Origin of the sequence: Brevundimonas sp. NPDC058933, assembly GCF_049315965.1 — a bacterium.
Lineage (GTDB): Bacteria > Pseudomonadota > Alphaproteobacteria > Caulobacterales > Caulobacteraceae > Brevundimonas.
Window position 1 is genome coordinate 54,555 of sequence record NZ_JBMOSL010000005.1, and the last position, 105,189, is coordinate 159,743.

The 105,189-nt window shown below is 67.3% G+C and carries 99 protein-coding genes, 1 tRNA gene and 1 other RNA gene (1 of these 101 cut by a window edge); 66 read left to right on the plus strand and 35 right to left on the minus strand.

What is annotated here, in order from left to right; all coding sequences use genetic code 11:
* The 7 genes from ACOZBP_RS11075 to ACOZBP_RS11105 form a co-directional block, all read left to right on the plus strand.
* Positions 1–532, plus strand: partial view of a 4-(cytidine 5'-diphospho)-2-C-methyl-D-erythritol kinase gene (locus ACOZBP_RS11075; protein ID WP_422676495.1) — the 3' portion only. 335 nt of this gene lie to the left of the window's left edge; the window shows 532 of its 867 coding nt (coding positions 336–867); its start codon lies off the left edge, out of view; the stop codon is at positions 530–532.
* 111 nt (positions 533–643) lie between these two features.
* Positions 644–1,531, plus strand: a complete 888-nt coding sequence (locus ACOZBP_RS11080; protein WP_422676496.1) for a glycine--tRNA ligase subunit alpha — start codon at positions 644–646, stop codon at positions 1,529–1,531.
* Positions 1,528–2,040: an endonuclease domain-containing protein gene (locus tag ACOZBP_RS11085; protein WP_422676497.1), complete on the plus strand. Its 513-nt coding sequence runs from the start codon at positions 1,528–1,530 to the stop codon at positions 2,038–2,040. Before ACOZBP_RS11080 ends, ACOZBP_RS11085 begins: the two co-directional genes overlap by 4 nt.
* Positions 2,040–4,415, plus strand: a complete 2,376-nt coding sequence (gene glyS / locus ACOZBP_RS11090) for a glycine--tRNA ligase subunit beta (protein ID WP_422676498.1) — start codon at positions 2,040–2,042, stop codon at positions 4,413–4,415. Before ACOZBP_RS11085 ends, glyS begins: the two co-directional genes overlap by 1 nt.
* A 74-nt stretch (positions 4,416–4,489) precedes the next feature.
* Positions 4,490–6,553 carry a capsular polysaccharide biosynthesis protein gene (locus tag ACOZBP_RS11095; RefSeq protein WP_422676499.1) on the plus strand — a complete coding sequence of 688 codons (2,064 nt, stop codon included), beginning with the start codon at positions 4,490–4,492 and terminating at the stop codon, positions 6,551–6,553.
* Positions 6,554–6,698: 145 nt separating this feature from the next.
* A complete protein-coding gene (locus ACOZBP_RS11100) occupies positions 6,699–7,844 on the plus strand; it encodes a beta-ketoacyl-ACP synthase III (RefSeq protein WP_422676500.1) in 1,146 nt (381 codons plus the stop codon).
* A 100-nt stretch (positions 7,845–7,944) separates the two neighbouring features.
* Positions 7,945–8,211 carry a hypothetical protein gene (locus tag ACOZBP_RS11105; protein WP_422676501.1) on the plus strand — a complete coding sequence of 89 codons (267 nt, stop codon included), beginning with the start codon at positions 7,945–7,947 and terminating at the stop codon, positions 8,209–8,211.
* A gap of 83 nt (positions 8,212–8,294) precedes the next feature.
* Here ACOZBP_RS11105 and ACOZBP_RS11110 read toward each other — a convergent pair whose 3' ends face one another.
* The 6 genes from ACOZBP_RS11110 to ACOZBP_RS11135 form a co-directional block, all read right to left on the minus strand.
* The gene (locus ACOZBP_RS11110) at positions 8,295–8,822 is read right to left on the minus strand and encodes a porin family protein (protein WP_422676502.1); all 528 of its coding nucleotides are present in this window, start codon (positions 8,820–8,822) and stop codon (positions 8,295–8,297) included.
* A gap of 231 nt (positions 8,823–9,053) precedes the next feature.
* Positions 9,054–11,744, minus strand: coding sequence for a pyruvate, phosphate dikinase (gene ppdK / locus ACOZBP_RS11115; protein ID WP_422676503.1), 2,691 nt, complete (start codon positions 11,742–11,744; stop codon positions 9,054–9,056).
* A gap of 167 nt (positions 11,745–11,911) precedes the next feature.
* Positions 11,912–12,730 (minus strand): HpcH/HpaI aldolase/citrate lyase family protein, encoded by an 819-nt coding sequence (locus ACOZBP_RS11120; RefSeq protein ID WP_422676504.1) that lies wholly within the window; start codon positions 12,728–12,730, stop codon positions 11,912–11,914.
* Positions 12,730–13,407 carry an SDR family NAD(P)-dependent oxidoreductase gene (locus ACOZBP_RS11125; protein WP_422676505.1) on the minus strand — a complete coding sequence of 226 codons (678 nt, stop codon included), beginning with the start codon at positions 13,405–13,407 and terminating at the stop codon, positions 12,730–12,732. The genes ACOZBP_RS11120 and ACOZBP_RS11125 overlap by 1 nt, the downstream gene beginning before the upstream one ends.
* 64 nt (positions 13,408–13,471) lie before the next feature.
* Complete coding sequence (locus ACOZBP_RS11130; RefSeq protein WP_422676588.1) at positions 13,472–14,368, minus strand: ROK family protein; 897 nt, start codon at positions 14,366–14,368, stop codon at positions 13,472–13,474.
* A complete protein-coding gene (locus ACOZBP_RS11135) occupies positions 14,365–14,859 on the minus strand; it encodes a GAF domain-containing protein (RefSeq protein ID WP_422676506.1) in 495 nt (164 codons plus the stop codon). The genes ACOZBP_RS11130 and ACOZBP_RS11135 overlap by 4 nt, the downstream gene beginning before the upstream one ends.
* A 158-nt stretch (positions 14,860–15,017) precedes the next feature.
* Between ACOZBP_RS11135 and ACOZBP_RS11140 the strand changes: the two genes are divergently transcribed.
* Entirely contained in the window at positions 15,018–15,194 is a 177-nt protein-coding gene (locus tag ACOZBP_RS11140) for a hypothetical protein (RefSeq protein WP_422676507.1), read from the plus strand.
* 129 nt (positions 15,195–15,323) lie between these two features.
* Here the strand turns inward: ACOZBP_RS11140 and ACOZBP_RS11145 are convergent.
* Positions 15,324–15,399 (minus strand) — tRNA-Ile (locus ACOZBP_RS11145).
* A gap of 186 nt (positions 15,400–15,585) precedes the next feature.
* Here ACOZBP_RS11145 and ACOZBP_RS11150 point away from each other — a divergent pair.
* The 16 genes from ACOZBP_RS11150 to ACOZBP_RS11225 all read left to right on the plus strand — a co-directional run bounded on the left by ACOZBP_RS11150 (position 15,586) and on the right by ACOZBP_RS11225 (position 32,910).
* Entirely contained in the window at positions 15,586–16,344 is a 759-nt protein-coding gene (locus ACOZBP_RS11150) for an SIMPL domain-containing protein (RefSeq protein ID WP_422676508.1), read from the plus strand.
* Positions 16,345–16,494: 150 nt separating this feature from the next.
* Positions 16,495–18,282, plus strand: a complete 1,788-nt coding sequence (gene sppA / locus ACOZBP_RS11155; RefSeq protein ID WP_422676509.1) for a signal peptide peptidase SppA — start codon at positions 16,495–16,497, stop codon at positions 18,280–18,282.
* A 112-nt stretch (positions 18,283–18,394) separates the two neighbouring features.
* Entirely contained in the window at positions 18,395–18,718 is a 324-nt protein-coding gene (locus ACOZBP_RS11160; protein ID WP_422676510.1) for a hypothetical protein, read from the plus strand.
* Between the two features lie 9 nt (positions 18,719–18,727).
* On the plus strand, positions 18,728–19,489 hold the full coding sequence (locus ACOZBP_RS11165) for an N-acetylmuramoyl-L-alanine amidase (RefSeq protein ID WP_422676511.1): 762 nt from the start codon (positions 18,728–18,730) through the stop codon (positions 19,487–19,489).
* A 32-nt stretch (positions 19,490–19,521) separates the two neighbouring features.
* Positions 19,522–19,900, plus strand: an RNA gene (gene rnpB, locus ACOZBP_RS11170) — RNase P RNA component class A.
* A gap of 414 nt (positions 19,901–20,314) precedes the next feature.
* On the plus strand, positions 20,315–20,791 hold the full coding sequence (locus tag ACOZBP_RS11175) for a division/cell wall cluster transcriptional repressor MraZ (RefSeq protein WP_422676512.1): 477 nt from the start codon (positions 20,315–20,317) through the stop codon (positions 20,789–20,791).
* Positions 20,788–21,738: a 16S rRNA (cytosine(1402)-N(4))-methyltransferase RsmH gene (gene rsmH, locus ACOZBP_RS11180; RefSeq protein WP_422676513.1), complete on the plus strand. Its 951-nt coding sequence runs from the start codon at positions 20,788–20,790 to the stop codon at positions 21,736–21,738. The genes ACOZBP_RS11175 and rsmH overlap by 4 nt, the downstream gene beginning before the upstream one ends.
* Positions 21,735–22,151 carry a cell division protein FtsL gene (ftsL, locus tag ACOZBP_RS11185; protein WP_422676514.1) on the plus strand — a complete coding sequence of 139 codons (417 nt, stop codon included), beginning with the start codon at positions 21,735–21,737 and terminating at the stop codon, positions 22,149–22,151. Before rsmH ends, ftsL begins: the two co-directional genes overlap by 4 nt.
* A gap of 20 nt (positions 22,152–22,171) precedes the next feature.
* Positions 22,172–23,953: a peptidoglycan D,D-transpeptidase FtsI family protein gene (locus ACOZBP_RS11190; RefSeq protein ID WP_422676589.1), complete on the plus strand. Its 1,782-nt coding sequence runs from the start codon at positions 22,172–22,174 to the stop codon at positions 23,951–23,953.
* A complete protein-coding gene (locus ACOZBP_RS11195; RefSeq protein ID WP_422676515.1) occupies positions 23,950–25,410 on the plus strand; it encodes a UDP-N-acetylmuramoyl-L-alanyl-D-glutamate--2,6-diaminopimelate ligase in 1,461 nt (486 codons plus the stop codon). Before ACOZBP_RS11190 ends, ACOZBP_RS11195 begins: the two co-directional genes overlap by 4 nt.
* On the plus strand, positions 25,403–26,845 hold the full coding sequence (locus tag ACOZBP_RS11200) for a UDP-N-acetylmuramoyl-tripeptide--D-alanyl-D-alanine ligase (protein ID WP_422676516.1): 1,443 nt from the start codon (positions 25,403–25,405) through the stop codon (positions 26,843–26,845). The genes ACOZBP_RS11195 and ACOZBP_RS11200 overlap by 8 nt, the downstream gene beginning before the upstream one ends.
* A 12-nt stretch (positions 26,846–26,857) precedes the next feature.
* Positions 26,858–27,967, plus strand: a complete 1,110-nt coding sequence (gene mraY / locus ACOZBP_RS11205; protein ID WP_114816154.1) for a phospho-N-acetylmuramoyl-pentapeptide-transferase — start codon at positions 26,858–26,860, stop codon at positions 27,965–27,967.
* Positions 27,968–27,971: 4 nt separating this feature from the next.
* The gene (gene murD / locus ACOZBP_RS11210; protein ID WP_422676517.1) at positions 27,972–29,453 is read left to right on the plus strand and encodes a UDP-N-acetylmuramoyl-L-alanine--D-glutamate ligase; all 1,482 of its coding nucleotides are present in this window, start codon (positions 27,972–27,974) and stop codon (positions 29,451–29,453) included.
* Positions 29,450–30,631 (plus strand): putative lipid II flippase FtsW, encoded by a 1,182-nt coding sequence (ftsW, locus tag ACOZBP_RS11215; protein ID WP_422676518.1) that lies wholly within the window; start codon positions 29,450–29,452, stop codon positions 30,629–30,631. The genes murD and ftsW overlap by 4 nt, the downstream gene beginning before the upstream one ends.
* 13 nt (positions 30,632–30,644) lie before the next feature.
* The gene (gene murG, locus ACOZBP_RS11220; protein ID WP_422676519.1) at positions 30,645–31,730 is read left to right on the plus strand and encodes an undecaprenyldiphospho-muramoylpentapeptide beta-N-acetylglucosaminyltransferase; all 1,086 of its coding nucleotides are present in this window, start codon (positions 30,645–30,647) and stop codon (positions 31,728–31,730) included.
* A gap of 49 nt (positions 31,731–31,779) precedes the next feature.
* Positions 31,780–32,910 (plus strand): mechanosensitive ion channel family protein, encoded by a 1,131-nt coding sequence (locus ACOZBP_RS11225; RefSeq protein ID WP_422676520.1) that lies wholly within the window; start codon positions 31,780–31,782, stop codon positions 32,908–32,910.
* Positions 32,911–33,031: 121 nt separating this feature from the next.
* On the opposite strand, the gene ACOZBP_RS11230 is transcribed toward ACOZBP_RS11225, so the two are convergent.
* Positions 33,032–33,490: a hypothetical protein gene (locus tag ACOZBP_RS11230; protein WP_422676521.1), complete on the minus strand. Its 459-nt coding sequence runs from the start codon at positions 33,488–33,490 to the stop codon at positions 33,032–33,034.
* Between the two features lie 71 nt (positions 33,491–33,561).
* Between ACOZBP_RS11230 and ACOZBP_RS11235 the strand changes: the two genes are divergently transcribed.
* A complete protein-coding gene (locus tag ACOZBP_RS11235) occupies positions 33,562–34,431 on the plus strand; it encodes a WecB/TagA/CpsF family glycosyltransferase (RefSeq protein WP_422676522.1) in 870 nt (289 codons plus the stop codon).
* 34 nt (positions 34,432–34,465) lie between these two features.
* Here ACOZBP_RS11235 and smc read toward each other — a convergent pair whose 3' ends face one another.
* The 5 genes from smc to ACOZBP_RS11260 all read right to left on the minus strand — a co-directional run bounded on the left by smc (position 34,466) and on the right by ACOZBP_RS11260 (position 40,490).
* Entirely contained in the window at positions 34,466–37,906 is a 3,441-nt protein-coding gene (gene smc, locus ACOZBP_RS11240) for a chromosome segregation protein SMC (RefSeq protein WP_422676523.1), read from the minus strand.
* Between the two features lie 10 nt (positions 37,907–37,916).
* Positions 37,917–38,570, minus strand: a complete 654-nt coding sequence (locus tag ACOZBP_RS11245; RefSeq protein ID WP_422676524.1) for a DsbA family protein — start codon at positions 38,568–38,570, stop codon at positions 37,917–37,919.
* Positions 38,567–39,172 carry a DsbA family protein gene (locus ACOZBP_RS11250; protein ID WP_422676525.1) on the minus strand — a complete coding sequence of 202 codons (606 nt, stop codon included), beginning with the start codon at positions 39,170–39,172 and terminating at the stop codon, positions 38,567–38,569. Before ACOZBP_RS11250 ends, ACOZBP_RS11245 begins: the two co-directional genes overlap by 4 nt.
* Before the next feature lie 24 nt (positions 39,173–39,196).
* A complete protein-coding gene (locus tag ACOZBP_RS11255) occupies positions 39,197–39,826 on the minus strand; it encodes a DsbA family protein (RefSeq protein WP_422676526.1) in 630 nt (209 codons plus the stop codon).
* A 100-nt stretch (positions 39,827–39,926) separates the two neighbouring features.
* Positions 39,927–40,490, minus strand: coding sequence for a DUF721 domain-containing protein (locus ACOZBP_RS11260; protein ID WP_422676528.1), 564 nt, complete (start codon positions 40,488–40,490; stop codon positions 39,927–39,929).
* Positions 40,491–40,511: 21 nt separating this feature from the next.
* Between ACOZBP_RS11260 and mutY the strand changes: the two genes are divergently transcribed.
* Positions 40,512–41,531 (plus strand): A/G-specific adenine glycosylase, encoded by a 1,020-nt coding sequence (mutY, locus tag ACOZBP_RS11265; protein ID WP_422676529.1) that lies wholly within the window; start codon positions 40,512–40,514, stop codon positions 41,529–41,531.
* Here mutY and ACOZBP_RS11270 read toward each other — a convergent pair.
* The 3 genes from ACOZBP_RS11270 to ACOZBP_RS11280 all read right to left on the minus strand — a co-directional run bounded on the left by ACOZBP_RS11270 (position 41,528) and on the right by ACOZBP_RS11280 (position 46,083).
* Entirely contained in the window at positions 41,528–43,675 is a 2,148-nt protein-coding gene (locus ACOZBP_RS11270; protein WP_422676530.1) for a glycogen debranching N-terminal domain-containing protein, read from the minus strand. The two genes, mutY and ACOZBP_RS11270, sit on opposite strands and share 4 nt — an antisense overlap.
* Before the next feature lie 30 nt (positions 43,676–43,705).
* Positions 43,706–44,872, minus strand: a complete 1,167-nt coding sequence (locus ACOZBP_RS11275) for a glycosyltransferase family 4 protein (protein ID WP_422676531.1) — start codon at positions 44,870–44,872, stop codon at positions 43,706–43,708.
* 131 nt (positions 44,873–45,003) lie between these two features.
* Positions 45,004–46,083, minus strand: a complete 1,080-nt coding sequence (locus tag ACOZBP_RS11280) for a site-specific DNA-methyltransferase (RefSeq protein ID WP_422676532.1) — start codon at positions 46,081–46,083, stop codon at positions 45,004–45,006.
* 161 nt (positions 46,084–46,244) lie between these two features.
* Between ACOZBP_RS11280 and murC the strand changes: the two genes are divergently transcribed.
* The 8 genes from murC to lpxC all read left to right on the plus strand — a co-directional run bounded on the left by murC (position 46,245) and on the right by lpxC (position 58,722).
* Positions 46,245–47,690: a UDP-N-acetylmuramate--L-alanine ligase gene (gene murC, locus ACOZBP_RS11285; protein WP_422676534.1), complete on the plus strand. Its 1,446-nt coding sequence runs from the start codon at positions 46,245–46,247 to the stop codon at positions 47,688–47,690.
* 150 nt (positions 47,691–47,840) lie between these two features.
* Positions 47,841–48,749: a UDP-N-acetylmuramate dehydrogenase gene (gene murB, locus ACOZBP_RS11290; protein ID WP_422676535.1), complete on the plus strand. Its 909-nt coding sequence runs from the start codon at positions 47,841–47,843 to the stop codon at positions 48,747–48,749.
* A gap of 245 nt (positions 48,750–48,994) precedes the next feature.
* Positions 48,995–49,930, plus strand: a complete 936-nt coding sequence (locus tag ACOZBP_RS11295; RefSeq protein WP_422676536.1) for a D-alanine--D-alanine ligase — start codon at positions 48,995–48,997, stop codon at positions 49,928–49,930.
* Positions 49,918–50,772: a cell division protein FtsQ/DivIB gene (locus tag ACOZBP_RS11300; RefSeq protein ID WP_422676537.1), complete on the plus strand. Its 855-nt coding sequence runs from the start codon at positions 49,918–49,920 to the stop codon at positions 50,770–50,772. Before ACOZBP_RS11295 ends, ACOZBP_RS11300 begins: the two co-directional genes overlap by 13 nt.
* Before the next feature lie 25 nt (positions 50,773–50,797).
* On the plus strand, positions 50,798–52,123 hold the full coding sequence (ftsA, locus tag ACOZBP_RS11305) for a cell division protein FtsA (protein WP_105563928.1): 1,326 nt from the start codon (positions 50,798–50,800) through the stop codon (positions 52,121–52,123).
* Positions 52,124–52,465: 342 nt separating this feature from the next.
* Positions 52,466–55,804 carry a TonB-dependent receptor domain-containing protein gene (locus ACOZBP_RS11310; protein WP_422676538.1) on the plus strand — a complete coding sequence of 1,113 codons (3,339 nt, stop codon included), beginning with the start codon at positions 52,466–52,468 and terminating at the stop codon, positions 55,802–55,804.
* 259 nt (positions 55,805–56,063) lie between these two features.
* Complete coding sequence (gene ftsZ, locus ACOZBP_RS11315; RefSeq protein WP_422676539.1) at positions 56,064–57,635, plus strand: cell division protein FtsZ; 1,572 nt, start codon at positions 56,064–56,066, stop codon at positions 57,633–57,635.
* A gap of 187 nt (positions 57,636–57,822) precedes the next feature.
* Positions 57,823–58,722 carry a UDP-3-O-acyl-N-acetylglucosamine deacetylase gene (gene lpxC / locus ACOZBP_RS11320; RefSeq protein ID WP_422676540.1) on the plus strand — a complete coding sequence of 300 codons (900 nt, stop codon included), beginning with the start codon at positions 57,823–57,825 and terminating at the stop codon, positions 58,720–58,722.
* 1 nt (position 58,723) lies between these two features.
* Here the strand turns inward: lpxC and pgeF are convergent, their stop codons facing one another.
* From pgeF to lgt, 4 genes are read right to left on the minus strand one after another with little or no spacing between them, the layout of a single operon-like run.
* A complete protein-coding gene (gene pgeF, locus ACOZBP_RS11325) occupies positions 58,724–59,494 on the minus strand; it encodes a peptidoglycan editing factor PgeF (protein ID WP_422676541.1) in 771 nt (256 codons plus the stop codon).
* Positions 59,491–59,736, minus strand: a complete 246-nt coding sequence (locus tag ACOZBP_RS11330) for a helix-hairpin-helix domain-containing protein (RefSeq protein ID WP_422676542.1) — start codon at positions 59,734–59,736, stop codon at positions 59,491–59,493. Before ACOZBP_RS11330 ends, pgeF begins: the two co-directional genes overlap by 4 nt.
* Before the next feature lie 33 nt (positions 59,737–59,769).
* The gene (locus ACOZBP_RS11335; protein ID WP_422676543.1) at positions 59,770–60,843 is read right to left on the minus strand and encodes a class I SAM-dependent methyltransferase; all 1,074 of its coding nucleotides are present in this window, start codon (positions 60,841–60,843) and stop codon (positions 59,770–59,772) included.
* 6 nt (positions 60,844–60,849) lie between these two features.
* Positions 60,850–61,722 (minus strand): prolipoprotein diacylglyceryl transferase, encoded by an 873-nt coding sequence (lgt, locus tag ACOZBP_RS11340; protein ID WP_422676544.1) that lies wholly within the window; start codon positions 61,720–61,722, stop codon positions 60,850–60,852.
* Between the two features lie 173 nt (positions 61,723–61,895).
* On the opposite strand from lgt, the gene ACOZBP_RS11345 reads away from it, so the two are divergent.
* From ACOZBP_RS11345 to ACOZBP_RS11355, 3 genes are all read left to right on the plus strand, one after another.
* Positions 61,896–62,183 (plus strand): accessory factor UbiK family protein, encoded by a 288-nt coding sequence (locus ACOZBP_RS11345; RefSeq protein WP_422676545.1) that lies wholly within the window; start codon positions 61,896–61,898, stop codon positions 62,181–62,183.
* Between the two features lie 76 nt (positions 62,184–62,259).
* Positions 62,260–62,763 carry a YbjN domain-containing protein gene (locus ACOZBP_RS11350; protein ID WP_105563919.1) on the plus strand — a complete coding sequence of 168 codons (504 nt, stop codon included), beginning with the start codon at positions 62,260–62,262 and terminating at the stop codon, positions 62,761–62,763.
* Entirely contained in the window at positions 62,763–63,572 is an 810-nt protein-coding gene (locus ACOZBP_RS11355; RefSeq protein ID WP_422676546.1) for a pyrroline-5-carboxylate reductase family protein, read from the plus strand. Before ACOZBP_RS11350 ends, ACOZBP_RS11355 begins: the two co-directional genes overlap by 1 nt.
* An 18-nt stretch (positions 63,573–63,590) precedes the next feature.
* Here the strand turns inward: ACOZBP_RS11355 and ACOZBP_RS11360 are convergent, their stop codons facing one another.
* From ACOZBP_RS11360 to ACOZBP_RS11370, 3 genes are all read right to left on the minus strand, one after another.
* Positions 63,591–64,082, minus strand: a complete 492-nt coding sequence (locus tag ACOZBP_RS11360; RefSeq protein ID WP_422676547.1) for a hypothetical protein — start codon at positions 64,080–64,082, stop codon at positions 63,591–63,593.
* Positions 64,083–64,167: 85 nt separating this feature from the next.
* Positions 64,168–65,511, minus strand: coding sequence for an ATP-binding protein (locus tag ACOZBP_RS11365; protein WP_422676548.1), 1,344 nt, complete (start codon positions 65,509–65,511; stop codon positions 64,168–64,170).
* A 7-nt stretch (positions 65,512–65,518) separates the two neighbouring features.
* Entirely contained in the window at positions 65,519–66,250 is a 732-nt protein-coding gene (locus ACOZBP_RS11370) for a response regulator (protein ID WP_422676549.1), read from the minus strand.
* An 88-nt stretch (positions 66,251–66,338) separates the two neighbouring features.
* Between ACOZBP_RS11370 and ACOZBP_RS11375 the strand changes: the two genes are divergently transcribed.
* The gene (locus ACOZBP_RS11375; RefSeq protein WP_422676550.1) at positions 66,339–67,217 is read left to right on the plus strand and encodes a branched-chain amino acid aminotransferase; all 879 of its coding nucleotides are present in this window, start codon (positions 66,339–66,341) and stop codon (positions 67,215–67,217) included.
* 49 nt (positions 67,218–67,266) lie between these two features.
* On the opposite strand, the gene ACOZBP_RS11380 is transcribed toward ACOZBP_RS11375, so the two are convergent.
* A complete protein-coding gene (locus tag ACOZBP_RS11380) occupies positions 67,267–68,190 on the minus strand; it encodes a DUF4349 domain-containing protein (RefSeq protein ID WP_422676551.1) in 924 nt (307 codons plus the stop codon).
* A gap of 187 nt (positions 68,191–68,377) precedes the next feature.
* On the opposite strand from ACOZBP_RS11380, the gene ACOZBP_RS11385 reads away from it, so the two are divergent.
* Genes ACOZBP_RS11385 through ACOZBP_RS11395 form a run of 3 tightly spaced genes read left to right on the plus strand, consistent with a single transcriptional unit; the run spans position 68,378 to position 70,615 of the window.
* Complete coding sequence (locus ACOZBP_RS11385) at positions 68,378–69,652, plus strand: NupC/NupG family nucleoside CNT transporter (protein WP_422676552.1); 1,275 nt, start codon at positions 68,378–68,380, stop codon at positions 69,650–69,652.
* A 32-nt stretch (positions 69,653–69,684) separates the two neighbouring features.
* On the plus strand, positions 69,685–70,302 hold the full coding sequence (locus ACOZBP_RS11390) for a glutathione S-transferase family protein (RefSeq protein ID WP_422676553.1): 618 nt from the start codon (positions 69,685–69,687) through the stop codon (positions 70,300–70,302).
* A gap of 40 nt (positions 70,303–70,342) precedes the next feature.
* The gene (locus ACOZBP_RS11395) at positions 70,343–70,615 is read left to right on the plus strand and encodes a hypothetical protein (protein WP_422676554.1); all 273 of its coding nucleotides are present in this window, start codon (positions 70,343–70,345) and stop codon (positions 70,613–70,615) included.
* Positions 70,616–70,620: 5 nt separating this feature from the next.
* Here ACOZBP_RS11395 and ACOZBP_RS11400 read toward each other — a convergent pair whose 3' ends face one another.
* On the minus strand, positions 70,621–71,055 hold the full coding sequence (locus ACOZBP_RS11400; RefSeq protein WP_422676555.1) for a PaaI family thioesterase: 435 nt from the start codon (positions 71,053–71,055) through the stop codon (positions 70,621–70,623).
* A 47-nt stretch (positions 71,056–71,102) separates the two neighbouring features.
* Between ACOZBP_RS11400 and ACOZBP_RS11405 the strand changes: the two genes are divergently transcribed.
* The 16 genes from ACOZBP_RS11405 (at position 71,103) to ACOZBP_RS11480 (ending at position 86,670) form a co-directional block, all read left to right on the plus strand.
* A complete protein-coding gene (locus tag ACOZBP_RS11405) occupies positions 71,103–71,423 on the plus strand; it encodes a DUF3253 domain-containing protein (RefSeq protein WP_422676556.1) in 321 nt (106 codons plus the stop codon).
* Positions 71,407–72,024: a uracil-DNA glycosylase family protein gene (locus ACOZBP_RS11410; protein WP_422676557.1), complete on the plus strand. Its 618-nt coding sequence runs from the start codon at positions 71,407–71,409 to the stop codon at positions 72,022–72,024. Before ACOZBP_RS11405 ends, ACOZBP_RS11410 begins: the two co-directional genes overlap by 17 nt.
* An 83-nt stretch (positions 72,025–72,107) precedes the next feature.
* On the plus strand, positions 72,108–73,193 hold the full coding sequence (locus ACOZBP_RS11415) for an alpha/beta fold hydrolase (protein WP_422676558.1): 1,086 nt from the start codon (positions 72,108–72,110) through the stop codon (positions 73,191–73,193).
* Positions 73,194–73,300: 107 nt separating this feature from the next.
* Positions 73,301–74,398, plus strand: a complete 1,098-nt coding sequence (locus ACOZBP_RS11420) for a Glu/Leu/Phe/Val family dehydrogenase (RefSeq protein ID WP_422676559.1) — start codon at positions 73,301–73,303, stop codon at positions 74,396–74,398.
* A gap of 294 nt (positions 74,399–74,692) precedes the next feature.
* Positions 74,693–76,330 carry a flagellar basal-body MS-ring/collar protein FliF gene (fliF, locus tag ACOZBP_RS11425; protein ID WP_422676560.1) on the plus strand — a complete coding sequence of 546 codons (1,638 nt, stop codon included), beginning with the start codon at positions 74,693–74,695 and terminating at the stop codon, positions 76,328–76,330.
* Complete coding sequence (gene fliG / locus ACOZBP_RS11430) at positions 76,330–77,364, plus strand: flagellar motor switch protein FliG (RefSeq protein WP_422676561.1); 1,035 nt, start codon at positions 76,330–76,332, stop codon at positions 77,362–77,364. Before fliF ends, fliG begins: the two co-directional genes overlap by 1 nt.
* 1 nt (position 77,365) lies before the next feature.
* The gene (locus tag ACOZBP_RS11435) at positions 77,366–78,022 is read left to right on the plus strand and encodes a flagellar assembly protein FlbE (RefSeq protein ID WP_422676562.1); all 657 of its coding nucleotides are present in this window, start codon (positions 77,366–77,368) and stop codon (positions 78,020–78,022) included.
* Entirely contained in the window at positions 78,022–78,354 is a 333-nt protein-coding gene (fliN, locus tag ACOZBP_RS11440) for a flagellar motor switch protein FliN (protein ID WP_422676563.1), read from the plus strand. The genes ACOZBP_RS11435 and fliN overlap by 1 nt, the downstream gene beginning before the upstream one ends.
* A gap of 44 nt (positions 78,355–78,398) precedes the next feature.
* A complete protein-coding gene (locus ACOZBP_RS11445; RefSeq protein WP_422676564.1) occupies positions 78,399–79,811 on the plus strand; it encodes a sigma-54 interaction domain-containing protein in 1,413 nt (470 codons plus the stop codon).
* Between the two features lie 4 nt (positions 79,812–79,815).
* A complete protein-coding gene (bla, locus tag ACOZBP_RS11450; protein WP_422676565.1) occupies positions 79,816–80,724 on the plus strand; it encodes a class A beta-lactamase in 909 nt (302 codons plus the stop codon).
* Between the two features lie 68 nt (positions 80,725–80,792).
* On the plus strand, positions 80,793–82,874 hold the full coding sequence (gene flhA, locus ACOZBP_RS11455) for a flagellar biosynthesis protein FlhA (RefSeq protein ID WP_422676590.1): 2,082 nt from the start codon (positions 80,793–80,795) through the stop codon (positions 82,872–82,874).
* Between the two features lie 55 nt (positions 82,875–82,929).
* Positions 82,930–84,462, plus strand: coding sequence for a sensor histidine kinase (locus tag ACOZBP_RS11460; RefSeq protein WP_422676566.1), 1,533 nt, complete (start codon positions 82,930–82,932; stop codon positions 84,460–84,462).
* Between the two features lie 20 nt (positions 84,463–84,482).
* On the plus strand, positions 84,483–84,881 hold the full coding sequence (locus tag ACOZBP_RS11465; protein WP_422676591.1) for a response regulator: 399 nt from the start codon (positions 84,483–84,485) through the stop codon (positions 84,879–84,881).
* A gap of 5 nt (positions 84,882–84,886) precedes the next feature.
* Complete coding sequence (locus tag ACOZBP_RS11470; protein ID WP_422676567.1) at positions 84,887–85,927, plus strand: sensor histidine kinase; 1,041 nt, start codon at positions 84,887–84,889, stop codon at positions 85,925–85,927.
* A gap of 40 nt (positions 85,928–85,967) precedes the next feature.
* Positions 85,968–86,414, plus strand: coding sequence for an NUDIX domain-containing protein (locus ACOZBP_RS11475; protein ID WP_422676568.1), 447 nt, complete (start codon positions 85,968–85,970; stop codon positions 86,412–86,414).
* A 76-nt stretch (positions 86,415–86,490) separates the two neighbouring features.
* The gene (locus tag ACOZBP_RS11480; protein WP_422676569.1) at positions 86,491–86,670 is read left to right on the plus strand and encodes a CsbD family protein; all 180 of its coding nucleotides are present in this window, start codon (positions 86,491–86,493) and stop codon (positions 86,668–86,670) included.
* A 65-nt stretch (positions 86,671–86,735) separates the two neighbouring features.
* On the opposite strand, the gene ACOZBP_RS11485 is transcribed toward ACOZBP_RS11480, so the two are convergent.
* From ACOZBP_RS11485 to ACOZBP_RS11505, 5 genes are read right to left on the minus strand one after another with little or no spacing between them, the layout of a single operon-like run.
* Positions 86,736–87,239, minus strand: a complete 504-nt coding sequence (locus ACOZBP_RS11485; protein WP_422676570.1) for a hypothetical protein — start codon at positions 87,237–87,239, stop codon at positions 86,736–86,738.
* 33 nt (positions 87,240–87,272) lie between these two features.
* Positions 87,273–88,451, minus strand: a complete 1,179-nt coding sequence (locus ACOZBP_RS11490) for a vWA domain-containing protein (RefSeq protein WP_422676571.1) — start codon at positions 88,449–88,451, stop codon at positions 87,273–87,275.
* Positions 88,451–88,756 carry a DUF86 domain-containing protein gene (locus ACOZBP_RS11495; RefSeq protein WP_422676572.1) on the minus strand — a complete coding sequence of 102 codons (306 nt, stop codon included), beginning with the start codon at positions 88,754–88,756 and terminating at the stop codon, positions 88,451–88,453. The genes ACOZBP_RS11490 and ACOZBP_RS11495 overlap by 1 nt, the downstream gene beginning before the upstream one ends.
* A 19-nt stretch (positions 88,757–88,775) precedes the next feature.
* Entirely contained in the window at positions 88,776–89,063 is a 288-nt protein-coding gene (locus ACOZBP_RS11500; RefSeq protein ID WP_422676573.1) for a nucleotidyltransferase family protein, read from the minus strand.
* A 14-nt stretch (positions 89,064–89,077) separates the two neighbouring features.
* Entirely contained in the window at positions 89,078–89,605 is a 528-nt protein-coding gene (locus ACOZBP_RS11505) for a GNAT family N-acetyltransferase (protein ID WP_422676574.1), read from the minus strand.
* Positions 89,606–89,826: 221 nt separating this feature from the next.
* On the opposite strand from ACOZBP_RS11505, the gene ACOZBP_RS11510 reads away from it, so the two are divergent.
* From ACOZBP_RS11510 to ACOZBP_RS11530, 5 genes are all read left to right on the plus strand, one after another.
* Complete coding sequence (locus ACOZBP_RS11510) at positions 89,827–90,465, plus strand: histidine phosphatase family protein (RefSeq protein WP_422676575.1); 639 nt, start codon at positions 89,827–89,829, stop codon at positions 90,463–90,465.
* Positions 90,466–90,515: 50 nt separating this feature from the next.
* Entirely contained in the window at positions 90,516–90,773 is a 258-nt protein-coding gene (locus ACOZBP_RS11515) for an exodeoxyribonuclease VII small subunit (RefSeq protein WP_400547168.1), read from the plus strand.
* Positions 90,774–90,821: 48 nt separating this feature from the next.
* On the plus strand, positions 90,822–91,694 hold the full coding sequence (locus tag ACOZBP_RS11520) for a polyprenyl synthetase family protein (protein ID WP_422676592.1): 873 nt from the start codon (positions 90,822–90,824) through the stop codon (positions 91,692–91,694).
* Between the two features lie 66 nt (positions 91,695–91,760).
* Positions 91,761–93,671: a 1-deoxy-D-xylulose-5-phosphate synthase gene (gene dxs, locus ACOZBP_RS11525; RefSeq protein WP_422676576.1), complete on the plus strand. Its 1,911-nt coding sequence runs from the start codon at positions 91,761–91,763 to the stop codon at positions 93,669–93,671.
* Positions 93,672–93,873: 202 nt separating this feature from the next.
* Positions 93,874–95,112, plus strand: coding sequence for a cation:proton antiporter (locus ACOZBP_RS11530; protein WP_422676577.1), 1,239 nt, complete (start codon positions 93,874–93,876; stop codon positions 95,110–95,112).
* A gap of 62 nt (positions 95,113–95,174) precedes the next feature.
* Here the strand turns inward: ACOZBP_RS11530 and ACOZBP_RS11535 are convergent, their stop codons facing one another.
* Complete coding sequence (locus ACOZBP_RS11535; protein ID WP_422676593.1) at positions 95,175–95,951, minus strand: PhoH family protein; 777 nt, start codon at positions 95,949–95,951, stop codon at positions 95,175–95,177.
* A 299-nt stretch (positions 95,952–96,250) separates the two neighbouring features.
* Here ACOZBP_RS11535 and ACOZBP_RS11540 point away from each other — a divergent pair, with 299 nt between their 5' ends.
* Together ACOZBP_RS11540 and ACOZBP_RS11545 are read left to right on the plus strand one after the other, a co-directional pair.
* Entirely contained in the window at positions 96,251–96,781 is a 531-nt protein-coding gene (locus tag ACOZBP_RS11540; protein WP_422676578.1) for a gamma carbonic anhydrase family protein, read from the plus strand.
* A gap of 159 nt (positions 96,782–96,940) precedes the next feature.
* Positions 96,941–97,789, plus strand: a complete 849-nt coding sequence (locus ACOZBP_RS11545; protein ID WP_422676579.1) for a hypothetical protein — start codon at positions 96,941–96,943, stop codon at positions 97,787–97,789.
* 128 nt (positions 97,790–97,917) lie between these two features.
* Here the strand turns inward: ACOZBP_RS11545 and ACOZBP_RS11550 are convergent, their stop codons facing one another.
* The 4 genes from ACOZBP_RS11550 to hfaA all read right to left on the minus strand — a co-directional run bounded on the left by ACOZBP_RS11550 (position 97,918) and on the right by hfaA (position 103,570).
* Positions 97,918–100,797 carry a M16 family metallopeptidase gene (locus ACOZBP_RS11550; RefSeq protein WP_422676580.1) on the minus strand — a complete coding sequence of 960 codons (2,880 nt, stop codon included), beginning with the start codon at positions 100,795–100,797 and terminating at the stop codon, positions 97,918–97,920.
* 136 nt (positions 100,798–100,933) lie between these two features.
* The gene (gene hfaD / locus ACOZBP_RS11555; RefSeq protein ID WP_422676581.1) at positions 100,934–102,193 is read right to left on the minus strand and encodes a holdfast anchor protein HfaD; all 1,260 of its coding nucleotides are present in this window, start codon (positions 102,191–102,193) and stop codon (positions 100,934–100,936) included.
* Positions 102,120–103,136, minus strand: a complete 1,017-nt coding sequence (gene hfaB / locus ACOZBP_RS11560) for a holdfast anchoring protein HfaB (protein WP_422676582.1) — start codon at positions 103,134–103,136, stop codon at positions 102,120–102,122. Before hfaB ends, hfaD begins: the two co-directional genes overlap by 74 nt.
* Positions 103,136–103,570: a holdfast anchoring protein HfaA gene (gene hfaA, locus ACOZBP_RS11565; protein ID WP_422676583.1), complete on the minus strand. Its 435-nt coding sequence runs from the start codon at positions 103,568–103,570 to the stop codon at positions 103,136–103,138. The genes hfaB and hfaA overlap by 1 nt, the downstream gene beginning before the upstream one ends.
* Before the next feature lie 195 nt (positions 103,571–103,765).
* On the opposite strand from hfaA, the gene ACOZBP_RS11570 reads away from it, so the two are divergent.
* Both ACOZBP_RS11570 and ACOZBP_RS11575 read left to right on the plus strand, forming a co-directional pair.
* Positions 103,766–104,347, plus strand: a complete 582-nt coding sequence (locus ACOZBP_RS11570) for a rhomboid family intramembrane serine protease (protein ID WP_422676584.1) — start codon at positions 103,766–103,768, stop codon at positions 104,345–104,347.
* Between the two features lie 65 nt (positions 104,348–104,412).
* Positions 104,413–104,841 (plus strand): CBS domain-containing protein, encoded by a 429-nt coding sequence (locus tag ACOZBP_RS11575; protein ID WP_422676585.1) that lies wholly within the window; start codon positions 104,413–104,415, stop codon positions 104,839–104,841.
* Positions 104,842–105,189: the final 348 nt, after the last annotated feature.

Below are 105,189 nucleotides of genomic sequence, written 5' to 3' on the forward strand. Positions count from 1 at the left end.
CCGGCTGGCGGCGCAACTGCTGGAGCTTGATCTGGACGAGGCCGCGCTGGAGGCCGTCTCCGGCGTGGTGGGGGCGGACGGGCCGATGTGCCTGCGCGCCCGCCCGGCCTGGGCGACGGGCAGGGGCGATGATCTGAGAGACGAGCCGCGCCTGCCGCCGCTGCACGCGGTCCTGCTGAACCCCGGCCTGCCCTCGCCGACGGGAGCCGTGTACCGCGCCTATGACGACGCGCCCGCGGGCGGCGCCGACTGCCCGGACGCCCCCGCCGACTGGTCGTCCGCCGCCGTAATCGCCTGGCTGAAGGGCCAGCGCAATGATCTGGAAGCGCCCGCCCTGCGCGTGACGCCGGGCATAGGCGAGGCCCTGAGCGCCATGCGCGCCGCGCCCGGGTGCCGTCTGACGCGGATGTCGGGCTCGGGGGCGACGGTCTTCGGTCTGTTCGACGACGCAGCGGCGGCCGAGAGCGCGGCGCTTGCGCTGCAACGCCCCGACTGGTGGGTGCGGAACTGCGTGCTGGGCGGATCCGCCTAGCGCTTTTTCTGCTGTCATCCCGGAAAGGAAGAGAGGCCGCGTCCGGTTGAGTTTCCGGCTCGCGCGCCCTAGGGTCCGCGCTCAAATTTTGCGCTGCGAAAACGAGCCGACGTGACCACCGAACCCCTCGCCTTCCAGGACCTGATCCTGACCCTGCACAAATACTGGGGCGACCAGGGCTGCGCCATTCTGCAGCCCTATGACATCGAGGTCGGCGCGGGGACCCTGCACCCGGCGACGGTGCTGCGGGCGCTGGGTCCCAAGCCGTGGAAGGCCGCCTATGTCCAGCCGTCGCGCCGTCCGGGCGACGGTCGCTATGGCGAGAACCCCAACCGGCTGCAGCACTATTACCAGTATCAGGTCATCCTGAAGCCGAACCCGGACAACCTGCAGGAGCTCTATCTCGGCTCGCTGGCCGCCATCGGCATCGACCCCAAGCTGCACGACATCCGCTTCGTCGAGGACGACTGGGAAAACCCCACCGTCGGCGCCTGGGGCCTGGGCTGGGAGGTCTGGTGCGACGGCATGGAGGTGACGCAGTTCACCTATTTCCAGGGCGTCGGCGGCATCGAGGTCGACGTGGTCTCGGGCGAGTTGACCTACGGGCTGGAGCGTCTGGCCATGTATGTTCAGGGCGTCGACAACGTCTATGACCTGAAGTTCAACAAGGAAGGCCTGACCTACGGCGAGGTCTTCCTCGAGAACGAGCGCCAGCAGTCCGAAGCCAATTTCCACGGCTATGACGTCGCCGCGCTGAAGCGCCGCTTCGAGGACATGGAGCGCGAGGCCGCGCACTTCCTGACCATGAAGGGGCCGCAAGGCCAGCCCCTGGTCCTGCCCGCCTATGACCAGGTGCTGAAGGCCTCGCACTTGTTCAACCTGATGGACGCCCGCGGCGCCATCGCCGTCGCCGAACGCCAGAGCTACATCGGCCGCATCCGCGACCTGTGCAAAGCCTGCGCATTGGCCCAGGTCGAACATGAACGGGCGACCGCATGACGGTTGACGATCAGTTGACGCCACAGGCTCCCTTCCCCCTTGATGGGGGAAGGGCTGGGGATGGGGGTGACGCCCTCAGCCCTCTGCGCGCGCGTCATCTGACGGGTGCTGTCGGCCGCGCGCGGCGACTGCGTCGCGACATGACCTTCCCGGAACGTATTCTCTGGGACGAACTGCGCCGCCTGAAGCTGAACATTCGCCGTCAGGCGCCGATCGGCCGCTACATCGCGGACTTCGCCCATCATGACAGCCGCCTGATCGTGGAAATCGACGGGCCGCTGCATGAGGAACTCGAAGCGGTCGCCTATGACGCCGAACGCACCGCCTGGCTGGAAAGCCAGGGCTTTCGCGTAATCCGCTTTTCCACCAAACAGGTGACGGACGGCTTGTCGGACGTGGTCGATGCGATCCGTTCGGCCCTGCTGTCACCCCCATCCCAACCCTTCCCCCATCAAGGGGGAAGGGCCCTCTGGCGCGCCCGCGATCAATGGGTGCGGGACGAAAACTGATGCCCCAGCTTCTCCTCGAAATCTTCTCCGAAGAAATTCCCGCCCGTATGCAGCAGGGCGCCGCGCGCGACCTGGAGCGCATGGTGTCGGACCGTCTGAAGGCCGCTGGTCTGACCTGGGAGGCGCTGAACGTCTTCGCCGGTCCGCGCCGCCTGACCCTGGTCATCGACGGCCTGCCGGTCGCCGCCGCCGACCGCAACGAAGAGGTCAAGGGTCCCAAGACCTCGGCCCCGGCTCAGGCGCTGGAAGGCTTCCTGAGGAAGACCGGCTTGACCCAGGACCAACTGGTCGAGCGCGACGGCGTCTGGTTCGCCGAGATCAGCAGCAAGGGCCGTCAGACGACCGAGGTCTTCGCCGAGGCCGTGGATCAGATCGTCCGCAGCTTCCCCTGGCCCAAGTCGATGCGCTGGGGCACGGGAAGCCTGCGCTGGGTGCGCCCGATCAAGCGCATCATCGCCCTGTTCGACGGGGCGGTGGTGCCGTTCGAGATCGACGGCATCCACTCAGGCGACGTGACCGAGGGCCATCGCTTCCTCGGCAGCGGCAAGCCGTTTGCGGTCAAGGACTTCGCCGACTATCGCGCCAAGCTGGAACGCGACTTTGTCCTGCTGGACGTGGCCGACCGCAAGCTGCGGATTCTGGAAGCCTCCAAGGCCGCCTGCGCCGCGCGCGGTCTGGCTCTGGTCGATGACGACGGCCTGCTGGACGAGGTCGCCGGTCTGGCCGAATGGCCGACGCCGATCCTGGGCGACATGGACCCGCAGTTCCTGTCCCTGCCGCCCGAAGTGGTCCGCCTGTCGATGAAGGTGCACCAGAAGTATTTCGCCGTGCGCGATCCGTCCAAGGACGGTCTGGCGCCCAACTTCCTCGTCGTCGCCAACGTCGAGGCGACCGATGGCGGTCAGGCCCTGGCCGCCGGCAACTCCAGAGTCCTGTCGGCCCGCCTGAACGACGCCCGCTTCTTCTGGGACGAGGATCAGAAGGTCGGCTTCGACGCCTGGAACGACAAGCTGAAGGGCGTCACCTTCCACGCCAAGCTGGGCACCCTGGCCGAGCGCGTCGACCGCATCGCGGCGCTGGCGCGCGAGATCGCCCCTCTGGTCGGCGCCGACGCGGATCAGGCCGAGCAGGCCGCGCGCCTGTCCAAGGCCGATCTGGCCAGCGGCATGGTCAGCGAGTTCCCGGAACTTCAGGGCGTCATGGGCGGCTACTACTCCCGTCTGGCCGGCTATCCCGACGCAGTCGCCGACGCCGTGCGCGACCACTACAAGCCGCAAGGTCCGGGCGACAGCGTCCCGACCGCCCCGGTCACGGTCGCCGTCGCCATCGCCGAGAAGCTGGACACCCTGGTCGGCTTCTTCGCCATCGACGAAAAGCCCACAGGCTCGCGCGACCCCTATGCCCTGCGCCGCGCGGCGCTGGGCGTGATCCGGCTGGTGCTGGAGAACGGGGTGCGGATGCATCTTGGCCGGATGTTCGAGGTGATTGGCCTAGCGCAGCTTTTCGATCTTTCGGACAGCTTCATCAATGAGTTCGCTGATCAGCAAAGCAGCCGCCAAGATGATCGAATTGAGAACGCGCTGCTGTACCTGAAGGGAAATGTCTCTTGGCATTACCTCAATGCAGGTGGGCTGATGGACCGTCTTGCATCGGCATCGGGGCCATCCTGGATCTTGGAGGACGAGAGTGCGGAGTTTGCGGATGATCTCAGAGAGCTTCGAAATCGCCTAAGTTATCTTTCCAACAGGCTCGCCGCAGCAGACTTCAATGGTGCATTTGATGTCGCTCATGGTGCCCGCATCGCTGAAGATGTCGAAGGTAGTTGGTTGCGCGTTGGTGCGTTTGAGCTCGGTCATTCGGGGGTCGGTTTCTTCGCCGACCGCCTGACCGTCCTGTTGCGCGACCAGGGCCAGCGCCACGACCTCGTCGCCGCCGTCTTCGCTCTGGGCGACGACGATCTGGTGCGGATCGTGCGTCGGGTGGAGGCGCTGGCCGCCTTCCTCGCCACGGACGACGGGGCCAACCTGCTGGCCGGCTACAAGCGGGCGTCCAACATCCTCAAGGCCGAGGAGAAGAAGGGCCCGCTGCCGCAAGGCGCCGTCGCCACCGGCCTGGCCAACCAGCCTGCGGAAGAGACCGCTCTGGCCTTCGCCGCCGCCGCCGCCGCGACCGCCGTGGACGCCGCGCTGGAGACGGAGGACTTCGCCGCCGCCATGACGGCGCTGGCCGCCTTGCGCGGTCCGGTCGACGCCTTCTTCACCGGCGTCATGGTCAACTCCGACGATAAAGCGGAGCGCGAGAACCGCCTGAAGCTGCTGGGGCAGGTGCGCGGCGTCATGGGCCGGGTGGCCGACTTCGGTCAGATCGCGGGGTAGTGCTGATCCTTCTCTCGCAAGGAGAAGGAAGCGAGGGAGTGGCGCCCGGACTCTACAAACCGTAGACACAGCCCATGACCGCACCGCTTCCGCCCCTTTCCAAAACACGCGCCTGGGTCTGCGCGCCCGGGGTGTTGAAGACGCCCTTTCTGTCGGTCTTCCTGCCTGACTACGACCTGTCAGCCTTGCCCGGCGCACAGACCGAGGCCGTGCTGGGTTGGGGCATGAAGCCGACGGCGGCGGCGGGACGGCGCTGGGCGGCCAGGCACGGCAAACCCTATGTGGCGCTGGAGGACGGCTTCCTGCGCTCGGTCGGGATCGGCGAGAGCGGGGCGACCAGCCTCAGCCTGATCGTCGATGATCTGGGCGTCTATTACGACGCGACGCGGCCCAGTCGGCTGGAGCAGCTGATCGCGACCGCTCCCGACTGGTGCGACGCCGCCATGAAGGCGCGCGCGCGCGGCCTGATCGACCGCATCGTCGCTTCGGGCGTGTCCAAGACCAATATGGGCGGGCCGCTGGACGCCGCCCTGCTCAAGCCCGGCCGCCGGGTGCTGATCGTGGATCAGACCTTCGGCGACGCCTCCATCGGCTATGGGCTGGCGACCGAGGCCAGCTTCTCGGAGATGCTGGCGACGGCGCGACGCGACGAGCCGGACGCCCAGTTGATCGTCAAGCGCCACCCGGCGGTGGCGGCGGGGCGCAAGTCGGGCTGCATTCCAGCCAGCGAGCTTGAAGGCGTCACCCTGATCGACACCGACGTGCGGCCCGCCGACCTGCTGGCGGCGGTGGATGCGGTCTATGTCGTGACCTCGGCCCTGGGGTTCGAGGCCCTGTTGCGCGGCCTGCCTGTGCGCTGTTTCGGCGCCCCCTTCTATTCGGGATGGGGCCTGACGACGGATGCGGTTTCGACCGGACGGCGCGGCGTGGCGCGCGATCTGGAGCAGGTCGCGGCGGCGGCCCTGATCGCCTACACCCGCTATGTCGATCCCGTCACCGGCCAACGGTGCGAGGCCGAGCAGGCGCTGGAGCGGCTGATCGCCCTCCGCGACCGCGCCGACCGGCTGGCCGGCGACTGGGCCGCCGTCGGCTTCGCCCCGGCCAAGCGGCCTCCGGTGCGCCGTCTGCTGAACTCGCCCAAGGGCCGCGTCCGCTACTTCTGGCGCGCCGCCGCCGCCGTGGCCCATGCGCGGGCGACCGGCGGCAGGCTGATCTGGTGGGCCGGCAAGGAGACGCCGCAGATCCGCGCCGCCGCCGACGCCTTCGAGGGGCCGGTCGTGCGGATGGAGGACGGCTTCATCCGTTCGCGCGGCCTGGGCTCCGACTTCTTCGGCGCCCTGTCCGTCGCCCTGGACGATCAGGGCGTCTATTACGACCCGACCCGGCCCAGCCGCCTGGAGAGCCTGATCGAGGCGGGCGAGCCTTCGCCGGACCAGGCGGCGCGGGCCGAGCGGCTTCGTGTTCGCGTGGTCGAGGCGGGGCTGTCGAAATACAATCTGAAGGGGGCGGGCGTTCCGGCGTCCTGGCCGAAAGACAAACCGATCCTGCTGGTCGTGGGTCAGGTCGAGAACGACCGCTCGATCATGATGGGCTGCGGCCCGGACCTGCGCACCAACTCGGGCCTGGTGAAGGCGGCGCGGGCGGATCATCCCGACGCCTTCCTGATTTATCGCAACCACCCCGACGTGACGGCGGGCAACCGGCCCGGCCTGCTGGATCACGCGGCGATGGAGGAGGTCGACGCCTCGGCCGACGATCTGGACATCGTGGACTGCCTGAACGCCTGCGACCGGCTGGCCACCCTGACGTCGCTGACCGGGTTCGAGGCCCTGATGCGGGGCAAGTCGGTCAGCGTCTATGGCCGACCCTTCTATGCCGGATGGGGCCTGACCGACGACAAGCTGGATTTCGAGCGCCGCACGCGCCGCGCCAGCCTGCAAAGCCTCATCCATGCCGCCCTGATCGGCTATCCCGTCTACGTCACGCCCGGGGGCTGGCCGTGCGAGGCCGAGGACCTGGTCGCGGCCCTGATCGCGGCGCGGGATCATCCGCTGCCCGCCCCGCCGCGCGGCCGCATCAACAGATGGTGGAGGGGCGTCAAGGCCAGTCTCGACCGGAGCCTTCCACCGGCCTATTGAGGAGGTTCGTTATCGCTACGGACCTGTCCGGCCGCGAGGCGCCCGAACTTCGCCGCAACGCGCGCCCACAAAACGGACGCCGTCAGGGAGCCTGCCTCCCTCATGCAGCGAGGCGCCGCGCGCCAAGCGTTAGGGAACCAAAAAGTTGCAAAAAGCCGTCATCTCCGCCACCGGCCTGTTCACGCCGGAGCAGTCGATCTCGAACGCCGAACTGGTCGCCGCCTACAACGCCTGGGCCGACAGCTGGAACGCCGAGAACGCCGAGGCCATCGCCGCCGGCGAACTGGAACTGAAGACGCCTTCTTCCGAAGCCTTCATCGAGAAGGCCTCGGGCATCAAGGCGCGCTTCGTCATGGACAAGAGCGGCATTGTCGACCCCTCCCGGATGCTGCCGCGCCTGCCCGCGCGCGGCGACGACGAACTGTCGATCATGGCCGAGATGGCCGTGAAGGCGGCGCAGGACGCCATCAAGGCCTGGGGCAAGCCGGCCAGCGAGATCGGCGCCGTCATCTGCGCCGCGTCCAACATGCAGCGTCCCTATCCCGCCATGGCGATCGAGGTGCAGCAGGCCCTGGGGATCGAGGGCTTCGCCTTCGACATGAACGTGGCGTGCAGCTCGGCCACCTTCGGCATCAAGACGGCGGCGGACTTCGTCGCTTCGGGCTCGGTCAAGGCCGTGCTGATGGTAAATCCCGAGATCTGCTCGGCGCATCTGAACTTCAAGGATCGCGACAGCCACTTCATCTTCGGCGACGTGGCCACCGCCGTCATCATCGAGGCCGAGGATCAGGCCGGCCCAGGCGGTTGGGACATTCTGGGCACGCGGCTGAAGACCAGCTTCTCCAACAACATCCGCAATAATTTCGGCTTCCTGAACCGCGCCGCCCTGCCGACGGGCCAGAACGAGCCGACGCCGTCGGACGGCCTGAGCGACAAGATGTTCGTCCAGCAGGGCCGCAAGGTGTTCAAGGAGGTGGTGCCCATGGTCTCGGAGATGATCCTCGATCACGCCGCCGAGCTGAGCCTTGATCCGCACGGCCTGAAGCGGATGTGGCTGCACCAGGCCAACATCAACATGAACACCCTGATCGGCAAGAAGGTGCTGGGCCGCGAGCCCGCGCCGGAAGAGAACGTCATCATCCTGGACAACTACGCCAACACCTCCTCGGCCGGGTCGATCATCGCCTTCCACCTGAAGCACGACGGTTTCGCCCCCGGCGATGTCGGTCTGATCTGCAGCTTCGGGGCAGGCTACTCGGCGGGCACGGTTTTTGTGCAAAAGCGCCCCTGAAGTCAAATAACGGGAATCATTATTTCCGGCGGCGCTTGCACTGTTCGGATTTTTTTGCAAACCGTTACGGGTGTCGAGAACCAGGGGGGATGGCGCCCGAATGACTCAGACGATTTCACCTTGGGTGGAGAAGCTCAGCGATCCGTTGGCGCACGACGTGGCCACGGTTCTGAAACATATGGGCGGATCGGCCCACATGGACATCGTGGTCAACTGCGTGGCGGCGCTCAAACGCCAGCGGGGCGAGTCCGTGGCTCAGGATCTGAAGGCCAAGATCGTGGAAGTGTTCGAACGCTATCGCGACTTCTTCATCAAGCCGTTCGGCGAGAATTCGCTGCGCTGGGCCCTCGCTCCCGGCGTCGCCTAGTCGTTTCCGAACAACGAAAAGGCCCGCTCTTTCCAGAGCGGGCCTTCGTCGTATTCAGCGCCAGACGGACTGAATTCCAGACCTTAGAAACGACGGACGTAGCTGACCGAATAGGCGTCGGCTTCACCCGCGTTGTCGCGGAAGTCGCGACGGGTCCAGTCGGCGCGGACGCCGTTGACGCCATCAACGTAGTAGTTGGCGCCGACGCCGTAGTTCCAGCTGTCGCCGCCGACATCGGTGTTGGCGCCGGGGAATTCCTGCTTCAGCTCGGTGTGGCCGTAACCGCCGCGGGCGAACAGTTCCAGCTTGTCGCTGACCGGATACTTGCCGACCACATAACCGGCGGCGTCCCACTCGTGCTTGATCGAGCCGTCAATGCCGGCGACGGAGAAGTCGTCGTCCTTGACGCCCACGGAGGCCTCGGTCTCGACAGCCAGGTAACGGTTCAGGTTCACGCCCAGGCGGCCGGTCACGGCGCCGGTCGTGGCGGAGTCGCCTTCAAGGTGCGTATAGCCCAGCGAGCCGTAACCGCGGGCGTCAGGACCAGACTGAGCAAAGGCCGGAGCGGCGATTGCAGAAATAGCGGCGGCGGCGAGAAGAATGTTACGCATTGTTTCTATAACTCCTAGTAAAACCAGATGTGGTGACTTCTGCGGTCACCGGCCCCATCCAGCGAGGAGTTAAATGGCTATCCGGCCAAGCCGTTCCAGAGGCGGTCGAATACATAGGTGAAACTGTGCGCCGCCGGACACATACAGTGTTACGCTGATCGTGACCTTATTCCGACACGAAAAAGGCGGCCCCGAGGGACCGCCTTTGCACGCGCAAGCCTGAGACAGGCTCTAGCGGTCCTTTTCGCGCTCCTCGCCCGAGCGGGCGGCCAGCGCGGCCTGGGCCGCCGCCAGACGGGCGATCGGCACGCGGTAGGGCGAGCAGGAGACGTAGTCGAGGCCCACGCTCTCGCAGAAGGCGATGGACGACGGATCGCCGCCGTGTTCGCCGCAGATGCCCATCTTCATGTCCGGCTTGACCCCGCGACCGCGCTCGGCGGCGATGCGGATGAGGTCGCCCACGCCGTCCTGATCCAGACGCACGAAGGGATCGGTCTCGAAGATGCCCTTGTCCAGATAGGCCTGCAGGAAGTGGCCCGAGTCGTCGCGGCTGATGCCGAAGGTCGTCTGGGTCAGGTCATTGGTGCCGAAGCTGAAGAACTCGGCGTATTGGGCCAGATCGGCGGCGCGGAGCGCAGCGCGCGGCAACTCGATCATGGTGCCGACCAGGTAGTCGACGCTGTCGCCCGCATCGGCGAACACGGCCCGGGCGGTGCGGTCGGTCAGTTCCCGCAGGAACTTCATCTCCAGACCCAGGGCGACCAAGGGGTGCATGATCTCGGGGATCGGAGCGACCCCCGACGTCTTCTTCACCTCCAGCGCCGCCTCGAGGATGGCGCGGACCTGCATCTCGTAGATCTCGGGATAGGCGACGCCCAGGCGGCAGCCGCGGTGGCCGAGCATGGGGTTGGTTTCGTGCAGTTCACGCGCGCGACGCTTCAGCTTGGCGGCGTCCAGACCCGAACCGGCGGCCAGGGCGTCGATATCGGCGTCGGTGTGCGGGATGAACTCGTGCAGCGGCGGGTCCAGCAGGCGGATCGTCACCGGCAGACCGGCCATGATGGTGAACAGGTCGGCGAAGTCGGCCTTCTGGAAGGGCGCGATCTTGGCCAGAGCCAGACGGCGGCCCTGCTCGTCGTCGGCCAGGATCATCTCGCGCACGGCGGCGATGCGGGCCTCGTCGAAGAACATATGCTCGGTGCGCGACAGGCCGATGCCCTCGGCGCCGAAACCGCGCGCGGTCTTGGCGTCCAGCGGGGTCTCGGCGTTGGCGCGGACCTTCAGGCGACGCACGCCGTCGGCCCAGGCCATCAGGGTCTGGAAGTCGCCCGTCAGTTCCGGCTCGATCATGGCCACGGCGCCGTCCAGCACCTCGCCCTTGCCGCCGTCGATGGTGATGACCTCGCCGGCCTTGAAGATGCGGCCGCGGGCGGTGAAGGTCCCGGCCTTCTCATTGATCGAGATTTCACCGGCGCCGGAGACGCAGGGCCGGCCCATGCCGCGCGCCACGACGGCGGCGTGGCTGGTCATGCCGCCGCGCGCGGTCACGATGCCGCGGGCCGCGTGCATGCCGTGGATGTCCTCAGGGCTGGTTTCCTCGCGCACCAGGATGACGGCGTCGCCGATCTGCGACAGGCGCTCGGCCTCGTCGGCGTCGAAGACGATCTTGCCGGTGGCCGCGCCGGGCGAGGCCGGCAGGCCCGCCGCGACGACGGTGCGGGCGGCGTTGGGGTCCAGCGTCGGGTGCAGCAATTGATCGAGCGCGGCGGGTTCGACCCGCGACACGGCCTCTTCCTGCGAGATCACGCCTTCGGAGGCCAGATCCACGGCGATCTTCAGCGCCGACTTGGCCGTGCGCTTGCCGTTGCGGGTCTGCAGCATCCACAGACGGCCCTGCTCGACCGTGAACTCGATGTCCTGCATATCGCGGTAGTGGCCTTCCAGCCGGTTCACGACGTCGACGAACTCGGCGAAGACGACCGGCATGGCCTCTTCCATCGAGAGGGCCGTCTCGCCCATCTCCTCGCGCCCGGCCCTGGTCAGGGACTGCGGCGTGCGGATGCCCGCGACCACATCTTCCCCTTGCGCATTGATCAGGAACTCGCCGTACAGCTTGGCTTCGCCGGTCGAGGGGTTGCGGGTGAAGGCCACGCCCGTGGCGCTGGTCTCGCCCATATTGCCGAACACCATGGACTGGATGTTGACGGCGGTGCCCCAGCTTTCGGGGATGTCGTGCATGCGGCGATAGAATTTCGCGCGGTCGTTCATCCAACTGGCGAAGACGGCCGAGACGGCGCCCCACAGCTGGTCATGCGGATCCTGCGGGAAGGGCTGACCCAGTTCCCGCTCGACCAGGACCTTGTAGTCGGCGACGACCTTTTCCCAGTTCTCGGCGGTCAGTTCGGTATCGACCGAAACGCCCAGACGATCCTTGTGGTCGTCCAGGACCTCTTCGAACTGATCATGACCGATGCCCAGGACCACATTGGAATACATGGTGATGAAACGACGATAGCTGTCGAAGGCGAAGCGACGGTCGCCCGACAGCTTGGCCAGGCCCTCGACCGTCTGGTCGTTCAGGCCCAGGTTCAGCACCGTGTCCATCATCCCCGGCATCGAGGCCCGCGCGCCGGAACGCACCGAGACCAGCAGGGGGTTGGCGGCGTCGCCGAAGGTCTTGCCGACAATGCCCTCGACGGTCTTCAGCCCGGCGGCGGCCTGTGCGGCCAGCTCGGCCGGATAGGTTTCGCCGTTGGAGTAGTAGTGGACGCAGGCTTCGGTCGTGATCGTGAAGCCGGGCGGCACCGGCAGGCCGAGCGACGACATTTCCGCCAGATTCGCGCCCTTGCCGCCGAGAAGGTTCTTCATCGACGCATCGCCGTCGGCAGATCCCCCGCCGAAGCCGTACACCCACTTGGTCATCTTGCAGTCCCTGAGCCGTGGTCGTTGCGTGAGACTTTTCATTGAGCCTCGCGTCCGGCAGCCTGACTAGCGCGCTGCAGGTGCGAAGGCCATGCCGGGGCCGTAACAATCCGTGAGAGGATGTGTCGTTCCCAGCCCTCTCCGCCTTCTTCCACAAGGGAGAGGGGCTAGATGCCGGCCAACAGGTCCTGCGCGGTTTGCAGATGCAGCCGCTCCACCATCTCGCCTTCGACGCGGATCACCCCCAGCCCCCTGGCTTCAGGCGCGGCGAAGGCGGCCACCACCGTTCGCGCCCAGGTGATGTCCTCCGCGGAAGGCCCGAACGCCGCATTGGCCTCGTCGATTTGCGACGGATGGATCAGGCTCTTGCCGTCGAAGCCGTAAACTCGACCCTGCGCGCACTCGGCGGCGAAGCCCGCAACGTCCTTGATGCGGTTAAAGACGCCGTCGATGGCCGTCAGGCCGTTGGCCCGGGCATGGGCGACGACCGCCGCCAGCCAGGGCTTCAGCGGTTCGCGATCAGGCGCAGCCCCGGTCTTCAGAGTCTTGGCAAGATCGTTGACCCCCAGCATCAGGCCGCGGAGGGCCCCGTCCGCCTCAGCGATGTCGCGCAGGTCGATCAGGGCGCGCGGCGTCTCGATCATGGCCCACAGGGCCACGCCGGGGCGCAGGCCACGCGACAGGGCGTGGACCATGGCCGCGCTTTCGACCTTTGGCGCGACGATCAGATCGACCGGCGCATCGCGCAGGGCCGCCAGATCCTCGGCCCCCCAGGGCGTATCCAGTCCGTTGATCCTAACGCCGAGACGGGATCCGAATCCGCCCTGATGCGCGGCCGCGACGGCGGCCTGCCTGGCCTCGGCCTTCATCTCGGGGGCGACGGCGTCCTCAAGGTCCAGCACGGTTACATCGCAAGGCAGGCCTCGGGCCTTCTCCACCGCGCGCGGATTGGAGGCCGGCAGATAGAGGACGCTGCGCGCCCGCATCAGACCCGGCCCGTGACCGGCAGCAGGGCGCCCGTGATCGCCCGCGCTCCGGGGGAAGCCAGGAACAGCATGGTCGCCGCCAGATCGGCGGGCGCGACCCATCTGGCGGGATCCGCATCGGGCATGTCAGCGCGATTGGCGGCCGTGTCGATGATGGAGGGCAGGACGGCGTTGACTGTGACCGAGGTCGCTTTCAACTCTTCGGCCAGGGCCTCGGTCAGGCGATGCACCGCCGACTTCGATGCGGCATAGGCGCCCATGCCATGCGCCGCCTTCAGCGCGCCGTTGGCTCCAACGTTGACGATCCGCCCCTCGGCCGAGGCCTTCAGGTGGGGCAGGGCGGCGCGGCTGGCGTTCAGGGCGGTGGTCAGGTTCAGGGCGAACATGCGGGCCCACTCGTCCTCGCCGCCCTCGACCGCCTGCCAGACGAAGCCGCCGGCGATGTTCAGCAGGGCGTCCAGCCGACCGAAATGCGCCGCAACCGTCTCCATGGCCGCCTTCGCCGCCGCCGGGTCGGTCAGGTCGACGCCGCCGACCTCCAGCACGCCGTCGGGCGCGGCATGACCGCTGGCATGGTCGATGACGGCCACCTTCAATCCCTGCGCCAGGGCGGCCTCGACCACGGCCCTGCCCAGCGCGCCATGTCCGCCAGTGATCGCCACGACCCGTTCGCTCATTGTCCCGTTCCTTGAAGTTCAGGCGGCGGACCATAGCGCCGCCCGTCGCGGGATCAATTGGGGATCAGTCGGGCCAGAGGCGCGCGGCGCCGCGCACGCCTGAGGAATCGCCCCATCTGGCGGCGAGAATCTTTCCGTCCCAGTGATCAGAGAAAGCGTATCGCGCCACGATCTCCGGCAGGCGGTCATACAGTTCGCCGACGTTCGACATGCCGCCGCCCAGCACCAGTATCTCGGGGTCCGCCAGATTGACCACCATGGCCAGCGCGCGTCCCAGCCGGTCGATGTAGTGGTCCAGCGCCGTCGTCGCGTCGGCGTCTCCGTCGCGCGCCGCCTCGACGACGGCCTGCGCCTTCCATGCTCGTCCCGTCTTCGCTTGGTGGTCGCGTTGGAAGCCGGTGCCCGACACCCAGGTCTCGAGGCAGCCGTTCAACCCGCACCAGCAGGCGGGGCCGGGCGCCTCCTCGGAAGAAGGCCAGGGCAGGGAGATGTGACCGATCTCGGCGGCCACGCCGTGCGCGCCTTCGATCAGCTTTCCATCAATGACAAGTCCGCCGCCGCAGCCGGTGCCGATGATCACGCCAAAGACGTTGGCCGCGCCTGCGCCCGCCCCATCCACGGCCTCGGACAAGGCCAGACAGTTGGCGTCGTTCGCCAACCGCGCGGGGCGACCCAGGGCGGCCTCCAGGTCCTCGCCGAACCGACGACCGTTCAGATAGGTCGAGTTGGCGTTGCGGATCAGGCCGCTGCGCGGTGACGGCGATCCCGGAATGGCGACGCCCACCGAACGCGCCGCCCCTGCCTCGGCCTCAACGCGCGCGATCAGATCGGCGACGAGGGCCAGGGCTCCGTCGTAGTTGCCCGGATTGGGCTCGCGAATCCGCGACACGAAGGCTCCGTCGTCGTCCAGCGCAGCAGCCTCGATCTTGGTCCCGCCGAAGTCGATCCCGATCCGCATCAGGCGGAAAACACCCTGGCCATCAGCCGCTCCAGCGCCTCGGCGTCCACAGCGTCGAAGGCGGCCTTCTCGGTCGCGTCCACGTCGAGCACGGCGATCAGATCGCCCGAGGCGTCCAGCACAGGGACCACGATCTCGCTGGCCGAGCGGCTGTCGCAGGCGATGTGGCCGGGGAAGGCGTGGACGTCCTCGACCACCTGGGTCTGGCGGTCCCGCGCCGCCGCGCCGCAGACGCCGCGCCCGAAGGGAATGCGCAGACAGCCCAGCGTCCCTTGGTACGGCCCGACCACCAGTTCCTGCGGCTTGGCCTCATCCACGACGTAGAAGCCGGTCCAGAAGAAGACGGGAAAGGCGTCAGCCAGCATCGACGCTACGGTCGCCATCCGCGCCGTTCGGTTCGACTCGCCATCCAGCACGGCCAGAATCTCGGTCTCGACCTCGGCATAGCGTTCGGCCTTGTCGGCAGGGCGGTCGTCGCGGGCGAGATAGGACATTGGCGGCTTCTCCTCTAGCTCGTCGCCATATAGGGCCAAGCCTCGCAGGACATAAGAGCAGACCCGGAAGGAGTTCTGGAACAAAAAGAGAACAATTGTCTTGAGCCCGGCCGGGGTGACGCAGTAGCCTCGCGTGATCCGATCAGGGGAGGACAGGGATGAACGACGTATCGAAAGCGGACGAGAATTTTGCGCGTCAGCTGGCGTGGCTGGATCACGAACTGGCTCGCAGGGTGGAAGAGGCGCGGACGGGCGAACCGGGCAATCGCGCCCTGGCCGTGGGCCTGCTGATCGGCCTGGTCGCAGGCATGAGGCGCGGCGAGACGATGTCGTGACGCCGCCCCTTCATCCGGCGCCGGACCTGAAGCGTCTGCTCGACAGGGTCGATTGGTCGCGATGTTCGGGACGGGACCTGCATCGTCTGGCCGAGGGCGCAGCCCAGTCGGCGGTGCGGCGAACGAGTGTGGTAGGCCTGGAGGGACTCGAACCCCCAACCAGACCGTTATGAGCGGTCGGCTCTAACCATTGAGCTACAGGCCCCCGAAGCAGGGAGGACGTGCCTAGCAGGGGTTGCGTCTGCTGCAAAGACGCCCCGGACATGTCGCCCTTTTCATACCGATGAACGGAACCTGCACGGGGGTCTTCCGCGTTCGTTCAGCTTGAAACGGCCAAGTTAGGCCGTGGCTGGCGAAGACGACCGGCCGATGGACTTCCACGGAGACGATGATGACCCGCACCGCACGCGCCCTGATGCTGGGCACGGCCCTGATGACCCTGGCGGCGCCGGCCGTCGCATCCGCCCAGTCGCAACCGGGCGGTTCTTCCTCGATGCAGGTGCACGCCATGGCTCAGCAACCCGCCCTCAACCTGTCCGCCTATGGCGAGGTCAAGGTCGCGCCGGATCAGGCGACGATCAACTTCGGCGTCGTCACCGAGGCCGTCACGGCTCAGGAGGCCATGGCTCAGAACGCGCAGCAGATGACCCGCGTCGTCGCCGCCCTGCGCCGGGCGGGAATCAACGAGCGCGACATCCAGACCTCGGGTCTGAACCTGTCGGCGCAGTATGACTATCAGCAGAACGAACCGCCCAAGCTGCGCGGCTATCAGGCGACCAACCGCGTCACCGTGGTCATAAGCGATCTGACCAAGGTCGGCACGACCGCCGACGCCGTGGTGACGGCAGGCGTCAACCAGATCGACGGCATCGCCTTCGGCCTGAAGGACCCCAAGGCGGCTGAAGATCAGGCGCGCCAACTGGCCGTTCGCGCCTTGCAGGACAAGGCGCGGCTCTACGCCCAGGCCCTGGGCGTGCAACTGGGCGGCGTCCGCTCCCTGACCGAGGGCGGCGGCTTCACGCCCGAGCCGCCGCGACCCATGTACGCCCGCGCCATGGCCATGGATTCTGGCAGCGCCTCGACGCCGGTTTCCGCGGGCGAGTTGACGGTCCGCATCGAAATCAGCGGGACCTATGACATCGGCCGTTGATCGTTTGATGTGAACAGGTGCAAGGGCTCGTTGGCGACAACGGGCCCTATCTGTCCTTCATTACCGGGCCTTCATTTGACGGCGGCTGCGAGCGCCCTATGCTCGCGGCAGGCCGCGCGTGGCCACTGACCGGACGGCCGCCTGAGTTCCATGAAACAGTTTTTCCTGACCATGCTCGGCGTCTTCGCCGGGCTTGTGGCCTTCTTCGTTGTTCTGCCGATCGCGGCCCTGCTGTTTTTCGCGGCGGCGGCCGGGGCGTCCAAACCGACGACGCCCTCCAATTCGGTTCTGGAGCTGGACCTGCGAGAAGGGCTGACCGACCAGCAACCAAGCAATCCGTTCGCCGCCTTTGGCGGTTCGGGCCTGTCGGTGATCAACATCGTCGACACCCTGGCCCAGGCCGAGAAGGACGACAGCGTCAAGGTTCTGCTGGTGCGCGCGCCCGAGAGCGGCATGACCCCCGCCGCCGCCGACGAGGTGCGTCAGGCGATCCACCGCTTCCGCGCCTCGGGCAAGACCGTCATCGCTCACAGCCAGGGCTTCATGCCTGTCGGCGCCGTGGTGTCCAGCTATATGGTCGCGGCCAGCGCGGATCAGCTTTGGCTGCAGAACACGGCCAACTTCCAGGCGACCGGCCTGGCCAGCGACGGCGTCTTCTTGGGCCGCGCCTTCCAGAAATACGGCGTCCAGCCCGAGTTCGAGCAGCGCTACGAGTACAAGAACGCCGTCAACGAGTTCACGCAGAGCGACTACACCGCGCCGCATCGCGAGGCGATGCTGGCCTGGATGACCTCCATCTATGACAGCGCCCTGGCCAATACGGCGCGCGACCGCAAGACCACGCCCGAGGCGCTGAAAGCGGTCGTCGAGGCCGGTCCCTATTCCGCCGAACAGGCCCTGTCCCTGAAGCTGGTCGACAAGATCGGCCAGGTCGAGGAAGCCGAGGCCGCCGCCAAGACCAGGGCTGGCAAGGACGCGAGGATCGTCTCCTTCGGCGACTACGCCTCCATGCAGGGCGCGCGCAACGGCTCGGGCAAGTCGGCCATCGCCATCGTCGGCGGCGAGGGCGCCATCATGACCGGACGCGGCCAGAGCGCCTCGCCCTTCGGCTCGGGCTCGGACATCCGTTCGGATGATACGGCCAAGGCCATCTATGACGCCATCGAGGACAAGGCGGTGAAGGCCATCGTCTTCCGCGTCTCGTCGCCGGGCGGCTCGCCGGAAGCGTCCGAGCAGATCCTGGCCGCCGTGCGCGCGGCCAAGGCGGCGGGCAAGCCGGTGGTGGTGTCCATGGGCGCCTATGCGGCTTCGGGCGGCTATTGGATCAGTTCGGAGGCCGATTGGATCGTGGCCCAGCCCTCGACCCTGACCGGCTCCATCGGCGTCTTCGGCGGCAAGTTCGTGCTGGCCGACGCCCTGGGTCGTTTCGGCGTCGACATGCGCGGCCTGTCGGTCGGCGGCGACTACGCCGACGCCTTCTCGCCGGTGCAGGGCTTTGATCAGGGTCAGCGCGCCGCTTTCGCCGCCTCGATGGACCGCGTCTATGAGGAGTTCGTGGCCCGCGTGGCGACGGGCCGCAAGCTGCCGGTCGAGCGCGTGCGCGAGATCGCCAAGGGCCGCGTCTGGACCGGGGCTCAGGCCAAGACCCTGGGTCTGGTCGATGAGCTGGGCGGCCTGAACGAGGCCATCCTCAAGGCCCGCAAGCTGGCCAATATCCCGACCAGCGAATCGGTGCGTTTCAAGCGCTTCCCCACGCCGCAGTCGCCGTGGGAAGCCCTGGCCTCCGCCTTCGGCGCCTCGGGACAGGCGGCTGAGGCCATGGTCTCGGTCGGTCGCGTCATGGGCGATCCGGCGGCCCAGGCTGTGCTGAACCGTGTCGAGGCAGAGCGTCTGCGCAGTCGCGGTGCGGTCGTCCTGGCCGACCAGCCGGCTTTTTGAAGGCGGACAGCCTGACTGATGCGTGATGTCGCACTCCATTGACCGTTCAGGTCGATGGACCGACATTGGGGTTCAGGCGTTCCTTCATCGGCGCGTCATGAAAGGCAGTACCATGATCCAGTCCGACCCCTTCGCCCAGATCGAGTTCAACGCCCGGCGCCGCACCGGCGGCGGCCTGTTGACGCCGATCGTCTGGCTTGGCGGTCTGATCGCGACGGCCCTGGCCGTCACCGTGGGCGCGGTCTTGGCCGTGCTGACCGCCGCGGCCGTCGCGGTGATCGCCTTGGTCGCGGGCGTGCTCGTCTTCTTCGCCGGCTTCGCCTTTCGCGCCCGTCGTGCGCGCAACGCCAAGGCGCGTCGGGACGACGGCGTGATCGACGCCCAGAAGGTAGGGGACACCTGGGTCGCCTACGGCTGGGAACGCGAAGGGCGCTGATCGGGCGCCATGCTGAGCTTCATCGACGCCCCATCGCCGAACTTCGACGCCCGGCGCGGTCCGCCGGACATGCTGGTGCTGCACTATACCGGGATGCAGACGGCGGATGAGGCCGTCGCCCGGTTGCGCGATCCGGCCGCCGAGGTCTCGGCCCATTATGTCGTCAACGAGAACGGCGTGATCCTGCGCCTTGTGCCGGAAGAGCGCCGCGCCTGGCACGCGGGCAGGGGCGTCTGGCAGGGCGAGACTGACGTCAACGCCGCCTCCATCGGCGTCGAGATCGTCAATCCCGGTCATGAGTTCGGCTATCGCGCCTTTCCCGAAGTGCAGATCGCGGCGGTCATCGCCCTGATCGCCGATATCCGCTCACGCTGGAATATTCCCGACGCGCGCATCGTCGGTCATTCGGACACGGCGCCGGACCGCAAGCAGGATCCGGGCGAGTTGTTTCCGTGGAAGCGTCTGGCCGAGGATGGCCACGGCCTGTGGTTCGATCCCGCCCCCGAGCGCGTCGCCGCCCTCGGCGCCGACCTGTCGCCGGGCGACGAGGGGCTGGGCGTCATCGTCCTGCGTTCGGGCCTGCATCGGCTGGGCTACGGGGTGAAGCCGGGGGGCGAATACGACGACGAAACCCGCCTGACCGTCGAGGCCTTCCAGCGTCACTGGCGCCCCGACCGCATCGACGGCATAGCCGACGGCGAGACCCGCGCCCGCCTGGTCGGCCTGCTTCAGTTGGCCAGCGTCGAGAGCGTCACCGGCGTTCTGGATTGACGCGCGGCGCGTTCGCGCGCACTTAGCCCCCGCCAGACGGCCGGGCGGTCGCGGCGAGAGCTTGCTCTTGTCGAGGAAAGTCCGGGCTCCACGGTGAAGAGGCGGCGGGTAACTCCCGCCCGGGGTGACCCGAGGGATAGCGCCACAGAAAGCAAACCGCCTGGGCTTCGGCCTGGGGAAGGGTGAAAGGGTGGGGTAAGAGCCCACCGCGTCGGCGGCAACGTCGGCGGCATGGCAAGCCCCGCTTGGAGCAAGACCGAATAGGGACGTCGCGCGAGCTCGCTCGCAGGGTTCACCGCCCGAGGCGTCCGGGTAGGTCGCGAGAACCGTCCAGCAATGGGCGGTCCAGAGGAATGATCGTCGCCGCCTTTCGGGGCGGAACAGAACCCGGCTTACAGGCCGTCTGGCGTTTTACTTGGGCCTACCGGCCTTCAGGCTACTTGAGGCCCATGTTGTTTGGCCTATCGCGCTTCGCGCTGCTTGAGGCCGTTTCCCGTTCAACTTCTGCCGTCATCCTCGGGCTTGACCCGAGGATCGCGCGTTGGCGTGCGCAAATGGGGCGCCCATTAACCCCTGCGTTGAAAACATGGCGGAAAGAGCGATCCACAGGCTGTGAATACTCTTGTTGTTGCTTGTATGTTCTCGTTTTACACTGTGTGACACCTCTGCCGCACCGGGAATTTGGTTAAAGGGTGTCAACTAATCCCATTGAGGCCCATCTGATCCCATGCTATCCCACAGCCTCATGAGTAGGGGCTGTCGCCCGGCGCGTGGTGTCATCAACGGACTTTCAGGGGCGGGCCGCAGGGCTCGATTGGGCAAAGCGTGTTTCTCTCGACCTACGAGAAGCAGCTGGACGGCAAGCGCCGTCTCCTGATCCCCCAGGAATTCCGCACGGCTGAAAACGGCGCTGAACACGGCGTCTTCTGCTTCCCCTCCATCGAAGCCGACTGCCTGGAAGCGGGCGGCGACAAGCTGTTCGCCGAGTACCGCGCCGTCATCGAAAGCCTGCCCTTCGGCGATCCCTACCGCTCGGCGCTGGAAGCCTCGATATTCGGCGAGCAGAAGCCGCTGTCCTATGATGCCGCCGGCCGCATCACCCTGCCGGAGCATCTGTGCGCCGAGGTCGAGCTGTCCGACACGGTCGTCATCTACGGCGTCGGCGAGCGCTTCCAGATCTGGAACAAGGACAAGTGGGCCGCGCACCGCGCCGAGCAGCGCCGCATGGCGCGCGAAGGCCTGAAGCAGTTCGGTGAAATGCGCCGACAGGCTGCCGTCGCCAAGACCGGAGGCGCGGCATGACGTCGCCTCACGCCCCCGTCCTGCTGGCCGAAGTCCTTGAGGCGCTGAACCCCCAGCCCGGCGACGTCGTCATCGACGCCACCTTCGGCGCTGGCGGCTATACCCGCGCCATCCTGGATCGCGGCGCCCAGGTCATCGGTCTGGATCGCGATCCGACGGTCCAGCCGCACGCCGACGCGGTGGCCGCCGCCTATCCGGGCCAGTTTCAACTGACTCGCACCCCCTTCTCGGGTCTGTCCGAAGCCTTCGCCGAAAGCGGCAAGGTCCAGTTGAACGGGGCGGTCTTCGACATCGGCGTCTCGTCGATGCAGCTGGATCAGGCCGAGCGCGGCTTCTCCTTCATGCGCGACGGGCCGCTGGACATGCGGATGTCGGACGAGGGCGCGACGGCCGCCGACATCGTCAACACCTGGGATCACGGGCCGATGGCCCACATCTTCAAGCAGTACGGCGACGAGCGTCAGTCGGGCCGCGTCGCCACCGCCATCCTGCGCCGTCGCGTCGAGCAGCCGTTCAGCCGCACGCTGGACCTGGCCGAGGTAGTTGAAAAGGCTCTGGGCGGTCGTCGCGGCGCGCCGATTCACCCCGCGACCCGCGTCTTCCAGGCCCTGCGCATCGCCGTCAACGACGAACTGGGCGAGCTGGAACGCGGTCTGGAAGCCGCCGAGGCGACGCTGGCGCCGGGCGGACGGCTGGTCGTCGTCACCTTCCATTCGTTGGAAGACCGCATCGTCAAGGCCTTCCTGACCGAGCGCACCGGCAACTCGCCGGGAGGTTCGCGTCACGCTCCCGTCGCGGTCGAGACCCGCAAGCCCAGCTTCGACCTGATGTTCAAGGGCGCGCGCGAGGCGGGCGAGGCCGAGCTTGCCGCCAACCCCCGCGCCCGATCGGCCAAGCTGCGCGCCGCCGTCCGCACCACGGCCCCGGCCTGGGGGCGACGCGCATGATCGCCGTGCCGGTTCCGGTGAAGCGCCTGTTCGACTGGAAGGTCCGCGGCGTGCGCTGCGTCGAGATCATCGGCGTGGTCTGCGTCGCCGCCCTGGTCTTCTCCGTCTATATCGCCAAGGCCGCCGCCGCCCGCGAAAGCAGCGAGATCAGCCGCATCGAGAGCGAGATCCGCGAGAACCGCCAGCGGGTCCGCCTGCTGCGCGCCGAGGCGACGCGTCTGGAGCAGCCTGCGCGCCTGGAGGCTCTGTCGCGCGAAATCGGGCTGGGTCCGGTCGATGTCCGTCGTCAGGCGGTGGAGGCCGGTCTGCCGGCCATCGCGCCGCCCCCGCCGGTCGCCGTTGCGCCCGCGCCTGCCGCTATTGCGCCCGCCGCGCCTGCTGCTGAACCCGTCGCCGGGGAGAGCCTGCATTGAGCGTGCATGATCATCACGACATGGATTATCGGCGCCCCGCGCCGGGCCGTCCGCAGCCGCGCCCGCAGGGGCCTTCCGTCGGCGGTCTGTTCGCGGCCTGGGGGCGCTGGGTCGCTTCTTGCGTCTGGTGGATGGAGCACTCGTTCGAGCGCGCTCGCGCCGACGGCCGTCCGGAAGAAGACACCCGCGTCCGCATCTTCCTGATCCTGGCGGCGTTTTCCGCCGTCTTCGCCTGCCTGGCCCTGGGGGCGGCCCACGCCGCCCTGTTCGCGCCGCGCGGCGGATCGGGCGTGGGTTTCAACCCGAACGCCCTCACGCGCGCCGATCTGGTGGATCGCAACGGCCAGCTGTTGGCCACCAACATCACCCACTACGGCCTCTATATCGACCCGCGCGAAATCTGGGATCCGGCGACGGCCAAGGTTCAGCTGCGCCGCGCCCTTCCGCGCATTTCGGCCAGTCGGCTGGATCGCGTCCTGAGCGGGGAGCGTCGCCTGCTGGCCCTCAACGGGCTGACCCCTTCCGAGCGCAGTGCGGTTCATGCCCTTGCGCTCGGCGGTGTTTCGTTCGAGCCCGAGGATCGCCGCGTCTATCCCCTGGGAACCTCGGCGGTCCATCTGATCGGCCGGGCCGATACGGGCGGCGAGGGCGTTTCCGGCTCGGAACTGGCCTTCGACCAGGAAATTCGCGCGGCGGGCGCCGCCGGCGAAGATTTCCAGCTCTCCATCGACCTGCGTGTTCAGGGCGTGGTCGAGAACGAACTGGCTCTGGCCGCCGAACAGGCAAAGGCCAAGGGCGCGGTCGCCGTGGTGACCGACGTTCAGACGGGCGAAATCCTGGCCATGGCCTCCTGGCCGGCCTACGACGGCAACCGTCGCAATGCGGCCGCGCCCGAAGCTGTGATGAACCGCGTCACCTCGGCCCACTACGAAATGGGCTCGGTGTTCAAGAGCTTCACCGTCGCCGCAGGCATCGACACCGGTCGCGCCGACATGAACACCCTGTTCGACGCCTCCCAGGCCCTGCAGATCGGCAAGCGCCGCATCACCGACTTCCACGCCACCAACAAGGTGCTGACGCTGGAAGAGGTCTATCTCCACTCGTCCAATATCGGCACCTCGCGTCTGGCGGTCGAGATGGGCGGCGATGTGATGCGCGACTACTTCCGGCGCCTCGGCCTGCTGGAAGCCGCGCCGATCGAGCTGAAGGAGTCGGCCAGCCCGCCCAAGGTGCGCAAGTGGGACGACACCACCCTCGCTTCGCTGTCCTTCGGCTACGGCATCATGATCACGCCGATCCAGTATGTCGCCGCCTACGGCGCTCTGGTGAACGGCGGCCGCTATGTGCAGCCGACCCTGCGCAAGGGCGGTCGACCCAACGCCCCGACCCATCAGGTGGTCTCGCCCGAGACCTCGGCCACCATGCTGGACCTGATGCGTCGCAACGTGACGCGCGGTTCGGGCGGCTTCGCCAATGCGCCGGGTCTTCGCATGGGGGGCAAGACAGGCTCGGCCAACAAGCTGGTCAACGGTCGCTATAACCCGGCCGTCGCGGTGGGCTCGTTCGCTGGCGTCTTCCCCGCCGACGGTCCGGTGACGGCTAAGCGTTACACGGTCTTCGTGCTGATGGACGAGCCCGGAACCTTCCCCCGCACCGGCGGCTATGTCGCGGCGCCCGCCGTTGGCAGGATCGCCGACCGCATCGCCCCCTTCCTCGGCGTCCAGCGCAAGGCCGACCGCTGGTCCACCGCCCTGGGCGAGAAGATTCCGCAATATCAGGACGTCGAGGGCGACGGCCGATGAGCGCGCTTCGTCTGTCAGAACTGCTGCGTCGCGACGTCAGCTCGGACCCCGAGATCACCTCGGTCACGTCCGACAGCCGCAAGGTCGCGCCGGGCGCCCTGTTCGTGGCCCTGCCGGGCTCGGCCGCCGACGGTCGCGCCTTCATCCCGCAAGCCCTGGCCAAGGGCGCCGCCGCCATCCTGGCCCCGACCGACACCCCGGCGGGCGCAGCCCCGCTGCTGGTCACGTCGGGCGATGTGCACCGGGCCTATGCGCTGGCCGCGCGCAGCTTCTACGGCGCCCAGCCCAGGACCTGCGTCGCCATCACCGGCACCAATGGCAAGACCTCGGTCGCCAACTTCTGCCGCCAGATATGGGCCGGTCTGGGCCTGAAGTCGGCCAGCATGGGCACCCTGGGCGTCGTCGGTCAGAAGGGTGAGCAGACCTACGCCCTGACCGGCCCCGGCCTGACCAGCCCCGACGCCGCCGAGGCCGCGCGCCTGCTGGCCGAGCTGGCCGCCAAGGACGTGACCCACCTGGCGCTGGAGGCCTCGTCGCACGGCATCGACCAGCGCCGTCTGGACGGCGTGGCCATCCGCGCCGCCGGCTTCACCAACCTGACCCAGGACCACCTCGACTATCACGGCGACATGGCCGCCTATCGCGCCGCCAAGCTGCGTCTGTTCGAGGCCCTGCTGCCGCGCGGCCGCACCGCCGTCCTGAATGCGGACTCTGACGCCTATTCCGCCTTCGCCTCGGCCTCGATCATGGCGGGTCTGGGCGTCATGGGCGTGGGCGAGCGCGGGCGCGACCTGTCGCTGATCGCGCGCCGGGCCACGCCGAAAGGCCAGCGCCTGACCATCGATGCGCGCGGCCGCATCCACGACATCCTGCTGCCGCTGGCCGGCGCCTTCCAGGCCTCGAACGCCCTGGTCGCGGCGGGCCTGTGCATTGCGGGCGGCGAAGACGCCGACCGGGTCATCCCGGCGATGGAGTTCATTCGCGGCGCTCAAGGGCGTCTGCAACGCATCCCCGGCGAAGGCTCGCGCGGCGGCGAGGTCTATGTCGACTACGCCCACACCCCGGACGGTCTGGAGACGGTGCTGAACGCTCTGCGCCCGCACGCGACCGGTCGTCTGATCGTCGTCTTCGGCGCTGGCGGCGACCGGGACCGCGCCAAGCGGCCGATGATGGGCGAGATCGCCGGCCGTCTGGCCGACGTGGCCATCGTCACCGACGACAATCCGCGCTCGGAAGACCCCGCCGCCATCCGCGCACAGGTTCGCGCCGGTTGCCCCGACGCGCTTGAGATCGGCGACCGCCGCGAGGCCATTCATCACGCCGTTTCGCTGATGCGCGAAGGAGATGTGGTGGTGATCGCCGGAAAAGGGCATGAACAGGGACAGATCGTCGCCGGGGTCATTCATCCCTTCGACGACGCCACCGAAGCGACCGAAGCCCTGCGCGATCATGCCTGACACTCAAACGCCGCTCTGGACCGCCGAAGCCATCGCCTCGGCGACCGGGGGGACACTTCACGGACCCGATGCTGACATCTCGGGCCTGACCTACAACAGCCGCGAGATCGCGCCCGGCGACCTGTTCCTGGCCCTGCACGGCGCCCGCGATGGGCATGAGTTCGCGTCCGCCGCCTTCGCCGCGGGCGCGACTGTCGCCCTGGCTGATAGCCCCGTCGAGGGCGGGCCCTACGTCCTGGTCCCCGACACGCTGAAGGGGCTGGAGGCCCTGGGCGTCGCCGCCCGCGAACGCGCCCGCCTGCGCGGCGCCGTCACCGGCAGCGTCGGCAAGACGAGCGCGACCCAGGCGATCAAGGCGGGCCTTGATCTGGCCGGAGCGGCCCACGCCTCGATCAAGAGCTACAACAACCATATCGGCGTGCCCCTGACCCTGGCGCGGATGCCCCACGGCACGGATCGCGCCGTGTTCGAGATCGGCATGAATGCGCCGGGCGAGATCGGGCCGCTGTCGAAGTTCGTGCGTCCGCACGCCGCCTGCGTCACCACGGTTGGCCCGGTCCATATCGAGGCTTTCGCTGACGGCGAGGCCGGTGTGGCGCGCGAAAAGGCCACCATCTTCGAGGGTCTGATCCCCGGCGGCGTGGCCGTGATCAACGCCGCTGACGCCCATGCCGATCTGGTGCGTCAGGCGGCGGTCGCGGCTGGCGCCGTGGTGCAGACCTTCGGCTCGGGCGCCGGCGCCGACGCCCGCCTGCTGGGCTTCAAGGCCGACGCCGAGGGCGCGCGCGTCACCGCCGAGATCGACGGCCATCGCCTTGACTACCGTCTGGCCCAGTCGGGCGTGCACTGGGGCCTGAACAGTCTGTGCGTCATCCTGATGCTGCGGGCGCTGGACGTGTCGCTGGATACGGCCTTGCAGGCGCTCGCCGGCTTCCAGCCGCTGGCGGGACGCGGCCAGTTGAAGACGGTCGCCATCCCCGGCGGCGCCTTCACCCTGATCGACGAGAGCTACAACGCCAATCCCCTGTCGATGAAGGCGGGCTTCCTCAGCCTGGGGGCCAGGCCCGTCGCCGAGGGCGGACGCCGCATCGTGGTCCTGACCGACATGCTGGAACTGGGCGAGCACAGCCGCGCCCTGCACGAAGGCCTGATCCAGCCCATCGCCGCCGCCGGTCTGGACGTCGTCCATGCTGCGGGCATGGAGATGCGCCGCCTGCACGACGCCCTGCCGCCGTCGCGACGCGGCCTGTGGCGCGCCACCGCCGCCGAACTGGCCGCCGAGGCGAACAAGCTGGTCGGCCCCGGCGACATCGTCATGGTCAAGGGATCGAACGGGTCCAGGGCCTCGCTGGTCGCGGCTGCGCTTGCAAATCTCGGCTCAGCCGATCAAGGCAACAACCCCTCGGGCAGCGGCGCGCCGCGCGCGACGCGATAGGGTCACTCAAGAATGTTCTACCTGCTCTATCTCTACTACGCGGACATTGCGCAGGAATATCCGCTGCTGCACCTGATCCAGTATCAGACCGTGCGCGTCGCCCTGGCCATGGCCACGGCCATGATCGTCGCGGTCGCCATGGGCAGCCGCTTCATCAACTGGATTCGCGCCAAGCAGGGCCGGGGCCAGCCGATCCGTGAGGACGGCCCGGTTTCGCACCTGTCCAAGGTCGGCACCCCGACCATGGGCGGGCTGATGATCCTGGCGGGCATCGGCGTTGCGGTCTTCCTCTGGGGCGACCTGACCAACCCCTATATCTGGATCGTCTCGGGCGTGACGGCGGCCTTTGGCGTGCTGGGCTTCATCGACGACTACGCCAAGGTGACCAAGCAGACCTCGGCGGGCCTGACCTCGAAACAGAAGCTGGCGGCCCAGGCGGTCGTCGCCGTGATCGCGGGCGTGCTGACCGTCGTCTGGATGACCTATTCCCCGACCTCGCCGGGGCTTGAGACCTCGATCGCCTTCCCCTTCCTCAAGGCTGTCCTGCTGAACATCGGCTGGTTCTATGTGGCCTTCGCCGCCTTCACCATCATCGGCTTCTCCAACGCCGTGAACCTGACCGACGGTCTGGACGGTCTGGCCATCGTGCCGGTGATGATGGCGGCGGGCGCCTTCGGCATCATCTCCTATCTGGTCGGCAACTTCGTCTTCGCCGAGTATCTGCAGGTTCACCACGTGCCCGGCTCGGGCGAGCTGGCCATCTTCTGCGCCGCAATGATCGGCGGCGGCATGGGCTTCCTCTGGTACAACGCCCCGCCGGCCAAGATCTTCATGGGCGACACCGGCTCGCTGGCCCTGGGCGGCGCGCTGGGCTCCATCGCCGTGGCCACCAAGCACGAACTGGTGCTGGGCATCGTCGGCGGCCTGTTCGTGGTCGAGGCCGCCTCGGTCATGATCCAGGTCGGCTACTTCAAGCTGACCGGCAAGCGCATCTTCCTGATGGCCCCGATCCACCACCATTTCGAGAAGATGGGCTGGCCGGAATCCACCGTCGTTATCCGCTTCTGGATCGTCGCCGCCATGCTGGCGCTGCTCGGTCTGGCCACGCTGAAGCTGCGCTGATCCCATGATCCCGGTTCCCGGCTTCGAGGGCAGACGCGTCGCGGTCTTCGGCCTGGGTCGATCCGGGATCACCGCCGCGCGCGCGCTTCACGCCGGCGGCGCCGTCCCCGTCCTGTGGGACGACGGCGTCTCGGGCCGTATGCAGGCCGAGGCGGAAGGCTTCATCGTCGAGGACCTGACTCGCGCCGACTGGTCGGGCTTCGCCGCCCTGGTCCTGTCGCCCGGCGCGCCGCTGACCCATCCCAAACCGCACTGGACCGTCGAGCGCGCCCATGCGGCGGGCGTGCCGGTCATGGGCGACGTCGAACTGTTCGCCCGCGCCCTGGACGCCCTGCCGCAAGGCCAGCGCCCCCGCGTCGTCGCCATCACCGGCACCAACGGCAAGTCCACCACCACGGCCCTGATCGGCTGGGTGCTGAAGTCGGCGGGCCTGAGCGTCCACATCGGCGGCAATATCGGCATCGGCGTCCTGGCCCTGCCGGCCCCGACGCCCGACGCCGTCTATGTCATCGAGGTCTCGTCCTACCAGCTGGACCTGACCACGACCTTCGCGCCCGATGTGGCCATCCTGACCAACATCAGCCCCGACCACCTGGACCGCCACGGCGGCATGGAGGGCTATGTCGCCGCCAAGGCGAAGTTGTTCCAGGCACACGGCGAGGGCCGCACGGCGATCATCGGAACCGATGAGCGATGGGGCAATGACATCTTCGATGCGCTTCTGTCGCGGGGCGGTTGGACCACCATGGTCACGACGCGCGTCTTGATGGTCGGAGGCGGGCGTCGCGGCGGAGTACCGGCGGATAAGATCGGGGAACGATTGTCCGAGGGCCGCGCGCGTTATTTCGACGCTGGCCACTTGGTGATGATGGAGGCTACGGACGGCGAACTGACCGCCGATAGCGTCATGATTGCTGATTTGACAAAGGCCCGCTCGCTGCCCGGTCGTCATAACGCCCAGAACGCCGCCTTCGCCTATGCCGCCGCCCGCGCGCTGGGCGTGTCGCACGACGCGGCGGTCGAGGGCCTGATGACCTTCCCCGGTCTGGCGCATCGGATGGAGGCCGTGGGCCGTCTCGGCGGCGTGCGCTTCATCAACGACTCCAAAGGCACCAACGCCGACGCCGCGCGTCAGGCCCTGGCCTCCTACCCCAGCGTCTTCTGGATCGCGGGCGGCAAGGCCAAGGAGGGCGGCATCGAAGCCTTGCGCGACCTCTTCCCCCACGTCGCCAGGGCCTATCTGATCGGCGAGGCCGCCGACGCCTTTTCCGTCACCCTGGCCGACACCCCGCACGTGGTGGCCCACACCATGGAGCGCGCGGTCGAGCTGGCCGCCGCCGACGCCGCCAAGGCCGGGGGCGAGCAGGTCGTCCTGCTGTCGCCCGCCTGCGCCAGCTTCGATCAGTTCCCTGATTTTGAGGTGCGGGGCGAAGCCTTCCGCGCCGCCGTGCTGGCGCTGGGCGCCCAGCCTGAGCCCGCCGCATGAGCCAGAGCTACAGCCACCCGTTTTCGCGCAACGACCAGAGCCTGATCGCGCGCTGGTTCTGGACCGTGGATCGCGGCCTGCTGGGCGCGGCCCTGACCCTGGTGGCGCTCGGCGTGTCGCTCAGCTTCGCCTCCAGCCCCGCCGCCATCCTGGCCGACGAGTCCATCACCGATCCCTTCCACTATTCCTGGCGGATGATCGTCTGGGCCTCGATGGGGACGACCGTCATGCTGACGGCGTCGCTGCTGTCGCCGCGCGGGGTGCGACGGATCGCGGTCCTGGCCCTGTTCGGCGCCATCGTGGTCATGGCGGCCCTGCCGTTTATCGGCGACACCGTGAAGGGCGCCGCGCGCTGGGTGAATCTCGGCCCGTTCAGCCTGCAGCCGTCCGAGTTCGCCAAGCCCGGCCTGATCGTCTTCGCCGCCTGGATGTTCGCCGAGGCCCAGAAGGGGCAGGGGGTTCCTGGCGTCAGCATCGCCTTCGGCCTGTGGGCCCTGACGGTCGGCCTGCTGTTGATCCAGCCCGACATCGGCCAGACCCTGCTGATCACCACCACCTTCATGGCCGTCTTCTTTATGGCCGGGGTGCCGCTGAAATGGGTGGCGGTCATCGCCGCCATGGGCGCGGGCGGGGTGGTGTCGCTGTATTTCACCTTCAGCCACATGCGCGACCGCCTCAGCCGCTTCCTGTCGCCCGAGACGACCGACACCCATCAGATCGACCGCGCCTCAGAGGCCATCCGCGCCGGCGGCCTGGTCGGGCGCGGCATCGGCGAGGGGGTGATGAAGCGTCATGTCCCCGACCTGCACACCGACTTCATCTATTCGGTCGGCGCCGAGGAATTCGGCCTGGTCCTCAGCCTGATCCTGATCGGCCTCTACGCCTTCATCGTCATCCGCGGGATGAAGAAGGCGATGAAGCTGAACGACCCGTTCGAGCAGACGGCGGCGGCGGGCCTCTTCATGCTGATCGGGCTTCAGGCCTGCATCAATGTGGCGGTGAACCTGAACCTGATCCCGACCAAGGGCATGACGCTTCCCTTCATCAGCTATGGCGGGTCGTCGATGATGGCCATGGGCCTGACCATGGGGTTCGCCCTGGCCCTGACGCGGCGCCGTCCGGGGGCCTATGAACCGGGCTCCAACATTTCGCCGCCGCGTCGTCGTCTGCTGCCGTAAGAGAGTATCGCCCATGGACAAGGTCTGCGTCGTCGCCGCCGGGGGCACTGGCGGTCACATGTTCCCCGCCGAGGCCCTGGCTCGCGAACTGGCCTCGCGCGGCTGGCGCGTGGTGCTGGCGACCGACGCGCGCGGCCAGCATTACGCCCATGCCTTTCCTGCCGAGGAGCGCCTGGCCCTGGACGCCGCGACCGGCAGCGGCCCCATCGGCCTGCTGAAGGCGGGCCTCGCCATCTGGCGGGGCGTGGGTCAGGCGAAGTCGGCCTTCGACCGCACCGGCGCGGACGTGGTGGTCGGCTTCGGGGGCTATCCTTCGGCGCCCGCTCTGGTCGCCGCCATCCTGCAGAAGCGTCCGACCCTGATCCACGAACAGAACGCGGTCCTGGGCCGGACCAACCGGATGCTGGCCCCCCGCGTCGGCGGCGTGGCCTCGGCCTTCCCGACCCTGGGCCGCGCGCCCGAAGCGGTGAAGGCGCGCGCCCAGGTCGTCGGCAACCCGGTGCGGCCCGACATCCGCGCCCTGTTTGACCGCGCCTATGTCGCCCCCGCCGGCGACGGCCCGATCCATGTCCTCGTGACCGGCGGCAGCCAGGGCGCCCGCATCCTGTCCGAGACCGCACCCCGCGCGCTGGCGGCCCTGCCCGAGGCCGTCCGCAACCGCCTGAAGGTGCAGCAACAATCACGGCCCGAGACGCTGGACAGCGCGCGTCAGATCTATCTGGAGGCCGGCATAGAGGCCGAGGTCGCCCCCTTCTTCCGTGACATGGCCGACCGTCTGTCGAAGGCGCATCTGGTCATCGGCCGCGCCGGGGCTTCGACCTGTTCGGAACTGGCGGTGGCGGCCTTGCCGTCCGTCCTGATCCCGCTGAAGATCGCCATGGACGACCACCAGACCCTGAACGCCCGCGCCTTGTCCGACGCCGGCGCGGCGCGCGTCATCGCCGAGGACGACGTGACAGTGGACAGCCTGACCGCCGTCTTGGCCGACATCCTGTCCGATCCGGCGAAGATGACTGTCATGTCCGCCGCCGCCCGCTCGGTCGCCATCCCAGACGCCGCCACCCGTCTGGCTGATCTGGTGGAGGCGGCGGCGCGCTGAAGCGCCGCACGGCCTTGGGTCGGGCGACGAAGCTGGCTAGGTTGAGCCCATGCCCCAGTTCGTCGTCGATCTGACCAACAACATCTTCGCCCTGTGGGCCCAGTTTTACTGGCTGCCCGAATGGGCCGTGGTCACCATCATCACCGCCGTCTTCGTCTTCATCGGCTGGGCGGCGAACCAGGTCGTCTTCGCCCTGCTGAAGCTGGCGGTGCGCAAGCGTGACCTCTTCTGGAAAGGCATGGTCGGCCGCGCCCGGCTGAAGGTGCGGATCGCGGTGATGATCATCGCCCTGGCGCTTGCGGTCACGGTGTCGCCGCTGGACCCCGAGCCGTCGCTGCTGATCCGCCGGACCCTGCTGTTCGCCTTCATCCTGGTCTGCGGCTGGATGATCGCGGGCGCGGTGGACATGGGGGCCATCGTCCATCTGCGTAAGTTCAACATGGAGGCCGAGGACAACCTCTATGCGCGCAAGCACGTCACCCAGACGCGCATCCTTCAACGCGTCGCCGCCATCCTGATCGGCCTGATCACCCTGGGGCTGGCGCTTCTGACCATTCCCGGCGTGCGCCAGTGGGGCATGTCGCTGCTGGCCTCGGCCGGGGTGGTCGGCATCGTCGCCGGTCTGGCGCTGCAACCCTTCCTGACCAACCTGATCGCCGGCATCCAGATCGCCACGGCCCAGCCGATCCGACTGGACGACGCCGTCATCGTCGAGGGCGAGTGGGGTCGGGTAGAGGAGATCACCTCGACCTATGTCGTGGTCAAACTGTGGGACTGGCGCAGGATGATCCTGCCCCTGACCTATTTCATCCAGAAGCCGTTCCAGAACTGGACCCGCGACAACGCCCGCCTGATCGGCGTCGCCTTCCTCTATGTCGACTACGAGGCGCCGATCGACCGGTTGCGCGTCAAGCTGGAGGCCATCGCCCACGCCTCGCCCCTGTGGGACGGCGACGTGGTCTCCTTGCAGGTCACCGACATCACCGAACGCGTGGCCCAGGTCCGCTGCCTGACCAGCGCCAAGAACGCCTCGGTCGCCTTCGACCTGCGCTGCGAGGTGCGCGAAAAGATGCTGGCCTTCATGCGGGATGAATGTCCGCAGGCCCTGCCGCGGGACCGCGTGGATCTGGATCGGAATGGACAGCGAATTCTCCCTCCCCTTCATGGGGAGGGTGGCTGAGCCCGAAAGGCGAGGCCGGGTGGGGGGCGCTTCGGCAAGTCAGGCGCAGTGTTCCATATCGCCACGCCCTTCCCACCCGGTCGCTTCGCGACCACCCTCCCCATGAAGGGGAGGGAGAACCTCAGTCCTTCATTCGCGCCCGCCCGATACGCACGGCGTCGGCGGGGGTCGCGGCATCCGCCGTATGGGGTTCTGGCCTACAGGCCACCGCCGCCAGTTCCGCCGCATCCCCGCCGGGGCTGATGGCAATGGGTTGCGATTGGGTCGGCGTGACCGGCCCCTCAATGCCGTCGGCGCGCAGCGAGGCGAAGTCCAGCCGGTTCGCCGTCTGCGCCGCGCAGTCGAACCGCCACCACGACCAGCCGCCGGAATAGGCGACCCCGCCGATGACCATGTCCTCGTCGCTGACCTGCAAAGATCGCATCCGCACCCCCTCGCCGTCGAGCGTGATCGAGGCCGCATCGGCGAAGATCGCGAACCGCCCGACGCCGGTCAGGACCAGGGCCTGATCCTCGGCCATCGCCGCTGTCGCCAGCAGGCAGGCGAGGACGGCCGTCGTCATCATGAAGGCTGGTTTCATCCCGACATCCCGTGTTTCGTTAACCGCATCCGCAAACCACGTGTTGAGACGCGGGACGCTATAGCCAAGCCATGTATCAGGAGCCGCTCGGAGTCGATGCCGCCAGCGCCCCGCCCGACCGGCGGCGGCGCGAACGTCGTCCTTTCCGCCAGACGCGACGGCCCGAAGAGCGCGTCCGCATCCTGGGGGAAACCGTCGATCTGATGCGGCCCGAGGAAGTCCTGCTGCACGTCGAGCGCTGCATTGCGGCGGGCCAGCGCAGCGTCATCGCCAACCACAACCTGCATAGCCTCTACCTCTTGCCGCGCACGCCGGGGATGCGGCGGCTGTACGACATGGCGGACGTGGTCGAGCTGGATTCCACGCCCCTGATCCATTTCACGCGGCTGCTGGGCCTGCATAGCCGCCCCTTCCACCGCTGCACCTATCTGGACTGGCGCGACCAGTTCTGGAGCCTGGCCAACCGCCAGGGCTGGCGCGTGCTCTACGTCGGCGGGGCCGACGGGGTGGCGACGACGGCGGCGGAACGTCTGAGCGCCCGCTATCCGGGAGCGGCGATCAAGGGCCTGTCCGGCTATTTCGACGCTAGGCCGGGATCGCCGGGCAATGCCGCCGTCCTCGCCGAAATCACCGCGTTCAAGCCGAATGTCCTGTTCGTCGGCATGGGCATGCCGCGTCAGGAGTTGTGGATCGCCGAGAACATCGGGGTCCTGCCCGACGCCGTCATCCTGCCGGTCGGCGCCGCCTTCGACTATGAGGCGGGCGTGCAGAAGGCGGCGCCGCGCTGGATGGGGCGGCTTGGCGTCGAATGGCTGTTCCGCCTGTTCTCCGACCCGAAACGCCTGTTCGCGCGCTACTGCGTCGAGCCCTGGTTCCTGATCGGGCCAGCCATGGGCGACGTTCGCGAGGCGATGCGACGGCGGAAAACAACGCCCCACTGAATCCTTCCCCGCTGCGCAGGGGAGGATCGAGAGGTCAGCCCGCCACGATCTGCTCGGCCTGGTTCAGGTTGACGCTGACCAGCTGGCTCATGCCGCGTTCGGGCATGGTGACGCCATACAGGCGGTCCATCCGGCTCATGGTCACCGGGTTGTGGGTGATGACGATGAAGCGGGTGTCGGTGCGGCTGCGCATCTCGTGCAGCATCCGGCAGAAGCGGTCGACGTTGGCGTCGTCCAGCGGCGCGTCCACCTCGTCCAGCACGCAGACAGGCGCCGGATTGGCCAGGAAGACGCCAAAGATCAGCGCCGCCGCCGTCAGGGCCTGCTCGCCGCCTGACATCAGGCTCATGACCGAAAGACGCTTGCCCGGCGGGCAGGCGTAGATTTCCAGACCGGCCTCCAGCGGGTCGTCGCTTTCGACCAGCTTCAGCTCGGCCTGACCGCCGCCGAACAAGGCCTCGAACAGGGTCTTGAAGTTGGCGTTGATGACGTCGAAGGCCGCCGTCAGCCGCTCGCGGCCCTCGGCGTTCAGCTCGTCGATGCCGTCGCGCAGCTTGGCGATGGCCTGGGTCAGATCGATGCGTTCGGACTTCATGGCGCCCAGGCGCTCGCCGTATTCGGCGGCCTCTTCCTCGGCGCGCAGGTTGACGGCGCCCAAGGCCTCGCGCTCGCGCTCCAGCCCGCTCAGCAGGCTTTCCGCGCCGGCGGTGTCCGGCGGGCGGGCGATGGCGTCGTCGACCAGCTTCTGGCCCAGTTCGTCCGGCGACATCTGCGCCGTCTCGCGCAGGGTGGCCTCGGCCTCGACCAGACGCTCCGACGCGGCCTCGGCGCGCACGGCCAGACCGGCGCGGGCCTCGCGTGCGGCCCCGGCGGCGGCCTCGGCGGCGCGGCTGGCGCGGTCGCTGTCGGCGGCCGTGGTTTCGGCCAGGCTAAGGGCCTCGGCTGAGGCCGTCTTGCGCGTCTCGGCGGCGATCAGGGCGTCCATCAAGGCGCCGCGCTGCTCGGCGAAGCCCTGCGGCGCGATCTCGGCCTGTTTCAGCAGGGCGGCGGTCTTGTCTGCGTCCCGGCCCAGGGCGGCGACGCGGGCGGCGCTTTCCCTGGAGCGTCCGGCCCAGCCTTCGTGGGCGCGGGTCAGGCTGCCCAGACGCTGTTCACGTCCGGCGCGGTCGCGGGCTTCCTCGTCGCGGGTCGAGCGCGCTGCCTGGGCGGCTTGGCGGGCCGCATCCGCAGCGACGCGGGCGGCGGCCAGTTCATCGCGCAGACCGGCGATGGTCTCGGATGGGGCTTCGACGCTCTGCGCGGCCTCCAGCGCGGCCCTGGCCTCTGCAACCTCGCCGTCCAGACGGGCGACGGTCTCGTCCAGAGCCTGTGCGCGGGCCTCGCGCCGGGTCTGGTCGCGCATCAGGCTTTCGACCCGGTCGCGACCGGCGGTCACGGCCTTGTCGGCGGCGAAGGGCTTGAGGCGCGCGGTCTTCACCGCCTCCTCAGCGGCGCGGAAGGCTTCGGTCGCGCTCTTCTGGGCGGTCTGTGCGGTTTCCAGCGCGGGCTTGCCCGTGTCGATCTCGGCTTCCAGTTCGGCCAGTCGCGCGCGCTGGGCCAGTCGCACCGCCGCCGGACGCGGGGCCTCGGCGCGGCTGACGAAGCCGTCCCAGCGATAGAGGTCGCCCTCGACCGTCACCAGGCGGGCGCCGGTCGGCAAGGTCTTGGCCAGACGCGGCGCTTCGGACTGGCTGGCCACGACGCACAGGGCCAGACGCGCGGCCAGTTCATCGGGCGCGGTCACATGGGCGGCCAGCGGGGTCACGCCCTCGGGCCAGACCGGCGAAGGGGCGTCGGCGCCCGCCCAGTGCGCGGCGGCGCGGGCGTCCAGCGCTGCGTCCAGATCGTCGCCCAGAGCCGCAGCCAACGCCGCCTCATAACCCTTGGCCGCCGACACCTTGTCCAGCGCGGGCGGATGGTCGCGCTTGCCGCTGACCAGCAGTTGCGCCAGGCCGCGCGCCTCGGTCTGCAAGCGGCCCAGACGGTCCTCGGCGGCGCGGGCGGCCGTGCGGGCCTCGGCCTCGACGCGGGCCAAGTCGCCGCGCGCGGCTTCGGCGGCCTCGACGGCTTCGCGCGCCGCCGTCAACTCAGCCTGCGCCGTCTCAAGCGCCGAGCGGGCGACGGCCAGTTCCGGCGTTTCCAGCGGACCCAGGGCCTCGCGTTCGCGCTTGGCCTGTTCGAACTGGCCGACGACGCGGGCCAGCCGCGCCTCGGCGTCGCGCTTCCTCGCGCTCTCGGCGTTGGCGCGAGCCTCGACGGCGGCCAAGGTTCCGGCCAGACGTTCGACCTCGCCGTCGGCGGCCTTGCGCGCGTCCTCGGCGACGAGCAGCGCCTTCTCCAGCTCCGGCCCGCGCTCCGGCGCGGCGGCGATCTCGGCCTTCAGCCTGGTCAGTTCGTGGTCCAGCCGGTCCAGTTCGCGCTTGGCGTCGGCGGCCATGCGTTCTTCGCGCTCGACGTCGGCGCTGATGCGCGCCGCCTCGGCCTTCAGCCGGTCGACCTCGGCGCGGGCGGCCTGTTCGGCCATGTCGAGACGGTCGCGTTCCAGGGTGGCGCGGTGCAGCAGGGCGCCGGCGACGGCGTCCTCTTCGCGCGCGGGCTTCATCGCCTCCTGCGCCTTCAGGGCCTCGGCCTCGGCCCTGGTGGCGGCGACGACGGCCTCGGCCACGGCGCGGTCGGCGTCGCGCAGGTCCTGGCCCGCGACTTCCGCCGCCGCCTTGGCGTCGTTCCAGCGCACGTAGAGCAGGGCGGCCTGCAGGGCGCGGATCTCGGCCGAGATCTTCTTGTACTTCTCGGCCTGACGCGCCTCGCGCTTGAGCCGGTTCAGCGCCGTCTCCAATTCACGCCCGATGTCGTCCAGCCGGTCGAGGTTGGCCTCCGCCGCCTTGAGCCGCAGCTCAGCCTCGTGCCGCCGGGTGTGCAGACCGGACACGCCGCCGGCCTCTTCCAGAATACGTCTGCGGTTCTGCGGCTTGGCGGCGATCAGTTCGGAAATCTGGCCCTGCCGCACCAGGGCCGGGCTGTTGGCCCCGGTCGAGGCGTCGGCGAACAGCAGCTGGACGTCGCGGGCGCGGACCTCCTTGCCGTTGATGCGATAGGTCGAGCCCTGGCCTCGGTCGATGCGGCGTGACACCTCCAGCACGGGGGCGTCGGTAAAGGGCTGAGGCGCGCGCTTCTGGGCGTTGTCGATGGTCAGGACGACTTCGGCGTGGCTGCGCGGCGGACGGCCTGCGGCGCCGGCGAAGATGACGTCGTCCATGCCCTGGCCGCGCATGGCCTTGGCCGAGTTGGCGCCCATGACCCAGCGCAGGCTTTCCAGCACATTGGACTTGCCGCAGCCGTTCGGCCCGACCACCCCGGTCAGGCCGGACTCGATCTGGACTTCCGCCGCGTCGACGAAGGATTTGAAGCCGACGAGCTTCAGTCTCTGGAATTGCATAAGCGGGGGCTTAGCGCCCCTTGATCAGCGGGTCGATGGCCGCCGACAGGGTTTCAATCGAATGATCGGCCATGCGGCGGCCGTTGACGAAGAAGGTCGGCGTGCCATCCACGCCGGCGGCGACGGCGCCCTCCACGTCCGCTTGCAGGGCTTCTTGCGTCGCGGGGTCCGCCAGACAGGCTTCGATCTGCGGCTGGGTGCGGCCGCTTACGCCGACGGCGCCCATGTACCAGTCCCGGACACTGCCGCTGGCGAAGGCCGTAGTCTGGTTGGCCATGAAGTAACGCGCCACATCGAAGAACCTGTCCGGCGCGGCGCAGCGACCGATGGCGGCGGCGGTCGTTGCGACCTGGGCGGGTTGCGTGGGCAGGTCGCGGAACACCAGCTTGACCTTGCCGGTGTCGATGTAGCGCGACTTGAACGTCGGCAGGACGTCGTTGGTCCAGTCGGCGCAGTGGCTGCAGGTGAAGGAGGCGTATTCGATGACCGTCACCGGGGCGTCAACGCGCCCCAGCACCCGGTCGCTGGCGGTCACCGAGGGCACGGCGGCGGCCGTCGAGGCCGTCCTTGTCGCCGAGGACGTGTCGGCGGCGAAGACGCCGGGCGCAACCGTCACCAGCGCCGCCGCCAACGGCAGGGCGCGCCACAGGGATTTGATCGTCATTTCGCCACCAGAAGAGAATCGATGTGCTGCGACAGGCCGTCCAGCGAACGGTCGCTGACGGTCTCGCCGTTGATCATGAAGGTGGGGGTGCCGGTCACGCCGGCGTCCTGCGCCGCCTTGATGCGCTTTTCCATCGCCGCCACGCCGGCCGGGTCGGCCACGCAGGTCTGGAACTGGGCTTCGCTCAGCCCTGCCTCACGCGCAGTGCGCAGCAGGATGTCGCGGGGCGGCGTGCCGGAATGAAGCTCGGGCAGGGCGCGCATGATCTGATCGACCACGTGGAAATACTGTTCCTCGCCCGCGCACCGCGCCAGCAGGAAGCCCGCGACCGCCACGTCCTGCGGCGGGGTGGGAAACTCCCGGAAGACGAAGCGCACCTTGTTGGTGTCCACGTATCTGGCCTTGAACTGGGGCCAGACCTGCTCGTTCCAGGCGGCGCAGCCGGAGCAGGTGACGGAGGCGTATTCGACCACCGTCACCTTGGCGCCCTCGGGCGCGCCCAGAGCCATGTCGCCCTCGATCGGGGTCGCGTCCTTGCCGGTGCAGGCGGCCAGCACCAGCATGGCGCCCAGGGCCGCAGCCCCTGCCAGCTTCCTCAACATGACGACGCCCCCGCTTGGTTGAAACTACTTCGCCAGTTCCGCGTCGATGGCTTCCGACAGGCCCGACAGGCTGCTGTCGATGACCTTGGTGCCGTTGACCATGAAGGTCGGCGTGCCGGTCACGCCGGCGTCGATGCCGGCCTTGATGCGGTTGCTCATTTCTTCGATGGCGGCCTTGTCGCTGATGCAGGCCTCGGTCTGCTCCTGGCTCAGGCCGGCGGCGGCGGCGGCGCGGAACAGGGTGGTGCGCGGTGCGACGCCCGCCATCCATTCCTTCTGGCTGGCCATGATGTCGTGAACCACGTCGAAATACTTGTCCGGCCCGGCGCAGCGCGCGATCAGGAAGCCGGCGACGGCGATGTCCTGCGGCGGGGTCGGGAACTCGCGGAAGACGAAGCGGATCTTGTCGTTGTCGACATACTTGGTCTTGATCTCGGGCCAGACTTCTTCGTTCCAGACGGCGCAGTGGCCGCAGGTGATCGAGGCGTATTCGATCACGGTGACCTTGGCGTCCTCGCCGGCGCCCATGGACATGTCGCCTTGTGCGGCGCCGCCCGTCTTGGCGGTGCAGCCGGCGACGGTCGCCATGGCGGCCAGGGCGGCGGCGGTCAGGGCCGCGCGGCGGCTCATCGATGCGTAACGGAACGTAGCCATGGGGCGTCCTTGGTCGAGAGTGTGACTCTGAAGGATGGCGCGATTCCCGGGGACGCGCGCCATCCAGATACTTGTCGAGAACAGGTGCGGCGAAGGTTTGTCAACGGCGCTCGTTTTCCGGGGGCTGAGACAGCACAGCCCGGCCCAGTTTTCTGAGCGCCGCCCTCAATCCGTCAGGGGCGTCCTCCACAGCGGCGGCCAACTCGGCTTCGACCGAAGCGGGGAGGGGCGGCAAGACGGCCCGGCCGCGCGGACGGGCTTTGGCGCCAGCTGCGGTCAGGGGCTTCACCGGACCCTGGGCGATGCGCAGTCTTTCGACGGATCCGGCCCCGAGAAACAGATTCACGCGCTGGATGATGTCCTCGGACTGATGCTGCACCAGCAGGGCGGCGGGGCCGGCCACGCGCAGTTCCAGCGTGCCGCCGGCGGTTCCTCGTCCCTTGGTCAGCTTCTGCGGGCGGGTGACGCGGGCCAGGCGCTCGCCCACGATCTCGACCCAGCGGGGTTCCAGGGCGCTGGCCCCGCGTCCGAACTGGGCGTCCAGCTTCTTGATCAGGGGCGCCAGCGAGCGGCCGGCCGGCGGCGGCGGTCGCAACGGCGGTCGCGTCCTGCGTCGAGCCAGGATTTCGCGGGCTTCGCTTTCGGTGGGCAGAGGACGACGCATTCATCCTGTATATCGCGACACATGCTCGACGTCTCTTCCCTCCGCGCCGCCCTGCTTGATTGGTACGACGCCCATGCGCGGACCCTGCCGTGGCGCGCCCCGCCGGGGTCGGGGACGCGCACCGATCCCTATCGGGTCTGGCTGTCCGAGGTCATGCTGCAACAGACCACGGTGCCGCACGCCGCCCCCTATTTCGAGCGCTTCACCGCCCGCTGGCCCACCGTCAGCGACCTCGCCGCCGTTGAGGACGCCGATCTGATGGCCGCATGGGCGGGGCTGGGATACTACGCCCGCGCCCGCAACCTGCTGGCCTGCGCCCGCGCCGTGGCCAGGGATCACGGCGGCGTCTTTCCTGACACTGAGGCGGCGCTTCTGGCCCTGCCGGGGGTGGGCGCCTATACCGCCGCCGCTGTCGCCGCCATCGGCTTTGACCGGCCGGCCAACGTCGTGGATGGCAATGTCGAGCGGGTCATGAGCCGGCTGTTCGCGGTCGAGACGCCCTTGCCTGCCGCCCGGCCCGAGTTGAAACGTCTGGCGGCTCGGTTCGTTTGCGCAGATCGAGCCGGAGACTGGCCCCAGGCCCTGATGGATCTCGGTTCCGGCGTCTGTCGTCCCAAATCGCCGTCATGCGAACTCTGCCCCCTGGCCTTCGGCTGCGAGGGCCTGAAGACGGGCGAACCGGCTCGCTATCCGCTGAAGACGAAAAAGGCCGAGCGCCCCCACCGTCTGGGCCACGCCTTTGTCCTGCGCGACGCCCAGGGACGGATCGGTCTGGTGAGACGGCCGGACAAGGGCCTGTTGGGCGGCATGACGGGCCTGCCGACCTCGGACTGGAGCGCGGCGCCGGCGTTCCAGCCCCCGGTTCCGGCGGACTGGACCGAAGCGGGCGCGATCGAACACGTCTTCACCCACTTCAGCCTGACCCTGACGGTTCATGTCGGTGCGGGGGACGGCGACTTTCTCTGGACCCCTGCCAACGACGCCTTGAGCGCGCTCCCGACGGTGTTCCGGAAGGCGCTGGAGCGTGGCCTGGCGACCTAGCCGGTCACGCGCAGATTGACGATGCCGCTGCGTTCGCGCGGCATCACGACCACCTGGCCGTCCAATCGCTGGAAGTGCAGGTCGATGACCCCGTCGCCGACCTGAAGTCGCGTGATCGACAGCCGATCCACGCCCGGCGGCAGGGTCGGATCGGCGATCTCGACCAGTTGCTCGGTCGCGTCGATGGACAGGCCCAGCGCCGCCTGCAGCATCAGAAAGACGGAACCGGCGGCCCAGGCCTGAGGCAGGCAGGCTACCGGATAGGCGATCGGCGGCTCGCCGGTCTCGCGGATGAAGCCGCAGAACAGTTCGGGCAGGCGCAATTGGAAATGGGCGGCCGCACCGTAGATCTCGCCCAGCAACATGGCCACCGCCCGCCGTTCGCCATAGCCCGCCATGCCCGCCGCCGCCATGGCCGTGTCGTGCGGCCAGACCGAGCCGTTGTGGTAGCTCATCGGATTGAAGCGAGCCTGCCCCTTGGCGAGCGTGCGCAAGCCCCAGCCGGAGCGAAACTCCGCCGTCAGCATCCGCCGCGTCACCAGACGGGCGCGCTCGGGTTTGGGCAGGCCGCTGAACAACAGGTGCCCGGCGTTGGAACCGATCGCCTGCATCTGCCTGCCGTCGCCGTCGAGGGCCACGGCATAGAAGTTCTGGTCCTCCATCCAGAAGCGGTCTTCGACCAGCGACCTCACGGTCTCCGCCCGGGCTCTCCACTCCTGCGATCGACTGTCGCTCAGGAGCACGCCCATGTCGGCCATGGCCGTCCAGGCGGCGAAGGCGTAGCCCTGAACCTCCAGCAGGGCGACGGGCCCCTTGGGAAAGCAGCCGTCCCGGTCGAAGATGGAGTCTTCGGAATCCTTCCAGCCCTGGTTCGACAGGCCGGTCTCTGCGGCCCGGGCGTAGTCGATCAGACCATCGCCGTTCGAGTCGCCGTAGTCCGTCATCCAGCCCGCTGCTGCGATCAGGTTTGGCCACAGCCTGCGGATGGTCGCCAGGTCGCCTGTGCGTTTGAGGTAGGCCCCTGCCAGGGCGACGAACAGGCAGGTGGTGTCCACCCCTCCGTAATAGAGGCCGAACGGCACCTCGCCCAGCACCGACATCTCGCCGCCGCGCGTCTCGTGCATGATCTTGCCCGGGGCTGAATCCATGAAGGCGTTGACCTCGGTCGCCTGACGCGACGCCAGATAGGTCAGGACGCCGCGCGCCAGACTGGGGTCGATCCACAGCATCTGCCAGGCGGTGATGATGCCGTCGCGTCCAAAGGGGGTCGAGAACCAGGGAACCCCGGCGTAGGGATAGGGACCGGTGGGCAGGTCGGTCGTCAGCAGGGCCACATCGGTTCGCGACTGGGTCAGCCAGTCATTGATGCGGGGATTGCGCGGGGCCCGCACGCTGGCGCCGCGTCGAAGTCTTCGACGGATGGCCAGGCGCGCCTGGACGGCTTTCAAGCGCCACCGGTCCTTGTCGGGCGTGTCGCAGGCATCGACGCCGCACTCGATGTAGAGGTCCAGATTCTTGCCCTTGGGCAGGCTGAACATGAACTCGGCCCGGCTCGCGCTCAGACGCGCGGGCGGCTCGGAAAAGGACAGGCAACTGGTGCGGACCGTTTCGTCCAGCCCGGTGTAGCGGAAGGTGACGCGGCGCCCGTCCATCGACGGCGCATGAACTTCTCCACGTTTTGCTCTGGGCGTTCCGCGGACCTGGAAAATGTCGGCGAAATCGGCCCCGAAGTCGAAAGCCAGCGGCAGGAGGATGTCCTCGATGCCGTGGTTGACCATCCGCACCCGCTCAAACAGCCGCCTGTCCCAGAGGAAGCGCCGCCTTTCCAGGTGCAGCACGCCGGCCGGCGCAGAACGGCCGCCCATCGGCGGCAAGGGGCGGTTGGTCGAATGGCAGGTGAAGAAGACGTTGTCCTTCGTCACTCCGGAACTGAGCCGGGATGGGCGCGCCCGTCCGACTGTCAGCACAAGATGCGACAGCAGACGCGTATCCCGATCAAACAGGCCGTCTGCGCCGCTTTTCACGTCGCCCCAGTGGTCCGCCACCAGAAAGGTGTCGGCGTCCTTCAGCGCCATCAGGGTCTCGAGACCGTCCTGGTCGTTGGTGTCGGCGGCCGTGGTCTGGACCGAATAGGCGTCGTCCATGGTCTGCCTCGCTTCAGCACGGGTAGTCGCTCATGCACCCCTGAGAGAAATGGCCGAAGTCGCGAAGGGTTCAGCCGGAACGCTTCCAGGCGCCGCGAAGATGCGATCCTCGTTGGCGACGCGGGGCGTCGAGCGAACGCCGTCCAGAACGTGAGCTGCATAAGGCCGACGGGCCAGCAGATCGCCGTAGACGTCGAGATAGCGTCGCGCCATGGCCGTGGCGGAGAAACGCAGATCGAACCGCGCCCGGATCGCCTCGCGGTCCAGAAGATGCGCCTGTCCGGCGGCGACCACCGCCTGGTCCAGCGTATCGACCAGAAAGCCCGTCGCGCCATGCTCGATGATTTCGGGCGTCGATCCACAACGGAAGGCAACGACAGGCGTGCCGCAGGCCATGGCCTCGATCATCACCAGGCCGAAAGGTTCGGGCCAGTCGATGGGGAAGAGCAGGGCCTCGGCCCCGCCGAGGAAGGCCGACTTCTGATGATCGCCGATCTCGCCAATGAACTCGATCAGGGGATTGGCGTCGATCATCGGCTTGATGACCGTCTCCCAGTAGGCCTTGTCCGCGGCGTCGACCTTGGCGGCGATCTTCAGCGGCTTGCCCAGGCGCGTGGCGATCTCAATGGCGCGGTCTGGCCGCTTCTCGGGCGAGATGCGGCCCAGGAAGGCCAGATAGCCCTGCGATTTGGGCGAGAAGCGATAGAGGTCGCCGGGCATGCCGTGATGCACGGTCGCCTTCCAGTTGGCGTCTGGCAACGGGCGGCGCTGATCGTCGGAGATGGAGACCAGCCCGAACTCGGACCAGCGCTCATAGACCTCGGGCAGGTCCTTCAGGTCCAGCCGCCCGTGCAGGGTTGTGATGGTCTTGTCGGCCAGGTCGCGGAAGAAGGGAAACTGAATGATGTCGGTGTGAAAATGGATCACATCGAAGTCGTCGGCCCGATCCAGAACCTCGGCCAGCAGGGTCATGTGCGCGGCCATGTCTGACTTGAGCGGCGCCGGGTCGAGCCGGATGGCCTGGTCCCGCACGGGGATCAGTCGCGCGCGCGTCTCGGCGTCGGCGCTGGCGAACAGGGTGACGTCGTGACCCAGCTCAACCAGGGCGTCTGTCAGATGGGCGACCACCCGTTCCGTGCCGCCGTAGAGACGCGGGGGCACGGCCTCGTACAAGGGGGTTACCTGTGCAATTTTCATGTCGTGGCTCCAGCGCCCCCGATGGAGCACTGGAGTCGTCAACACGGGCTGACGGCCGAAGTTCCAGCGTTGCCGGAACGATAAAATATTAGCCTGACCTAGGGCTTACCGCAGGTGCGAACAGGCGCGGCCTATTGCATCCCCGCGCGGATTTCCGTGCGCAGGGCGTCGATGGGCTTGAGGCCGGTGTCGGTCTTGAAGCGCCAGTAGGTCCAGCCGTTGCAGGCCGGGGCGTTTTCCAGAAGGGCGCCCAGCTTGTGGATCGAGCCGGTCATGGAGCCGGACACCAGCGATCCGTCGGCGCGCACGCGGGCCTCATGGTCGCCCTTGGGGCAGTAGAGCTTGTCGCCCGGCGCCAGCAGGCCGGCTTCGACCAGGGCGCCGAACGGCACCTTGACCTCGGTCTTCTTGGAGCCGGTGACGACGAGGTCCTCGGGCGCGGTAGGGATGACGGCCTTGATGCGCTTCTCGGCCACCTTGGCGTAGCCCTCGTCGCGTTCGATGCCGATGAAGCGGCGTCCCAGGCGCTTGGCCGCAGCCCCCGTGGTGCCGGTGCCGAAGAAGGGGTCCAGGATCACGTCGCCGACGCGGCTGGCCGACAGGATGACCCGGTGCAGCAGGGCCTCGGGCTTCTGGGTCGGGTGGGCCTTGTCGCCGTTCTCGTCCTTCAGGCGCTCATTGCCGGTGCACAGGGCCAGGGTCCAGTCCGAGCGCATCTGGGTGTCTTCGTTAAAGGCTTTCAGCGCGTCGTAGTTGAAGGTGTAGCGCTTCTGCTCGCGCGACTTGGCGGCCCAGATCAGGGTCTCGTGCGCATTGGTGAAGCGCGTGCCCTTGAAGTTCGGCATCGGGTTGGACTTGCGCCAGATGATGTCGTTCAGCACCCAGAAGCCCAGGTCCTGCATCGCCGAGCCCAGTCGGAAGATGTTGTGATAGCTGCCGATGACCCAGAGCGAGCCCTCGTCCTTCAGCACCCGGCGGCACTCGCCCAGCCAGGCGCGAGTGAAGGCGTCATAGGCGGCGAAGCTGTCGAACTTGTCCCATTCGTCATCGACCGCATCGACCTTGGAATTGTCGGGACGCAGCAGGTCGCCGCCCAGTTGCAGGTTATAGGGAGGATCGGCGAAGACCATGTCCACCGACTTGTCCGGCAGGCCCTTCAGCACCTCGATGCAGTCGCCACGCAGGATGACGTCGGTCTTCAACTCGGACATGGATAAGCGGCCCCGGACAGATGAGGACCTTATGGTGAATCCTTACGGTTAAGGCGGAGTAACCAAACTTAAGATCCGGGCGGATCTATAGAATCCTTCTCCCACAGGGGGAGAAGGCAAAGATGGTGCAAATCGCATCCCGTCTGAGCTATGAGGCCAGGATGATCGCACGCCTTCGCCCCGTCCCGTTCGCCCTTGGGCCTGTCCACTTCGTCGGTATCGGCGGCATCGGCATGAGCGGCATCGCCGAGATCATGCTGAAGATCGGCTATCAGGTGTCCGGCTCGGACGCCAAGGCCAGCGCCAACACCGAGCGGCTGGAGCGCCTGGGCGCCCGCATCTACATCGGCCATGACGCCGCGCACGTGACCGAGGGCGTCTCGGCGGTGGTCTATTCGACAGCGGTCAAGGCGGCCAACCCCGAACTGGTCGTGGCGCGCGAGCGTCGCATTCCCCTGGTCCGCCGGGCCGAGATGCTGGCCGAGCTGATGCGCCTGCAATTCTCGATCGGCGTGGGCGGCACCCATGGCAAGACCACGACCACCTCCATGGTCGCGGCCCTGCTGGACGCGGCGGGTCTGGACCCGACGGTGGTCAACGGCGGCATCATCAACGCCTACGGCACCAACGCCAAGGTGGGCGAGGGCGACTGGATCGTGGTCGAGGCCGACGAGAGCGACGGCAGTTTCCTGCGCCTGAAATGCACCGTGGCCATCATCACCAATATCGATCCTGAACACCTGGACCACTACGGCGACTTCGACGCGGTCAAGAAGGCCTTCTGCGACTTCATCGAGGACATTCCCTTCTACGGTTTCGGCGTGGTCTGCCTGGACCACCCGGAAGTGCAGAAGCTGGCGGCCCAGATCGACAACCGCCGCCTCGTCACCTACGGCCTGAACCCTCAGGCCATGGTCCGCGCCGAGAACGTGCAGATGTCGCCCGACGGCGCCCGTTTCGACGTGGTGGTGCAGGGCCAGGGTCTGGCCGCCCTGGACGAGCCGATCCGCATCGAGGGCCTCTATCTGCCCATGGCCGGCTGGCATAACGTCTCCAACTCCCTGGCCGCCATCGCCGTGGCCCGCGAACTGGGTGTGGACGACGACGCTCTGCGCGCCGGTCTGGCCGGCTTTGGCGGGGTCAAGCGCCGCTTCACCACCACGGGCGTCGTCGGCGGCGTGCGCGTCATCGACGATTATGGCCACCACCCGGTCGAGATCGCCGCCGTGCTCAAGGCCGCCCGTCAGGTGGTCCAGTCGGCGGACAACCCCGGCCGCGTCATCGCCGTGGTCCAGCCGCATCGCTACACCCGCCTGCGCGATCTGATGGAGGACTTCTCCACCTGCTTCTCGGACGCCGACGCCGTCCTGGTCGCCGACGTCTATCCGGCGGGCGAACAGCCGATCGAAGGCGTGGACAAGCACGCCCTGGCCGACGGCATCCGCCGCTACGGCCATCGCAACGTCGCCGCGCTGGAAAACGCCGCAGTCCTGCCGCGCGTCATCAAGGATGAAGCCAAACCGGGCGATCTGGTCGTCTTACTGGGCGCCGGCGACATCACCAGCTGGGCCTACGCCCTGCCGGCGCAGCTTGAGGCCTTGGGCTAGACCATTTCACCCGCTCATCCCGGCGGACGCCGGGATCCAGTGAGAGCTTAACGACGCGCCTTTGCCGCCCTACATCGGGCAGAACGCCAAACGGCTGGATGCAGCCAAAGAACTGGATCCCGGCGTCCGCCGGGATGAGCGGATTAACAGATGTCCTGGACTGACACCCTCCCCACCGTGCGCGGCAAGCTGCTGCTGAACGAGCCGCTGGGACCCTACACCTGGTTCCGGGTCGGCGGGGCGGCGGACGCCCTCTTCATTCCGGCGGACGCCGAGGATCTGGCCGACTTCCTCAAGGCTCTGCCCGAGGCCGTGCCCGTCACCATCATCGGCGTCGGCTCCAACCTGATCGTCCGCGACGGCGGGGTCGAGGGGGTGGTGATCCGTCTGGCGGGCCGCGCCTTCGCCGCCATCACGACCGAGGGCGACACCGTGACCACGGGCGCAGGCGCGCTGGACTCGATGGTGGCCAAGGCCTCGGCCAAGGCGGGCATCGCCGGGCTGGAGTTCTACGCCGGCATCCCCGGCACCATCGGCGGCGCCCTGACCATGAACGCCGGCTGCTATGGCGCTGAGACCAAGGACGTTCTGGTCTGGGCTTGGGGTCTGAACCGTCAGGGTCAGCGGGTCGAGCTGACGCTGGCCGACTTCGGCTACACCTATCGCCATTCCAACGCCCCGGCCGACATCATCTGGATGGAGGCCACCTATCGCGGCGCGCCCGACGCGCCCGAGGCCGTCGCCGCCCGCATCCACGAGATTACCAGCCGCCGCGAGACGACCCAGCCGATCCGCGAAAAGACCGGCGGCTCGACCTTCAAGAACCCCGAAGGCCATTCCTCGTGGAAGCTGGTCGACGGGGCGGGCTGGCGCGGCAAGCTGCGCGCCGAGACCGGCGGCGGCGCCAAGTTCAGCGAACTGCACGCCAACTTCATGATCAACCCGGGCGAAGCCACCGCCGCTGACATCGAAGCCCTGGGCGAAGCCGTCCGCGCCGACGTCCTGACCAAGACCGGCGTCCAGCTCGACTGGGAAATCAAGCGCATCGGCCGGAAGTAAAAGCGCGCCTCTCCCTCCCCTTCATGGGGAGGGTGGCTGACGCGAAGCGGCAGACGGGTGGGGGCGCTTTGGCAAATCAAGCGCCGCGCTCGGTATCGCCACGCCCTCCCCACCCGGTCGCTACGCGACCACCCTCCCCATGAAGGGGAGGGAGAGGCGCTTAAATTCCCCGCCCGTCCCGCTATCGTTTCCAACCGGTTAACCGTATTCAGGGCATAGGGGCGGGCTAGTAGTCGGATCGTCCCATGCGCGCGCCCCTGAACACCCTTCACGTCGCTGTCCTGATGGGCGGCCTGTCGTCGGAACGCGAGGTTTCGCTGTCGTCCGGTCGCGGCTGCGCCGACGCCCTGGAGGGGCAGGTGGCCAAGGTCACGCGCGTCGACGCCGGCCGTGATCTGGCCCAGGTCCTGACCGCCCTGAAGCCCGACGTCGTCTTCAACGCCCTGCATGGCGAATGGGGCGAGGACGGCTGCGTCCAGGGCATCCTTGAGACCCTGCGCATCCCCTACACCCACTCCGGCGTTCTGGCCTCGGCCCTGGCGATGGACAAGGACAAGTCCAAGGCCGTGCTGCGCGCGGCGGGCGTCGTCGTCCCCGGCGGCGGCCTGTTTGACCGCAAGGCGGTGGCGGCGGACCACGTCATCGCGCCCCCCTATGTCATCAAGCCGAACGCCGAGGGTTCCTCTGTCGGCGTCTATGTCATCCAGCCCGGCGATGCGCCCTGCGCCATCGTCGGCGACGACAGCTGGACCTATGGCGACCTGGTCATGGTCGAGCCCTTCATCGCGGGCAAGGAACTGGCCGTCACCGTACTGGGCGAGGCAGACGGCCCGCGCGCCCTGACCGTCACCGACATCACCCCGACCAAGGGCTTCTACGACTATGAGGCCAAGTACGCGCCGGGCGGCTCCAAGCACGTCCTGCCCGCCGAACTGCCCGCCCAGGTTTTCGAGGCGGCGCTGCGTCAGTCCGAGCTGGCCCACACGGCCATGGGCTGCCGCGGCGTGTCCCGATCCGACTTCCGTTATGACGATGTTAACGACGTTCTCGTTCTTCTGGAGGTCAACACCCAGCCCGGCATGACGCCGACCTCGCTCAGTCCCGAGCAGGCGGCCTATGTCGGGATGGCGTATCGTGATCTGGTTCGGTGGATGGTGGAGGACGCCTCATGCCCGCGGTAGTGCGTGGCGGTCGGCGACAGGGTTCGACAAAAGGCAAGGGGCAGGGGTCCCGCAAGGCGCCGGCTGCGCCGGGCAAGGTCGCCGCCATTGGTCGGCTGGACCTGTCTCCGCGCGCCGTCCTGATCTCCATCGTGGCGGGCGTCGTGGTTCTGGGCGGGGTCCTGGCCACCGGCGCGCGCGCCGAGCGCATATCCAACTCGGTCTCCAACAAGTTCGACACCGTCACCTCCGGCATGGGTCTGAAGGTCAAGCAGGTCCACGTCACCGGCGCCTCGCCCGAGGCCCGCGCCGCGATCCAGCAGGCTGTCGGCGTCCGCGCTGACCAGCCCATCGTCAGCCTTGACCTCAACGCCGTGCGCGACCGGGTCCAGGCCGTGGGCTGGGTCAAGGAGGCGCGCGTGGTGCGCCTGTTGCCCGACACCCTGATCGTCGACGTCAAGGAACACGACCGCCTGGCCGTCTGGCAGACCGCCGGGCACGCCTATGTCATCGACAGCGGCGGCAAGGTCATCCAGGGGGCCGACGCGGGCCGCTATCCCAAGCTGCCGCTGGTGGTGGGCAAGGGCGCCGATCAGACCGCGTCTGAAATCCTGCCGCTGCTGGCCCAGCGCCCGCGCCTGATGGCCCGCATCGAGGCCCTGGTCCGCGTGGACGAGCGCCGCTGGGACCTGCGCCTCAAGGACGGCAGCCTGATCCAGCTGCCCGCCGTCGATCAGGACAGCGCCCTGATCCGCCTCGACGCGCTGGATCAGCGCGAACGCCTTCTCGACCTGGGCTTCGCCCGGGTCGATCTCCGCACGCCCGAGGAGGTCGCCGTCCGGCCCTCCGAAGGCGCCGTCTGAACCGAATATCCAGGACACGATCATCATGGCCGGACGCAGCCGAGACACGAACACGGATCAAGCCAAGGGCGCCCCGCGCGCTCCGGCCGTGGCCGCGCTCGACCTGGGCCAGTCCAAGGTCGCCTGCTTCATCATGAAGCCCGAGGGCGTACGTCACGCCGACCGCACCATACGCGTCGCGGGCGCCAGCCACGTCCAGTCGCGCGGCGTGCGCGGCGGGGCCATCGTCAACATGGACGAGGCCGCCCAGGCCATCGGTCACGCGGTCGAGCGCGCCGAGCGCGCCGCCGGCTCGCCCGTCTCCGGCGTCATCGTCACCACGGCCATCGGCCAGATGGCCAGCCACCGGGTCCAGGCCCGCGTCTCGCTGGGCGCCCACCCGATCAGCGACGGCGACCTGGCCCGCGCCATCGGCATGGCCCTGGCCCAGATCCGTCTGCCCAACCGTCGCCCGATCCACGTCCTGCCCATCGCCTGGTCGGTGGACGGGGCGCGCGGCGTCCATGACCCGCGCTCGATGCGCGGCGGCTCGCTGGGCCTCGACCTGCTGGTCGTCTCCATGTCCGAAGGTTCGTTCGGCGCCCTCAGCCACTGCCTCGAACTGGCCCACCTCGACCTGCAAGGCGTCGCCGCCGCCCCCGTCGTCTCCTCGCTCGCCGCGCTGGAAGAGGACGAGATGGAGCTGGGCAGCGTCTGCATCGACATGGGCGGCGGCTCGACCTCTGCGGCGGTCTGGGGCGGGCGGTCCTTGCTCCACATCGAAAGCCTGAACGTCGGCGGCGATCACGTCACCGCCGACATCGCACGCGGCCTGTCGACCTCCAAGGTTGGCGCCGAGCGCCTGAAGACCCTGCACGGCTCGGCCATGGCCAGCGCCAACGAGGACCGCGAGATGCTGGAGGCCCCGCCGCGCGGCGAGGACCCGTCCGCCGGTCCTGTCATCGTCCCGCGCGCCATGCTCAAGACCGTCATCGCCCCGCGCGTCGAGGAAACCCTCGAATTGCTGCGCGACCGGCTCAAGCACGCCGGCGTCGGCATGGACCCGGGCGCCGGCATCGTCCTGACCGGCGGCGCCAGTCAGCTGAACGGCGTGCGTGAACTGGCCGTGCGCGTCTTCGACCGCCCAGTCCGCCTGGGCAAGCCGCAACGCGCCCCCCACCTGGCCGACGCCGCCTCCGGCCCGGCCTTCTGCTCGGCCTCGGGCGTCCTGCTGCGCGCCGCCTACGGCCCGCGTGAGGCGGTTTCCGCGCGCAAGCTGATGTCCCGTCAGATCACCGCCGCCGACGCCCCCAAGGTCCACCGCGGCGGCATGGTCGCCCGCGCCGCTGGCTGGCTGCGCGACAACCTGTAGCAGGCGTCGCAGCGGCCCGCCGCGAAATGCGGGCAAGTTATTGCCTCATTCGGCGACACGCCGTGATGCGATAACGTGCATAAAATCGAAAAATTGCGCCCCAATGAGCAAAATTTCTCGCTCTGCGCGTGATTTGTGGAATGACTTGCGATCGCGGAACATTCATCGGTCATGTGTGACCGGACTGTGGCCTCATTGTTACAGGTTTGACGCGTGATGGCCTGATTTGGGTCACAAACCTTGTTCGCTGGGCGTTTTCGATTAGACGGGACCACCTGACATACGGGTCGCCTCAAGCGATTCCGCTGTGCTGTAGTTCAAACCAGGTTGGGGCCCCTCCACATGCACTTGAAGCGCAACTATCTTTTCGGGACGACGATCCTCGCCGGCGTCATCGCCGTTTCGGCTCCGGCCTTCGCCCAGACGACGTCGGCCGCTGAAAACGATCAGGCTACGCAGGTCGAAGAAGTCGTCGTCACCGGCTCGCGTATCCGCCGCGACCCGACCTCGTCGCCCACGCCGCTGATCCAGGTCGCGCGTGAAACGCTGCTTTCGACGGGTTCGGCGACGGTCATCGACTATCTGGCGACGATCCCGGCCCTGTCGAACTCGGTCGTGCCTTCGGATACGACGGGCTCCGGTCTGAACGACGGCGGCCTGTCGGTCGCCAACCTGCGCGCGCTGGGCACCGGTCGCACCCTGACCCTCGTCGACGGCCGCCGTCACGTGGGTTCGATCGGCGGTTCGCTGGGCGTCGATGTCGACACCATCCCGCGCCTGCTGATCGAGAACATCGAAATCATCACCGGCGGCGCATCTTCGGTTTACGGCGCCGACGCTGTCTCGGGTGTGCTGAACTTCAAGCTGCGAACCGACTACGAAGGCCTCGAGATCGACGCCAACTACGCGATGATCAACGAAGACGGCCAATCCGCCAAGCGGATCTCGGTGCTGGCCGGCAAGAACCTCTTCGACGACCGTTTGAACGTCTATGCTCACCTCGAGTACGAAGAGCAGGACGAAGTCCAGAGCCTGGACATCGACTGGCTCCGCCGCGCACCGGTGCTGTTTGGCGTTGACGCTGACCCGACCGCCATCGCCAACGGCCCGAACGTCGATGGTCGTATCGACAACCTGATCTTCACCGGCACGGTCCGCCTGGATCGCCCCCGGTGGAGCCAGATGACCCTGGCCAACGCCCAGCAGCCCAGCGCGCTGAATAATCCCAACGTCCCGCAAGCGAACTGCACGGCCTTCAACGCCGCCAACTGCTACTCGGTCGATCCCGCCAAGACCTGGTGGTTCGAAGGCACCACGGCGCGTCTGGCCAACTTCGGCAACCGCATCGGCAACACGGGCTCCAACCGTCCGTACAACATCGGCGGCGACGGCGAGAGCGCTGCACGCTTCTCGACCGACAGCCGTCTGCCGCGTTCGGAATCGTTCCGCTATCAGGTCGGCGCCAACTACAAGATCACGGATGAGATCTCGGCCTACGTCGAAGGCAAGTACATCGATGAGTACACCTACGACATCAGCCAGCCGATCTTCTACGACATCAATTTCAGCGACGCCGCCATCTCGGCCGGTCGTCACGTCCAGATCACCGGCAGCTCCACCGCCAACATGCGCTGGTCGGACAACGCCTTCATCCCGGCTAATCTGAAAGCCGCTATCTTGACCAACACGGTCACCAACTACGGTGCGCCGACCCTGAACGCCCCGGGCGCCGCTCTGGCGCCTACCGCTGCCCCGTGGGCCCGCCTGTCGGGCTTTGGCAACGATCGTTATCAGGAAAACCAGCGCGACCTGCAACGCTACGTGGTGGCCTTCAAGGGTGACCACGGCCAGCTGGGCTTCATCAAGAACTTCGGTTGGGATGCGTCCTACACCTACGGCCGTATGGATAACGAAAACCGTGAGAATGCGGTTGACGCCGAGCGCTTCTACTTCGGCGCCGACTCCGTCATCGACACGGCGGGCGTTCTCGGCACGGCTGGCGCCACGGTCTGCCGCGCCAAGCTGCTCGACGCTCAAGGCGTTCGTCTGGCCGACCCGGTTCGCGGCGGCGCAGTTCAGGACAGCGCTGCCGGTCGCGCTGCCATCAACGAATGCGTGCCGTACAACATCTTCGGCAAGGGCAACCAAAGCGCCGCTGGCGACGAGTACGTCGAGGCCTTCGTGACCATCAAACAGGTCAACGAACAGCATGATGCCATCGCCGCTGTTTCGGGGCAGCTGTGGGACTTCTGGGGCGCTGGCGCCATCGGCCTGGCCCTGGGCGCCGAATACCGCAAGGAGTACACCTCGGCCGAAGGCCGCAGCCGTTCATTCGGCGATCGCTTCCTGTTCTCCAACAGCAGCGCTGACTTCCCGGGCACGTCCTACGAGTCCAAGGAAGTGTTCACCGAAGTTTCGATCCCGCTGTTCCGCGACAACTTCCTGGGTGAATACTCGGAGCTGAGCGCCAGCTATCGTTACTCGGACTACTCGACCGTTGGCGGTCAGGAAGTCTATGGCGTGAACTTCATCTATCGTCCGATCCAGGACATCTCGTTCAAGACCAGCTACAATAACTCGATCCGCGTCCCGACGCTGGCGGAGCAGTTCTCGCCCTTCGGCCAGACCTTCGTCGACGTTATGGACCCCTGCACCACCGCGCGGATCACGGCTGCCAGCCTTGCGGCTGACATCCGGGCCAACCGGATCGCCAACTGTACCGCTCTGGCTACGGCCAAGGGTCTGAGCTACGACTTCGGCGGCACGACGGCCACGCCGGACGACGACTACATCCCGGTCTATACCTCGACGACCGCGGGCGTGAACGGCGGCAACATCAACCTGCAGCCGGAAGAGTCGACCTCCTTCACCTTCTCGACGGTGTTCCAGCCGCGCTTCATTCCGAACTTCAGCGCGGTTCTGGACTACTATGAGATCCAGATCGACAACGTCATCCAGTCGGTGGGGGCTGCGACGGCGGCCGCCAACTGCGTGAGCGGCGCGACGCTGAACCAGTCGGCCTGCTCCACCATCTTCCGCAACAACACGGCGATCGCTAACCCGCTCACCGCGCAAGATCGTTCGGAAGCCTTCAAGGTGGGTGACCCGATCACGCAGATCGGCTTCATTCAGGGGTCGATCAACTACGCCAAGCGGACCGTCCGCGGTCTGGACTTCACGGCTCGCTACGCCTTCGACACCGAAGAGATGCTGGGCAAAAACTGGGGTCGCTTCGACTACTCGATCAACGGTTCGTGGCTGATTGAACAGAAGCAGTTCAACAACCTGGAACAGCCGGGTGAGTTCACCGAGTTCGCCAGCACCGCGCAGGTCGGCGGTTCGTTCCCGCGGGTTCGCTTCAGCTCGACGCTGGCCTGGGAACCGAACGATGCCTGGCGCGTGTCCTGGGTCGCTGACTGGCAGGCGTCGCAAGACATCATCCAGTACCGCGACTTCATCTCCAACATCGACTCGCGTCCGGTCGAATACCTGCGCACCGGCAACTTCGTCCGCAACGACCTGCTGGTTCGCTGGAATGTTCGTGACGACCTGACCCTGCGGGCCGGCGTGACCAACATCTTCGACGCCGAACAGGCGCCGTGGCTGGGCACGACCCTCTACTCGAACTTCGACCCCTACGGTCGTCGCTTCAACATCGGCCTGAACTACCGTCCCTGGTAAGTTCGGTTCGATCCGGAACGGAAAGGGCGGCTCGCAAGAGCCGCCCTTTTTGCCATCTGAGCGCCGAAGCCGAAAAAATGAGGAAAATCTGCGGCCAAGCTGGGGAAGCGGGCTTCCAAATCCGCCGACTCATATTACCGAAGTAACTCTTCGTTAACGCAGACAGGGTTTTGCTTAACGCGCTCATAACCAATGCGATTCGGCGGGGATTTCGCATTGGGGTTAACGGGCAGGGTCGGTAAGGTTCGGAACAACAATCATGTCTCTCTCGCTGGTGAAGCCGCAACACACGGAACTCAAGCCCCGGATCGTCGTCTTCGGCGTCGGCGGCGCGGGCGGAAACGCCGTGAACAACATGATCGACGCCGGCCTTGAAGGGGTCGAGTTCGTCGTCGCCAACACCGACGCCCAGCACCTCAGCTTCGCCAAGACCGACCGCCGCATCCAGCTGGGCGAGACCATCACCCAGGGGCTCGGCGCCGGCGCCCACCCCGAAGTCGGCATGAACGCCGCCGAGGAGAGCGCTGACGAGATCCACGCGCACCTGGAAGGCGCGCATATGGTCTTCATTACCTGCGGCATGGGCGGCGGCACCGGCACCGGTGCGGCCCCCGTCATCGCCAAGTGCGCGCGCGACCGCGGCATCCTGACCGTCGGCGTCGTCACCAAGCCCTTCACCTTCGAGGGCCGTCACCGCATGCGTCTGGCGGACTCGGGCGTCGCCGAGCTGCAACGCTACGTCGACACCCTGATCGTCATTCCGAACCAGAACCTGTTCCGCGTCGCCAACGAGCGCACGACCTTCGCCGACGCCTTCGGCATGGCCGACCAGGTGCTGCACTCGGGCGTCCGCTCGATCACCGACCTGATGATCCTGCCGGGCCTGATCAACCTCGACTTCGCCGACGTTCGCGCCGTCATGTCCGAAATGGGCAAGGCTATGATGGGCACGGGCGAGGCCACGGGCGACGACCGCGCCCTGCTGGCGGCCCAGAACGCCATCGCCAACCCGCTGCTGGACGAAACCAGCCTCAAGGGCGCCAAGGCCGTGCTGGTCAACATCACCGGCGGTCTGGACATGACCCTGCTGGAAGTCGATGAGGCCGCCAACGCCATCGCCGCCGAAGTGGACGGCGACGCCAACATCATCTTCGGCGCCGCCTTCGACCCGGCCCTGGACGGCAAGATCCGCGTCTCGGTCGTCGCCACCGGCATGGACGAGGCCGTCATCCAGAAGATCGAGCCCCAGGGTTCGGCCTTCTCGGACCGTCGCCCCACCACCATGGCGCCGCGTCAGCCCGAAGTCCGCATCGACCCGGTTCGTGAACCGATCCGCGCGCCTGAGCCCGCTCCGGTCTATGAGGCCCCGGCCGCCCGCGCCGCGCCCGAGCCGCGTCCGGAGCCGGTGATCCACGACGCGCCCCGTAATCTGGAGCCGATCGTCGATCCCTGGGTCGAGGAGTATGAATCCGGCGCCGTTCGCGCCCAGCCGGCCGCCGCCGCCTCGCAAGGCGACCTCTATATCGACCGTGGTCAGCCGCAACAGCCGCCGCAAGCCCGTCCGGCCCCGCGCCGCGAAGAAGCTCCGGTCGCTGAAGAAGAATACTACGACGACCGCGATCACCGTCGCAGCGGCTGGAGCCTGTTCGGCAAGAAGCGCCAGCAGCCGCAACAGCAGCAACCGTCCTACGCGCCGCAGCCGTCGTCGAACCGCACGACCCAGCAACTGCGCCAGACGCAGGCGACCCAGCCGACCCAGGATTTCCAGGCGGGTCACGCCGAAGACGACGACCTCGAAATCCCGTCCTTTCTTCGCCGCCTCGCGAACTGATCGGAAGAGACACTGATTGAAACGCCCCGGAGCTTGGCTCCGGGGCGTTTTCGTTGTTGCCGGCTGTCACCGGACCGAAACATTTCGAAACCCATCTTTCATTTCGCGCTTGAGCGCTCGTGGTTAAACGACAGGTGAGGCGAACTCCGCACGACTAAGCGGAGCCGCGCAACACAGAGAGTTTCCATTGTCGGTCCGTAACGACCATCACGAACAGACCATCATCGCCCCGGCCATCTGCGCCGGCGTGGGGGTCCACACCGGCCAGCGCGTCAAGCTGGTCGTGCGTCCCGCTGCGCCCGGCACGGGCATCGTCTTCGTGCGCACCGACATCACGGACCGCGACAACCGCATTCCCGTCTCGGGCGAGGCCGTCATCGACGCTCGTCTGAACACCATGATCGAGAACGCGGCGGGCGTGCGCCTGTCGACCATCGAACACCTGATGGCCGCCCTGTGTGCGCTGGGCGTCTCCAACGCCGTGATCGAGGTCGACGGCCCCGAACTGCCGATCCTGGACGGTTCGGCGCTGCAGTTCGTGCAACTGCTGGATCGCGCCGGTTTCCGCCGTCAGGAAGCCCCGGTCCGCTACATCGAAATCCTGAAGCCTATCCGGGTGGAGGAGGGCGACAAGTCCGCCGTGCTGCTGCCCTGCGATCGCTACGAGATGCGCTTCGAGATCGACTTCCCAACGCCGGTCATCGGCAATCAGGTGGTGGATTTCGTGGTGGACGAGGCGACTTTCCGCTCGGACATCATGGCCGCCCGCACCTTCGGCTTCGCCCATGAGGTCGAGGCCCTGCGTCAGGCCGGTCTGGCCCGCGGCGGTTCGCTGGAAAACGCCGTGGTCATCGACGGGGACGAGATCCTGAACCCCGGCGGCCTGCGCATGGAACGCGAGTTCGTGCGCCACAAGGCTCTGGACGCCATCGGCGACCTCTACGTCCTCGGCGCGCCCCTGCTGGGCCGCTACGAGGGCGTCAAGGCGGGCCACGCCCTGAACAACAAGCTGGTTCGCGCCCTGCTGGCCCAGCCCCACGCCTGGCGCGAAACGACCCGCGTCTTCGACATGGCGATGGCGAGCTGAATCAGCCCAGGCTGATCGTAGAGATCAACCGCCCGAAATCCGGCTCTCCCGCCAGAAACGCCCGCCGGTTGGAGTAGAATCTCGCGGCGTCCGCGCGCGTGTCGTCGCCGGTCCAGGCGGCGTCGCCGACCCCGGACTGCTCCAACCGCCACAGGACGAAGCCCGGCAGGTCGAACAGGCGTTTGTCCTCGGCCGCGCCGGGGGCGAAGAAGCGTTCGCTGCCGGGGTCGTGGTGGGCGAAGCGCTCCTGATAGTCGGCGCCGACCTCATAGGAGGCTTGCGCGATGCAGGGGCCGACCACGGCGACCATGCGCTCGGGCCGGGCGCCCAGGGCCTGCATCGCCGCGACGGTCGAGTGGATGATTCCCCCCAGCGCCCCCTTCCAGCCGGCATGGGCCGCGCCCACCACGCCGGCCTCGGCGTCGGCGAACAGGACGGGCGCGCAGTCGGCGGTCAGGACGGAGGCGACGGGGCCGCGCACGGCGCTGACCACGGCGTCGCCCTCGGGCCGCTCGCCCGCCCAGCCGGCTTCGGCCACGCGGGTTACGGCGGAGTGGATCTGATAGCAGCCGCACAGGTCCTCCCGTCCGCCGCCCATCCATTCGGCGACGCGGCGACGGTTCTCGGCCACCAGCGCCGGATCGTCCTTGGAGCCGACGCCGGCGTTCAGCCCGGCGTAGAGGCCTTCGGACACGCCGCCTTCGCGGGTGAAGAAGCCGTGGCGCACCCCGGCCTTGTCGAGCAGGGGATGGGTGATGGGGTTCAGGCTCATGCGGCCTCCAGCGACGAACGGGCGGCGGCGACGGCGGCTTCTACGGCCTTGCGCGCCTGGGGGCTGTTCTTCCAGCAGGTCGAGCCGACACTGGCGGCGGCGCCGGCGCAGACGACGACCGGATCGGCCTGGGCCAGGCGTTCAAAGCCGCCCAGCCCCTGTTCCTCCAGCCGCGCGACCACCTTGGGGCCGACGCCTTTCACGGCCAGTAGAATGTCCCGTTCCCGGTCGGAAAAACGCATCGTCACACTCCCTGCGGAAACAGGCCGCAGTTCTCAGAAACCCGGCAGGGCCAGCGAACGGGGCGAGAAGATCGCCGCCGCCTTGAACAGGTCGCCCATCTGATCCGGCGCGGTCAGGCGGTCCAGCTGGCGCTGGATGACCGGGGCGGCGTCGGGGCGGGTCTGCATCAACTTCTGGGCGCGGGCTTCGATCCCCAGCGCCTTGAGGAAGGCGCTCTGGCTGACGCAGCCGGTCACGTCGGCGCCGCTGCGCACAGCGCCCTCCAGCACCAGGGGAAAATCGGCCCATTGCGTCAGGTCGGCCTCGCCCGGCGTCGATAAGGGATCGACCTTCTGGTGCCGTCGCAGACCCTGCAAGGTGTCGCCTGCGCCTGGCTTGCCGCGGCCATAGTCTATCAGCAGGGCCGCGCCTGACGCCGCCTTGACCAGCGCAGCCAGATCGCGCGCGAAGGCCGCCTGTTGCTCCGAAATCTCGACCACCTGACCGGGCTCGACCTCGTATTCCGGGCGCGCGAAGCCGCCGGAAATGGCCACCAGGCCAAAGGTCAGGTCGTCAGCGTCGGTGACGCCGACGCGGCGCTCGGCCCAGCCGCCCTCGGTCTTCATGAACTGGCGCGCAGGCATGCAGTCCAGCACCTCGTTGCCGATCAGGATGACAGGGGCGTCGGTCTCGATCTGATGCAGGGCGCTGAGCCAGCGGGGGTGGACGTCCGAGTCGGCCAGCCGCCGCGCCTGTTCGGCCCGCAAGGGCGCGCTGGGTTCGATCAGGATCAGGTCCACGGCCTCCAGGAAGCCGGGAACCAGCCGCGCAGCCCGCAGGGCGTCCGAGATCAGCGTCCCGTCGCCCGGCCCGACCTCGACCAGCCGCACCCGCTCGGGCGCGCCCAGACGGCTCCAGACCTCGATGGCCCACAGGCCGATCAGTTCGCCGAACATCTGGCTGACCAGGGGGGCGGTGATGAAGTCGCCGCCTTCTCCCAGCGCGGGGCGCGTCGAATAATACCCGCCCCTGGGGTCGTGAAGGCAGCGGGTGACATAGTCCGCCACCGTCATCGGCCCAGTCAGCACGATCTCGCGGACCAGCCGGTCCTTGAGCGTCTCCGCCATGATGCCTTACGCCTCCGCGACGACCGGCTTCTTGAACGCCCGCCAGATCAGCCATGCGCCGGCCAGCATCATCGGGATGGACAGGATCATGCCCATGGTCAGACCCAGCGGCAGGTTCTCCAGCCCGGCGTCCGGCTGGCGCACGTTCTCCAGCGCGGCGCGACAGACGCCGTAGCCCAGAAGGAACAGGCCGGTGACGAAGCCCGGACGCTTCAGCATCTTCCACTTCCAGATGGCCAGCGACAGGATGATCAGCAGCAGCAGGCCCTCGAGGCCGGCCTCATACAGCTGGCTGGGGTGGCGTGGTTCGTTGCCGGCGGGGCAGAAGCCGTACATCTGTTCGATGCGGGCGTTGCAGAAGCGGATGGCCCAGGGGACTGTCGTTTCACGCCCCCACAGCTCGCCGTTGATGAAGTTGGCGATGCGGCCGAAGAAGAGGCCCAGCGGTGCGACGGGGGCGATCAGGTCGCCCAGGCTGAGCGGATTGATCTTCTGACGGTTGGCGTACAGCAGCAGGGCTGCGACAACGCCGAGGAAGCCTCCGTGGAAGCTCATGCCGCCGGTCCACAATTGCAGCAGCTCCAGCCGCTCGCCCCAGCCGTCGCCCGTGAACAACTGGGCGAACATGGCCGGCTTGTAGAAGAGGGCGTAGCCGAAGCGGCCGCCCAGAATGACCCCGAGCGTGATCCACAGCACCAGGTCGTCCAGTTGGGGTCCGGTCACCGGGGACTTGCCGCCGACCCAGAGCCGCTCCGTCTTGGCCAGACGCGAGGCGTACCACCAGCCCAGCACGATCCCGGCGACATAGGCCAGGGCGTACCAGCGGATGGGCAGGGGGCCCAATTGGATGAGGACAGGGTCGAATTCTGGGAAGGGCACAGGGCCTCCTTCAGCGCCATTTGGTACCCGGATCGTCTAGCAAGCGAGACTGCATTCGTCGCGCGCTTTTCCAGCGAAGCAGTTTATAGCCGGTTCGGACGGAAAGGTTTCGTTCACCCAATTTACGACGCCATTAACCATATACTGGTGTGGCCGAGACGAGAGATTTCATCATGCAGACGCGCAATCCGATCCTCGACGAGTTCGCCAAGCTGACCACCGGCGCCATGGGCCTGGCTCAGGCCGCAGGTGACGAGGCCAAGGCCGCCTGGCGCGCCCAGACCGACCGCTTCGTCGCCGAGATGGATCTGGTCCGCCGCGACGAGTTCGACGTGCTGAAAGACGAGATCGCCGTCCTGCGCGCCGAGATCGCCGAGCTTAAGGCTCAGAAATCGCCTGCGAAAAAGGCAGCTGCGGGAACGTCCACAGGCACGACGCCTGATGTGAATTCGGCCGGTTGAGCCGAATCTCCGAACACGTTTACCGTTCGTTTGCAGGTCGTGAGTCGCGGCCCCCGAGTAAGAATGTGAACCCCTGATGGATGCAGCCCGACCCGAAGAGGTCGACGTTCCCTACGACCCCCTGGATGTCGTGGAGCATGTCCTCAACGCGGAGAACCTGCCGTTCGACCGCACGGACGACGGCGACCTCGCCTTCGCCCTGGCCGGCGACTGGAAGGACTATGAGCTGTGGTTCGCCTGGCGCCCCGAGGGCGACTGCCTTCAGCTGTGCTGCGCCCTGGATCTGCGGGTCATGAAGACGCGTCGCGCCGCCGCCTACGAACTGGTGGCGATGATCAACCAACGCACCTGGCTGGGTCACTTCGAGGTCTGGCCGGACGAGGGCGAGATCGTCTTCCGTCATTCTCTGGCCCTGCCGCACAGCGAACGCCCGACCCTTGCCCAGGCGGCGTCCATGATCGACGCCGCCATCGAGGCTGCGGACCGCTACTACCCCGCCTTCGACTTCATGGTGCGCGGCTCCAAGAAGGCGCAGGAAGCCATCGACGCCTGCCTGTTCGAAACCGTCGGCACCGCCTGATGACCAAAGGCGGGAAGATGGGGCCGGTCGTCCTGCAAGGCGTAGGGCGGCTGGGCTCGGCCATCCTGGAAGGTTGGCTGAAGACCGGCGCCGTCGACCCGGCCGACCTCATCATCCTGACCCCGTCCGAGAAGCCCGCCGCCGAGACGGCGCGCACCCTGGGCGCGCGGGTCAATCCGCCGCTGGAAGCTCTGGCCGACGCCCGCGCCTTCGTCATCGGCGTCAAGCCAGCCAAATGGTTCGAGGCCTCGCGCCCGGTCCTGCCGCATCTGGCCCCCGACGCCGTCATCGTCTCGGTCATGGCCGGCGTGAGGGGCGAAACGATTTCGGCAGGCTTCGACGGCCGTTCCGTCGTCCGCATCATGCCGACGACCGGCGTGGCCCACGCCCAGGGCGTGGCGACCATCTGGTCCGCCGACGCCGCCGCCCGCGCCGTGGGCGAAGCCCTGTTCGCGCCCATCGCCGAGACCGTCCATCTGGATGACGAACCGACCATGCACGCCGCGACCGCCGTGTCCGGCTGCGGTCCCGCCTACTTCTTCGCCTTCACCCGCGCCCTGGCCCAGGCCGGGATAGCGGAGGGCCTGTCGCCCGACGCCGCCGTGCGGCTGGCCCGCGCCACCCTGCGGTCCGCTGCAGCGGGCGTGGAGGGAACTGAGACGCTGGACGCCCTGATCGACCGCGTGGCCTCGCCCGGCGGCGTGACCCAGGCGGGCCTTGTGGCCCTGAACGCAAACGGCGCCCTCGACCGGGCGGTCGAGAGCGCCGTTCAGGCGGCTGTGGCCAAGTCCACCGCGCTTGGCGGCTGATCCTCAGCGCCCCATTCTTCAGCGCTTGACGTAGCGGCCCTCGGCCAGGTTGCGGGCCAACCGGTCGTAGGCCGTGCGGGCGTCCTGCCAGGTGCTGTAGCCGCGCACGTCAGCCAGATTGGTGGAGTAGTAGTCGTATTTGACGGGTTGGGTTCCGCCCGCAGCGGTCGTGACCGTGCCTTCGATGGCGGCCCCGCCGATGGATATGCTGCGCATGGCGTCCAGGCCGGGCTTGTCGGAAAGCTGCTGCATGGTCGGCCGGTTGGGCTTCAGATCGGTAATCGTCAGCTCGATACGGGCGCCGTCCAAGGCATCACGCTGAGTCAGAACGCGGGTGACCGTGGCGGTCAGGTCGTCAATCTGTTGCTGAACGTCCCGCTGGCCCAGTTCTTCGGCGGTCTTGGCGAAGTCGGGGCTGACGGTGACGACGACGGCGGAGGGTTGGGCTGAGACAGCGCTCGCCAGGGCGAGGGCGGCCGTCACAGGCGCGATAAATGCGAATGGACGCATGATAGGGTCTCCTGATCCAGGCCCCCCTGGAACGAGTGCAAGATGGCGTCGTTCCAGCGGCAAAGCTAGGGGGTGCGGCGCCAGGTCATCCCGGCAGACGGATCGACGCCTTCAATCCGCCCAGGTCGCTGCGGCTCAGGGTGATGTCGCCGCCGTGGCCGCGCGCCACGTCGCGGGCGATGGCCAGGCCCAGGCCGACGCCCTTGCTGTTCTGGTTGCGCGAGGCGTCGAGCCGGGAAAAGGGGCGGAAAGCCTCCTCGTGCATGTCCTCGGGAATGCCCGGACCATCATCCTCGACGGCGATCTCAATGCCGCCGGAGGGCAGGGGGCGGGCGGACAGCCGCACATGCTCGCCATGGACGGCGGCGTTGCCGGCCAGGTTGTTCAGCGCCCGGCGGAAGGCGAGGGGGCGAAGCTGGGCGTCCATTTCGTCGGGCGTTTCGACCGTGACCTCGGCGCCGGCGCGTCGGGCGTCCTCCGCAGCGCGGCTCAGCATTTCAGGGACGGAGACGGCCTGGATCGCCTCGCCCGCCTCGCCGCGCGCAAAGGCCAGATACTCGTCGATCATGTGTTCCATCTCGTCCAGATCCCCCTTCATGGCCTCGGCCCGCTTGAAGGGCGGGGCCAGGGCCAGTTCGAGGCGCAGACGGGTCAGGGGCGTGCGCAGGTCGTGGCTGACCGAGGCCAGCAGGGCGGTGCGCTGTTCGATATGCCGTTGGATGCGGGCGCGCATGTCAAGGAAGGCGGAGGCTGCGGCCCGGACTTCTCGCGCGCCATGGGGCTTGAAGCGCGGCACGCTTTCGCCCCGGCCAAAGGCTTCGGCGGCGTCGGCCAGACGTTCGATGGCGCGCACCTGGTTGCGGATGAACAGCACGGCCACCCCCAACAACAGGACGGTGGCGATCATCAACCACAGGACGAAGATGTGGGCCTGTGTCGCCACGGCGCGTTCACGCGGGGCGATGATGCGCAGCACGCCGTTCGGCTCCTGCACCCGGATATCGACATAGGCAGGATAGCGGGTGGTGTCGAACCAGAAGGGTTGGTCCAGGCGTGACGCAAGAGCCTTCTCCATGGCGCGATCGACCACGCCGATGGCGCCGCGTCGCTGCTCCTTGGGCAGGCTGGCGCCATCCTGGAAGGCCACAGACAACTGCATCGATCGCTCGGCCCGGTCAGCGATGACGCTCAGATTCTGCGGGGTCGGTTGGTCGCGATAGCTTTCGGCGGCCCAGGCCACGTCTCCGGCCAGGCCTTCCGACAGTCGGGCGGTCACGGCCTGCCAGTGGGCGTCGAAGAAGGCCCAGGTCACCGCGCCCTGCATGATCAGCACCGGCAGGACGATGATCAGCAGAGACCGACCCCAGAGCGAGGTCGGCAGTCGGCGCTTGATCATCCGCGCCCAGAGGGGAAGGGGCAGGAGCCGCATCTTCGGCTCAGTCCGGCGCCAACATGTAGCCGATCCCGCGCACGGTCTGGAGATAGCGCGGATTCTTGGGGTCGGCCTCCAGCTTGCGGCGTAGACGCGTCACCTGCACGTCCACGGCGCGGCCGGTGATGTCGGCGGTGTCGGGCGACAGGTTCATGCGTTCGACCGGCGAATGGGCGTGGATCGCCAGGGTCTTGAGCAACTGCGCCTCGGCCTCGGTCAGGCGTTGCAGCGTCCCGTCGCGGGTCAGTTCCAGCCGCTCCATGTCGAACACCGCGGGTCCCATGCGGATCTCGCGCGGGGTCATCGGCTTGCCGCCGGTGCGGCGCAGGATGGCCTCGATCCGTAGCGCCAGTTCGCGAGGATCGAACGGCTTCGACATATAGTCGTCGGCGCCCCGCGACAGACCCTCGATGCGGTCGTCGGGATCCCCCTTGGCGGTCAGCAGCAGGACGGGTGTCTTGGACAGGGCCGCCTGGCTGCGAATCCAGGTGGTCAGGTCGAACCCGCTCTCGCCCGGCATCATGACGTCCAGCACGATCAGGTCGAACTCGATCAATTCGACCAGACGGCGCGCCGCGCCCGCATGGGCGGCGCCGGTGACGCGATAGCCTTCACGCGCCAGGAACTCTTTCAGCAGTTCGCGGATTCTGTCGTCGTCGTCGACGACCAGCAGGTGGCGGCCGGCGCCGGCTGCAGCAATGGGGCCGGAGCGGCCGTTCGAGCGCGTATCAGTCATGCTTTAGGCGATCCTGCCGAACGCAAGGCGTTGACGGCGGCGGGAGAGAAGAGTGTAACCGGACCACATCCCCGGGAGACGTTATTCAATGGCCTTCGTTCCTTTCGACGATCGTGACGGCTGGATCTGGTTTGACGGCGCGTTCGTGCCCTGGCGGGACGCGAAAACGCACGTTTTGACCCATGGCCTTCACTACGGCTCGTCGGTCTTCGAGGGTGAGCGTATGTACGGCGGCGAAATCTTCAAGCTGACGGCGCACAGCCAACGGCTGAAGCGCTCGGCCGAGCTGCTGGACTTCGACATTCCCTACAGCGTGGCCGAGATCGACGCCGCCTGCAAGGAAACCTGTGAAAAGAACGGCCTGACGGACTGCTACATTCGTCCGGTCGCCTATCTGGGCGCTGAGCAGCTCAGCGTCTCCTCGCTGAACAGCAAGGTCCACCTGGCCATCGCCGCCTGGGAATGGCCCAGCTATTTCGACCCCGAGGTCAAGAAGAAGGGCATCCGTCTGGAGTGGGCCAAGTGGCGCCGCCCCGACCCGGCCACCGCCCCGTCGACGGCCAAGGCCGGCGGTCTCTACATGATCTGCACCATGTCCAAGACGGCGGCCGAGAAGCGCGGCTACGCCGACGCCATGATGCTGGACTGGCGCGGCTATGTCGCCGAGGCGACCGGCGCCAACGTCTTCTTCGTCCAGAACGGCGTCATGCACACCCCACGCGTCGATCACATCCTGGACGGCATCACGCGTCAGACCATCATCGAAATGGCCCAGGCCCGGGGCGTCGAGGTCGTGGTCCGCGACATCCTGCCGGAAGAACTGGCCAACTTCTCGGAATGCTTCCTCACCGGCTCGGCCGCCGAGGTCACCCCGGTCAGCGAGATCGGCGACAACCGCTTCACGCCCGGCGAGCTGTCGCTCAGCCTGATGGACGACTACGGCAAGCTGGTTCGCGGCCAGTTGTAAGACTGACAGCCTTTCCTCCCCATGGCATGGGGCGGAAAGAAAACTGCGATCAGGCGGAGGGATCACCCTCCGCCTTTTTCGTGCGCGCAGCCTCCGCCGCCTTGCGGGTGCGTGCATTTCTGCGCCAGCGCCACAGCAGCCAGACCAGCGGCGCCCCGACCAGCAGGACCGGCAGGACGCTGGCGAGGAAGAGGATCAGCACCCCCAGCGAGGACATGAAGGCGTAGGAGGCCGAGTTCAGCGCATCCACGACCGGCCGCGCCGCGCTGTCGGGCGCCAGTTGACCGGCCGCGCTATAGGTCACGTCCAGCCGCGAGGTCTGCACCCGGGTCCGCATGACCGCCAGGGCCGAGCGCGTCGCGTCCAGCTCGCCCTGCACCCGCGCCAGTTCACGCTCGACCTGCAACAGTTGCTCCAGCGGGCCGCTGCGCGTGGCCAGAAGCTGCTGCAACCGGTCGCGCAGCGTCTCCATCGCCCGCATCCGCGCCTCGGTGTCGACCAGTTGCCGGGTCAGGTCTTCGCTCTCGACGGCCTGTTGCGCCACGCGCCCGCCCGCGCCCCGAACTTCGCCGTCCAGCGCCGCGCGGAAACGGGCGACGTAGGCGGGCGTCGCTCGCATCTCGAGGCGGGCCTCAACGGAATCACGGCCGACGCGGCTGGAGTTCGAGCCGATCACCTGACAGGCGGATGCGCCAGCGGCGATGCAGGCCTGTTCGTGCCGGGCCATCATCGTCGGCGCAGCCTCGGCCGGAAGCTCCAGCCCGAAACGATAGGCGTAGGCGATGCTGGGCGCGACGACGGGCGTGGCGGCGTTGGTCGCCGCCGTTGGCGCCGATGCCGCCGTATCGGCTGGCGGCGCCGGTTCCATCAGGGCCACATCCACCGACTCGTCGGCGTATTGACGGGAGGCCTCCTGGCATCCCGCGAGCAGGACACCCGCCGCCGCCGCCGCCCAGATCAGTCCCTTGCCCATCCGACCTCTCCCCATCAATGACGTAACGGTGATTGGCCGCCCGCATAACGGCAAAGTTTAGGCTGAGCCGAGGCCGCAGCGCGGCAGGACGCCGCATGCGCTCTTGACCAGCAGGCTCAGGGTAGCGTTCAAGCAGATTTCAAGGACGGTGCTCAGCCGTCGGCTGGTCGCGGAGCCGCCTTTCCCCATGTTCAGCCTTCTGAACCTCCAGAGCCTGTTCGGCCTGATTGTCATCGTCGCCGTCTGCTGGGGCCTGTCCGAGAACCGCAAGGTCTTTCCCTGGCGTCTGGCCATCGGCGCTGTCGCAGTGCAGGCGGCCCTGGTTCTGGCGACCTTCGCCATTCCCGGTTCGCAGGTGGTGCTGGACGGCATCAACAATGCGGTGAAGGGGCTGGAACTGGCCACGGAAGAGGGGACCAAGTTCGTCTTCGGCTATCTGGCCGGCGGGGCCCAGCCCTACGCCGTGGCCAATGAAGGCGCCCTGTTCACCTTCGCCTTCAAGGTCCTGCCGCTGATCCTGGTGATCTCGGCCCTGTCGGCCCTGCTGTGGCACTGGAAGATCCTGAAGTGGATCACGCTCGGCTTCGGCTTCCTGTTCCAGCGCACCATGGGTCTGGGCGGCGCCTCGGCCCTGGCGGTCGCGGCCAACGTCTTCCTGGGCATGATCGAAAGCCCCATCGTCATTCGCGCCTATCTGGACAAGCTGACCCGGTCGGAGCTGTTCCTGATGATGGTGGTCGGCCTGGCCACCGTCGCCGGCTCGACCATGGTGGCCTATGCGACCATTCTCGGTCCGGTCCTGACCAATGCGGCGGGCCACGTCCTGGTCGCCTCCATCGTCTCGGCGCCCGCCGGCGTCCTGCTGGCCCGCGTCATCATCCCGGAAAAGCCGGGCGAGGGCGGAGCGGTCGCCGACTACAACTCGGCGCTGAAGTACGACAGCTCGATCGACGCCATCGTCAAGGGCACGTCGGACGGCCTGATGGTGGTGCTGAACATCTCGGCCGTGCTGATCGTCTTCGTCGCCCTGGTCGCCCTGGCCAACGTCATGCTGGGCGGCTTCTGGATCGGCGGCGAGGCCTTGAGCGTCGAGCGCATCCTGGGCGTGGTCTTCTCGCCCGTCGCCTGGCTGATCGGGGTGGAATGGGCCGACGCGCACACGGCCGGATGGCTGCTGGGCGTCAAGCTGACCCTGACCGAGTTCGTCGCCTTTATCCGGCTGGGCGAGGTTCCCGCTGGCGACATGAGCGAGCGCACACGGATGCTGATGACCTACGCCCTGTGCGGCTTCGCCAACATCGGCTCGGTCGGCATCACGGTCACCGGCCTGTCGGTGCTTATGCCCGAGCGCCGCGAAGAGGTTCTGGGTCTGGTGTGGAAGGCCCTGTTCGCGGGCTTCCTGGCCACCCTGATGACCGCCTGCATCGTCGGGGCCATGCCGGCCTCGGTGTTCGGCCAGTAAAGCGTCTTCCGGAAACAGAGGGGTATCGTCAGATGAAGCTCTACACCTCGCATCGCGCGCCCAATCCGCGCCGGGTCCGCTGGGTCATGGCCGAGAAGGGCGTCGACAACGTCGACTTCGTCGAGATCGACCTGCTGTCCGGTCAGCACCGCACGGCGGACTATCGCGCCAAGGTCGGCGTGCCCCACGTTCCGGCGCTGGAACTGGATGACGGGACCTGCATCTCGGAATCCATCGCCATCTGCCGCTATCTGGAGGCGCTGAACCCGGAGCCGAACCTGTTCGGCCACGATGCGAAGGAACAGGCGCTGATCGAGATGTGGACCCGCCGCTGCGAGATCTACCTGGCCAATCCGATGATGCTGAACGTCCGCTTCAGCCACCCGGCCCTCGCTGCGCTGGAAGCGCCCCAGCCTCAGGTCGCCGAATACAGCCGCGTCGGCGCCGAGAAGTTCATGCGCCTGCTGGACCGTCAGTTGGCCGAGCACGAATTCATCGCCGCCGACCGCTTCACCATCGCCGACATCGTCGCCGCGGTCGGGCTCGACTTCGCCCGACTGGTCAAATACCGCCCGCCGGAAGAGTTTACCCATCTGGCCCGGTGGATGGACGACTGCCGCGCCCGCCCGGCGGCCAAGGCTGGCGTCTAAGCGCTTTTCGGGCGCTGTTCGTCATGCCAAGCTGTGCGGCATGAACAGAGCGCTCACGATCACCCTCGTCCTTGGTCTCGCCGCATCGGCCGCCGCCTGTACGGAAAGCCGACGCGCGCGCAACGACGCCACCTTCAGCGACCGCCCGGCGGACATCACCTGCTGGACCTATGGCGTCGAGACCTTCAAAGGCCGCTCGACCGGCAAGGTCGAGTACAACGACGGCGGCCGCATCGCCTTCGTGGACGCCGCCAACGGTCGCTACACCACGGTGGATGGCGAATGCCGCGTGGTCTATTCGCCTTCGAAGTAGCGGCGTCAGTCTCGCGGCGTGAACTTCCGGATCACGCCCGAGAAGGTCATCAGCAGACGCTCGCCTGTGTTGATCTGGCCGCGCACGAAGATCAGGCTCTTGCCCGCCTTGGTGACCTGGCCGGTCGCCTCGATCAGTTCGCCGACATAGGCTCCGTCGATGAAGGTGGAATCCAGTTGCACCGTCACGCCCGACGCCCCCTCCATCTCCTGATAGGCGATCTGGAACATGGCGATGTCGGCGAAGGTCATCAGGCAGCCGCCATGCATCCGATGCCCGGCGTTCATGTGCTTCTGCTCGGCGCGGAAGGCGCAGCGCATATGGCCGTCGGGGTCCAGCTTGCCGTAGAAGGGACCGACCACCACGTCGAAGGTGTCGTGCAGGTCATAGGTCTGCCAGCCGGCGAACTCGCCTTCGGTGACTGTGATTTTCGCGACCATGCCGATTACGCCTTCTTTCCGATCTTGCGGTGCAGCATATAGACCCGATGAGCGATCCAATCGAAGCGGCCATTTTCGAAAAACTGGCCAAGGCCGACCCCAAGAGCGTCGGCGGCAAGAGTATTGAACCTTCGGAAGTGGCCAAGGAGCTGCAGCCCGAGCAGTGGCAGCGGATGCTGCCCAAGGTTCGCGCCACGGCCCTGGGCCTGATGCGTCAGGGCAGGCTGACCATCACCAAGAAGGGCAAGGCGGTCGATCCGAACGCCTTCAAGGGCGTGATCCGTCTGCGGCTCCCGACTGAAGCCGAGACGGCGGCGGCTCTGGCGGCCCTGCCGCCGGTCGAAAAATCGGATGACGATTTCGACTGAACCGGACACCGGCCCCGAGTCGGGCCTGGACGACGTCCTCGCCGACATCCGCGCCTGCCGGGCCTGCCTGGGGCAACTGCCCCACACGCCGCGCCCGGTGGTCATGGTCGCGCCCCAGACGCGCCTGCTGATCTGCGGCCAGGCGCCGGGGCGGCGGGTGCATGAAAGCGGTCTGCCCTTCACTGATCCATCCGGCGTGCGTCTTCGTGACTGGATGGGCGTGGATGAAGCGACCTTCTACGGCGATCCGCGCCTGGGCGTCGCCGCCCAGGCCTTCTGCTTTCCCGGCACCAATCCGAAAGGCGGCGACTATCCCCCGCCGCGCCGATGCGCCGAGCTGTGGCGGCCCCGACTGCTGGCCGAACTGCCCAAGGTCGAGCTGACCCTGTTGGTCGGCGGCTATGCCCAGGTCTGGGCCCTGGGCGACCGCGCCCGCTCCAACATGACCGAAACCGTCCGCGCCTGGCGTGACTACGCGCCCGCCATACTGCCCCTGCCGCACCCGTCATGGCGCAATACGGCCTGGCTGCGGAAAAATCCGTGGTTCGAGGCCGAGGTTCTGCCCTACCTTCGCCAGAGGACAGCGGAGATTTTGGCGTGACATCACATTCCCGCTCATCCCGGCGGACGCCGGGATCCAGTGCTTTGGGTCTCATCAAGCCGGGTAGGGGTCTGATCGCATCCTTGTCGGCCAAGCTTGCGCGTGCGGCCAAAGGACTGGGCCCCGGCGTCCGCCGGGGTGAGCGGGCATTCGGGGCGGCGCTTTTCGCGCTCGCCGTGTCCGCCTGCGCCACGCCGCATCTGCAAGGGCCGGAAACACCGCCCATCGGTTTCACTGGCCCCCGCATCGAGGCCGGGACCCTGGGACGCGGCGCCTTCGTGGTGCAGGACGGCGCCCGACTGCCCTATCTGCGCTGGAGCCCTGAGAACGGCCAGAAACCCTGGGCCGTCATCGTCGCCCTGCACGGTTTCAACGACCACTATTCCTCCTTCCGGCTGGCCGGGCCGTGGTGGGCGACGCGCGGCATCGAGACCTGGGCCTATGATCAGCGCGGCTTCGGCCTGTCGCCCCATCGTGGCGAGTTCGCGCCCGAGACCCTGACCAGCGCCGATCTGCGCACCATCGTCGCCCTGGTCCGTGCCGAGCGGCCTGACGCCCTGATCGTGGTGGCGGGCGAGAGCATGGGCGGGTCCTCGACCATCGCCGCCTTTGGAGGCGAGGCTGCACCCGACGCCGACCGTGTCATCCTGCTGGCCCCCGGCGTCTGGGGCTGGTCCAGCCAGAGTCCGTTCAACCGGGCCGGGTTGTGGGCGGCCGCGCGACTGATGGGCGACCGGGCCGTTGAACCCCCTGCCTTCGCCGTTCGCAATATTCGCGCTTCGGACAATACGCTTGAGCTGATCCGCAATGGACGGGACCCTGGCAGCATCATCTCCACCCGGTTCGACGCCATGAACGGCCTGGTCGATCTGATGGAGGCGGCCTCCATCCGTCTGGGCGCGATCGAGAAGCAGACATTGCTGTTGTACGGCGCGCACGATCAGATCGTGCGCAAGGGCCCCATGCGACTGGCGCTGGAACGGGCGGGCGAGCGGCCCAACCTGCGGACGGCCTGGTATCCCAACGGGTGGCATATCCTCAACCGCGACCTGCAGGGCGAGGTCATCTATCGCGACATCGAGGCCTGGCTGCGCGACGCGGCGGCGCCTCTGCCGTCCGGCGCCGCGCCCGTGCTGCCAGTGCTGCAAGCCGATCCCAAGGCGCGCTGATCCGCCCAACCCGACCCTTTTCCTGACGCGAAACCGTCATGCTTGCCGTTTAGGCGGACGCGGCGTATCTCCTCGCGCAATAAAAAATACCCCAGGAAAGGCCTGTCATGGGCAAGACGCTGTTTGATTCCCCCTCTTTCGCGAACCATGAAGGCGTCCACGCCTTCCATGATGAGAAAACCGGCCTGAAAGCTATCGTCGCGGTTCACTCCACGGCACGCGGCCCCGCTGTCGGCGGCACCCGCATGTGGAACTACGCCTCCTCCGCCGAAGCGCTGGAAGACGTGCTGCGCCTGTCCAAGGGCATGAGCTACAAGAACGCCGTCGCGGATCTGGAAATGGGCGGCGGCAAGTCGGTCATCATCGGCGACAGCCGCACCCAGAAATCGCCGGAGCTGTTCCGCGCCTTCGGTCGCGCCCTGAACGGCCTGGGCGGCGCCTATTACGCCGCTGAAGACGTCGGCGTCTCGGTCGAGGACATCGCCGAAGCCCGCAAGGCGACCGAATACGTCCTGGGCCTGAAGGACGGCCCGGAAGCCTCGGGCGACCCCAGCCCCGTCACCGCCGAGGGCGTCTATCGCTCGACCCTGGCCGTCGCCCGCCGCCTGTGGAACCAGGACGACCTGACCGGCCTGACCATCGCCATGCAGGGCGTCGGCCATGTCGGCGGCTATCTGGCCGACAAGCTGCACAAGGCCGGCGCCAAGCTGATCATGACCGACGTCAACACCGCCGTCCTGGCCGAGGTCGCCGCCCGCACGGGCGCCGAGATCGTGGCCCCGGACGCCATCTATGACGTCAAGGCCGACATCTACGCCCCCTGCGCCCTGGGCGCGACGCTGAACCTGCAAACCCTGGATCGACTGACGGTCAAGGCTGTGGTGGGCGCCGCCAACAACCAGCTCGCCACCCCCGACATCGGCCAGATCCTGTTCGAACGCGGCGTGCTCTACGCCCCCGACTACGTCGTCAACGGCGGCGGCATCATCAACGTCGCCTCGGAAATGAACGCCCGCCAGACCGGCGGCGCCTACGACCCGTCGTGGGTTGAAGGCAAGCTGTCGCGCCTGATGGAGACCTTCGAGGAAATCCTCGAGCGTTCGGTCTCCGAGAACAAGCCGACCCACCTGATCGCCGACGCCATCGCCGAAGCCCGCATCAACGCGGCGGCGGACCAGAAGGCGGAGCTGCTGAAGGCGGCCTGACTGTCTTCCTTCTCCCCTTGAGGGAGAAGGTGGGCGCCGCAGGCGCTCGGATGAGGGGTGTGAGCATTGCCGTTTCCGGCAGGGCCGCACCCTTTTTCGTGTCCGATTGTCATCGGTCGCGCCGCCACCCCTCATCCGTCTCGCTGCGCAAGCCGCCTTCTCCCTCAAGGGGAGAAGGGTTTGGGGCGGATTCCTTCAATCTTTAACGCATCTTAACGCGGCGTTTACCATCCACGCGGCACTTTCTGCCTAGCGGGGCGGTGTGGTCCTCCCGCCAGTATGGGGCGGGGACGCGTGGGCGGCTTCACGGCGGCGTTGCAGAAGTTCGGGATCGGTCGTCTGGCCGCAGTGCTTGGCGTCGCCGCCGGCGTCGCGGCCGTGCTGGTCGCTGTCATGCTGCGTGTGGGCCAGGCGCCCGACGCGCTGCTCTATTCCAATCTCGACCTGCGCGAAGCGTCCGAGATCAGCGCCGCCCTGGACCAGGCGGGCATCAAGTATTCGTCCAAGGGCGACGGCTCGACCATCTTCGTCAGCCGCGACGAGGTCGGCACGGCGCGCCTGATGCTGGCGGGCAAGGGGCTCGTGACCTCGGGCAGCGTCGGTTACGAGATCTTCGACAACCAGTCGGTGCTGGGTCAGACCGAGTTCCAGCAGAACCTCAACGAGCAGCGCGCCCTGCAGGGCGAGCTGTCGCGCACCATCATGTCGATGCGCGGCATCACTTCGGCCCGCGTCCACATCACCATGCCGCGCCGGGAAATGTTCCAGGCCGCCGCCATCGATCCGACCGCCGCCGTGGTCGTCGGCGTCGGCGGGCGCGACCTCAGCGCCGATCAGGTCCGCGCCATCCGCAACGTCGTCGCCTCGTCCGTGCCCAACCTGAAGCCCGACAAGGTCACGGTGACGGATCAGTCCAACCGCACCCTGGCCGCCGGGTCCGAGGACAGCGGCTTCACCTCGGCCAACGCCGAGGCCGCCAAGGCCACGACCGAGGCCCAGCTTCAGACCCGCATCCAGGATATCGTCGAGGGCGTCGTCGGCGCCGGCGCGGCCCGTGTCCAGGTGACCGCCGACATCGACCACAGCCGCTCGACCACCCAGGAGCAGAGGTTCGATCCGGACGGCCAGGTGGTTCGCTCGACCTCGACCAACGGCTCGCAGTCCCAGGACACGACGGGTCAGGCCGACGGCGGCGTCACCGCCACCAACAACATTCCCGGCGGCGCAGCCCCGAACGCCACCCCGGTCGGGTCGACCAACTCGGAAAACACCGAGACGACCAACTACGAGATCTCCAACACCACCACGACGACGGTGAAGGAGCCGGGCGAGGTCAAGAAGCTGTCGGTCTCGGTCGCCGTGGACGGCAAGTACACGCCCGCCGCCAACGGTCAGGGCGAGCCGACCTACGCCCCGCGCACGGCCGAGGAAGTCCAGCAGATCAAGACCCTGGTCGCCGCCGCCGTCGGCATCGACGAGACGCGCGGCGACAAGATCGAGGTGATCAATGTCCGCTTCAACCGCGAGCCCTCGGCGGCGCCGGGCGCGGAAGAAGGGTCGTCGCTGTTCAACTTCGACAAGAACGACATCATGCGTGGGGTCGAGCTTCTGGTCCTGCTGATCACGGGCCTGCTGTTGATCTTCTTCGTTGTCCGCCCCCTGCTGAAGACGGCTTCCGGCGGCGCTGGGACGCCCGCCCTGATCGGGGCCAACGGCATGCCTGTGACCCCTCTGGACACTCAGCTGGTCGGCGGCGTCCTGCCGGGCTCCCCGCCCATGCTGGCCGGTCCCAGCGAGATGGATCAGCGCCTCGACATCGCCCGCATCGAGGGACAGGTGAAGGCTTCCTCGATCAAGAAGGTGGCCGATTTCGTCGACACCCACCCGGAGGAATCCACCGCCATCCTCCGCTCCTGGGTGCATGAAAGCTAATGACCCGTCTGGTGAGCAAGAAGGGGCCGGTCGACGACATCCGCAAGCTGACGGGGCCTGAACGGGCGGCCGTCGTCCTGCTGTCGCTGGGCGAAGAGCACACCATCCTGTGGCAGCAGCTCGACGAGGAGGAGATCAAGGAGGTCTCCCAGGCCATGGCAGGCCTCGGGACGGTGGCGGCCTCGGTGGTCGAGGAGGTTCTGGTCGAGTTCGTTTCAGGCATCGGCGGCGCCGGCGCCCTGATGGGCAGCTACGAACAGACCCAGCGCCTGCTGGCTTCCTTCATGCCGGGCGAGCGCGTCGACGCCCTGATGGAGGAAATCCGCGGTCCCGCCGGCCGGACCATGTGGGACAAGCTCGGCAATGTGAACGAGGCCGTTCTCGCCAACTATCTGAAGAACGAATACCCCCAGACGGTCGCGGTGGTCCTGTCCAAGGTCAAGCCTGACCATGCCTCGCGCGTGTTGACGGCCCTGCCAGAGGACTTCGCCCTGGAATGCGTCCAGCGCATGCTGCGCATGGAGCCGGTGCAGCGCGACATCCTCGACAAGATCGAACAGACCCTACGGACCGAGTTCATGTCCAACCTGGCGCGCACGTCCAAGCGCGACAGCCATGAATTGATGGCCGACATCTTCAACAGCTTCGACCGTCAGACCGAGGCCCGCTTCATCGGCGCCCTGGAGGAACGCAGCCGCGACTCGGCCGAGCGCATCCGTTCGCTGATGTTCGTGTTCGAGGATCTGTCCAAGCTGGACCCCGGCGGCGTCCAGACCCTGCTGCGCGCGGTCGAGAAGGACCAACTGGGCCTGGCGCTGAAGGGCGCCTCGGACGCTCTTCGCGAAATGTTCTTCTCCAACATGTCCGAGCGTGCGTCGAAGATCATGCGCGAGGACATGGAGTCGATGGGGCCGGTGCGCCTCAAGGACGTCGACGCCGCCCAGATGACCATGGTCCAGGTGGCCAAGGATCTCGCCGCGCGCGGCGACATCATGCTGGCCGGCCAGAGCGGCGACGACGAGTTGATCTACTGACATGACCGGCATCCTCTCCACCGCACGCCCCTTCATCTTCGACACCGAGTTCGACGCGGCCGGCGATGTCGTGCGCCCCTCGACCTGGCAGCCGACCAAGCGCAGCTTCGCCCCCGCCGAAGTCGACGCCCTGGTGGCCCAGGCGCGGCTGGAGGCCCGCCAGCAGGCTCTGGCCGAGGTCGAGGCTCTGCGCGCCGACGCCCTGTCGGCCCTGGCCCAGTCGGTCGCCCATGCGGCGGGCGCGCTCAGCACGGTCGCCGAGGCCCACCGGCGACAGTCGGCGGAACTGTCGGTCGCCGCCGCTCGGGTTCTGGCATCCGCCGCTTTCGACCGCTTCCCGCGTCGCCCGCTGGAGGCCGCCATCGAGGCCCTGGGCCAGGAGGTCGACGCCTCGCCCCGTCTGCTGGTCCGCGCCTCAGGGCTTGATGAGGCGACCCGCGCCCACATTGAGGCCTTGTGCGCCGACGCCGGCTTCAGCGGCCTGATCGCCTTCCGCGAGGACGCCGGCGCCCCCGCCGCCGCCTTCACCCTGGAATGGGCCGACGGCCGCGCCGAGTTTGATCCCGAGGGCGTCGCCGCCCGCGTTTCCGCCGCGCTGGAGGCCGCGCTTGCGGCCGAGGCCGGCCATGCTGAACCCCTCGACCGGAGCGCCTTCTGATGGCCATTGACGATCTCGCCCTGGAAGAGTTTGGCGACTCCACCGCTCTGAACGTAGCCGACGAGGGCGGCGACAAGTCCGCCGCCGACCTGGCCACCGTCTTTGACGTGCCGGTCAACATCTCGGCCGTGCTGGGCAAGGCGCACATGTCGGTGGCGCAACTGCTGAAGCTGAACCGCGGCTCTGTGCTGGAGCTGGACCGCAAGGTCGGCGAGGCCATCGACATCTTCGTCAACAACCGTCTGGTCGCCCGTGGGGAGGTCGTCGTCGTCGAGGATCGCCTGGGCGTGACTATGACGGAAATCATCAAGACCGAGGACTCGGGCGCCTGATTGGCCGCCCGGTTTTCGAAGTAGAGATCTAGAGGAGAAGACCCATGCGGCTTCTGGTGGTTGGCAGGCTCAGCGGACAGCTGGCGACGGCGGTGAAGATGGCCATGGCGCACGGCGCCAAGGTCCAGCACGTCGAGCGCGCCGATCAGGCGACCGAGCAACTGCGTCGCGGGCAGGGGGCCGACCTGATGATGGTCGACTACCGCATCGACATCGCCGCCCTGATCGCCGCCAACGACGCCGAGCGCATCTTCGTGCCGATCGTCGCCTGCGGCGTGGACGCCGACGCCAAGGAGGCCGCCGACGCCATCCGCGCCGGGGCCAAGGAGTTCATCCCCCTGCCGCCCGAGGCGGACCTGATCGCCGCCGTCCTGTCCGCCGTGGCCGACGACGAGCGCCCGATGATCTCGGCCGACCCGGCGATGAAGGCCGTCGTGGCCCTGGCCGATCAGGTGGCGCGTTCGGACGCCTCCATCCTGATCACCGGCGAGAGCGGCGTCGGCAAGGAGGTGATGGCCCGTCACCTGCACAACGGCTCCAAGCGCGCCGACCGCGCCTTCATCAGCGTCAACTGCGCCGCCATTCCCGACAACCTGCTGGAATCCGAGCTGTTCGGCCACGAGAAGGGCGCCTTCACCGGCGCCGTGGCCCGCCGCATCGGCAAGTTCGAGGAGGCCGACGGCGGCACTCTGTTGCTGGACGAAATCTCGGAGATGGACGCTCGCCTGCAGGCCAAGCTGCTGCGCGCCATCCAGGAGCGGGTCATCGACCGCGTCGGCGGCTCCAAGCCCGTGCCGGTCAACATCCGCATCATCGCCACCTCCAACCGCGACCTGGCCAAGGCCGTGGCCGAGGGGACCTTCCGCGAAGACCTGCTGTATCGCCTGAACGTGGTGAACCTGCGCCTGCCGTCCTTGCGCGAACGCCCGGGCGACATCGCCGTCCTGTGCGACCACTTCATTCGCAAGTACGCCGCCGCCAACGGCGTGCCGCCGCGCCCGATCTCGGTCGACGCCCGCCGCGCCCTGGTCGGCCACCGCTGGCCCGGCAACGTGCGCGAGCTTGAAAACGCCATGCACCGCGCCGTGCTGCTGGCTACGGGGCCCGAGATCGACGTCGACGCTATCCGTCTGCCGGATGGTCGGCCCTTGCTGGAAGGCGGCTCGACCGCGCCGTCGCCGACCGCCTCGACCTATGACGCTGGCGTCGCCGGTCATGCGGCCCAGATGGCCGACGCCATGACCCGCAGCTTCGTGGGTCAGACCGTGGCCGAGATGGAAAAGACCCTGATCCTCGACACCCTGAACCACTGCCTGGGCAACCGCACCCATGCGGCCACCATCTTGGGCATCTCGATCCGCACCCTGCGCAACAAGCTCAACGAATACGCCGACGAAGGCACGGCGATTCCAGCGCCCCAGTCGGGCGTGGCCGCCGCCTACGGTGCGGCGGGCTAGGGCCATGCGCGCCGACCGTCGAACCCTTCTGCTCGGCGCCGGCGCCTTGGCGCTCGCCGCCTGTTCGCGCGAGGTGAAGTCCGCCGAAACCGATATCGACGCCGACATGGCGGCGGACGGCGGGACGCTGGATCTGGACCTGTCTGATCTGGAAGCGCGCCACGGCGGGCGATTGGGTCTGGCCGTGGCCTCGGGCGGAAAGAACGCCGCCTGGCGCGGCGACGAACGCTTCGTCTATTGCTCGACCTTCAAGATGTACCTGGCCGGCGCCACCCTGTTGCGCGTCCAGGCGGGACAGGAGCGGCTGGATCGCGCCATCCCGATCACCGCCGCCGACATGATCAACCACGCCCCGACCACGGAGCCGGCGGTCGGCTCGACCCTGACGGTCGAGCAGTTGATGCAGGCCACGGTCGAGCTGAGCGACAACCCCGGCGCCAATATCCTGATCCGCGAGATGGGCGGGCTGGAAGCCCTGCGCGCCTTCTATCGCGGCATCGGCGACGACAGCACCCGCATCGATCGTCTCGAGCCCGAGATGAACCGCGCGGACGGCGACAAGGACACCATCACCCCGATCCAGTCGGTGCAGAACATCAGCCGCCTGCTGGTCTCGCCCGAGACCCCGCTGAACCCGGCTTCCAAGGCTCTGCTGATGCGCTGGATGACCGACACCCCGACCGGGCAGGGCCGCATCAAGGCGGGCGCGCCCGCCGGCTGGGCCGTGGCGCACAAGACCGGCACCGGCGGTTACGGCCCGACCAACGACATCGGCCTGATCCAGCCGCCCACCGGCGCGCCTGTCGTCATCGCCGTCTACTTCCACGCGACGAAGGATTCGACCGACGCCCAGCGCGAGGCCGTCATCGCCGACGCCACCCGTCTGGCGTTGAAAGCCCTCGGCCATGGCTGAGATCTCGCGAATCCTGTCATCTGGCGGGATGACCTTCGTCTGCCGCCATGGTTGATGCGCCGATCCTGATGAAGGACGGCTATGCGCGCCCCACCGGGCGTGACGCGCTCGGCTGGGTGATGCGCGGCGAAGTGATGATGGCGCTCGGCGTGATCGGCGTCATCATGCTGCTGATCCTGCCAGTCCCGAAGATGCTTCTGGACCTGCTGCTGGCGATCTCGCTGGTGTCCAGCGTCCTGATCCTGATGACGGCCGTGATGATGAAGCGGCCGCTGGACTTCGCCATCTTCCCCACGGTGCTGCTGGTTTCGACCCTGTTCCGCCTTGGCCTCAACCTGGCCTCGACCCGCCTGATCCTGACGCATGGCCACGAAGGCCACGACAGCGCCGGTCAGGTCATCAACGCCTTCGGGCAGTTGATGATGGGCGGCAACTTCATCATCGGGGTGATCATCTTCGCCATCGTCCTGGTGGTGAACTTCGTGGTCATCACCAAGGGTTCGACCCGCATCGCCGAGGTCTCGGCCCGCTTTACCCTGGACTCCATGCCGGGCAAGCAGATGGCCATCGACGCCGACCTGTCGTCCGGCCTGATCGACGAGGACCAGGCCAAGCTGCGGCGCAAGGAGCTGGAACAGGAATCCACCTTCTTCGGGGCCATGGACGGCGCCTCCAAGTTCGTGCGCGGCGACGCCGTGGCGGGCCTGATCATCACCTTCATCAACGCCATCGGCGGCCTGCTGATCGGCGTGCTGCAACACCAGTTGCCGGTAGGCGAGGCCGCCAACACCTATGTCCAGCTGACCATAGGCGACGGTCTGGTGACCCAGGTCCCGGCCATCATCATCTCCATCGCCGCCGGCTTCCTGGTGTCCAAGGCGGGCGTCGAGGGCACGGCGGACAAGGCCCTGGTGGCGCAACTGGCCACCAACCCGGTCAGCCTGGGCGTCGTGTCCGGCGCCTCGGGCCTGATTGGCCTGATCCCGGGCATGCCGCTGATTCCGTTCGCCGCCCTGGCCCTTGGTACGGGCTTCATGGCCTGGCGTCTGGGCCGCAACCGGCTGAGGCCTGCCGTGGTCGAATCCGTCGACCTGGGCAAGCCCAAGGAAGATGTCGAGGAGCCGATCTCGACCGCCCTGAGCATCGACGAGGTCAAGATCGAGCTGGGCTACGCCCTCTTGTCCCTGATCAATGATCTGGAAGGGCGTCGCCTGACCGATCAGATCCGCGCCCTGCGTCGCTCGCTGGCCCAGGAATACGGCTTCGTCATGCCGTCGGTCCGCATCCTCGACAACATGCGCCTGCCCAATCAGGGCTACGCCATCCGGATCAAGGAGATGGAGGCGGGGGCCGGCGAGGTGCGTCTGTCGTCCCTCATGGCCATGGACCCGGCCGGTCGCCAGGTCGAACTGCCCGGCGAGCACACCCGCGAACCCGCCTTCGGCCTGCCCGCCACCTGGATCGACGAAAACCTGCGCGAAGAGGCCACCTTCCGGGGTTACACCCTGGTCGATCCCTCGACGGTGCTGACCACGCACCTGACCGAGATCCTCAAGGAGAACATGGCCGAGCTGCTGTCCTACGCCGAGGTGCAGAAGCTGCTGGCGGAGTTGAACGGGGAAGAGAAGAAGCTCGTCGACGAACTGATACCGACCGTCGTCACCGTCACCACCCTGCAACGCGTGCTTCAGACCCTGCTGCGGGAAAAGGTCTCGATCCGCGACCTGCCCGCCATCCTCGAAGGCCTGGCCGAGGCCGCGCCGCACACCACCAGCGTCACCACCCTGGTCGAACACGTCCGCACCCGTCTGGCCCGCCAGCTGTGCTGGGCCAACCGCGGCGACGACGGCGCCTTGCCGATCATCACACTGTCGCCGGATTGGGAGCAGTCTTTCGCCGACAGCCTGATCGGCCCCGGTGAAGACAAGCAACTGGCCATGGCCCCCAGCCGACTGCAGGACTTCATCCGCAATGTGCGTGACGTCTTCGAACGCGCCGCCATGGCCGGCGAGAACCCGGTTCTGCTGACCGGTCCTCAGGTTCGCCCCTATGTCCGTTCGATCATCGAACGTTTCCGGGGTCAGACCGTGGTGATGAGCCAGAACGAGGTCCATCCCAAGGCCCGCCTGCGCACGGTCGGCACGGTCTGATCGGCCTCAAGGTTAACGACTGGACTCAAGGGGTTCGGTCGATAAGCTGGGCTTCATGAAACGCATCCGGCCGGCCCTGCGCACCTTTGGCGCCTTCCTACGCACGCCGACCCTCAGTCGCTCGATCATCGCCCTTCTGGCGCTGGCCATCCTGCTGCTGCTGGCGGTGAACGCCGCCACCTTCGTCATGATCCAGCGGACGTCGGCCTATAACGACACGGTCGACCACAGCCAGCAGGTTCGTCTGGCGGCCAAGGACGTCCTCAGCCTTCTGATCGACGCCGAGACGGGACAGCGGGGCTTCATGCTGACCGCCCGGCCTGAGTACCTCAAGGTCCATGACCGGGCCGTGGCGGCCCTGCCGGATGTTCTGGCCCAACTGGATGAACTGATTGGAGACGACGCGGAGCTGACCCCACGGCTGGCGCGCGTCCAGGTCTTCTATCAGGAGCGGATGGCGCTGATGGACCGGACGATCGGTCTGACGCGCACCGGGCGGATCGGCGAGGCGGTCTCCCTGATCCGCAGCGGGCGCGGCAAGACGCTGATGGACGCCATGCGGGTCGAGTTGACGGCTATCGACGCGGTTCAGGCCCAGCGTCTGGTTGAGCGCACGCGCCAGTCGGAATGGGCTTCGGCGGTGACGGTTTCCGTCAACGCCCTCGCGGCGCTGCTGATCCTGATCCTTGCGGGGATCAGCGTCTGGCTGGTTCGACGCTACGTCGAGGAGATCCAGACGGCTCATTTCGAACTCGATCGCGTCAACGCCGGCCTGGAGAACAAGGTGCGCGACCGCACCGCCGAGCTGACCCGCGCCAACGAGGAAATCCAGCGGTTCGCCTATATCGTCAGTCATGACCTTCGTTCGCCGCTGGTCAACGTCATGGGCTACACGTCTGAACTCGAGCAGGTCGGCAAGATGGTGGACGAACAGCTGACGCAGCTGGAGCAGACGCATCCCGGCGCCGTCGATGCCGAGTCCATCCGCGCCGTGCGAGAGGACGTGCCGGAAGCGGTCAACTTCATTCGGGCCTCGACCACCAAGATGGACGGCCTGATCAAGGCCATCCTGCGCCTGTCGCGCGAAGGGCGCAGGGGGCTGGTTCCGGAGGTTCTGCCCATGACGGCCCTGGTGCATGCCATCGCGGACAGCGTCAGCCATCAGGTGGTCGAGGTCGGCGGCGCCGTCATGGTGAAAGACCTGCCGGAACTGGAAAGCGACCGCCTGTCGATCGAGCAGATTTTCGGCAACCTGATCGACAACGCCGTCAAGTATCAGCAACCGGGCCGCCCCATCAGTATTGTCGTCGATGGCGAAGAGTCGCCCGGCGGCTGGGTCTCCTACCGGGTGATCGACAATGGCCGCGGCGTCTCCGCACGCGATCATGAACGGATTTTCGAGTTGTTCCGACGCGCCGGAAGGCAGGATCAGCCCGGCGAGGGCCTCGGCCTTGCCTTCGTGCGCAACAGCGTGCGTCGCCTGGGCGGTTCCATCGAACTGGAGTCAGAGCTCGGACAAGGCTCGACTTTCCATCTGAAATTCCCCAAACGGTTGATCATGCTGGGCGACCAAGGAGACGGTTTGTGAGCCATTCGGTGAAGATCGTCATGGTCGAGGACGACCACGGCCACGCCAAGCTGATCGAAAAGAACATCCGTCGCGCCAATATCGGCAACGACATTGTGCATTTTGATCACGGCGACGCGGCGCTCGACTATCTGTTCAGCGAGGAGGTGCGCGCCAACGGCCCGCTGCTGATCCTGCTCGACCTGAACCTGCCGGACATGTCGGGCACGGACATCCTGGAAAAGGTGAAATCGGACGAGCGCTTGCGGCGTGCGCCGGTCGTGGTCCTGACCACCACCGACGACAAGGTCGAAATTCAGCGCTGCTACGATCTCGGCTGCAATGTCTACATCACCAAGCCGGTCGACTACGAAGCCTTCGCGGGCGCCATTCGCCAACTTGGTCTCTTCCTGTCTGTCATGCAGGCGCCGGAGATCTGAGCGACGTGGTCCATACGGGGGCTCCCATTCGCCTGCTCTACATCGACGATGACCGGGGGCTTTCCCGGCTCGTTCAGAAGGAGCTGGGGCGTCACGGCTACGCCGTGACCTGTGCGCCTGACGCCGACGCCGGGTACGAGGCCTTGCAGGCCGGCGAGTTCGATGTCTGCGCCCTTGATCACTACATGCCGGGCCGCGAGGGGCTGGACGTGCTTCCGGACATCCTGGCCCTGCCGACCCCGCCGCCGGTGGTCTATGTCACCGGGGCCCAGGATGGACGCATCGCCGTGGCCGCCCTGCGTGCGGGCGCGGCCGACTATGTCATCAAGGACGTGTCGGAGGACTTCACCGCCCTGCTGCGCTCTGCGGTCGAGGACGCCCTGCTGCGCCGTCGTCTGGAACGTGAGAACGAAGAGGCCCAGGAAGAGGTGCGCCTCGCCCGGGACCGCGCCGAGGCCATGCTGCGCGAGGTCAACCACCGCGTCGGCAACTCCCTCCAGCTGGTGTCCAGCTTCATCTCCCTGCAACTTCGCCAACTGGCCGACGAAGGCGCCCGGTCGGCCCTGCGAGAGGCTCAGGTGCGAATCGAGGCGGTCGCCCATGTCCACCGGCGCCTCTATACGTCTTCGGACATGGCCACGGTGGCGATGGACGAGTATCTGGCGGGGCTCGTCGAGGAGCTGGGCAAGTCGGTGGGCCCCGGGGACGGTTCGCCGCGACTGGCCCTTCGGGCTGAGCCGATGCGCGTCACGACGGACCAGGCGGTGTCGTTGGGGGTCATCGTCACGGAACTGGTCACCAACGCCGTCAAATACGCCTACGCGCCCGGCGAGGGCGGCGAAATCCGCGTGGTGCTGGAAGGCGCTGTCGAAGGACGCGCCATTCTGACGGTGGAGGACGACGGTCCCGGTCTTGGCGACGGCGCGCCCAAGGGGACGGGTCTGGGCTCCAAGATCGTGTCCGCCATGGCCGGGGGACTGCGTTCAGCGGTCGAATTCGACGCCGAGCATCCAGGGGTTCGGGCGCGGCTGGTCTTTGATCTTTAGGCCCTTTCGCATTGTCTGGCCGGCGCGTTAGTCTGCGGCGATGAAGCTTCAGTTTGGAACGGCCCGCCCGGGTCTCGACTATATCCATCGTCCCGCCGCCTTCGGACTGGTCGAACGGGACGGCAAGCTGGCCTGCGTCCGCGTGGATCGCGGCGAGGGCAGCTACTTCGACCTGCCCGGCGGCGCCGTCGACGGCGAGGAAAGCGAGCAGCAGGCGCTTGTTCGCGAGTTCGGCGAAGAGACCGGCCTGATCGTTCAGCCCGAGGATCGCCTGGTCGAGGCTGCACAGTATTTCCGCAAGACCGATGGCTCGCCGGTCAACAATGCGGGCGGCTTCTGGACCGCGCGTGTCACAGGTTTCGACGCATCCTCGCAATGCGAAGCGGACCATGAACTGGTCTGGCTGGAGCCGCTGGACGCCATCTCCCGGCTGCGCCACGAAGCTCACGCCTGGGCGGTCGCCAAATGGCTGCGGTCGAAAATCTAGGGAACCGCCTTGCCCACGAATGGTTATTTCTGTCGAAGTGTCGCCAGTCTGGCGGCGCCAAGACAGGAAGTGTCCAATGCCAGATCAAGATCGCATCGAAGGCGCCGCCAAGAATATGGGCGGCAAGATCAAGGAAGCTGCCGGCAAGGTGACTGGCGACGAAAAGCTGAAAGCTGAAGGTCGCGCAGACCAGGTCGAAGGCAAGGTTCAGAACGCCGTTGGCGGTCTCAAGGATACTATCCGCGATAAGAGCTAAGCTCCGCGCTTCGGCGTTGATCAAGCCGCCGCCCCTCGCCGGGCGGCGGCTTTATCGTGCGCGGCTCAGTCACCGCCCAGGCGGATACGCAGGCCCTCGGGTTCGCGCGCCTCGCCCGGCGCCGCCCGGCATTCGCTGTTGAAAGCGATGGCGCCGCTGGGCGTGCGCTGCGGGCGGCTGTCGCAGACTTTCTCCAGCGGCGGCGGCGCGCCGAGCGCCGCGACCGGGCGCGGTCCGCACTGCATCGCATAGCCGTTGGCCGCCGTGCCGGGCGTGCAGTTCTCCAGCGCCGCCGAGGGCCGCAGGCCGTCGGGCAGGCGGTCGCCCATGACAGCGGCCAGCGTCACGCGCACGCGCGCCTGACAATGCTCAAGCGGCTCGTCCTTGCGGATGAAGGGGCTGCACTGCGACCGTTCCCAGCCATAGGGATCGGCCAGGGCCTCGGCTGGCAAGACTGGAACCGGCGCCGCGACAACGGCCTCTTCGATAGGGGCGGGGGGATCGTCTGACCAGACCACGCCGGGCGCGGCCTGCTGCAGGACCAAGGCCAAGAGCAGAACCATCGTCATCGCATCTCTCCTTATCGGGGGCGGGTCAGACTCCTACCGTGTCAGCGCCCGCATCGCCTTGTCCAGTCCGTCCAGCGTGAGAGGGAACATGCGCTGGTCCATGACTTCGCTGATCAGGCCGACCGACTGGGTATAGCTCCAGTAGCGCTCGGTCACTGGGTTCAGCCAGACCGACTTGTCCCACTGCTGGCGGGCGCGTTTCAGCCAGACCGCGCCGGCCTCCTCGTTCCAGTGCTCAACCGAACCTCCCGGCATGGTGATCTCATAGGGGGACATGGTGGCGTCGCCGACGAAGATGGCGCGCCAGTCGCCGGGGTATTTGTTCAGCACGTCCCAGGTCGGGATCTTCTCGGTGTGGCGCCGCAGGTTGTCCTTCCACACCCCTTCGTAGAGGCAGTTGTGGAAGTAGAAGAACTCCAGGTTCTTGAACTCGGTCCTGGCTGCCGAGAACAGCTCCTCGCACAGCTTGATATGGCCGTCCATCGACCCGCCGATGTCTAGGAACAGCAGGACCTTGATCGTGTTGCGCCGCTCGGGCCGCATCCGGATGTCCAGCCACCCCTGACGCGCCGTGCCGTCGATGGTGCCGTCCATGTCCAGTTCTTCGGCCGCGCCCTCGCGCGCAAACCGGCGCAGACGCCGCAGGGCGACCTTGATGTTGCGGGTCCCCAGCTCGACCGTGTCGTCCAGATTTCGGTACTCGCGCTTTTCCCAGACCTTGACCGCGCGGCCCTGCTTGCCCGGCCCGCCGATGCGCACGCCCTCGGGGTTATAGCCGCCGTGGCCGAAGGGGCTGGTCCCACCGGTGCCGATCCACTTGCTGCCGCCCGCGTGGCGCTCCTTCTGCTCCTCCAGACGCTGCTTCAGCGTCTCCATCAGCTTGTCGAAGCCGCCGAGCGCCTCGATCTGGGCCTTTTCCTCGTCGGTCAGGAACTTCTCGGTCAGCAGCCGCAGCCAGTCCTCGGGAATATCGGTGGTCAGGTCCTCGCCCGCGCCGACCGTCTCCAGCCCCTTGAACACCTTGGCGAACACCTGATCGAACCGGTCATAGTGCTTCTCGTCCTTGATCAGCACCGCTCGCGACAGATGGTAGAAGGCCTCGACCTCCCGACCGGCCACATCCTTGTCCATGGCCTCCATCAGATGGAGCCATTCCTTCAGCGAAACCGGAACACGGGCTTCGCGCAGGGCGGTGAAGAAGGGCAGGAGCATCAGTCTAGCGTCTCCAGGGCGTGCCGAAGCTCCGCCATGTCCTCGTTGGCGATGGTCCAGAGAACCAGGCTGCTGGCCGAGCCATAGTCGTGGGCCAGTCTGTGGCGCAGGCTGATCATGCCGCGCCAGTCGAGATGCGGCACACGCGCCTTGAAGGCGTCGGACAGATGGATCGCTGCTTCACCGATCATCAGCAGACGAAACGCCGTTGCGTCCCGGTGCAGCATATCTCGGTCAAAGGCTTCCAAGCTCAGGCCGTGGATATACAAATCGATGAGGCGAGCCGATTCCTTGATCTCGGCCAACAGGCCCGGATCGCTCCGCTCAGACTGCAAGGCTGTCTCGCAGGGCATCGGCGCGGACATGGGGGTTGCGAAGCCCGTCGTCGGCCAAAAGATCGACGCGCCGACCGAGAATATCGGATAAGTCTTCGGCTAGGCTGTAGAAACGCAGACCCATGGGGCGGGCCAGATCCACCAGCAGGTCCACGTCGCTGTCCGGCCCCGCCTCGTCGCGGGCGTAGCTGCCGAACAGACGCAGGTTCACGATCCCCTGCTCGGCGAGCCAAGGCTTGAGGTCTCGCAACTTGATCAGAAGTTCAGCGCGGGTCATGGCCGCAGTCTAGCCTATCCCCGCCGCAAGATGAACTCGTGGTCGTTCCAGGCGCCGACCGGGTAGTCGTACTCGCCGGCCTTTTCGAAGCCGTAGGCGGCGTAGAGCTTCTGGGCCTTTTCGTTGCCGCTCCAGACGCCGACCCACAGGGGGCCGTCGGTGTGGGCCTCCATCCAGTCCAGCGCCAGCTTCAGCAGCTTGGTCCCCAGACCCAACCCTTGGGCGTCGCGGCCGATGTAGAGGCGGCGCAGTTCGGCGTGGCTGGGCTGGGCGTCGGGATGGGGAAGGGTGTTCGGCCCGGTGTTGGCGAAGCCCAGGATGTCGCCGTCGCGGTCGGCCACCCACCAGGCGGCGCCGGGCTCGACCAGTTTCGACGAAATCGTCTCGACGCTGAAGCTCTTGTCGAGGAAGGCGGCCAGGTCCTCTGCGGGGTAGGGGATGCCGAAGCCTTCGACGAAGGTGTCCACGAAAGTCTGTCGGCCCAGCACGGCCAGGGCGGCGGCGTCAGCGAGGCGGGCGGGGCGGATCACGGGCTCGGTCATGGTGTCGGCCATAGCGCCGAGAGGCGCGTGGGTCGAGGCTGCAAACACGGCTCGCGAGGCTGTCATCGCTTGGTGGTTGCAGGGGCGCGTTCCGGGAGCTACCACCATCTTCCAAGGGGCGAGCGACGCGCTGGCCCCGTCAACCGCAATCGGGGGGATTGAGGGACGCCAAGGCCTTGATTTCACAGGCTGCTCCCCGTGCTATGACGTCTCCCGCACTCATGACCCACACCGAATCCGCTGCACCCACGCCTTCAGAGGCGCCCCGCGTCGCTCAGGCGACATCGGTGTTCGGCGCGATTATTCTGGCGCGTCACGGCGAACCCGCCCTGTCGCGCAAATGTCTGATCACCTCGGATGAATATCGCGACTGGTGGGGCCGCTATGAAATCGGCGGCCTGCGCGCCGGCCAGACGCCGCCGCAGACCCTGCTGAGCGCCGCCGAAGGCGCGGGCGCCATCTACGCCTCGTCCCGGCGTCGCGCCCAGGAAACGGCCCAGGCCGTGGCCCGCGACCGCGAGGTTCTGGTCGACGCCCTGTTCATCGAGGCGCCCCTGCCGCCGCCGCATTTCCCGTCGTGGATCAGGCTGTCGCCGCGCTACTGGGGCGTGATCTCGCGCTTCTGGTGGCACGTCTTCAATCACCACGAAGGTCAGGAAACCCGCGCCCAGGCCGAGGTTCGCGCCGATCAGGCCGCGCGCATCCTGATCGCCCGCGCGTCGGAAGGTCAGGACGTCCTAGTCCTGGCCCACGGCTACTTCAACCACATGGTCGGCCAGAAGCTGAAAGCCCATGGCTGGCGTCTGGCCGAGAACCAGGGCTTCAAATACTGGTCCCAGCGTCGCTACGAGAAGCGCTGACGCCTTTCGTCGTTGATGCGCCGCGCGGGCGTCTCTAGGTTGCCCGCATCATGACCGACGCCCCCGCTTCCCCCGCCGTTTCCGCCGATCTCAGCTTCGAGGACGCCCTGTCGCGCCTGGAGGGCATCGTCTCGCGACTGGAGTCCGGCCAGGCCCCGCTGGAAGAGTCCATCGCCCTGTACGAAGAAGGCGCGCGCCTGAAGGCCCATTGCGAGGCCCGGCTCAAGGCCGCCCAACTGCGTGTGGAGAAGATCGTCGTCGGCGCCGACGGCCAGGCCAGGGGTGTCGAGCCCGCCGAGTTCGGCTGACGGCGCGCTGTGACCCTGCTCGCCGCCAATTCCCCGGAACAGGCCGTCATCGACCGGGTGGCCGAGATCGCCGATCTGGTCACGGTCGCCCTCGACGAACTGCTGCCCCGCGCGGACGGCCCTGAGGCCCGCCTGACCGAGGCCATGCGCTATGCGGCGCTCGGTCCCGGCAAGCGGTTGCGTCCTTTCTTCGCCATTGAGGCCGGGCGGATGCTGGAGGTTGACGAGCGCGCCGTGCTGCGCGCCGCCTGCGCCCTGGAATGCGTCCATGCCTATTCGCTGGTGCACGACGACCTGCCGGCCATGGACGATGACGACGTGCGTCGCGGCCGGCCCACCCTGCACATCGCCTATGACGAGGCGACCGCCATCCTGGCCGGTGACGCGCTTCAGACCGCCGCCTTCGACATCATCCTGGACGAAGACACCCACGACGACGCGGGCGTGCGTTGCGAGCTGGCGCGGCGTCTGTCCTTCGCGTCTGGCGCGCGCGGCATGGCCGGCGGCCAAATGATCGACCTGCTGGGCGTCCGCGACGACCTGGGCGGGGTGGCCCGTATGCAGCGTCTGAAGACCGGCGCCCTGTTCGCCTACGCCTTCGAGATTCCGCTGATCATCTCGCGCGGCGGCGAGGACGCGTGGCACGCCCTGACCAGCTTCGCCCATGACGTGGGCCTGGCCTATCAGATCATCGACGATGTTCTGGACGCCGAAGGCTCGGCTGAAGAGATGGGCAAGGCCGCCGGCGGCAAGGACGCCGCCCTTGGCAAGACCAACTTCGTCACCCTGCTGGGCGTCGATGCGGCGCGTCACAGGGTCGCGCACCTGGCCGATCAGGCCCGGTCCCACCTTGATCCGTTCGGCCACGACGCAGAAATCCTCAAGGCCAGCGTGGACTTTGTGCTCAGGCGCAGGTCCTGATAGGAAACGCCCCCGCCGTCCGCGGGTTAAATGACTGACGATCCGCGTCAAAGGCCCCCGTTTACGATGCCCGACACCCCCGTTCTCGACACCGTCACCGTTCCCGCCGACATGCGCGGGTTCGACATCGCGCGGCTGAAGCAGTTGGCCGACGATGTGCGGACCGAGACCATCGACGCCGTCTCCGTCACCGGCGGCCACCTGGGCTCAGCGCTGGGCGTGGTCGAGCTGACCGTGGCCCTGCACCACGTGTTCGAGACGCCCAGGGACATCCTGATCTGGGACGTCGGCCATCAGTGCTATCCGCACAAGATCCTGACCGGGCGCCGCGACCGCATCCGCACCCTGCGTCAGGGCGGCGGCCTGTCGGGCTTCACCAAGCGGGCCGAGAGCGAATACGATCCCTTCGGCGCCGCCCACGCCTCGACCTCGATCAGCGCCGCGCTCGGCTTCGCCGCCGCTCGCGACGCCAAGGGCGAGAAGAACCGCGTCGTGGCCGTCATCGGGGACGGCTCCATGTCGGCGGGCATGGCCTATGAGGCGATGAACAACGCTGCCGAGGCCACCAGCGGCCAGCTGATGGTCGTCCTGAACGACAACGACATGTCGATCGCCCCGCCCGTCGGCGGCATGAGCGCCTATCTGGCCAAGCAGGTCTCGGGCGGCGCCTATCAGAACATCCGCAAGGTCGGAAAGAAGTTCGTCGATCACATGCCGCGCCCCTTCCGCGACGCGGCGCGCAAGGCTGAGGAATACGCCCGCGGCATGATCGTCGGCGGCACCTTCTTCGAGGAACTGGGCTTCTACTACATCGGGCCGATCGACGGTCACGACATGGAGAACCTGGTCCCCATCCTGAAGAACGCCGCCGCCATCACCGACCGCCCGGTGCTGGTCCACGTCGTGACGCAAAAGGGCAAGGGCTACGCCCCGGCTGAGGACAGCGCCGACAAGTACCACGGCGTGGTCAAGTTCGACGTCGTCTCGGGCAAGCAGGCCAAGACCGTCTCCAACGCCCCCAGCTACACCAAGGTCTTCGGCACCGAGCTGATCAAGCACGCCCACAATGACCCCAGCATCGTGGCCATCACCGCCGCCATGCCGACCGGCACGGGGCTGGACCTGTTCGGTCAGGCCTTCCCCGACCGCACCTTCGACGTCGGCATCGCCGAGCAGCACGCCGTCACCTTCGCCGCCGGTCTGGCCGCCGACGGGATGAAGCCGGTCTGCGCCATCTATTCGACCTTCCTCCAGCGCGGCTATGATCAGGTCGTCCACGACGTGGCCATCCAGTCCCTGCCGGTGCGCTTCGCCATGGACCGCGCAGGGCTCGTCGGCGCAGACGGCGCCACCCACGCGGGCAGCTTCGACATCGGCTTCATGGGGGCTCTGCCCGGCATGGTGCTGATGGCCGCCGCCGACGAGGCGGAACTGGCCGCCATGATCTCGACTTCGCTGGCCATCGACGATCGCCCTTCGGCCTTCCGCTATCCGCGCGGCGACGGCGTCGGCGTCGAGATTCCCGAACTGGCCGCCCCGCTGGAGATCGGCAAGGGCCGCATCGTCCGCGAAGGGACCTCGGTCGCCATCCTGTCGCTGGGCACCCGCCTGCAGGAATCGCTGAAAGCCGCCGACCTGCTGGCCGCGCGCGGCGTCTCGGCCACCGTCGCCGACGCCCGCTTCGCCAAGCCTCTGGACGCCGACATGATCCTGCGTCTGGCGCGCGAGCATGAATGCCTGATCACGGTGGAAGAGGGCGCCATGGGCGGCTTCGGCGCCTTCGTCCTGCAACTGCTGGCCGAGAAGGGCGCGCTGGATTCGGGCCTCAAGATCCGCACCCTGACCCTGCCGGATGTCTTCCAGGACCAGGACAAGCCCGAGATCATGTACGCCCAGGCCGGCCTCGACGCCGACCACATCGCCGCGACCGCCCTGACCGCCTTGGGCGTCGACGCCAGCCGCGCGGCAAGGGCGTAAACGCCTCTTCCTTCTTCTCCCCATGAAAGGGGAGAGAGAGACTGCATCATTCCGCGACTCGTCGTCGCGCACGCAACTTTGATTGGGCCGAATCGGTTTCATCCCGGCAGAATCCAGGCCGCAAGCCTTGCCGTGGCGGCCCCGTGTCCCCAGCTTATGGCTTCCAGTCCCAAGAAGAACCTTCACCGACGCAGGAGCGCCGATGCCGCATGCCGACAGCCTGATTATCACCCTGGTCGGGGGCTTCGTCCTCGCCTTCGTGTTCGGCATGTTGGCCAATCGGCTGAAGCTGTCGCCCCTGGTCGGCTATCTGGTCGCCGGCGTCGTGGTCGGCCCCTACACCGGCGGCTTCGTAGCAGACACCGAACTGGCGCCCCAGTTGGCCGAGATCGGCGTCATCCTGCTGATGTTCGGGGTCGGGCTGCATTTTTCGCTCGCCGATCTGATGAAGGTGCGCAAGGTCGCCATTCCCGGCGCCCTGGTGCAGATCGCCGCCGCTACGGTCCTGGGCTGGGGGCTCGGACGTTTCCTGCTGGGCCTCGGAGACATCGAGGCCCTGTTGCTGGGCTTCTCGCTGTCGGTGGCTTCGACCGTGGTCCTGCTGCGCGCGCTGGAAGAACGCAAACAGCTCAAGAGCGACGCGGGCCGCATCGCCATGGGCTGGCTGATTGTCGAGGATCTGGTGATCGTGATCGCTCTGGTCATGCTGCCCCTGCTCATCATTGCGCCGGGCGAGACATTGAGCGGCGCAGAACTGGCCAAGTCTATCGGCTGGACCCTGATCAAGGTCGCGGGCTTCGTCAGCGTCATGCTGGTCGTGGGCGCCAAGGTCCTGCCCTGGGTTCTGGTGCGCATCGCCCACACCAAGTCGCGCGAGCTGTTCACCCTGGGCGTCCTGGCCATCGCTCTGGGGATCGCCTGGGTCGCCTATTATCTTTTCCACTCCTTCGCCCTCGGCGCCTTCCTGGCCGGGCTGGTGCTGAACAGCTCGCCGCTGGGGCACAATGCGGCTGAGCGTTCGTTGCCGCTGCGCGACGCCTTCGCCGTTCTGTTCTTCGTCTCGGTGGGCATGCTCTTCGATCCCAGCATCCTGCTGCGCGAGCCCCTGGCCGTGCTCGGGGTTCTGGGCATTGTCATCGTCGGCAAGTCCCTCGCAGCCCTGGCCATCACGACGGCCTTCAGGCTTGACCGATCCACCAGCCTGACGGTCGCGGCCAGCCTGGCCCAGATCGGCGAATTCTCCTTCATCCTGGCGGCCACTTCGGTGTCTCTGGGCGCCATGAGCCGCGAGACCCATGACCTGATCCTCGCCGCGGCCTTGCTGTCGATCTCGCTCAATCCCTTCGTCTTCGCCCTGATCGACCGCATGGGAGGACGCACCGCGCCGCCTGTCAAAAAGCCGGAACCCGAGCCCAAGGCGGCGCTGGCTGAAGTGATGTAGTGATAGAAGAGGCCCGGTGATCGCTCATCGGGCCTCTTCCGCATCAACGTCCTGACAGGGGACTACAGGACGCCGATCATGCTCGCGACCAGGGGATGGCGCACGATGTCCTGCTCGGCCAGACGGACGACCGCGATATCCGGGACCGCCTCGAGACGCGCAGCGACGTCCGAAAGACCCGAGATCCCGGGCAGCAGGTCCGACTGCTGCGGATCGCCGGTCACCACCATGGTCGAGTGCCAGCCCAGACGGGTCAGCAGCATCTTCAACTGGACGTAGGTGCAGTTCTGCGCCTCATCCACGACGATGAAGGCGTTGTTCAGCGTGCGGCCGCGCATGTAGCCGATGGGGGCGATCTCGATCAGCCCCTCGGCCATCAGGGCCTTGACCCGCTTCATGCTGAGGCGGTCCGACAGGGCGTCGTAGAGGGGGCGCAGATAGGGGGCCAGCTTGTCCTCCATGTCGCCGGGCAGGAAGCCGATCGACTCCCCGGCCTCGACGGCAGGGCGCGAAAGGACGATGCGCCCGATCTTGCCGGCTTCCAGGGCCTCGACCGCCTTGGCGACCGCCAGATAGGTCTTGCCGGTGCCTGCCGGGCCGAGGGCCAGAACCAGGTTGTGAGCGTCGACGGCTTCCATCAGCTCGGCCTGACCGTCCGACTTGGGCTTCAGCGTCTTGAGATAGGCCTGGTCGCGGTCGTCGTTCGAGGGGTAGGGCGACCAGCCGTTGCGAGGCGGCAATCGCCGCACCTTGGCGTCCTGCAGGAACTCTCGCGAATCCAGAACGCCTTCACGGACTTGATGCTTGATGGCCGAACGCTTGGTCATGAACGCCTCCAGGGCATGAAAAAAGGCGAGCCCGGCAGGGTCTCGCCTTGAACGACGGTGGGGGAGGAACAGGCCGGATCTACGCGGCGGCCGCCGGGATCAGCTGCAGGGTCGTCGCCGCAGCAGAGGCGTCGTCCTGGAACCGGTCGCGAACACGCCACGCGCATTCTCCAGTATCTGACCGGACCGGGCTTGATCCGGCTTCGGATCCGGGGCCGAAATGGCGACCTCGAATCGCATCAACAGAATGATGCTAACGTAGTTTATGAGGGCTTAAAGCCATCATTTTCTGAAACATAGGCGGTGTTCGGATGAGTGTTTACAGCCTTGGAGACAGCAGGCCGCAGCTTCCGCCGGAGGGCGAATACTGGATTGCGCCGAATGCAACGGTTCTAGGGAATGTGATTCTGCATCCCGGCGCCAGCATCTGGTTCAACACGGTTTTGCGAGGGGACAATGATCCGATCGTGATTGGCCACGACAGCAATATTCAGGACGGCAGCATCCTGCATACGGACGTCGGCTCGCCCCTGACCATCGGGACCGGGGTGACGGTGGGGCACAAGGCCATGCTGCACGGCTGCACCATCGGCGATAACAGCCTGATCGGCATTGGGGCGGTCGTTCTGAACGGCGCGCGCATCGGGAAGAACTGCCTGATAGGGGCCAACGCCCTGATCACCGAAGGCAAGGTCATTCCTGACAACAGTCTGGTCATGGGGCAGCCCGGCAAGGTGGTGCGGGAACTGGACGAAGGACAGATTGAAGCCCTGCGAGTCTCGGCCCAGCACTATGTCCAGAACTGGCGCCGCTATAGCCGGGAGCTGAAACCGCTGCCCTGAGCCCCGGCTGGGAGGGGGCGCGTCAGGATGGCACAGCCTGCCGGGGGCTTTTGCAGTTCAGGGCAACGGAAACGCAAGGCTTTCGCGCTTTGATGCGACATTGACCCGGCCCGCGACTTGCAGGGCGCGGTGCGACGAACATGCAGGAGAGCCCAGCCGATGCGGGTGCGGATCAAGACTTTGCTGGCGGCGACCGGGGCCTTTGTCGGCCTCATGGCGATCGCCGACACGGCTGCGGCTCAGTGCGGCGGCAACACCTGCCAACCGCCCCCGCCTCCGCCGCCACCGCCAATTCCGGGCGGACCGTGCGGCGGCGGTGGCTGCATCCCGCCTGTGGCGCCGCCGTGCTGCGGGTCCGGCGGCAGCGTCAACGTGAACGTCAATGTGAACGCCAACGCCTCGGCGACGGCGCGCGCCTTTGCAGGCGCGCGCAGCGGAGCAACGGTGATCGTGGGCGGCGGCGGGGGCGCCTACTTCAACGTCGACCAGCCCTATCCCACGACGATCCAGGGCCTGTCGGTTGAAGGCAAGACCATGGAGATGATCCGCGTGCCCTATACGGCCTCGCGTCGCATGGAGAAGCGCGTCGTCATTCAGGCCTCTTGCATCGACGACCGCGCCGTCCCGCATCCGGCGTCGCAGGTGCGCCCGGGGAAGGACGTAGGCATGGATTACGAGGGGGAATTGTACCGCTGCATCGCCGGCACCAAACTGCAGTGGACCATAGGCGACGAGATGGGCGGTCCGGGCGAGACCATCAACTGCAACAAGCGCGAGGCCCTGTGGTACGGGCGCGGGGGGATGCTGGAATGCCGGCCCGAGAAGCAGGAGCGTGACTGCAACGAGCGCTCACTTCTGCGTCGTTATGGTGCGGGCGTGAAGGTTCTGACCATGATCCGCGAGGAAACCTATACCGAGTATCGCGAGGAAATGGTCGAGGCTGTCGGGGCCGTGGCCTCTGGCGCCGTCATCATGCTGGACGGCGGCGTGGGCGGCCGGGTCTTCTGAACAGGCTGTTCAGCCTGGCGTCATGCAGGCGCAGCTAGATTTCCGTCATCGGCTCTCCGTCGATAGGCCAAAGACCTGGGGCCCCGATCCGCTGGATCGGGGCCCCTTTTTCGTCAGGCCTGAAGCCCTTACTGGCTTGGCGCCTTGTCCGAGACGACCTCGGCCTTCCATGCCGTGTTCGCCGTCAGATATTGCCGCGCGGCGGCCTGGATGTCGGCGACCGTGAAGGATTCCAGATCACTGATGTGCGTCTGGATCTGTTCAACGCTCGCTGGCCTGGCGGCCAGGTCGTCCAGTTGACCCAGCCAGTATTCATTGCCGGCCTGGCTGCGCCGCAGGGACTCGATCGTGGGCAGGCGGGCGCGGCTCAGTTCGTCTTCGGTGATCGGCATATCCCGCAGCGAGGCGGTGATGGCGTCCACGGCGGCATAGAAGGCCGGGATCTTGTCGGCAGCCGTCTCGGCCATCACGAAGATGGAGCCGTAGCCCTTGAACACGTCAGAGGCGGACGACCCGACGCGCGGCGAATAGGCCAGAGCCTGCTTCTCGCGAATCTCATCCAGAACGCGAAGCTTGAACACTTCCGCCAGAATGCTGACCTTGCGGGCTTCGGTGCGGTCGTCGACAGCGTCCGTGGTCGGCCAGGCGATATAGCCGAGAGCCTGTTCGACCGGGCCGGTGTGGGTCAGGCGCACCGGTTGGGCGGTCGGTGCGGGGAAGCGACGCTGGTCGGACCCAGGCAGGGGTTGAGCTGCCGGAGCGCGGGTCGGCAAGGCAGCGAAGGTCGAGGCCACGGCGGCCACGGCGTCGTCCACCGTGACGTCGCCCACCATGACAATGTCGATCGGCCCGCTCGACAGGCCCTGGACCACGCCTTGCTTCAGCTCTTCCAAAGTGAAGGCGGCGATATCCGACGCCGCAGGCACGGTTTCGCGCTTGTCCCCGCTGGCCAGCAGGCCCGACGCCTGAATGCCGAAGGCGCCGCCCGGCGTCGCGAGTTGCTGAGCCAGGATCTGCGGGAAGTAGGCCTTGATCTGTTCGAACGGCGCTGCGCGCAGGCCGGGATCGGTCAGGTAGGCGGCCAGAACCTGCATCTGCAGCTGCAGATCGGCAGGGCGTGTCGCGCCAGACAACTGATAGGCGTCGCCGTCGATGGCGAAACCGGCGCTGTAGATCTTGCCGGTCAGGACACGGCTCAGCTCGTCCGCGGTCAACTTGCCGAGACCGCCCTGGGTGAAGATCATGGGCGCGAGCATTTGCGACGTGAAGCGGTCAGTCGGCAGACCTTCCTCGCCAATGCCGGTGCGGACCGAGATGAGAATCTGCTCGTCCTTGAAGGTCGTCGGTTTGACGGTCAGACGCACGCCGTTGGCGAAGTTGACCACAGTGGCTCCCACAGCAGCCACTTCGGCCCGATTGACGGGGGCTGCGGCCGCGCCGAAGTCGGCGTAGGGCCACTGAAGCTCGGCCTGAGCGGCGCGAGCGGTCACGGGCACGGCTCGGCTGGCTTGCAGGGCAGCGGTGACGCCGGCCTCGCCGCCCTCGATGGCTTCAGGCGTGACCACCAGCGCGAGCGGGCCCTGTCCCTCGAACACGGTTTTGACGGCGGCGTCGACCTGGGCGGCTTTCAGGTCCTTAACCACGGCTTCGAACAGCGCCAAGTTGGTGGCGGGAGCAGAAAAGACGAGGTCGTCGTTGGCGGCGCCCAGGATGGCGTTGGCCAGGCCCGGGGTGCTGCGGGTTGCTGCGGCCTGGACGGCGTTCTCGAGCGCCGTCCGGTTGTTCGCGATTTCGCGATCCAGCTCGGCTTGGCTGACGCCGAACTGCACCAGGCGGCGCTGTTCCTGGTCGATGGTTTCCAAGGCCCGCGTCAGACCGTTCGGGTTGAAGTTGGCGGAGATGGAGCCGATGTCGACGCTTCGGAAAAGGCTGCCGCTGCCGGCGCTGGCCTGGATAAAGGGCGGGTTGTCGGCGCGGGCGATTTCGCCGAGTCGACGGTTCAGGACGGCAAGCCCCAGATTTTGCAGCAGGCTGTCGCGGCGCTCCGCAACCGTATCAGGGTCGAGGTCCGGATTGCGGACCCAGTTCAACTGGATCGAGGACTGCACGCCGGGTTCGACCAGAATGCGCGTTTCCGGCGAACGGGCCGCGACCGTTCCCAGATCGGGATTTGGACCATCAGCCGCCTTGGGGCGCCAGTCAGCGAAAGTGGCGCGGATCTTGGCTTCCATCTGATCGACGTCGAAGTCCCCGACGGCGATCATGGTGGCGCGCGACGGACGATAATAGGCGTTGTAGAATTCGACGAAACGCTCCCGCGGCGCCGAGCGGATAATGCTCAGATCACCGATGGGCAGGCGGTTCGAGAGACGCTGCCCGGGCGCCAGCAAGGCGATCTGCGCCTTCAGCGAGCGCAGGCCGGGCGTGTTGCGCAGACGCTCCTCGCCCTCGATGACGCCGCGCTCGGCGTCGATGTCCTCGGCCTTCATCAGGGCTTCGGACACCTGTTCGCGCATGATGCGCAGCGAGGTGTCGACGGTCTCATCGTTGGTGCGCGGCAGTTCCAGGGTATAGGCGGTCTGGTCGAAGCTGGTGAAGGCGTTGGTGTCCGCGCCAAAAGCCAGGCCCAGGCGTTCGAGGATACGCAGCAGCTCGTTTTCGGGCACGTTTGTCGTGCCGTTGAAGGCCATGTGCTCCATGAAGTGAGCCAGACCGAGCTGATCCTCGTTTTCCATCAGCGACCCTGCGGCGATGCGCAGGCGAAGCGAAGCCTGACCTGGGGGCGTGGCGTTCTTCAGGATGGCGTAACGCATGCCGTTCGGCAGGGTGCCGAACCGGACATTGGCGTCAGCGGGAATATCGCTGGCGGACTGAGCCCAGGGTTGGGCCGGCTGGGCGTCCTGTGCGGCGGCGGCGGGCGCTGTCAGAGCCAGGGCGGGCAGAGCCGCCCCGCCCAGCAGGGCGAGGCTGGAAGCGGCGAGCAGCAGCAGGCGGCGAGGGGATCGCATTCAGATGTCTCCGAACCGTGCGATCAGGCTGCCCCCGGGACTGACTGCGGCCTTGCACGGTGAGTGTCGCGTGCGACGACATTCGCACATTCCCTCAGCCTGACAAAGGTCCTTGACTACCTCAAGTTACCGAAAGTTAATTTCCGCCCGTCCGCGTCACATAGAAGGTCGCGGTGTTGCCGACGGCATTGGCGCCGGCAATGACGTTGCGGCCCGAGCCGTTGATGGTCGTGTTCGCCACGGCGCTGACATTGCCGCTGTTGGTCTGCACGTTTCTAGCGTTCAGATCTCCCACGCATTCGGCGCAGGCGTAGCCGGTGACCGAGTTGCCGGCGGCGTTGGCGCCGACATAGGCGTCATAGCCCTTTTCGCCGACGAATGAGCCGGTAGCCTCGACGCCGCCGGAGTTCACCTGGGTGTTGTCGATATCGACATAGATATCGTTGTTGCCAACGGTCACTTCGTTGGCGACGGCGGTGGCCGCAGCCGTCGCCTTGCCGAAGTCATAGGAACTGAGCTCAGCCTCGCTGCGGATGAAGGCGCTGTTGGCCTGGTCGGTGGTGGGGATCAGGGATCCGCCTTGATTGTAGAAGACGGCCTGGTTGCCGCCGGCGTGCGCGCGGGCGGCGAGATTCCAACCGTTGCCGGCATAGACGCCGGTGTCCGCCTCGACGATCGCGCCCAATGAGCGCTGTCGGACTTCCAGCGCCTGGTTGGCGTTAGGCGTGGAGGTGGCTTGCACGGCGTTGGCGATGGCCTGGGTGCTGAAATCCGCCGGCTCGCGCACGAAGCGCGGCGAGGCCGTGTTCGTGGCCCGAACCACGCCCGTAGCTGACTGGTCGATGCTTCCTGCCAGCGAGGCTCTTCCGGCTTCCGAACCCGATCCCGCCAGAGCGACGGTGTTGCCAATGGCGGCGGCGGCGATCTGACCGCCCCCCACAAGCTGGGCGTCCTGTCCGGTGAGCGCCGTGGAAGCGGTGACGTCGCCGCTGACCGACTGGGTCGCGTCGAGCGCCATCTGGGCGTTGTTCGCCGTCCCGGCCAGATAGTTGCCGCGCGCCTGTGTGACCGCGGTCACCAGACCCGTGGTTTCGCCGCCCAGGGTCAGACTGGTTTCGGCTCGTGCGTCGCCGCCCATCACTTGAGACGAGACGACATCGCTATCCTGGCCGTCGATCCCGCCGATCAGGCTGTTGCCCTGGGCAACATTGGACACCGTCACCTGAGCGCTGACGTCGACAACGTTCAGCGTCTGCCCTGCGACCACGTCGCCCAGTTGAAGTTGTTGGTTCAGGACCAGACCGCGGTCCTGGGCCGCGACCTCAGTAACGGCCGCGGCGCACATCGCCGTCGCGGCGATCGTGCCAGCGAGACGGATCCGCGCGTGTCTGACCATTGTTCGTTTCCGTGTTTGCGTAGGCGGGATAGTAGCCGCCGGTGGGGCCGACGGGAGAGTCGCCCAGAGGATCGTTGGCGGGGCTGAGGCAGACCTCTGGGCCCGGCGCCCCATAGAGATTGGCCATAAACTCGACCGTGGCGCGTTCCACCAGGGCGCGGACGGCCAATTGCACCGGCTCCATTCCGCTGGTGCCGGCCGAGATGTCGAAGACATTGCCGTTCAGGAAGTCGAACACGCCCGCCGAGATTTCACGACCGACGATCTGCTTTTGATAGGAAACCACGTCGACGACCTCGAGCGTGGTGGTCTGCACGAGGCGCAGGTCGAGGGCGATGTTCATTACGAAGACCTTGCCTGTCAGCAGGCCGGAGCCGCCGCCCTGTTCGACTTCGCCGCCCGCGATGTCGAAGCCGCCGGAGCGGATATTGTAGTTCACCTCGGTAATGCCGCCGACCACGTAGAAGTCCGAGCCCGGCACCTGGCCAGCCAGGATCCGGCGATAGGCGGCGTCTTGGGGGGCGCCGTTGGGCTGATCATCGCTGATCAGCTTGTTGTTGGCGTAGCGCAGCTCCAGTTCGGACACCGAGGTGTCATAACGCTCGACGATGCGCGCCCCAGCCTTGGCGAGGGCCGTGTTCGTCATCAGCGAAGCGCCTTGGGTGATCTGGCGGCCGCCGTCAGCGGAGATCGAGCCCGTGTAGTCGCTGATCCGGCCCACAGCCATGCGAGGCGACGGCAGATTATAGCGGCGCGCGTAATCAGCCAGGCAATAGAGCGCAGTCGAATAGGGGGTCGGGTTCGAGGTCACAGGCGCATTGCCGATCGGCGTTGCGTAGTTGCCCGACGGACCGGCGCTGGTGGCGCACCCGGCCAGCACGCTGGCGGCGGCGAGCACTACGGCGGCGACCCGAATTGGGCGGGGTGGATTGTGCAGGCGCATCAGAAATTCAGAGTCCCGTTCAGAGCGGTTCCGGCGGTGATGTCGCCGGTGTTGCTCTGTGTGGAGTTGACGATCACTGTGTTCCGATTGCCCTGGACCACGACGTTGAGATTATTGCCGATGGCGGTGGCGCCCCCAATCGACGTGCCGGTGTTGGAGGAGCCGGTGCCTGCGTAGCCGCTCGATACGCCAGCGGATGAACTGGAGTAGCTGCTAGCCCCCGATTGGATGATGCCGTTGACGATCAGCCGGTTTCCGTTGCCGTCCCTGGTCGATCCGCTCGAGGGCTGGGCGGTGGTGTATCGCGAGGCCCCATAGCCGGCCTGGAACTGCGCCGCGCCGGCCGACCCGGTCGATTGCGCTGATACGGTGCTGGCCGCAACAACCGGCAGGGCCAGGGTGACGACGGTCAGGATCAGTCTTTGAAACGGCATACGATACTCCGCGGGCGATGCGGGTCGCCAAGCAACCCTCGTGCCAGTTTGAAACGCGGGTCTTAAGATCGGCTTGAGATTGCGCTGCTCTTTGTCCATCAAGGGCTTATGCAGCATTCATCCGAAGATCCGGCGAGGCCGCCCCGCGAGCGAGCGTTCAACGCTCCCTTCCTGCCGGTGCTGATAGCGGCCTCCATGCCCGTGCTTTTCTGGTTTCAGGAGCGATTGCCGGATCAGGGCATGTCCATGGCCTTCCGGGCCGTCGATCTTTGGCAGGGGCGGTGGACGGGGCTTTTTACCTCCATGCTGCTTCATGGCGGCTGGGCCCATGTGATCATGAACGCCGTTGGAGCCCTGGCCTTTGGGACGCCGGTCGCGCGGCTGCTGTCGCGTCGCCTGGCGCCGCTCGCCTTTGTTGCACTCTATATCGCCAGCGGCGTTGTAGCCGCCTTCGGCTTCGCTCTGTGCCACCCTGATAGCGCCAGCAATCTGGTGGGCGCGTCGGGAGCGGTGTTCGGCCTGATCGGAGCGGCGACGCGTCTCATGGGGGGACATGGCGAGGTGATGCCGTTGTTCCACTCCGCCGTTCTGAAACAGGCGGCGGTCTGGATGTCCGTGAACCTGGTGATCGGCCTGGTCGGTTTTGCTCCGGGCGGGGGCGGCGCCAGTATCGCCTGGGAGGCGCACGCCTTTGGCTTCGTTTTCGGTCTGCTGGCGATCGGTCCGGTAGCCCGCTGGCTTGGGCCGCGACCGGATTTGCGTCCGGCCCAAGTCTGAGCGATCCTTCTCTCCTGTAGCGGCCGGTCCGCGGTCGCCTTTCTCGACAGATGGAAGGAGCCGCCATGTTGGTCGCCGAAATTTTGAAAGGTAAGGGGCAGGCGGTTTTCACCCTGTCGCCCGAGACCCTTCTGAGCGAGGCATGCGCCGAACTGGACCTCAAGCGCGTGGGCGCCTTGATCGTATGCGAGGGCGACGCTGTCGTAGGCGTCCTCTCGGAGCGGGACATTGTTCGTGCGATTTCGCGGGACGGTGTCGTGGCGCTGTCGCGTGCGGCGTCTCACTATATGACAACCGAGGTGATTTTCGCTGCGCCAACTGAAACGGTTTCAGTGCTGATGGAGCGAATGACGGACCGTCGGGTTCGTCATCTGCCCGTGTTGCGTGAGCACCAACTGGCGGGCGTCGTCTCCATCGGCGATGTAGTGAAGTGCCAGATCGCGGAGGCCAGGCAGGAAGCCGAGAGCCTGCGCACCTATATAGCTGCGGGTTAGGCCGGCTCGGCGGTCTGAGCGATTGGCGTTCGTTCGGTTTTTTATGAATCCGTCATTGTAGGCTTGTGGACTCGGGGTTGGGTCCGTATATCCGCCGCTCGCTTGGAGACGGGCGGTGCGCGGGGTTCGGCGACGGGCTTTGCGAAGTGGATTTGGGAGCCTTGGTTTCCGGGTTTGCGGAAAGGCTGAAAGGCCTGGTTGACATGGGGATTGGCTTTCCTTAGAAGGCCGCCTCCTCTGGGGTCTTCGGGCCTTGGGGAGTGTTGAGAAAGTTCTTTAAAAAGAACTGGTTGACACGGAAAATCAGGGGCGGTAGACACCGCCTCCGCCGCATCCGGGCGTTAAACG

Excerpts from the sequence above, each read along its gene's own strand:
- ACOZBP_RS11365 (WP_422676548.1), bottom strand. The coding sequence starts at position 65,511 with ATGCGGCTCCTGCCCCTTCCCCTCTGGGCGCGGATGATCAAGCGCCGA.
- ACOZBP_RS11335 (WP_422676543.1), bottom strand. The coding sequence starts at position 60,843 with ATGGCGGAGACGCTCAAGGACCGGCTGGTCCGCGAGATCGTGCTGACT.
- fliG (WP_422676561.1), top strand. The coding sequence starts at position 76,330 with ATGACCCGTCTGGTGAGCAAGAAGGGGCCGGTCGACGACATCCGCAAG.
- ACOZBP_RS11300 (WP_422676537.1), top strand. The coding sequence starts at position 49,918 with ATGCCCGCGGTAGTGCGTGGCGGTCGGCGACAGGGTTCGACAAAAGGC.
- ACOZBP_RS11355 (WP_422676546.1), top strand. The coding sequence starts at position 62,763 with ATGACCAAAGGCGGGAAGATGGGGCCGGTCGTCCTGCAAGGCGTAGGG.
- ACOZBP_RS11460 (WP_422676566.1), top strand. The coding sequence starts at position 82,930 with ATGAAACGCATCCGGCCGGCCCTGCGCACCTTTGGCGCCTTCCTACGC.
- ACOZBP_RS11575 (WP_422676585.1), top strand. The coding sequence starts at position 104,413 with ATGTTGGTCGCCGAAATTTTGAAAGGTAAGGGGCAGGCGGTTTTCACC.
- smc (WP_422676523.1), bottom strand. The coding sequence starts at position 37,906 with ATGCAATTCCAGAGACTGAAGCTCGTCGGCTTCAAATCCTTCGTCGAC.
- ACOZBP_RS11345 (WP_422676545.1), top strand. The coding sequence starts at position 61,896 with ATGCAGACGCGCAATCCGATCCTCGACGAGTTCGCCAAGCTGACCACC.
- glyS (WP_422676498.1), top strand. The coding sequence starts at position 2,040 with ATGCCCCAGCTTCTCCTCGAAATCTTCTCCGAAGAAATTCCCGCCCGT.
- ACOZBP_RS11350 (WP_105563919.1), top strand. The coding sequence starts at position 62,260 with ATGGATGCAGCCCGACCCGAAGAGGTCGACGTTCCCTACGACCCCCTG.
- ACOZBP_RS11160 (WP_422676510.1), top strand. The coding sequence starts at position 18,395 with ATGATCCAGTCCGACCCCTTCGCCCAGATCGAGTTCAACGCCCGGCGC.
- hfaA (WP_422676583.1), bottom strand. The coding sequence starts at position 103,570 with ATGCCGTTTCAAAGACTGATCCTGACCGTCGTCACCCTGGCCCTGCCG.
- ACOZBP_RS11390 (WP_422676553.1), top strand. The coding sequence starts at position 69,685 with ATGAAGCTCTACACCTCGCATCGCGCGCCCAATCCGCGCCGGGTCCGC.
- ACOZBP_RS11200 (WP_422676516.1), top strand. The coding sequence starts at position 25,403 with ATGCCTGACACTCAAACGCCGCTCTGGACCGCCGAAGCCATCGCCTCG.
- ACOZBP_RS11330 (WP_422676542.1), bottom strand. The coding sequence starts at position 59,736 with ATGCGTTTTTCCGACCGGGAACGGGACATTCTACTGGCCGTGAAAGGC.
- mraY (WP_114816154.1), top strand. The coding sequence starts at position 26,858 with ATGTTCTACCTGCTCTATCTCTACTACGCGGACATTGCGCAGGAATAT.
- ACOZBP_RS11255 (WP_422676526.1), bottom strand. The coding sequence starts at position 39,826 with ATGGCTACGTTCCGTTACGCATCGATGAGCCGCCGCGCGGCCCTGACC.
- ACOZBP_RS11190 (WP_422676589.1), top strand. The coding sequence starts at position 22,172 with ATGGATTATCGGCGCCCCGCGCCGGGCCGTCCGCAGCCGCGCCCGCAG.
- ACOZBP_RS11120 (WP_422676504.1), bottom strand. The coding sequence starts at position 12,730 with ATGCGGGCGCGCAGCGTCCTCTATCTGCCGGCCTCCAATCCGCGCGCG.
- sppA (WP_422676509.1), top strand. The coding sequence starts at position 16,495 with ATGAAACAGTTTTTCCTGACCATGCTCGGCGTCTTCGCCGGGCTTGTG.
- ACOZBP_RS11485 (WP_422676570.1), bottom strand. The coding sequence starts at position 87,239 with ATGACGATGGTTCTGCTCTTGGCCTTGGTCCTGCAGCAGGCCGCGCCC.
- dxs (WP_422676576.1), top strand. The coding sequence starts at position 91,761 with ATGCCCGACACCCCCGTTCTCGACACCGTCACCGTTCCCGCCGACATG.
- ACOZBP_RS11105 (WP_422676501.1), top strand. The coding sequence starts at position 7,945 with ATGACTCAGACGATTTCACCTTGGGTGGAGAAGCTCAGCGATCCGTTG.
- flhA (WP_422676590.1), top strand. The coding sequence starts at position 80,793 with ATGAAGGACGGCTATGCGCGCCCCACCGGGCGTGACGCGCTCGGCTGG.
- ACOZBP_RS11135 (WP_422676506.1), bottom strand. The coding sequence starts at position 14,859 with ATGTCCTATCTCGCCCGCGACGACCGCCCTGCCGACAAGGCCGAACGC.
- ftsW (WP_422676518.1), top strand. The coding sequence starts at position 29,450 with ATGAGCCAGAGCTACAGCCACCCGTTTTCGCGCAACGACCAGAGCCTG.
- hfaD (WP_422676581.1), bottom strand. The coding sequence starts at position 102,193 with ATGGTCAGACACGCGCGGATCCGTCTCGCTGGCACGATCGCCGCGACG.
- ftsA (WP_105563928.1), top strand. The coding sequence starts at position 50,798 with ATGGCCGGACGCAGCCGAGACACGAACACGGATCAAGCCAAGGGCGCC.
- ACOZBP_RS11140 (WP_422676507.1), top strand. The coding sequence starts at position 15,018 with ATGAACGACGTATCGAAAGCGGACGAGAATTTTGCGCGTCAGCTGGCG.
- ACOZBP_RS11480 (WP_422676569.1), top strand. The coding sequence starts at position 86,491 with ATGCCAGATCAAGATCGCATCGAAGGCGCCGCCAAGAATATGGGCGGC.
- pgeF (WP_422676541.1), bottom strand. The coding sequence starts at position 59,494 with ATGAGCCTGAACCCCATCACCCATCCCCTGCTCGACAAGGCCGGGGTG.
- ACOZBP_RS11405 (WP_422676556.1), top strand. The coding sequence starts at position 71,103 with ATGAGCGATCCAATCGAAGCGGCCATTTTCGAAAAACTGGCCAAGGCC.
- ACOZBP_RS11270 (WP_422676530.1), bottom strand. The coding sequence starts at position 43,675 with ATGGACGACGCCTATTCGGTCCAGACCACGGCCGCCGACACCAACGAC.
- ftsL (WP_422676514.1), top strand. The coding sequence starts at position 21,735 with ATGATCGCCGTGCCGGTTCCGGTGAAGCGCCTGTTCGACTGGAAGGTC.
- ACOZBP_RS11230 (WP_422676521.1), bottom strand. The coding sequence starts at position 33,490 with ATGAAACCAGCCTTCATGATGACGACGGCCGTCCTCGCCTGCCTGCTG.
- mutY (WP_422676529.1), top strand. The coding sequence starts at position 40,512 with ATGCTCGACGTCTCTTCCCTCCGCGCCGCCCTGCTTGATTGGTACGAC.
- hfaB (WP_422676582.1), bottom strand. The coding sequence starts at position 103,136 with ATGCGCCTGCACAATCCACCCCGCCCAATTCGGGTCGCCGCCGTAGTG.
- ACOZBP_RS11395 (WP_422676554.1), top strand. The coding sequence starts at position 70,343 with ATGAACAGAGCGCTCACGATCACCCTCGTCCTTGGTCTCGCCGCATCG.
- ACOZBP_RS11380 (WP_422676551.1), bottom strand. The coding sequence starts at position 68,190 with ATGGGCAAGGGACTGATCTGGGCGGCGGCGGCGGCGGGTGTCCTGCTC.
- murD (WP_422676517.1), top strand. The coding sequence starts at position 27,972 with ATGATCCCGGTTCCCGGCTTCGAGGGCAGACGCGTCGCGGTCTTCGGC.
- ACOZBP_RS11510 (WP_422676575.1), top strand. The coding sequence starts at position 89,827 with ATGACCCACACCGAATCCGCTGCACCCACGCCTTCAGAGGCGCCCCGC.
- ACOZBP_RS11295 (WP_422676536.1), top strand. The coding sequence starts at position 48,995 with ATGCGCGCGCCCCTGAACACCCTTCACGTCGCTGTCCTGATGGGCGGC.
- ACOZBP_RS11280 (WP_422676532.1), bottom strand. The coding sequence starts at position 46,083 with ATGTCCGAGTTGAAGACCGACGTCATCCTGCGTGGCGACTGCATCGAG.
- ACOZBP_RS11545 (WP_422676579.1), top strand. The coding sequence starts at position 96,941 with ATGCGGGTGCGGATCAAGACTTTGCTGGCGGCGACCGGGGCCTTTGTC.
- ACOZBP_RS11490 (WP_422676571.1), bottom strand. The coding sequence starts at position 88,451 with ATGCTCCTGCCCTTCTTCACCGCCCTGCGCGAAGCCCGTGTTCCGGTT.
- murG (WP_422676519.1), top strand. The coding sequence starts at position 30,645 with ATGGACAAGGTCTGCGTCGTCGCCGCCGGGGGCACTGGCGGTCACATG.
- ACOZBP_RS11445 (WP_422676564.1), top strand. The coding sequence starts at position 78,399 with ATGCGGCTTCTGGTGGTTGGCAGGCTCAGCGGACAGCTGGCGACGGCG.
- ACOZBP_RS11465 (WP_422676591.1), top strand. The coding sequence starts at position 84,483 with ATGGTCGAGGACGACCACGGCCACGCCAAGCTGATCGAAAAGAACATC.
- rsmH (WP_422676513.1), top strand. The coding sequence starts at position 20,788 with ATGACGTCGCCTCACGCCCCCGTCCTGCTGGCCGAAGTCCTTGAGGCG.
- ACOZBP_RS11530 (WP_422676577.1), top strand. The coding sequence starts at position 93,874 with ATGCCGCATGCCGACAGCCTGATTATCACCCTGGTCGGGGGCTTCGTC.
- ACOZBP_RS11400 (WP_422676555.1), bottom strand. The coding sequence starts at position 71,055 with ATGGTCGCGAAAATCACAGTCACCGAAGGCGAGTTCGCCGGCTGGCAG.
- ACOZBP_RS11245 (WP_422676524.1), bottom strand. The coding sequence starts at position 38,570 with ATGACGATCAAATCCCTGTGGCGCGCCCTGCCGTTGGCGGCGGCGCTG.
- ACOZBP_RS11235 (WP_422676522.1), top strand. The coding sequence starts at position 33,562 with ATGTATCAGGAGCCGCTCGGAGTCGATGCCGCCAGCGCCCCGCCCGAC.
- ACOZBP_RS11125 (WP_422676505.1), bottom strand. The coding sequence starts at position 13,407 with ATGAGCGAACGGGTCGTGGCGATCACTGGCGGACATGGCGCGCTGGGC.
- ACOZBP_RS11370 (WP_422676549.1), bottom strand. The coding sequence starts at position 66,250 with ATGACTGATACGCGCTCGAACGGCCGCTCCGGCCCCATTGCTGCAGCC.
- ACOZBP_RS11375 (WP_422676550.1), top strand. The coding sequence starts at position 66,339 with ATGGCCTTCGTTCCTTTCGACGATCGTGACGGCTGGATCTGGTTTGAC.
- fliN (WP_422676563.1), top strand. The coding sequence starts at position 78,022 with ATGGCCATTGACGATCTCGCCCTGGAAGAGTTTGGCGACTCCACCGCT.
- ACOZBP_RS11435 (WP_422676562.1), top strand. The coding sequence starts at position 77,366 with ATGACCGGCATCCTCTCCACCGCACGCCCCTTCATCTTCGACACCGAG.
- ACOZBP_RS11110 (WP_422676502.1), bottom strand. The coding sequence starts at position 8,822 with ATGCGTAACATTCTTCTCGCCGCCGCCGCTATTTCTGCAATCGCCGCT.
- ACOZBP_RS11085 (WP_422676497.1), top strand. The coding sequence starts at position 1,528 with ATGACGGTTGACGATCAGTTGACGCCACAGGCTCCCTTCCCCCTTGAT.
- ACOZBP_RS11385 (WP_422676552.1), top strand. The coding sequence starts at position 68,378 with ATGTTCAGCCTTCTGAACCTCCAGAGCCTGTTCGGCCTGATTGTCATC.
- ACOZBP_RS11225 (WP_422676520.1), top strand. The coding sequence starts at position 31,780 with ATGCCCCAGTTCGTCGTCGATCTGACCAACAACATCTTCGCCCTGTGG.
- ACOZBP_RS11570 (WP_422676584.1), top strand. The coding sequence starts at position 103,766 with ATGCCCGTGCTTTTCTGGTTTCAGGAGCGATTGCCGGATCAGGGCATG.
- ACOZBP_RS11410 (WP_422676557.1), top strand. The coding sequence starts at position 71,407 with ATGACGATTTCGACTGAACCGGACACCGGCCCCGAGTCGGGCCTGGAC.
- ACOZBP_RS11260 (WP_422676528.1), bottom strand. The coding sequence starts at position 40,490 with ATGCGTCGTCCTCTGCCCACCGAAAGCGAAGCCCGCGAAATCCTGGCT.
- ACOZBP_RS11500 (WP_422676573.1), bottom strand. The coding sequence starts at position 89,063 with ATGACCCGCGCTGAACTTCTGATCAAGTTGCGAGACCTCAAGCCTTGG.
- ACOZBP_RS11505 (WP_422676574.1), bottom strand. The coding sequence starts at position 89,605 with ATGACCGAGCCCGTGATCCGCCCCGCCCGCCTCGCTGACGCCGCCGCC.
- ACOZBP_RS11195 (WP_422676515.1), top strand. The coding sequence starts at position 23,950 with ATGAGCGCGCTTCGTCTGTCAGAACTGCTGCGTCGCGACGTCAGCTCG.
- ppdK (WP_422676503.1), bottom strand. The coding sequence starts at position 11,744 with ATGACCAAGTGGGTGTACGGCTTCGGCGGGGGATCTGCCGACGGCGAT.
- ACOZBP_RS11165 (WP_422676511.1), top strand. The coding sequence starts at position 18,728 with ATGCTGAGCTTCATCGACGCCCCATCGCCGAACTTCGACGCCCGGCGC.
- ftsZ (WP_422676539.1), top strand. The coding sequence starts at position 56,064 with ATGTCTCTCTCGCTGGTGAAGCCGCAACACACGGAACTCAAGCCCCGG.
- bla (WP_422676565.1), top strand. The coding sequence starts at position 79,816 with ATGCGCGCCGACCGTCGAACCCTTCTGCTCGGCGCCGGCGCCTTGGCG.
- ACOZBP_RS11515 (WP_400547168.1), top strand. The coding sequence starts at position 90,516 with ATGACCGACGCCCCCGCTTCCCCCGCCGTTTCCGCCGATCTCAGCTTC.
- ACOZBP_RS11420 (WP_422676559.1), top strand. The coding sequence starts at position 73,301 with ATGGGCAAGACGCTGTTTGATTCCCCCTCTTTCGCGAACCATGAAGGC.
- ACOZBP_RS11540 (WP_422676578.1), top strand. The coding sequence starts at position 96,251 with ATGAGTGTTTACAGCCTTGGAGACAGCAGGCCGCAGCTTCCGCCGGAG.
- murC (WP_422676534.1), top strand. The coding sequence starts at position 46,245 with ATGATCGCACGCCTTCGCCCCGTCCCGTTCGCCCTTGGGCCTGTCCAC.
- ACOZBP_RS11250 (WP_422676525.1), bottom strand. The coding sequence starts at position 39,172 with ATGTTGAGGAAGCTGGCAGGGGCTGCGGCCCTGGGCGCCATGCTGGTG.
- murB (WP_422676535.1), top strand. The coding sequence starts at position 47,841 with ATGTCCTGGACTGACACCCTCCCCACCGTGCGCGGCAAGCTGCTGCTG.
- ACOZBP_RS11095 (WP_422676499.1), top strand. The coding sequence starts at position 4,490 with ATGACCGCACCGCTTCCGCCCCTTTCCAAAACACGCGCCTGGGTCTGC.
- ACOZBP_RS11475 (WP_422676568.1), top strand. The coding sequence starts at position 85,968 with ATGAAGCTTCAGTTTGGAACGGCCCGCCCGGGTCTCGACTATATCCAT.
- ACOZBP_RS11360 (WP_422676547.1), bottom strand. The coding sequence starts at position 64,082 with ATGCGTCCATTCGCATTTATCGCGCCTGTGACGGCCGCCCTCGCCCTG.
- ACOZBP_RS11150 (WP_422676508.1), top strand. The coding sequence starts at position 15,586 with ATGACCCGCACCGCACGCGCCCTGATGCTGGGCACGGCCCTGATGACC.
- ACOZBP_RS11550 (WP_422676580.1), bottom strand. The coding sequence starts at position 100,797 with ATGCGATCCCCTCGCCGCCTGCTGCTGCTCGCCGCTTCCAGCCTCGCC.
- ACOZBP_RS11310 (WP_422676538.1), top strand. The coding sequence starts at position 52,466 with ATGCACTTGAAGCGCAACTATCTTTTCGGGACGACGATCCTCGCCGGC.
- ACOZBP_RS11275 (WP_422676531.1), bottom strand. The coding sequence starts at position 44,872 with ATGAAAATTGCACAGGTAACCCCCTTGTACGAGGCCGTGCCCCCGCGT.